We start from the raw sequence: 111,079 nt of genomic DNA, 5'->3' as shown, positions 1-111,079 counted from the left end.
ACGCTCTCATCGAGAGGGGCTATCCAGCGTTCGCCAAGATCGGCAAGCCGGGGGTCCGATGCGGCCCCATCGCCGATCTGCTGCCTCCAATGGACCGCGACATCAGGGTCAACTTCGATCGCGATCTTGCGCCGCAGGCGGTAGAGCGAGAGGCGTTTGACCAAGTCGCCAGCATGATCGGCCTCGCAGTCGAGCAATAGCGCGCCGCCTCCTGCCGGCCAGACGATGAAGTCAAACATGGTTTTGCCCTGCGCGCTGAGCAGCGCGGCATAGACCGGCAATTGCCCTGTCACGTCATTGGTCACGAGACCTTGCAGAAAATCGGCAACGCTTTCGCTGTCGTCGGTGGGGCTGAGCCGGATCACGGCGCGATTTGCGAGACGAGAAGCGATCATGGATGACAGATAGGGGGGAGGGGGCCTAAGCGGAAGCGCAAATGAAATCCCAAGCTGAATTCGATCAGGTCGCGTTCTCGGGCGGCGGCATCCGTTGCTTCTGGCATGGCGGGTTCCTCTCGCAGGTGGGATCGTTCGACGACTTGCAGCCGGAACGGGTGAGCGGAGTTTCTGGCGGAGCCCTGTCCGGAGCCGCGTGGATCGGCGGCGTAGAAAGCGACCTGCTCGATCTTATGCGCGAAGCATTCGATCTGCATGACCGGAATGTCCGGATCGGCGAGCCGAAGCTTACACCGCATCAGCACACCTATCGGGCCGTCGTGTCCACGACGCTGGACGCCGGAGCGATGCAGCGGATCATCGACGGACCGCAGTTCGAGATTATTCTGGCCTCTGCTCCGAAAAGCATTCCGGCGACGCTGTCAGCAGTCCTTGGAGGTGCCCTCTACAAACTCGAAGAAGCCGTGCGGTCGACGCCGCACTTGGGCTGGTCGTCGCTCATCGGCCTCGAGCCGCTTCGAGTCGACGCGAGACAGGCAGCGCGCGACGGCCAGCTGGTCGATCTTATTTGTGCAGCGGCAACCATCCCTCCGGTGTTCGACGTGCCGCAATGGCAGAACAGGCGGATTCTGGACGGCGGAATGTGCGACAAAGCGCCGCTCCCGCATCCGGATGAGGGCAAAACCTTGGTTCTTCTCACCAAACCCTACCGCAATATTCCCAGCGCAGCCGGCCGCACCTACGTCCATCCCAGTTCGCCGGTCGCTGCCGACAAAATCGATTTCACTGATTCATCGAAAGTGACCCGGACTTGGGAGCAGGGTATAAAAGATGCGAAATCCTGGCTGGCATCGCGAGACTCTGATCCAGTGATCTGAAGCTCTGGTTTGGCCATCAGCCTTGTGCCATGGCCGCCAAAGAGAACCCCATTCCGGGCAAATTGCCGAGTATGTTGCCGAGTATGAACGAAATCACCATCCGCCGCCCCGACGACTGGCATTTGCATTTTCGCGACGATGCGATGATGCGTTTCGTGGTGCCCTATACGGCGCGGCAGTTCGCCCGCGCGATTGTCATGCCCAATCTTACACCCCCGGTGACCTCTGCTGCCATGGCGAAGGCTTATCGTGAGCGGATTGTAGCCGCGGTTCCGGACGGCATCGATTTCATGCCGCTGATGACCTGTTATCTGACCGACAACACCGACGCCGACGATCTTGCGCAAGGATTCGCCGACGGCGTGTTTACTGCGGCCAAGTTATATCCGGCGGGCGCGACCACCAATTCTGACAGTGGCGTGACCGATGTCGCGAAGATCATGGGCGTGCTCGAGCGAATGGCCGAAATCGGCATGCCGCTATGTGTTCACGGTGAAGTGACCAGTGCCGACATCGACGTGTTTGACCGCGAAGCTGTTTTCATTGACCGCGTGCTCGGCCCGCTAGTCGAGCGGTTGCCTGCGCTGCGCATTATCTTTGAACATATTACCACCTCCGAAGCGGTTCAGTTCGTTGATGGGGCGGGGGAGAGCATCGGCGCGACGATCACGCCGCAGCATCTGCATATCAATCGCAATGCCATGCTGGTCGGCGGGATTCGGCCGCATGCCTATTGTCTACCGGTTGCCAAGCGCGAGGCGCACCGGTTGGCTTTGCGCAAGGCGGCAACTTCAGGGTCAGCGAAATACTTCCTCGGCACCGACAGTGCGCCGCACACGCGCGAAGCGAAGGAGAGCGCCTGTGGCTGTGCAGGGATCTTCAACGCGCCCTTCGCACTGGAAAGCTATCTCACCGTATTCGACGAAGAAGGCGCGCTCGACAAGTTCGAGGGTTTCGCGAGTGAAAACGGCCCGCAATTCTACCGTCTCCCGCTCAATCAGGGCACGGTCACCTTGCGCCGTGCGGAAGTCCGTGTTCCGGATTCAGTCGATGCATCGGGCTCGCCGGTCGTGCCGTTTCATGCCGGTGAGACGCTCCGCTGGACTCTCGTCTAGACGCTGAGTGCTAAACGGTCGGGGCTGGCTGGCGGGATTTGGTCCAGACATCCCACAGGAACAGGACAAGTGCGCTCCAGATCATGATGAAACACCCAAGCTGGGCTGGTCTTAGCTCTTCGCGGAAGACAAACAGGCCCAGCAGGAACACGATCGTCGGCGCGAGGAACTGAATAAAGCCCAGCGTCGAGTAGGGCATGCGCTTTGCAGCCATAGCAAATAGCAACAGCGGTACTGCGGTCAGGACGCCGCCGAACATGATCGCCAGGCTGAGCAACGGATCGATCAGGAAGGCCGAGCCCGCCGGGAGCTGGCCGTAATAAAACGCGATGCCGGCAGCGGGAAAAATCAGAAGCGCCGACTCAATTGTCAGGCCGGGCAGGGAGCCGACCTGCACTTGCTTGCGCAGCAGCCCGTAGGTGCCGAAACTGAACGCGAGGGTGAGGCTGATCCACAGGGTCGTCAGCGCGCCGGCTGCTAGGATTGCGACGCCGCAGGCTGCCAACCCTACCGCGAGCCATTGCTTGCGGCTCAGCTTCTCACTCAGGATGATCGTTCCAAGCAACACGTTCAGCAGCGGGTTGATGTAGTACCCCAAGCTCGCTGCGTAGACATGCCCGCTCTGGATTGCCCAGACATAGACGAACCAGTTGATCCCGATCAGGACAGCACTGGTGCACAGTATCAGCAGACTTTTCCGGTCACCGAACACCGCCAGCACTTCGGGCATCTGTTTGCGAAAGGCGACGATCAGCAGGCAGAAGGGAAGGGTCCAGATAATCCGCCAGCCGACGAACTCGATCGGAGGGACCGCATTCACGAGAATCAGGTAAAGCGGAAGGAAGCCCCAGATAACATAAGCCCCAAGCGCCGCGGGCAAGCCCGAAGGCGCTTTTTCATGAGTCCCGCTGTCCATCGCAGCGCCTTAGGCGGCTTGATTAGGCCCGGCAACCAGCGTCTCGTCCGCCGAAATTGCACAGCTCGTCGCCAAATTCACTTCCTTACAAACGCGTTGCAAAGCGTTCAGGAAACCAGACGTATTTATGAATGGAACGGACGAGAGGGCTATTCGCAATTTGGTCGCGAGAGCAGCAAAGGACGATACGATGACGAACACAATGATCAAGATTGCGGCTTTGTCGCTGGCAGCGCCAGGCCTCGCACTCGCAGCGCCTGCTGTAACAGCGGCGCCAATGGAAACTGCCGTCGTTTCTACCTCCAGCTCGCTCCATGCGCCTGCGCAGATCGAGGTGACGAACGAATATGACCGGGGCCGCAAGCGCGGCTGGCAACGCGGGCGCGGAAATCCGCATCGTTACACCGGCGGCTATGGCCATCCCGACCGCTATTACGGAGAGCCTGTCTACCGTTCGACCCGCGTTTGGCGTGGCCGCGATGGCGATTACTATTGCCGCAAAAAAGACGGCACGACCGGCCTGCTTATCGGCGCAGGCGTAGGTGCCCTGATCGGCAATGAGCTGGCCGGCCGCGGCGACCGCACTCTGGGCGCCATCCTTGGCGCAGCAGGCGGCGCTTTGCTCGGTCGCGAGATCGATCGCAGCAACACAAGGTGCCGCTGAGCACAATTTTGTGAACACCAGACTTCGGCTGTCCCCACCAACAGCCGGGGCGCGATCCCTTCGGGTCGTGTAAGGCACCCGGTCGCCATACAGGTGGCCGGGTGTCTTTTGTTGGATTTTGAGCGGATTTTAACCCTGTTCGCCTAGCGACCAGCCTGTGAAACTACGCTTATCGACTTCGGCCGGAAGGTGGGGCTTGTTCGTGTTGGCTGCGGCCGGCATGTCCGCCTGCGCGCAAGGCGAGGAAGAAGCACCCAGCAAAGACCTCGACCCTGTTATCCAGCGCGCCTTGAACGATCCGATAATGGTCGATCCCGACCTCGTGTCGCAAAACATGGCGAATTCCGCGATCACGTTCGAAATCGGGCAACCACTACCACCCGAAAACAGCAGCCCATCTGCGATCAATGCTGCACGCGAAGAGGCAATCGCGCAGCTTGGGGGAAGCGGCGGATTGGCGCCTTTGCCCGAGGGTGAGGTGACCGACGGTCTAGCGGCCCATGAAGCGATCAATACAATTGGCCGGCTTCGCCGCCTTTCACCGCCCCAGGATTGCGTGGATGCCGCGCGTTTCTCTGCCATCTGGGCCGCCCGTCTGCCGCAGGCTTTGATGATCTATCCGCGCGGCAGCACAAAAGAAGCAATTGGAGTCGATGCGCCACAATGCAAATTGCGGGCCGTAATCTATCTAAGTCCGGTTCCCGCAACCGATGTGCTCGCATTCCATCACGCGAAGGTGCTCGACAGCGGCTTCAGATCAACTCTGTCTGTTGGCAGCGGCTGGCATGTTCTCGCCGGGAGCAAAGCCAAAGCACGGTACGAAATCACCGCGCGCAGTCTGCCATCGGGCATGACGGAAATCGGTATCGTTTCGCTCGAAACTTTCTAGATGCTGGCTTTAACTGTTGGCGAGACCGACGCCAATATTGGCTCGTGGCTGGTCCATTTCCGTGCTGGCGACCGGATAGGCGCAGTAGTCTGCCGCATAATATGCTGCGGGCCGATGATTGCCTGACAAACCGAGACCGCCGAACGGGGCTTTCGAAGAAGCACCATTGGTCGGGCGGTTCCAGTTGATGATGCCAGCACGAATGTTTGCCCAAAAGCGGTTGTAGTCTTGCGGACTGCCGCCAATCAACGAGGCTGACAGGCCGAAGCGGGTCCGGTTGGCTTCCGCGATGGCAGCGTCGAAATCCTTCACTTTGATGACTTGCAGCAACGGGCCGAAAAGCTCGACATCCGGGCGATCGGCCATGTCGGTTGTGTCGATAATGCCGGGCGTGAGAAAGGGAAGATCGTCGGATGGGCGCGTCATGTGACGGATCGCCTTGCCGCCGTTGGACAGGAAATAGAGAAAGCTCTCAACCATTTGGTGCGCCGCATCATTGTCAATCACGGGCCCCATGAAAGGGGCGGGATCGCCAAACGGTTCGCCCACTATGATACGGGAGGTCATCGATTTCAGTTCGTCGATGATCGCACTGTACATGCTTTCCTTGATGATCAGCCTCCGCGCCGCGGTGCAGCGCTGGCCGGCGCTCGTGAATGCTGACTGGATGATGAGCGTTGCTGCATCGGTGATCTTGGGCGTATCGATTACGACGATCGGATTGTTACCGCCCATTTCCAAAGCCACGATTTTGCCCGGATTGCTCGCCAGACGCTTGTTGATCGCGATCCCGGCCTGCGCGGATCCCGTGAAAAGGATTCCGTCGACGCCGCGATGAGCGACGAGCGCCTTACCTTCGTCCGGGCCGCCAACAAAAAACTGGGCCACTGCCGCTGAAATTCCGGCGCGGTTGAAGCACTGCATCAGCAATTCTCCGACCGCTGGTGTTTTCTCGCTTGGCTTGAAAATCACTACATTGCCGGCGATCAGGGCCGGAACGATGTGTCCATTGGGAAGGTGGGCCGGAAAATTATAGGGGCCCAAGACAACCATGACGCCATGCGGTTTGTGACGCACCGCCGAGGTGCCCTGCAACGCACTGTCCAGTCGCTTCTGCCCGGTACGTTCTGCATAGGCAGAAACCGAGATATCGACCTTGTTGATTACGGCTTCGACCTCGGTTCGCGATTCCCACAAGGGCTTGCCTGTTTCGCGCGAAATCAGCTCAGCTAGCTTGTCCGACTCCTTGCGCACTTCGTTGGCGAAGCGCCGCACGAGTTCGATACGGGTCGCCAGCGGCTGCGCAGCCCACGCCGGCCATGCCCTGCGCGCCGTATCAACGGCGGCATCGACATCGCTGACCTTTGCCCGCCACAGCTCTTGGCCGGTAGCTGGTTCGAAAGATACGATTTCCGATTGTGACACTTTTGTCGGTTCCCCCGAGCCTTTTGTCATTGGCGTGCTTCCTCAATCAGCGCGCCGGATCGGGTTGCTTCTACTCACTGTTGCAGCATGGTCAATCAATTGTGACACCCGTGGCGGCTATGCAATTGTAAATTACGGATTGCCTCCTGATCATTCATGCGGCGAATCTCGGGCTTAGCCATATCCATGGCATGGACGATTTGCCTCATAAGAAGGCACTCCCCGAACGCGGATCGGCGAGAGGAAGCCAGCGATTGGGCGACCTTGTGGCGATACCGACGGGCGCTGGGCCCAAGTGGCCTGTTGGGGGAGTATCGGTTGCGATGCGATATGCGACGCTAGCATCCATAGACAGATGGCATGCGTGCTCCGGCCCCGCGCCCACGCGGTCCCAGAATTGGACAATGGGGCTGGTTAACGAAGTGTTGCTTTTCAGCAGGACTTCTGCCAGTTTGCTCGAAGGCGGGGGAAAGCCGAAAACCGTTGTGCTCAACAAGAAAGCACGCCTCCCTACCTTCGGGTTATGCGAAAGTTTCATGGAATTCCGTGTGCGGAATTCTGTGCCGAGTAAGCTTAACTGAGAAGGTAATAATGATGCGATTCAATGTAAGAAATCTGGCTGCGTTGGGGGGTTCTGCCTCGCTTCTTGCCATTGCGACCATCTCGCTGACCGCAACGCCTGCGGCGGCAGAAGAATGTCTTCTCGACACCAACGACAATGGTATTGCCGATCCTGCCGATACCGACGGTGGAGCCACATCTAATGGTGTGACTACGCTCGCATGCGGCGAAAACGCTCAGGCCACTGGGGCTGCATCAACAGCAACCGGATATTTCGCTGCCGCTACCGCAAGTGGCTCAACCGCAACTGGCTCGGTCGCAACCGCCACAGCCAATGCTGCAACGGCGACCGGTCGTCTGGCCGCGGCAACTGGCGCGCGCTCGACCGCGACCGGGACTGCAGCTGAGGCTTCAGCAAACCGTGCGACGGCAACGGGCGCCGGTTCGATTGCCAGCGGCCTCGAATCGACTGCTACCGGAACAGATTCGCTTGCTTCCGGCACGCAATCGACTGCGAACGGCTTCAACTCGCGCGCGACGGGCGAAGTAAGCACTGCCGTTGGATCGAATTCCAATGCTCGCGGAGATGATACTGTTGCAATCGGCAATGGTTCGCAGGCTTTGACCGACAATTCCACTGCTGTCGGATCGGGCTCGACCGCAAATGGCGGTGCCGCAACTGCGGTAGGGTTTGATGCCGCTGCGACGGGGGACAATTCGACTGCGCTCGGCAACGATGCGGACGCGACAGGTGACAACTCGACGGCAGTTGGCAAGAATTCGAGTGCGAATGGCGATAACTCGATCGCTGTCGGTCTGGATTCCGCTGCCGGGGCGGAAGGCTCAACTGCAATCGGTGAGCTTGCGAATGCTTCGGAAGAAGACAGCGTTGCAATCGGCACCGCAGCCCGCGCTCAATCAGTGAACAGCGTCGCTGTAGGCAACAATTCGCTCGCGCAGGGTATGAGTTCGATGGCGATGGGCAATATGGCCAGTGCCACCGGCAACCAGTCGATCGCGCATGGTAACGTTTCGAATGCGAGCGGCGATTTCGGCATTGCAATCGGCAACGACCTGACCGGTGATGGTCAGGGCGCACTTGCGTCCGGCTTCCAGTCCATCGCTCTCGGTACAGAAGCGCAGGCAACCAATGGCGGTGCGATCGCCATTGGCGGTGACGGTTTTGGTACGGGAACGGGTGCAGCCGCATCAGGCCTTGCGGCCGTTGCAGTAGGCGGTGACACGGTTGCCAGTGGCGATTTCGGCGCGTCCTATGGTTACGGCGCGCAAGCGACCGGCGCAAGCTCCACCGCGACCGGCACAAATTCGGTAGCTAGTGGCGATGCCTCATTCGCCGGTGGTGTAGGTGCAACCGCATCGGAAGAAGGTGCGATAGCGATCGGCCGCAATGCGGCAGCAACATCGGCTGGCGCAGTGGCGATCGGTGACGGAGCCATCGCGAGCGGATCGACAGCAGTCGGTGCCGGTTCGGCAGCTACGGGTGCCAATTCCGCTGCATATGGTGCGAATTCCTCGGCGACGGGCGACGACAGCACTTCACTGGGCGAGAATAGCTCGGCAGCCGGTGAAAATGCCACAGCAGTCGGCCAGAACGCTCAGGCCAATGCCGACGGTGCAACATCGGTCGGTGATGACTCGAACGCCGGGGGCACGGAATCGACTGCGGTTGGCCATTTCGCCAACTCAGGCGGTGAAAACAGCGCTGCCTTTGGCTCGAACGCCAACTCGGGTGGTCAAAACTCGATCGCCACCGGCTCATTTGCAAACTCTGCAGGTATCGCCAGCACCGCCAACGGCTTCAATGCAAGCTCTACCGGTACGGATAGCACTGCAGTCGGTACGTTTGCTTCGGCAACGCAAACCGATGCAACCGCAGTCGGTTCGCGCGCAAGCGCAACCGGTGTGGACAGCACAGCCGTCGGTACCGATGCTTCGGCGTCGGGCAGCGAAGGCGTTGCAGTCGGCGCAAATGCAACCTCGACCCAGAACAACACGGCAATTGGTTCACGGGCGAACTCTACGGGCAGTGCTGCAACAGCGGTAGGCTATCTCGCTCAGGCGACGAACACGTTCAGCACCGCAGTCGGCCAGACTTCCAATGCGACCGGGCAGTTCTCGACTGCAGTGGGTGTGAATTCGGTCGCCGGCGGTACCAATTCGACTGCGTTGGGCGTCGGAGCGTTGGCCAGTGCCATCGGAGGAACCGCTACGGGTGTAAACAGTCGGGCAACTGGCAACACTTCTACGGCAGTCGGTATCGGTGCGAATGCATCCGGGGACGACGGCGTCGCGATCGGTGAAGGTTCCGTTTCATCCGGGCTGAATTCTGTCTCGGTCGGTGCGGAAAGCTCTGCAACCCAAGCTGGTACAACGGCTCTTGGTTGGCGTGCGAATGCCACGGGTGTTCGGTCGACAGCTCTCGGCCATCTGGCCGATGCGACGGGCGAGCGTTCTGTGGCCATTGGTGAAAATGCCGATGCAACCGCGGACTTCGCCATCGCGCAGGGTGACCAGGCCGCAGCCAGCGGTGTCGCGAGCATCTCGATCGGTAACGGTAGCAGTGCCACGGGCGTCGATGCGGTTGCTATCGGCGGTGACGATGCTGGTACCGGTGCACGGGCGTTGGGCAATTCGACCACCTCGGTCGGTGGTGAGGCATTGGCACAGGGGCCAGGAGCATCCGCTTACGGTTGGCGCTCGGTCGCCAACGCTGAGCGTGCAACAGCCTTGGGTCACCTTGCTTCGGCAACAGGTGTTCGCTCGGTTGCAGTAGGCGAAGGGGCTTCGGCATCCGGCTTGACGGCAACAGCGGTCGGTAACCTGGCGGTTGCTTCTGATGAAGATGCGGTCGCCATCGGTGATGCGGCGCAGGCCACAGGCTTCCATTCGACCGCGATTGGCGGCGAAGCGATTGCCAGCGGGATCGGTGCACAGGCCTTCGGTTGGCAGGCTTCTGCTACCGGCGGGCAATCGACGGCTCTGGGGCGCCAGGCCAATGCGGCGGGCTTCCAGTCCACTGCGCTGGGTCAGAGCGCTTCGGCAGGCTTCGACGGCTCGACTGCAGTCGGTGTCGGCGCAACGACCACCGCAGCCAATCAGGTTGCGCTGGGCGGCGCGGGCAGTTCGGTTCGGGTTGGCGATATCGCCGCAAGCACCGCTGCCCAGACCGACGCGGGTGAAGTCGTGACCGTGGATGCCAATGGTGTTCTTGGCCGCGATCCTTCGATCCGTACGTCGATTGCGACCAACACGGCGAATATCGCCGTCAACGCAGGCAACATTGCCACCAACAGCGTGAACATCGCAACGAATGCAGGCAACATCGCAACCCTGCAGACGCTCACGTCAAACCACACCAATCAGATCAACCAGCTGTTTGGTGAAACCGCCGCAAACCGCGATGCAATCGGACGTTCCAACGAAGGTGTCGCAATGGCGCTGGCAATGGAATCGCCGATGCTTCCGGCAGGCACGACCTTCGCTCTCTCGGGCGGTGTCGGCTACTTCGAGGACAAGGGCGCCGGTACGATGGCGTTCACCGCACGGCTTAGCGAGAACGCTGCGTTCTCGGCTGGTGTGGGCGTTGGCTTCGACAGCGGCGAAATCGGTGCACGCGGCGGCTTCCAAGTCGCTTGGTAAGACGCTAGACAAGCGGTCATGAACAGGATCGCTTTAAAATCAAAGATGCCGGGGCTTCGCGCTCCGGCATTTTTCTTGGCACTTTCAGCTGCGCTGGTGCCGCTTCAGTCACAGGCGCAAACGCAACCTGCAGGCGTGCCGCAGGTTCAGCCACCGCCTTCAATGCGGCCGACGCCGAGCCAGCTGGAACTGTCCAAAATGATCTGGTCGACCATCTCCGCCGTCGACCATGCGAACCGCTCTGGCAATTATTCCGTTTTGCGCGATATCTCTGCGCAGAGTTTCCAGATCCAGAACAACGCCTCGCGCCTGTCAGAGATATTCGCGGGCATTCGCAACTCGCGGATCGACTTGTCGAATGCACTGCTTGTGCCGCCGACCTACAATCAGGCACCGCAAATGATCCGGGAGGACATTTTTCGCGTGCAGGGCTTCTTCCAGATTCGGCCTATCGCCTTGTCCTTCGACCTGTACTACCAGTGGGAGCAAGGGATGTGGAAGCTGGTGGGGATTGACCTGCAGCCGGTCGAAATGAGCACCGGCGCGCCGCAGCGCTAGTCCGCTTCAGATATGTCCAGACGGTTGGGGCGGCGCGCCGAGTGCGTCTCCCATCCGGCGTATGGAGCCAATCTTAAGTTCCAGCGGTGACCAGTCGTCGTGCTTGTCGATCGAGGACCAGATATCTTCGACTTCTTCGATCAGCATGCTCTGTGGCTGTCCTTCCGACCAGAAGCCGTGCTGCAAAGGCAAGGCGGTGTATCCGTCAAGCGCGTCCTCGAGCGCCCCTGACGCCCCCTTCCCGCCGCGATGGCGATAGAAAAACTCATCCGGGCCAGTGCCGTCGTCCCGCATCTTCTTCTCGCTGGCGGCGATCAGTGCGCCATCTGCCTCTGCGCCGCGCGAGTTCACTCCCAGCCGCCAGCACCAGCGCCGCGCCACCGCTTGCATATAAAGCGGTCCGAAACGTTCCATCGCGGCAATCAGCGGAGGGGCATCTGCAAGCAGCCTCAATGCCACTGCCAATTGTCCGCAATTCCAGTTCAGTGCTTCAGGCTGGCGACCAAAGGCGTAGAGGCCCTGATGGTCGAAATAGGCCGCGGTGAAACTCTGATCCCATTGCGGCAACCAGCGCCACGGACCGTAATCGAAACTCTCGCCCGAGATGTTCATGTTGTCTGTGTTGAGCACGCCGTGGACGAACCCGGCGACCATCCATGATGCGGCAAGATCGGCCAGGCGCTCGACGACCTGATGCATCAGGATAACCGCTGGCTCGCTTCGGCCCGGGGCCTCATCAGGCGGCATCGGGCCTGGAAAATTCTCCAGGCAATAGGCCACCAGTTGCGACATTTCGGCTTCATTCTCGTGAGCAAGCAGGCGCTGGAATGTGCCGATCCTGATATGCCCGTGGCTAAGCCGGGTGAGCACCGCCGACCGGGTCGGCGAAGGTTCGTCATTGCGTGACAGCTGCTCTCCTGTTTCCACCACAGAGAAAGTTTTCGAAGTGTAGACACCGAGCGCATCGAGCATCTCTGTCGCCATGATCTCTCTGACCGCCCCTTTCAGCGTCAGGCGACCGTCACCGGCGCGGCTGTAAGGCGTTTGGCCCGATCCTTTGGTGCCAAGGTCGAGTAGCCGCCCTGCGTTGTCGCGCAGCTGCGCAAACAGAAAGCCGCGGCCATCGCCAATATCCGGATTGTATGATCGAAACTGGTGGCCGTGATATTTGAGCGCCAACGGTTCCGCAAGATTGCCCGGTAAAGGATCAAACCGACCGAAATGGCGCAGCCAGTCCTGATTGGACAGACTGTCGAGACCGACCGATGCTGCGGCCCGATCATTGCGGAAGCGGAGTTCAGTTGCCGGAAAATCGGCTGCGGACACCGGGGAGCCGATCCATGATGCAATCGAATTGATGGCCGGGTCCGGCCGGTACGCCGTGCTGGTTGTGGGTGAGGACATCAAGCGACTGTGGCCATGTGCGGCGAAAGCTGCAATGGGATTGCGGAATCTTTGCGGGTTCGACGTATCCAGCTGTGACAAGGACAGGTTTCGCGCCGATGGAACAGGGTTTTGCCAACCGATACTGGACCAGCAATGACGGTCTCAAACTGCATTTCCGCGATTATCCTGGCGGGGAGGGCCCTGATCGTGAAGGGCGCCCGCCGGTCATCTGCCTGCACGGGCTAACCCGGAATGCGCGCGATTTCGCGGAAGTCGCCGACCGCCTAGCTGGCAAATGGCGGGTGATCGTTCCGGAAATGCGTGGACGCGGGATGAGCGAATACGCCGCGGATGCCGCGACCTACAATCCTCTGCATTATGTTCAGGATCTCATCGCACTGCTTGAGCAGGAAGGAATCGAACGGTTTATCGCCATCGGAACTTCGCTTGGCGGCCTGATGACCATGCTGCTCGCTGCAAGCGATCCGGACCGTATTGCTGCTGCAGTCCTGAACGATATCGGTCCCGACGTAGATGGGGCCGGGATCGAGCGAATTCGCGAATATGTCGGTCAGGGGCGCAGCTATGCGACGTGGATGCACGCTGCCCGCGCGTTGCAGGAGGTCCATGGCGAAGCGCACCCGAAGTTCGGGATCGAGCAATGGCTCGACATGGCCAAGCGAAGCATGGTTGTGCAGCAGAATGGCCGCATCGGCTTCGACTACGACATGAAGATCGCTGAGCCGTTTGCCCAAGATGACGGCGCGGCGCCCCCGGATTTGTGGCCGGCGCTGCAGGCGCTCGACGGGCGGCCGGTACTCTTCGTGCGGGGCGAGCGGTCGGATATTCTGACAGAAGCGACGCTGGAAAAGATGCTTGCACGGCTGCCGCTGGCGAGCGCCGTCACGATTGCAGGCAGCGGCCACGCTCCCTTGCTGACCGAGCCCGAGTCGGTCGCCGCGATGGACGCTCTTTTCGCCAAGATCACGTGAGTTTGGAAGGCATGTCGCGGCCGCATGTTCTTCATCTGCACTCGACCTTTTCGGCGGGGGGCAAAGAACTGCGCTGCGTCCAGCTGATCAATGCTTTCGGCTCCGGTGTCTGCCATACAATCGTTTCAGCTGTGCCTGACCGGCTGGAGGCGGCCAGACTGATTTCCAATGATATTGAAGTGACTTATCCGCAGGACTTTCCACCACTTCAAGGGCGGCCGACCCCGGGGCGGTTGCACCGGATTGCGCAGGGCATGCGCGGATACGATCTTGTCCTGACATACAATTGGGGCGCGATGGATGCGGCCATGGCGCACACGATTTTCGGCCAGCATCTTGGACTTCCGCCATTGATTCACCACGAAGACGGATTCAATGAAGACGAGCGGCATAAGCTCAAAACCTCTCGCAACTGGTATCGCCGCATCGCGCTGGGCCGGGCTTCCAATCTGATTGTGCCTTCCGAGACACTGGAAGAAATTGCCCTCGAGACATGGCGCATACCGATTAACCGGGTGCGGCAGATACCTAACGGCATCGACACTCAGGCGTTTGCCAAACCGCCACGCGGCAATGCGTTGCCGGGTATTCGCAAGCGTGAAGGCGATTTGTGGCTCGGAACCGTGGCGGGCCTGCGCAAGGTCAAGAACATCCCGTCGCTGGTCCGCGCTTTTTCGTCTCTGCCAGAGCCGTGGCAACTGGTCATCGTCGGTGAGGGTCCCGAAGCGCAGGCCATTGGTGATGAGGCCAGGCGACTGGGTATCGCCGACCGGGTGCATTTGCCGGGCTTCGCGCGCGACCCCCGAAGGTTTGTCGGCCTGTTCGATATTTTCGCGCTGTCATCCGATACCGAGCAATTCCCGATCTCAGTCGTCGAAGCGATGGCGGCGGGCAAGCCAGTCGCCGCACCGGCGGTTGGCGATATTGCGCATATGCTAAGCGACGAGAATGCCCGGTTGATCAGTCCAGCCGGAGATGAAGACGCCCTTGCGGGTACCTTGCTGCACCTAGCGGGTGACGCAGACCGGCGGCAATCACTGGGGCAGGCAAACCAGTTGAAAGCGCGGTCGGATTTCGACGAGAAAGCCATGATTGCGACGTATCGCAGGCTTTATGCCAACGCGATGGGCCGAAGCACGCTGCCATGATGGCGAATCTCTCTTCAGCCGCGGTTCACGCTTTGGGGGACAGGATTCCACTTGTGAATTGCATCGCGACGCTCATCGTCTAAAGACGCGAAACCCGTAATTGCAGCAGATTGGAAGAGCCCGGACGTGGCCCTCAAACCGACTTCAAATTCATCCGGCACCGACAAGAAGGCCGAAATCAAGGCCGCACAGGACGAAGTCCTGCTGCGCGAGATCGACGATGCTGTCCGTCAGGACCAGTATGCCGACTTCGCCAAGCATTATGGCAAGTTGCTCATCGGGGTCGTTGCAGCAGGACTGCTCGCGCTTGCCGGATATCTGTTCTGGGACAGCCAGCAGGAAGCGGCGAAGGAGAAAGACAGCGAGGCACTGGTGGCCGCGCTGGATCAGCTCGAAGCCGGAAATCTGGAAACCGCGTCAGACCAGCTCGACGAACTGATCGCGAGCGGCAATGGTGCGGCAAAGACCAATGCGCAGATGCTGAAGGCGGGGATCGCGCTGGAGCAAGGGCGCAATGCCGAGGCGGCCGAGATATTCGAAGCCATAGTGTCCGACGAAAACGCAGCTCAGGCGCTGCGCGATCTCGCGCTGGTGCGTGCCATCACAGCGACATTCGACAGCCGCAAGCCGGAAGACATTATCGCGCGCCTCCAGACAATGGCGACACCCGGCCACGCGTTTTTCGGAAGCGCCGGTGAATTGACCGCGTTTGCCTATCTCAAGCAGAACAAGCCGGAAGAGGCGGGCGCCCTGTTCGCGCAGATCGCCAAGGACAAGGATGTGCCGGAATCCCTGCGCTCGCGCGCTCGCCAGCGTGCGGGTGTGCTGGGCGTCGATGCCATCGAAGATGTCGAGGAAGTGCTCGACGAACTGGCCGAGGTCGAGGGCGCTCAGCCCGTGCCGGCACCACAGAATTGAGGACAATATCCTGATGATCGTCAAGACCAAGCGACTGATTAACATGCAAAGCGCGTTGCGCGGCGCGATGGCTATTGCCCTGGCGGGATCGCTCGGCGCTTGCGGAATTATCGGCGGTGGCGATGGTCCGAAGACGACGCCGACCGTCGGCGAGCGTATTCCAGTGCTTTCACGGATCGAGACCGGCGCGAAGGTAGATCCTGCGCTTCAATCGGTTTCGGTCGTTCTGCCGCCTGCACAGACCAATCCCGATTGGCCGCAAGCTGGCGGCAACGCGGGCAAGGCGAACGGCCACCTCGCCATTTCCGCAAGCCCCTCACAGGCTTGGACTGCAACCATCGCCGGATCGACCACTCGGCGCCGCTTGGCCGCTGCGCCGGTGATCGGCGACGGCAAGCTGTTCGTGGTCGGCACGGATGGCATGGTTCACGCGTTCGATGCGCAAAGCGGGGCCCGCCGGTGGACATACCGGATGAAGATCGACGAGGATCAATCTGCTTCGGCGTTCGGTGGCGGCGCAAGCTTCGCTGCCGGCCGTGTTTACGCCACCAGTGGGGTGGGCGAAGTCGTCGCACTTGACGCGAACTCCGGGGCGGAGATCTGGACCGCCAAACCCGCCGGCCCGCTTCGTGGATCGCCGACGATTGCATTCAACTCCGTGTTTGTGATGACGCAGGACAACCAGATCCATGCGCTCAACACGGCGGATGGCAAAACCCTGTGGGATGAATCGGGCTCGACAGCTCAGGCTGGCGTGTTCGGAGTTGCTGCACCGTCCGCCGCTCAGGGCACCGTTGTCGCCGGCTACAGTTCGGGGGAGCTGGTTGCTTATCGTTACGAGAATGGACGCACCTTGTGGTCGGATGCCCTCGCGTTGACTTCGATCTCGACCAGCGTTGGCTCGCTTTACGATATCGATGCAGATCCGATCATCGACCAGGGCCGCGTCTACGCGCTTGGGCAGGGCGGCCGTATGGCTGCCTATGAACTGGTCACCGGCCAACGTCAGTGGGAAATCAATGTCGCAGGCATCTCGACACCTGCGATCGCTGGTGAATGGATTTTTGCGCTGACCGATGATGCACGGTTGCTCGCCATTGCGAGGAGCACAGGGAAAGTCCGCTGGATATCGCAGCTACAGCGCTATCGCGACATGGAAGACAAGGAAGGGCCGATCTTTTGGACGGGCCCGGTGCTCGCCGGTAATTCGCTGTGGGTCGCCAGCACGCGGGGTGCGATCTACAAGATCAGCACCGGCGAAGGGTCGGCCAGCCTTTACCGTGAATTGGATGAAGCCGTTTCCCTGCCGCCGGTCGTGGCAAACGGTACGCTCTATGTGCTCGACGATGGCGGGACGATCCACGCGTTTCGTTGATCGGGTAGTTCTCGCTGGCTGAACCGTCCCGAACAGGGATGGGTCACAAGGCGTTACCGCGCCTTTAACCCTTCTGCGCTACGCGTGCAGCGCATGAGCGCGCATGATCACACCGGGTTCACGAAAGTGGCCAGCAAACCGCCGGCGAGCGATGTCTCGCCAGCGGTCGGTCTTGTCGGACTGATCGGCCTGCTTGGCTGGATCATGTTCTGCCGCAACTTCGCTGACATAGCCGAATGGCTCAATCTTGCTGCCCCGCGCCAGCCCTTGTCGGGACCATATGCTGCCGTCATGGCTCTGGTGTTTTCAGCTGGGCCGATGGTGATGTGGTCGGTCTTCGTCGACAAGGTCCATCGCCGCGCGTCGACCGGGATCGATTGGGACAATCCGCGCCCTGTCGGTCACGATCTCAATGTATCGGTGGTCAAGATCGCCGGGCTGTGGGCGACATTTGCCATCCTCGCGGGCCTCTATTGTCTCGCGCGCTGGTACTGGTCGGGCCAGTATCTGTTCGCGATGGAGATTATCTCTGCAGCCGCCATCCCGGTCATTGTGCTTTCCGTGCCTTATATCCTGTGGCTCGACCGCGTGATGACACAGCCGCGCGATCACGCGTGGCACTTCGGTGCCATGCTGCTTGGGCGGGACGGGTGGGACCCTGAAGAAGTGAAGAAGCACTGGCGGGCGTGGATCATCAAAGGCTTCTTCAGCGCTTTCATGATCTCGGTCCTTCCCGGCGGATTTGCCTTTGTGGTCGAGAACAGCATCGACGGCATTCTGGCAAATCCTGCGCGGCTTACGCAATTGTGCATCGAGCTGCTGTTCGTGATTGACGTCCAGATCGGAACTGTCGGGTACCTTGTGACAATGCGGCCGCTCGACGCACATATCCGCAGCGGCAATCCGTTCCTGTCAGGCTGGCTGGCGGCGCTGATTTGTTACCCGCCGCTGGTCTATGCGTTCATGGGCTCTGACGGGATGCTGGCTTATGAAGTGAACACAGGTGGATGGGCGCACTGGCTAGGGGACAGTTCGGCCGCAATGTACACTTGGGGCGCATTGCTCGTGTTTTTGACGGCCATTTACGCCTGGGCGACGGCCGCATTCGGTATCCGTTTCTCGAACCTGACCTATCGCGGTGTTTTGACCAACGGCCCCTATCGCTTCACCCGCCACCCGGCATATCTGTCGAAGAACCTGTTCTGGTGGTGCGCGGTGATGCCGTTCTTCGTCACCAGCGGATCCATGGTGGATGTGATCCGCAACACGTTTTTCCTCGGCTGTGTGAGCGCGGTCTATTACTGGCGCGCCCGCACGGAAGAGGCGCATCTCCTCCTCGAAGATCCAAAGTATTGCGAATATTACGACTGGATGGAGCAGAACGGCATTGTCACTAGCCGATTGGCGAAGGTCCGGAAGTTGCTCACGCCGCGTGGTTCGGTAACCGCGCAGCCCGCCGAGTAGAGCCTAAAGCGGCTTGCCTTCATCGGTCTCATACATCCGGATTCTGCGCCCGACCGGAGGGTTGGCGGCCATGACCTTCTGAAATTCCGCCATATGCGGTGTCTGCATATGCGCTTCGAGTGCGGCCATGTCTTTCCAGCGTTCGAACAGGATCAGCGTATCGGGATCGGCGAGATCTTGCGCCATGGCGTAGTCGATACAGCCATCTTCCAAGCGCGTTGCCTTAACCATCGTCACGATCGCTTCGATTGCGCTGCGATCGGCATCAGGTGCCAGTTTGATCGTTCCATTGACCTGGATCATCGCGTTCTCTCCCGTCAGAAGCTGTATTTGTAGATCCGCCTGATATCGCCGTTCCACTCACCGTTGTATTTGTCGAGCAGGCGCTGGGCGGGCACTTTTCCGCTGGCAACGATTTCGTCGAGCGTTTCGAGGAATCCGGTCTCGTTGTCGCCGCTCGAATTGAGCTGCGCGCGTGCTGCAAGCCCTGACCGGGTGATTTGCATTACCTCACGCGCGAGATCGAGCAATTTGCCGCCACCCGGGATTGGTGCATCGAGAGCAAGTCTGGGTACGGCGCTGCGCAGTTCTTCCCGCTCTTCCATCGTCCAGTCTTTGACCAGATCCCACGCTGCATCGAGGGCCGTCTGGTCATAGAGCAATCCGACCCAGAAGGCGGGCAGGGCGCAAATCCGGCTCCACGGTCCGCCATCGGCGCCGCGCATTTCGAGAAAGCTTTTCAGCCGCACTTCGGGGAAAGCGGTCGAGAGGTGATCCCACCAGTCAGACTGGGTTGGTTTTTGCCCGGGCAGGACAGAAAGATTGCCTTCCAGGAAATCTCGGAAACTGAGGCCGGCAGCGTCAATATATTTCCCATCCCGGAAGACGAAGTACATGGGCACGTCGAGCATGTAATCGACCCAGCGCTCATAGCCGAAACCATCGTCGAACACGAAAGGCAGCATGCCGGTGCGATGGGGATCGGTGTCCGACCAGATATGGCTGCGGTAAGACAGGAAACCGTTCGGCTTGCCCTCGGTAAATGGCGAATTGGCGAACAGGGCCGTGGCCAAGGGTTGAAGCGCGAGCGAGGTGCGAAATTTCTTCGCCATGTCGGCTTCCGATGCGTAGTCGAGATTGACCTGGATCGTGCAGGTCCGCAGCATCATGTCGAGACCCAGTTTGCCGACCCGCGGCATATGGCGAAGCATGATATCATAGCGCCCCTTGGGCATGATCGGGAGCTCTTCGCGCGTCTTGTCGGGCCACATTCCGAGCCCGAGAAAACCTACTCCGCAGCGCTCACCGATTTCCTTCACCTGTTCGAGGTGACGTCCGGTTTCCGCGCAGGTCTGGTGTAGATTCTCCAGCGGAGCACCGGACAATTCGAGTTGCCCCGCCGGCTCGAGACTCACAGCACCATCATCACCCTTGAGCGCGATGACCTTGCCATTCTCTTCAACCGGCTCCCATCCAAAACGCCGCAAATTCAGGAGTATGTCACGAATACCGCAGGGTTCTTCATAAGACGGCGCGTGAAAATCGTCACGCTTGTAGACGAGCTTTTCATGTTCGGTCCCGATGCGCCAAGCGCTCTTCGGCTTCTCGCCCGCTTGCATCGGGGCGACCAATTGGTCGCGGCTTTCTATGATCGGGTCTTCCCGGTCGGATGCCTCACGCGTGCTCATGACGGTTTCGATAGGCAACCGATAAGCCATGCGCCAGCGCAATCTTGTGTCCGCATTGCGAAACTACGTCTGCCAATCACCGGAAACCCCCATCCACAGCGCCGTGGCTGCCAGCGCCGCAGTCTCTCCGCGCAATATTCGCGGGCCGAGCGTGATTGGTTGCACATTGTGGAAGGAGCGGAGCAATTCTCTTTCACGATCGTCGAACCCGCCTTCGGGACCGGTGAAGAGCGCCGCAGGTCCGCTATGGCTGGCAAAGCTGGCGCGCGCCGGCTCGCCGCCATCCTCATCGGCAAAGAAGATAATTCTGTCTGTCGGCCAATCGCGCAGCAGTGCATCGAGTTTTTGCGGTTCGCCGATTTCCGGCAGCGCGGTCCGGGCGCATTGCTCCGCCGCTTCGGTCATGATCTGCCGGGCGCGCGCGGTGTTGAGTTTGTCTGCCACGCAGCGCCGCGTAATCATCGGCTGGATACGGGCGACACCAAGTTCGGTTGCTTTCTCCAGCACAAGGTCGAAGCGGTCCTTCTTCAGCAGGGCGGGACAGAGCCAGAAATCAGGCACGGCCTCGCGTGGGCGCAGATGTTCGACCGCTCGCAAAACAATCTCGCGCTTGCGCACTTCGATAACTTCAGCCGCCCATTCGCCAGAGATGTCATCGCACAGGATAACTGTATCACCGGGCGAAATACGCATCACCCGCGCCAGGTAATGCGCCTGATTTCCCTCCACCGACACACTTTGAGCACGTGATAGCGCGCCTTCGACGAACAGGCGCGGCGCACTTTTCGGAGGCCAGGCGGGGGTTGCGGGCATGGAATCGCGTTAGACGAGCTTATCCGCAATCGCTAGAGGGTGGGTATGTCTGCGCTTACTGCACAACGCCTGATTGCCGTGGTTTTCCTGCTGCTCGGAGGTTGGGCGCTTTTTGCGCCGCAATCTGTCATCGATCTGGCGGTCACACCGGAATATCGCGAGGATAGTTTCCTGGCGCGGTTCGCCATGGCGTGTTTCGGCGCACAGGCGTGCATTTTCGGGATCATGTCTCTGGTGGTCCGCTATACCAGCCGCGGGTTTCTGGTTTTTGCCGTGATCCTGCTGCCGTTCTTCGTCTTCGACTGGTACTTCCACAGCGTGGTCCCGGTGCTCAACTCCGTCGGCATGCTGGATCTCGTGGGCAATATCGCGATGTTTGGCTTGGCGCTTTATGGCTGGAAACAGGCCCGCATCGAGGAAGCCGGGTGAGCGAGCAAATCGTCCCCGATAGCGAGCATCGCGGTCTCGTTGCGCGGCTCCCGCAGGTGCCGCGCGATCTGGCGCAACTGGCGCGGTTCGACCGGCCGATCGGCTGGTGGCTTCTTTTCTGGCCGTGCGCCTGGGGTCTGTGGCTTGCGGGCGAAGGGTTTCGCTGGGAGCTGCTTGCGTGGTTTCTGCTCGGCAGCATTGCGATGCGCGGAGCAGGCTGTGTGTACAACGATATTGTCGATGCCAATCTGGACAGGAAAGTGGCGCGCACGGCAGTGCGGCCTGTCGCCAGCGGGCGCGTTTCGAAGAAGCTCGCCTGGGCCTGGCTACTTGTTCTGTGCCTGATTGGCCTGATCGTGCTTTTGCAGTTGCGCTGGGAGGCGCAGCTGGTTGCGCTTGGCAGTCTGGTGCTTGTCGCGGCCTACCCCTTCATGAAGCGGATCACCTGGTGGCCGCAGGCGTGGCTCGGGCTGGTGTTCACCTGGGGCGCGCTGGTCGGGTGGATCGCGATCCGCAGCGACAGGCTGGAAGTGCTGGCCCCGCTCTATGCCGGCGCCGCCCTGTGGGTCATCGGCTACGACACGATCTATGCCTTGCAGGACCGCGAAGACGACGCGCTGGTCGGTATCCGGTCGAGCGCCTTGCGCCTTGGCGGGAAGGTGAAAAGCGGGGTTGCGTTGTTCTACGCCGGGGCCGTGGCGTTATGGGCGCTCGCGTTCTGGCTCCTGCGCGAGGATTGGGTCGCTTTGATCGCTCTGTTGCCGGTAGCGTGGCATCTGGCGTGGCAGGTCGTGACACTCGACGCGGACGATCCGGCCAATCCGCTCGAACGGTTCCGCTCGAACCGCTGGGCGGGGCTGTTGATGGCTGCGGCATGTTTTGTTGTCGGAAACGCCGGGGGCTGAACCATGTGCAATCTCTATCGCATGACCAAGAATGCCGATGAAGTTGCCAAATGGTTCGATGCGGTCAACCAGATGGGCGGGGCAAACTTCGGGGCCGAGGTTTACCCCGGCTATCCCGGTGCGGTCATCGAGAGTGGCAATCTGCGCCAGATGACCTGGGGTTTCCCCCTGGTGATGAAAGGCAAAAGCGGCCAGCCACTCAAGCCCAAGCCGGTCAACAACGCGCGGACCGACAAGCTCGACAGTTTTTTCTGGCGCTACAGCTTCGAGCAACGTCGCTGCCTCATCCCGCTCACCGCATGGGCGGAAGCGGAAGGGCCGAAGGGTCGCAAGACGCGGAGCTGGCTGTCGCTGCCCGATAGCGAGCTGTTCGCTTGTGCGGCTGTCTGGCGCGAAAGCGACGAGTGGGGACCAGCCTATTCGATGGTGATGACCGATGCGGCAGGGGTTGCGGCGCAAGTGCACACACGCATGCCCGTGATCCTTGCGCCGGAGAAATACGCCCAGTGGACCGAAGGTTCCCCCGATGACGCGCGCACGCTGTGCCGTCCATGGGAAGGGGAGCTCTCGCTCGACCGAACCGACCAGCCCTGGTCGGGCGGCGCATCGCGGGCCACGCTGCTCTAGTTGACCCTTTCGCCGCCTTTGATGACGGCATCGACATCGGCCAGTTCGCCAACATCGGTCAACGGGTTGCCGCTCACGGCGATCATGTCTGCCCAGGCACCGGAGCGCAGCGTGCCGACTTGCCCCGCTTGGCCGAGCGCATCGGCGGCATTCACCGTCGCTGCCTGTATCGCCTGTAGTGGCGTCATTCCGTATTCCACCATCACGCGGAACTGACCGCCGACATCCTCATGCGGCATCACGCCGGCATCGCTGGCGAAGATCATCTTGACCCCGGCTAGCGTGGCGCGGCGGAAATTGTCGCGTTGGGCCTGGCTGACCATGCGTTCTTTCTCGAGGTTTTCTTCCAGCACACCATTGGCTGCACCCTGGCTCAGCGTGTATTCGGTGTTGAAGATGTCCATCGAGAAATAGGTGCCGCGTTCTTTGGCCAGGCTGATCGCTTCGTCATCGGCAAAACTGGCGTGTTCGATCGTGTCGAAACCGGCGCGGATCGCAGCCTTGATCCCTTCTGCCCCGTGCGCATGGGCAGCGGCTTTCAAATCCCAGAAATGAGCCTCGTCTGCGATGGCGGTCAGTTCATCCAGTGTAAGTTGCTGGATGCCCGGCGCGGTGTTGCGGCTGAACACGCCGCCGGTCGCGCAAGCCTTGATGACTTCCGCACCGTATTTGCGCTGTTCGCGCACCCGCTTGCGCAATTCATCCGGGCTGTCGCCCACGCCTGGGCTAACCGCTTCGAAGCTGGGCGGGAGAAACGTGCTGTCGCAATGCCCGCCGGTCGCGCCGAGCGAGTAGTTGGCGTTGACGATGCGCGGCCCGGCGATCCAGCCTTCACCGATGCCCTGATCGACCCCGGCGACATTGTAGTTCTCGTCGCCCAGGTTGCGAACGGTAGTGAAGCCGGCGCGAAGCATCCGCCCGGCATTCGCGACCGCCAGCACAGTTGAAAAGCGGTCGGTAAACTGGAGCGACGAATAGCCGCCATATTCCGGCCGCCCGTCGAGATGGACATGCATATCGATCAGGCCGGGCAACAGAGTATGGCCGGAAAGGTCGATGATCTGCGCATTGTCAGGCGCAGTGCCGCCGCTCTCGACCGACGCGATCCGTCCGTCTACCACCGTGACCAGCGGGGCTTCGACGAAACTGCCGGTTTCGACCTCCAGCAGCCTGTCGGCGGTGACATAGACTGTTTCCGCCTGAACCGTTGTCGTGAAGGCAAGGGCGGCTGCGGCAAGCGCGAAACGATGTTTCATTGACGATGTCCCCGTCGCTAGGTGGATTTTGAAGGGAAGAGCATGGCACGAAGCCCCGCCAGTGCAAAGCGATGAAGCGGGGCCGTCTTGTTGTGCCGCTGGCGCTCGCTCCTGGGCGGAAACAGCGGTTCTCGGATCAAAGGCTCATTCATAGCTGACCACCTCGAATTCAATTCCGTCCCAATCGAAGAAATAGAACCGCTTGCCCGGTTCGTAGTCATCGTGGCCGAACGGCTCGAGCCCGTGGGCTGCGATCACTTCTTCCGCGGCATCGAGATCGTCAACCAGCAGTCCGACATGGTTGAGCGGTTGACCTTTGGCGTATCCGCCGCGCACTTTATCGCTGGTGTAGAGCGCGAGATAGCTGCTCTCGCTGCCGACATGAATGGTGCGCCCGCCCATTTGCGAAGCGCCGCGCCAGCGTTCGTGCCAGCCGCACAATTCAATGAAAAGCCGTGCGCTGCGATCGGGGTCGGTTACGGACAGATTGGCGTGTTCGATTTGTCCTCTGGGCATGGATGCACTCCTTGGATTTGCCGCTCGCACCATATTGGCAAGCGAGGGCCGGGTTGGGGTGCAGCCCTTTTGCAATCTCAAGCTGACTTGAGGTCAAGAGATAAATTCCCTATTGCTGTGATCGATGAAAGCGAATGATCTTCTCACCATCGGCGAACTGGCGCGCCGCACCGGGCTGAGTGTTTCAGCGATCCGTTACTATGAGGAGCGCGGCCTGGTCGATGCGTTGCGCTCCAAAGGGAACCAGAGGCGCTTCTTGCGGGCGGATATTCGCCGGCTCAGCTTTATTCTGATTGCCCAACAACTCGGACTTTCGCTGGAAGAGATCGAACATGCGCTGGCCGGCCTGCCGCAAGGCCGCAATCCAACGGCGGCAGATTGGGCAAGGATCAGCCGGACGATACGCCAGCGCATCGATACGCGGATAGCGGCGCTGGAAAAAGTGCGTGAAGATCTCGACGGCTGCATCGGCTGCGGCTGTCTGAGCCTGAAGAAATGCGCGCTCTACAACGCAGACGACAAATGGGGTGCCAGCGGCACGGGGCCGCGCGTTTTGCGTTAACTCTCCGGACCGAGCGAGGGATCAAGGTCGCGGGGTCGTTTGAAATGGACCAGCTGCCCGCAGCCTTTCTCGATCTGGCTCCAGTCATCGATATCCAGTTCAAAGATCGAATAGGCTGCGGTGGGATATTTGGTTGCTGCTTCATCGAAGTCGCCGGTTTCGCCATCCTCTGGTACGAGCATGAAGAGCATTTCCTGCAAACCCGGATTGTGACCCACGACCAAAACCGATTCCGCGTCGCCACCATGGGCCTGCAGCACCTCGATGATGGTTGGCGGATCGGCGAGATACAGGCGTTCGTCCCACACCGGTTCCGCAAGCGGCAGTGCGTCAGCAACTGTCTGCTTTGCGCGCTCTGCCGGGCTTGCCAGCACGAGGTCCCAGTCCTGCTCATGATCGTCGATGTAGCGGCCCATCAGCTTTGCGCCCCTGCGTCCGCGATCGTTCAGGCCGCGGTCGAAATCGCGCTTGCCGACGTCGTCCCAATCGGACTTGGCGTGGCGCAGGAGACCGAGAATTTTCACGATTGGAGATTGTCCTTTGCAGGGAGCGGCTGGTCCAGCCCAGAAACACCGGAAGCGACGCGTTGTAAAGCCTCCTCCAGCGGAAGCCGGATAACCGGAGTGCCATCGGGAAAGGCGGAGAGCAAGCGGCTGGGGAAGGCAGACGACAGCACGACGAAGTGCCCCGCGTCGTCCTTGCTGCGGATCAGCCGCCCGAAAGCCTGTGCCAGACGCGCGCGAATCATGCGGTCATCATAGCTGCTGCCGCCGTTCGCTGCCCGGCGCGCGCGGTGGAGGATCGAAGGCTTGGGCCAAGGTACGGCTTCCATCACCACGCAGCGCAATGAATCGCCCGCAACATCCACCCCGTCGCGCAAAGCGTCGGTTCCGAGCAGACTGGCCTTCGGGTCGTCGCGGAAGATGTCCACCAGTGTCCCGGTATCGATCGGATCGACATGCTGGGCAAACAGCGGCAGCCCCGCGCGGGCGAGGCGGTCGGCAATCCGGCCGTGCACGATGCGCAGCCGCCGGATTGCTGTGAACAGGCCCAGCACTCCGCCCCCAGCCGCCTCGATCAGGCGTGCGTAGGCGCCGGCCAAGGCAGGCAAATCGCCGCGCTTGATGTCGGTCACGATCAGCACTTCCGCCCGGTTGGCATAATCGAACGGACTGTTTGCGGCTGAAAGTTGCGGTTGCACTTCGATATGCGGGGCACCGCTGGCTTGAACTGCGCTGTCCCAGTCGGCACCGTCCGGGCTTCGATCGGTGAGCGTCGCACTGGTCAGCATTACCCCGTGGCTCGGCTCCAGCACGATCCTGGCAAACGGCTTCATGGGATCGAGCCAGCGCCGATGGATACCGACGTCGAACTCGCGCGCGTCAGACCGGTCCACCGCAAACCAGTCGACGAATTCGGGATCGGCGGGGCCGCCGAGACGGTTTAGCATCGACTCCCACGCGGCGAGCAAATCGATCCGCCATGCGAGCGAATTGCGTGCGCCCTCTATCCGCGCGCGCCCTTGCGCATCGAGCCAGTCGGGTGCGTCTTCAACAATCGCCTCCAGCCGCACACCGAGTTTGACTAGCGGTGCGCGGATTTCGGTCAGTGCGCCCATCGCTTCCTGCGCCAGCTGGATCAGCTTTCCGGGCAGATCGGCAACTTCGGTCTCGATCCCGTAGCCCGCCTCCTGCCCGCTCAGACCATTGGCGCTTTCATCGCGCGCATAGGTGAGCGCGCGCACTGCCGCGAGCAGGTTCTCGATCGGCCCGTAAGGCTCATTGTCGTGCAACCGCTGCAGCCAGCCGTCAGAGACGAGAGCCTGCGCAGCCGCGACGGCGGCTTCGACTGCGGCACCGCCTGCTTCGTCATAGCTGGCAACATCGGCCAGCCTCGCGGCAAGCCCGCGTCGGCGCCCCTTGGATTTGCGTTCAGGGCCGAGGATCCAGCGGCGCAATTCAATCGCCTCCGCGCCGGTAAGTGCAGCGGCAAAGGTCGAATCCGCCGCTTGATGGACGTGATGCCCTTCGTCGAACACGATGCGTGTCGGGCGCTGCGCATGGTCGCGTCCGCGCGCGGCGTTGACCATGACCAGCGCATGATTGGCGATCACGAGATCGGCTTGCGCGCTCGCCCGGGCTGCTCGTTCGATGAAGCATTTGCGGTAGTGCGGGCAGCCCGCGTAAACGCATTCGCCGCGCTGGTCGGTCAGCGAAGCAATGGCGCGTTTGCGAAACAGCGTGCCAAGCCAGCCGGGCAAATCGCCGCCCACCATGTCGCCGTCTTGCGAGTAGGCCGCCCAGCGTGCGACCAGCTGCGCCATGATCGCCGGCCGACCGCCAAACCCGCCTTGCAACGCGTCTTCGAGATTGAGCAGGCAGAGATAATTTTCCCGCCCCTTGCGAACCACGACCGGGCGTGTTCCATCGGCGCGCCTTTCGGGCCACGCACGCCGTGCCTCCCCGCGCAACTGGCGCTGCAAATTCTTCGTGAAGGTCGAAACCCAGACAGTGCCTTGCGAGGCCGATGCCCACAACGATGCCGGGGCGAGATAGCCGAGGGTCTTGCCGATACCGGTCCCCGCCTGCGCGAGGAGAACGTGCGGTTGCCCTCTCTCGCGGCGCGGCGCAAAAACCTTGCTCGCAGCCTTGGCATAGCTGCGTTGGCCTTCGCGCCGTTCGGCACCGGCGCCGGTCAAATATTCCAGCTGACCCTCGACCTCGCTTTCAGACAAGACCACCGAAGCTGGCTGAGGACGTTCCGGGGTTTCTTCCCACTCGGGCAGCTTGGAAAACAGCCATTTCTCCGCCTGTTCGGGCCGCGCGATATGCGGTGCGAGAACCTGCGCCCAAGGCCAGCGAAGCCGAACCAGCGACTGCAGCGTCGACCAGGCCCCGTCACGTTCGGCCCAATCCTGTTTCTCGCAGGTTTGGAGCAGCGCTCCTGCCGCCTTCTGCAGCAACAACGGCACTGCATCGTCGCTCGTCGGCTGTTCCAGCGAAAGCGCATCGGCGAGCCCCTTGGGCGTCGGGACGCAAAACCTGGCGGGGTGAACGAAGGCGTACAGTTCCAGCAGATCGAGACCGGACAGGTCGGGATAACCGAGCCGCGTGGCCACCAGCGGGGCATTGAGCAGGAGGACCGGCGTGTCCGCCGCGGCCATGATTGCCTCGCCCTTCGACGACTCGCGCGTCGACCCGTTCGCATCGCGCACCCATGTCCCGGCGTGCGACGCATGAAGGGCAGGGAGGGGCACCGGCTCGATCACGATCTCGGCCATGCGCAATGCGGAACGAAAAGTAAACATCGCGCGCGCACCTTGCATGTGGAGGAGGAGCTCCACGGCCGAAACGAACGATTAAGAGAATTTGGCTAGTTATGTCGCTGAAATCATTGGGTGCATGGGCTTTTCGGGGGATCAGGTATGTCGGGGTTTGGGCGCAAGGGGCTGGAGCCGGGACATGAATCAGCGACAGGGCAGGGCGGTTTCGGTCAAGCTATTCCGGCGCGGCGGCTTGGCGGCTCGGCAACTCATGACCCGATCGCCGCGCAGCGCGAAACCTTCATTGCAGCAGAGCGTTCGCGCACCGGCCAGATGCCTCGGCAAAGTGTTGAGATGTCCGCGCCCGGCGTAAGCGACCTAGCGCGAAATTATGGCCAGCCGTCAGTTCGCAAGAACCAGCACAAGAGCCTGATTGTCGCTTATGTCCTGTGGTTCTGCCTCGGTCAGCTTTCAGCGCACCGGTTCTATCTCGGATCGATCGAGTCGGGCATCGTCCAAGTTGCCATGTTCTTCTTTGCCATTGCATTGCTGGTTGCCGGGCCATCCGGCGCGATTTTCGGCATTTTGATCTTTGTGCTGTGGGCCGCGTGGATCGTGGTCGACGTGTTCCGTATTCCAACACTCCATCGCCGGGCGGGCCGGGGCGACCTGTCCGAAGCGAGCACCTTCTTCTAGCGCCGCCGCTTTTCCATCAGGTCGATCAGTTCAGCGAATTTCTTGCGCTGCTGAGCTTCGTCGCCGCTCGCGATTGCTTCGGCCACGCAGGTTGCCGCGTGGTCTTTGAGCACTTCGCTTTCGACCTTCACCAAAGCTGATTTCGCAGCGGCGAGCTGATTGAGCACGTCAATGCAATAACGGCCATCCTCGATCATCTGCGCAACGCCGCGGACCTGCCCGGCAATCCGGTTCAGCCGGTTTACCTTGGCCTTGCGCTCTGTCTCATCGATACGATCCATCAAAGACCCCTTGGAATACCCCGTGGGGGTATATATAGAGCATCGCAATGCCGCTCCGCAACCCTCAGGATTCTGATACATCCATGTCTTTTCAGCTCTCCCGACGCCGCATGATCACCGGCACTGCTGCGATCGCAGCCTATGCAGGTCTGCCGATGCCTGCGTGGGCCAAGGGCGGTTCGATGACCCATGCCAAGAACGGTTTTGGCGAGGTTTCAGGCGAGGATATTCGCTTGTCGATCGGCGATGCGCATTTCAGCACGGGTGGCCGTTCGGGCCATGCCTTTGCCGTCAACGGCACTGTACCCGGTCCGCTGCTGCGCTTGCGCGAAGGGCAGGACCTGCGCATTCACGTGACCAACAATCTGTCCGAAGACAGTTCTATCCACTGGCACGGGCTGCTGCTGCCGTTCCAGTTCGACGGGGTGCCGGGCGTGAGCTTCCCCGGTATCAAGCCGGGGCAAACCTTCACCTATGAATTTCCGATCCGTCAGAACGGGACCTATTGGTGGCACAGCCATTCCGGCCTGCAGGAGCAGGCAGGGCATTATGGCCCAATCGTGATCGAGAGCGCCGAACCGGACCCGCGCTATGACCGCGACTATGTGGTGCTGCTGAGCGAGTTCACGCCAATCCATCCGCATGAAATCATGCGCAAGCTCAAAGTGGGCGAGCATTATTTCAACCGCCAGATGCAGACCGCGACCGATGGCGATATGTCCGGTGCCGATCGCCGCATGTGGGGTGCAATGCGAATGAACCCGCGCGACATTTCGGACGTGACGGGTTCGACCTACACATTCCTGATCAACGGGCACGGTCCGGCGGACAGCCTCGAATATTTGTTCAAACCCGGCGAACGCGTGCGGCTGCGGATCATCAACGGCAGCGCCATGACATTTTTCAATGTCCGCATTCCCGGCGTGCCGATGACAGTGATCGCAGCCGACGGAATCGATGTCGACGAAGTGACGGTCGACGAATTCCAGATCGGCGTGGCAGAGACCTATGACGTGATCGTCAGCCCGCCCGGCGGCAGCCACGCGCTGGTCGCAGAAGCGATGGACCGCAGCGGTATGGGTGTCGCCAGCCTGACGAGCCGCTCGGTTAAAGAGGGCGGTCCCCGCGCCACGCCGCCCGCGCTGCGCGAAACGCCGACGCTGACCATGGTTGACATGAGCATGATGGACCATGCGGCCATGGGCCACGATATGAGTGGCGGCGAAATGGGCGGCATGGACCACAACATGCGCGACACCTCCAAATTGCCTGCCGACGTAAAGGTCGGCCCAGGCGTAGACATGGTCGCGCCGATGCCGATGGACCGGATGGATTTTCCGGGCCTCGGGCTCGACACTGTCGAGCATCGCGTGCTGCGCTATACCGACCTCAAAGCCAAGCGGATGAACTCGCACCGCACCATCGACCGGGAAATGGTAATCCATCTTACCGGCAATATGGAACGTTACATGTGGTCATTCGACGGCAAGAAATTCTCTGCTGTGACTGATGATCCGATCCGCTTCGGCTATGACGAACGGGTCAGGGTCAAATTGGTGAATGACACCATGATGGCGCACCCGATCCACCTGCATGGGCACTTCTTCGAACTGGTCAATGGCGCGGACCATATGCACCAGCCGCTCAAGCACACTGTGGTAGTCCAGCCGGGCGGCACAGCGACATTCGACCTGACCGCCAACGAACCGGGCGACTGGGCCTTCCATTGCCATCTGCTGTATCACATGCACGCCGGGATGATGCAGATCGTTACCGTGCGACCTTTTCCGGTTGGAGAGGGCGAATGATGCGGGCGGCATTGCTTGCCGGCGCTGCACTGTGGGCAACGCCGGCCATCGCGCAGGACCACTCCGGCCACAGCGCTCACCAGGCGGTACCGGGGCAGCCGCAGCCCGAGGCGGACCATTGCGCCATGGGACATCTTCCTCCCGAGCAATGTCCGCCGAAGAAAGCTGCCGACGCAGACTCGAACGCAGATACCGACGCCCATGCCGGAATAGACCATTCCAAGATGGGCCATTCTGGCCACAGCGCAGCGACATCCGCCGATGAGCACGCCGAAACAGATCATCAATCGATGGACCATGGCTCGATGGATCATTCGGCGATGGGCCATGGCGGAATGGACAAATCAGCCGCCGGCGCAGCTCCTGAAAGCGCTGTTCCGCCGCGCGCCTTCGAGGGGCCGCAGCACGCAGCCGATGCCATCTGGGGTGCCGATGCGATGGCAAGGGCGCGTCAGGCCAACCACGCAGGCCACGGTGACATGAAGACCGGCATGATCATGGTCGAGCGGCTCGAAGCTCGCGTTCCGCTTGATGGCGGCGACACCGGATTTTTGTGGGATGGCCAGGCCTGGTATGGCGGCGATATCGACAAGCTCTTTTTCAAGACCGAGGGTGAAGGCGCATTCGATGGTGGCACGGTCGAAGACGCCGAAGTCCAGCTGCTGTGGAGCCGGGCCATCGCCCCGTATTGGGATTTTCAGGCTGGTGCGCGGCTCGATATCGAGCCGGAAACGCGCAGCCATCTGGCGCTCGGTGTGCAGGGTCTCGCACCTTACATGTTTCATGTCGATGCGGCTGCATTCCTGTCCGATCGCGGGGACCTGACCGCGCGGATCGAAGGCGAATACGATCAGAAGATCACTCAGCGCCTGATCCTTCAGCCGCGCATGGAAGTCGAGCTTTCAGCGCAGGACATTCCTGAACGCGCAATCGGTGCGGGCATCACCAAGATCGAGCCGGGACTGCGCCTCCGCTATGAAATCGCCCGCGAGTTCGCCCCTTATGTCGGGATCGAATACGAAGCGAAGCTGGGGGACACCGCCGATATTGCTCGCGCCAACGGGGAGGACCCGAACGGGTTCAAGTTCCTCGTAGGGGTGCGCGCCTGGTTCTGAAACGCTGTCCTACAGCCAGGCTGTGCTCTAACATCCATGCCATGAGTAGAGACTGCAATCCATTGTCGGGCTGATGGCACAGCGTAGCGCCAAAGGTCACACCGGGCTTCTCGAAATGGCGCACAAAGCGCCGGGAAAGCGCGCTCTTGGCGAAAGGTCACGGGTTTGAAAAGCGCGCGGACCGTTCCACTTGGCCAGCCTTTCGCACTTGCAACATCGCTGCCCATGCGCAAAGGGCAGCGCCTATGAGCATGCAACAACTGATCGAAGCCGCACGCGTATCCAAGGCCTGGCCATTCCAGGAGGCACAGCGGCTGCTCAAACGCTATCCCGAAGGCGCAAAGCCGGATGGTTCTCCGATCCTGTTCGAGACAGGCTACGGCCCCAGCGGCCTGCCGCATATCGGCACTTTTCAGGAAGTGCTGCGGACCACGCTGGTGCGCCGCGCGCTGGAAGCGATGATTGGTGCCAGGCCGGAAGACGGCAAGACCCGTCTCGTGGCCTTTTCCGACGATATGGACGGGCTGCGCAAGGTGCCGGACAACATTCCCAACGCGCATGTGCTGGAGGAGAACCTGCACAAGCCGCTCAGCCGCATTCCCGACCCGTTCGAGAAAGGGCATGAAAGCTTTGCCGCGCACAACAACGCGAAGCTGCGCGAGTTTCTCGACCGGTTCGGCTTTCAATATGAATTCATTGCCGCAAACGACATGTACAATTCGGGCCGCTTCGATGACGCGCTCAGAAACGTGTTGCGGCACAATCGGGACATCCTCGACATCATGCTGCCGACGCTGCGCGAAGAGCGGCGGCAGACCTATTCGCCGATCCTGCCAATCTCGCCGCAAACCGGCCGCGTGCTGCAAGTGCCGGTCGAAGTCGTCGATGCGGAAGAGGGGACGATCCGCTTTACCGATGAAGACGGCGGCGCGATCGAGCAGAGCGCTCTGGGCGGCATGTCCAAGCTGCAGTGGAAGGTCGACTGGGCGATGCGCTGGTACGCGCTGGGCGTCGATTACGAGATGTACGGCAAGGATCTGACCGACAGCGGCGTACAATCCGGACGCATCGTCAAGGCGCTCGGCGGGCGCAAGCCGGAGGGGCTGATTTACGAGATGTTCCTCGACGAGAACGGCGAGAAGATCTCCAAATCCAAGGGCAATGGCCTGACGATCGAGGAATGGCTGACCTATGGCAGCGAAGAGAGCCTGGGTTTCTACATTTTCCCCAATCCCAAGAGCGCCAAACAGCTTCATGTCGGTGTGATCCCGCGCGCGGTGGACGATTACTGGCAATTCCGTGAGCGGCTGGCAGAGCAGGAACTCGACAAGAAACTGGGCAATCCGGTGTGGAACCTGCTGCGCGCCAATGGCGGCTGGGATGCGGAAGAGGCACCGGGTGAAGGCGATACGCTGCCGGTCACCTATGGCCTGCTGCTCAATCTGGTCGGCGTGCTGGGCGCAGAGGCGGACCGCGAGCAAGTGTGGTCCTATCTCGGCAACTATATCGATGATCCCGATCCGGCGAAGCACCCTGAACTGGATGTGCTGGTTGGCACTGCGCTGGCGTACAACCGCGATTTCGTCGCCCCGACGCTGGAGAAGCGCGCGCCCGCGCCGAACGAGCGCGAGGCACTGCGGGCGCTTGACTGTGCGCTATCGATCATGCCGCCTGACAATCCGGCGGAAGAAATCCAGACCATCATCTATGAAATTGGCAAGCGTGAGGAGTTCGCCTTCGAGAGCTTGCGAGACTGGTTCAAGGCGCTTTACCAGACACTGCTCGGCAGCGATCAGGGACCGCGCATGGGCAGCTTCATTGCGCTTTACGGGATCGAGAATAGCCGCAAACTGATCGAGGACGCGCTCGAGCGGCGGTAGGGCGTGGATATGGCGGGGTCGGGACCTAGCCCCACTTGCGGGTGCGGTACCACTTGGTGATGATGTATTTCTCCCCGTCGAGCACAGGCGTGCCGGCGTGGATCGCGTCCTCGTTCGGAATGCCGTTTGCGGAGGCATTGTTCCACACGAGTAGCGCGCCGGGCTGCGGATCGACGCTCAGGCCGATATTGGTGAAGAGCGTCGCGCCGCCTTTACCAACCGCATTGAGATAGGCCATCGCAGTCCAGCTGCGCTGACCGCCGTTCTTGCGCTCGGTCTGCCAATACGGCTCGTCGGTGTAGAACCAGTCGTTGTGCGGCTTGAATTCCTGACCGGGCAGATAGCGCTGCCCCTGAATCGATTCCCCCAATGGCGCTTTCAGCCCGAGCAAAGCATCGATCCTGTCGGAGATGCCGCGAACGAATGGATCGTGCGGGTTGAGGTTGCCCGAATAGGACGTACGAAAACCGGAAGAATACTCGACACTGAAGAGCTCGCTCGGTTTCGCGACCAGATCGATCATCGTCATCAATCGCTGGCATTCCGGGGCGGTCAGGAACTCCGCGATCCCGAAGATCTCGAGCTTGTCCGTATCGAGGCGCTGCGCAGCCGCGTTGGTAGCGAGCCGCTTGCGCACCATTGCGCCCACCCGCTTCAGCGCATCGCGATCGGGTATTGTCCTGGCTCCGGGCATCGCAAACGAACTTACCAGCCGGTGCTGCGGCGGCAAGGCTGCTGGTTGCGGCAATTTGGGTCGGTGCTAGAAATAGTCGGGGAGCAAACAAATCGAAGAGGGATAGGATGAGCACTCCGACGCAAGCCCGCTATTCGGCAGGGGCGATGATTTTTCACTGGGTCATTGCCGTTGCAGTTATCGTCAACTGGCGGATCGCCGAGGCTGCCGAGCATCTCTCGCGGGCAGAAAAAGTCACGCTGATGGATAATCACAAGGCCTTGGGCATTACGATCCTGGTGCTGACTCTGGGCCGTCTGCTGTGGCGCTGGACTCATCCGGTGCCGCCGCTGCCTTCAAAGCTGGCGAACTGGGAACGGATCCTTGCCCGCAGCGTCCATGTCATCTTCTACGTGCTGCTGATCGGGCTGCCGATCGGTGGCTGGCTCGCAGTGTCCTTCTTCGGCAAAGGCGTGGAGATCTTCGGCCTGTTTTCGCTTCCGGCGATCCCGGTGGGTGAGAACGCTGATGCCGGCAAGACGATTATCGGCTTCCATAAGACTGCTGGCGGGATTTTCATCTACCTGATCGCGTTGCACATCCTTGGCGCGCTCAAGCATACTTTCTTCGACAAGACCGGCGTGCTGTGGCGAATGTTGCCCTTCGGCAAGGCCTGACCCGCCAACAGATCCGATAAAACAAGAACCCCCGCCCAAGGGGAAGGCGGGGGTTCCTTGCACTGCGTCCACAGGATGGGAGCAGCATTTGGGTTGCCGGCTTCTTACCAGAAGAAGTCGTGGATCACGTCGACCACTTCGCCACTGTAGATATTCACCAGCAACACGTCGTCATAATAGCGAACCCAGCGATAAGGGCCGTAGACTTCTGGCAGGCGATAGCGCCACGGGTCGTTGATATAATAGCGGCTGCTGAAGAAAAGGCTGTCGAGGTAGAACCCGACGTTCAGGCGGCGGTAGCGATAGTTCCGGTATGGCGAGTAGTAGCTGCCAATACGGAAGACAGTCCGGTTCCTGGCGCGATGATTGCGCCAGTTGTAGCGGTTGTGATTGCGCCATGAACGACGATCCCACCGGCGGTGGTCACGGGCGCGGCGTTGATCGCGATAGCGGTCCTGCCGATAGTCGCGCCGACGTTCTGTGCGGACCCCGTCACGGCGCCCTTGGCGATAGGCTTGGCGCGCATTGCGGCGTGTATCGGTGTATGTCCGGTTCCGACGCTGGTCGGTGTAGCTGCCGTTTCGGCTGTTGCGCCGCTCGACACGGCGATCCTGCCGACGCTCTGCCCGGCGATCCTGCCGGCGTTCCACGCGGCGGTCCTGACGACGCTCTACGCGGCGATCCTGCCGGCGATCGATCTGCGCATTTCGGCGTGCCTGTGCGGGCGCGATGGCCGGACCGCGATCACGGCGCTCGGCACGGCGTTCACCGCGTTGGTTCACATTGGTGCGCGTCCGGTCGCGTTCGCGGCCTTCGATGCGTGCGGGGCGCTGCGCACGTTGCGGAGCCTGTGCGGCCCGTTCGGTACGCTGCCTGCGGTTCTGCCTGGCTTCACGGCGATTGTTGCGGTTCTGCCGTGCCTCGCGGCGGTCGCGCCGGTCCTGGCGTGCGCCGCGATCCCCGCGGTCGCCACGATCGGCGCGCTGGGTATCATCGGCAGCGGCGGCCTCTGCCTGCGCGGGCGCGGCGACCAGTGCCATCGCCAGCGCGAGGGCGGACGCGCTCCCGGCGGTGAATAATTGCTTGAGTGTCATTGCGGCTCTCCAAATGGTTTCTGCCGCTACCCACCCCGTGCGGCCCTGTTGGTAAGGACTGGTTAGGGATTATGGTCTGACCCGAAACTGAACCGGTTGTTACGGCTTCTGTTAATGTTGTTGTAGAGAAACCTGAATGACTTGACGCTGAACGATCAAAGCGGGAGGGGGCACCATGCTCGAAACTTTCGATGATGTTCGCGCCGATATCGACCGCCGCCTGCGCGAAGCGGCGGACAATTGGCGCTGCGCGATGCACTCGGCGGTCATAGCGACAGCCGATGCGGATGCGCGGGTGATGATCGTACGCGGATGGGATGGAGGGAGCCGGACGCTGCGCTTCCACACCGATGCACGGGCACCCAAGGCCGGCTTGATCGGACGGGGCGCCCCGGTCGGCGTGCTGCTTTACGACAAGGGCGAGAAGGTCCAGATTCGCTGCCGCGGCACAGGCCGGATCGAGCGCGAGGGGCCAATGGTCGATGCTGCATGGGAGGAAAGCACCAACTTCGCGCGCCGGTGTTACCTGGGCGAGGGGCCGGGCGCGGAGTCGCAAGCGCCGACCTCGGGACTGCCGCCCCAATTCGAAGGCACCGAGCCGGATGACGCGCAACTGATCCCCGCGCGGGACAATTTCGCGATTCTGCTGGTGAGCGTCGAAAGCTTCGACTGGTTTCAACTCGCCCATACCGGCCACCGAAGAGCGATTCTCGACGCCGAGGGTGCGCGCTGGGTGTCGCCCTGAAAACTCCCTTGCAGATCCGGCAAAAGGTGACACGTGTCACTCTGTTGGACTTTGTAAACAACTGATTTTTAGTATTTGTTGGATATCCAACAGGGTGACACTTCTTCTCGAAAATCGCTTTTCCGGCGCGCGGAAGTTGTGAAATCGGGTCAGCCTTGAAGGTCAGGTTCGCCACGAGTCATTCGATAGCAAATGCAGACAATCTAGGAAAATCATCAATCAGGTCAGAGCCGCCGGCCAAAGCTCAATCGCCGATCCACCGTCCGCTTCTGATGTAGGCATCTGGCGAACAGTTTGATGCCCACGCGTGAACCTTTTTGGCTTCGGTCTGAGTGAAGCCCCCTAACAAAGCGATGCTGAAACCGGCATTGAAGCCGTCATACATCGCAGAGTCGACGACATTGGGTTTCACTCCAAGGCATGCGGTTAGTTCCTTTAGCTCCGCGCCACCGAAAACTTTGGGCGAAGTGGCTCCGCCAAGGATGACGAATGACTGCTGTCGCCCGGTGTGGTTAAGCCGCTCCAGCCGCGAATGGGGAAGAGGTAGACCAGAATTGCCATTGGCCGCTGTCAGCAGAGCTTTGCCCAGATACATAACTTTGACATTATTCCTTGTGGCGCGCCCATCAATCGTCCGAATCATCGTGACGCTATCGGGCTTGTTTCCAAAAAGCAGTCCAATCCCATCGCGTCCCCTCAGGACCACTTCTATGCTGTCCCCGGTTGCATTGAGCTCGGTCGAATAGTCTCCCGGTATGGCATACGAATTGCCATCCGGTTGATTGCGCCAAGCCGATGTTTGGCCAGAAAGTAACAGCCTCCGGATGCCGCCTCGATCGCAGGGCGTCGCACCCATCGGCGTAAACAGTGTGAACCCAAACTCGAATTTCTGTTCGATCACAACCTCAGCGCCATGAACAAGCCCGCCGGAACACCACTCGTATATTTTTCCTGGCTCGATCGGGAATACAAAACGTGCTTCTTCAGGGCCGACCGTGGCGCTCAGGTCAGACCTTCCGGGTAGAGAGACTGCATTTAGCTGGCTTGCTTCGGATGATTCTTCATTTGTTTCCAAGATCGACGCATCGATCGCAGTTTGGTCGGGCTGTTCCGGCAGCGGATTTCTGAGCAGGACGATGACGGTCGCGATGAGGATTACTGCGCCCGTAAACACCGCGAAGACAGTCAAGTAATGTTTTCGGCGTCCGGCAGAATATCGATCTAGATATTCCTCCATTGTCATCGCAGAGTCGTTTGTACCGCACACGCTACAGGACTCTGCGTCACGCGGCAGTTCGCCCCCGCAATGTTTACACGCAGACACTGGCGGCTCCCCCGAACCTGAGTTTTCAGCGCAGGATTTACTCTTAGGTAGCGGAAAAAGTCAAAGCGCAGTCATTTCCGGCGCGCTGCGGAGTTGTAATCACGAGCGAGGCTCCACTTTCGCAGGCTATTGCCCTGAACAATGTACTTTAACCGGACAACCTTCGATTGGGGATCACCGCGTCAGCTTTTTATACGCCAATCGCGTCGGCCGATCCGCTGCGTCGCCCAGGCGGCGGCGCTTGTCTTCCTCGTACGCTTCGAAGTTACCCTCGAACCATTCGACATGGCTGTTGCCCTCGAACGCGAGGATGTGCGTCGCCAGACGGTCAAGGAAGAAGCGGTCATGGCTGATGACCACGGCGCAGCCGGCGAAGTTCTCGATTGCTTCTTCCAGCGCGCCGAGCGTTTCCACGTCGAGGTCGTTGGTCGGCTCGTCAAGCAGCAGCACATTGCCGCCGGTCTTGAGCATCTTCGCCATGTGGACGCGGTTGCGTTCACCGCCCGACAATTTGCCGACGTTCTTCTGCTGGTCACCGCCTTTGAAGTTGAACGCGCCGACATAGGCACGCGTGCTCATGTCGTGGCCGTTGACCTTCATGTAATCGTGCCCGCCGGAGATTTCTTCCCACACATTGTTGCCCGGGGTCAGATCGTCACGGCTCTGGTCGACATAGCCGAGGCGCACGGTATCGCCGATTTCGATTGTGCCGCTATCGGGTGTTTCCTGCCCTGTGATCATCTTGAACAGAGTGGATTTGCCTGCACCGTTCGGACCGATCACGCCAACGATGCCGCCGGGGGGCAGCATGAAGGACAGGTCTTCGAACAACAGCTTGTCGCCATAGGCTTTGCTGATCCCCTTGGCCTCGATGACCTTGCCGCCGAGGCGTTCAGGCACCTGCACCACGATCTGCGCCTTGCCCGGCTTGCGGCCAGCCTGCGCTTCCTGCAGCTGTTCGAACTTGCGGATACGCGCCTTCGATTTGGTCTGGCGCGCAGCTGGCGTCTGGCGGATCCACTCGAGCTCGCGGCTGAGCGATTTCTGTCGCCCGCTTTCCTCGCGGCTTTCCTGTTCCAGCCGCTTGGCTTTCTTCTCCAGATAGGTCGAGTAATTGCCTTCGTAGGGATAGTAGGAACCGCGATCGAGTTCGAGGATCCATTCCACCACATTGTCGAGGAAGTAGCGGTCATGGGTGATCATCAGCACCGCGCCGGCGTATTCCTTCAAATGGTTTTCCAGCCATTCGACGCTTTCCGCATCCAGGTGGTTGGTCGGCTCGTCGAGCAGCAGGATACCCGGTTTCTGGATCAACAGGCGGGTAAGGGCGACGCGGCGTTTCTCGCCGCCTGACAGGGTTTCAACGCTCATGTCGCCCGGCGGGCAGCGCAGAGCCTCCATCGCGATTTCAAGCTGGTTGTCGAGCGTCCACCCGTCGACCGCGTCGATTTTGGTCTGCAGGTCGGCCATTTCGTCGCCAAGCTTCTCGTAATCCGCATCGGGCTCGGCCATTTCGGCCGCCACGGCGTTGTAGCGATCGACCAGCTCGGCTGTTTCTTTCGCGCCTTCGCGCACATTTTCCAGCACGGTCTTGGTCTCGTCGAGCTCGGGCTCCTGCTCGAGATAGCCGACGGTGATGTTCTCGCCCGCCCAGGCCTCGCCGGTGAAGTCCGTGTCGATTCCGGCCATGATCTTGATCAGCGTGGACTTGCCCGCGCCGTTAGGGCCGACGATGCCGATTTTTGCGCCCTGATAGAACTGCAGGTTGATATCGCTGAGCACCGGCTTCGGGGCACCGGGGAAAGTCTTGGTCATGTTCTTCATGACGAATGCATATTGCGCGGCCATCGGGCGATCCTTCGGAACATAGCGTAAGTGGGAAAAACTGTTGGCGCGCAGATAGGGGGTGAGGGCGCGCGGGGCAAGCTGGACTTGGCCTGTTCACGGCGATAGCAGCATCGCCCATGAACAGACTCGCCTTCGCGCTCGCCGCGCTCTCGCTCCCGATCCCCGCAACCGCACTCGCCGCCGATGGGCCGATGACGCTGGAACAGGGGGCGGACAAGGTTCTCACCCATGACACGATTGCGTGGGATTTCGTGGAAGGTATCACCACCGAAGTCGGGCCGCGTCAGGCGGGGACCGAAGCGGAGAAGCGCGGGCGTGACTGGGCGGTGGCATGGCTCAGGGATCAGGGCTTCGCGAATGTTGCGGACGAACCGTTCGAGATGGAGACATGGGTCCCGGGCGACCTCCACAAGGCGGAAATCCTGAGCCCGTTTCCGCAGCCGCTGATTGTTCAGCCGCTCGGCGGCACTGCCTCGACCGGGCCGGATGGCATCACAGCCGAAGTCGTTTACTTCAAGACCGTGGCCGATCTCGCCGCTGCGCCCGATGGCAGCCTTGCAGGCAAGATCGCTTACATCTCGCACAGCATGACGCCGACGCAGGACGGCTCGCAATATGGATTTGCCGGTCCGGCGCGCTGGATTGGCTCGGGCATCGCGGCGAGCAAGGGGGCGCTGGCAACCGTGATCAAGTCGGTCGGCACTGACTATCACCGCAATCCGCACACGGGCGGAGCGGGCTTTCCGGCTGGCGTAGCGCCGACCCCGGCAGGCGCCTTGCCACTGCCCGATGCGGAAAATCTGGAGCGGATGTTCGAACGGGCAGACGGCCAGCCGATCACCATGAAACTGACCCTCACCCCGCAGCAGCTGGGCACCACCACCAGCGGCAATGTCGTGGGAGAAATTGTCGGACGCGACCCGTCGCTGCCACCGGTCCTGGTTGCGTGCCACATCGACAGCTGGTGGAACGGAACCGGAGCGTTCGACGACGGGGCAGGGTGCGGCATTGTGGCCGCCGCCGCGCTGCATGTCTCGCACACGGGCCAGCCGCTGCGCACCATTCGCGTGCTGATGGCGGGCGCGGAAGAAACAGGACTGTGGGGCTCCAAAGCATACAGTGCAGCGCATATCGACGAGCCGATTGCTGTCGGGCTCGAAAGCGATTTTGGGGCAGACCGGATCTGGCGCTTCGAGAGCAACTTCCGCGAGGCCAATCCCGACCTGCACGCCAAATTAGCCGCATCGGTGGCACGCTTCGGGGTCGCCAATTCGGCGATCGTGGCAAGCGGCGGTGCTGACATCGACATCGCGCGCGACCAGAAGACCGCGATTATCGACTTGCAGCAGGACGGGACGCGCTATTTCGATCTGCACCACACGCCGGACGATACGCTCGAAAAGATCGATCCGGTCCAGCTGCGCCAGAATGTCGCAGTGTGGACTCAGGTGGTCGGCATTCTTGCCAACGAGCCGGGTGATATCCTGCCGAAGGATTGATCCGCTGCCGGAATGGCAGGTCAGAGGCTTGGCAAACTGCGAACTCAGTCAAACCCGTCGCGCACCAGTCGCGGCAGCATGGCAAGCTGCAACAGGGCCCTGATCACCAGAAACAGCGTAAAGCTGAGCCATAGGCCTCCATTGCCCATCGGCCATGTAACCCACAGCAGGGCGGCAAAAGCGACGGACGATCCAGCCATCGACAGGAGCAATGCGCGGGTCCAGCTGGCACCGACGAAAACGCCATCGAAAATGAACCCGGCGACGCCGGCGAAGGGGATCAGGATCAGCCAGTAAGCGGCGCGGTGGGCTTCCTCTGCGACAGCCTCTGTAGCGGCGAAGCTGGACAGGACCGGCTCGGCAAACAATGCGAAGAGTCCCGCGACCATCGCCGCTGCGGCAAACCCGCGCACCATGGTCGCACGAAGGTAAGCATTGAAGCCTGCGCGATCCCTCGCTCCGAACCGCTCTCCATTGAGAACTTGTGCGGAGTTTTCAAACCCGTCGAGCAGCAGCGCGGTGAAGACGAACATCTGATAGATGATCCCGTTTGCTGCGAGCACCACAGTGCCGCGTTCCGCGCTCAGGCGGGTCAGGGCGGCCAGCGCAATCATCAGCACCACCGTTCGCAGGAACAGGTCCCGATTGACTGAGAGAAACGGTGCGAGCGCGCGCCAGCGCAAATTGGCCCGCTCGCGCAGCTGTGTTGCCAGCGCGACAATCAAATCTCCGCGCAGCAGAAAAATCGCGACGGCAAGCAGCTTGGCATATTCCGCAATGAAGCTCGACCAGCCGATCCCTGCAATGCCGAAATCCCACACCAGAACAAACAGCAGGCCAAGCCCGATATTCAGCAAATTGTAGGCCACTTCGAAGATCAGGACCGCAGTCATCTGCCGCCGCCCGATCATGAATCCGACCAGCGCCAGATTGGCCATCACCGCCGGCGCGGACCAATACCGGATCTCTGCGTAGGTCGTCGCAGCGGCAAGGACGTCGCCCTGGGCGCCAAGCAGGCCAAGCAACGCGGGAAGGATGAACGGCTTTACCGCCAACAGGACAACAGCGATCGCCAGGCCGACAGCAAGCCCGCGCAACAGTACGCCCGCTTGTGCGTCGGACCCGCTCCGCGTCCCTTCCTGCGCGACCAGTCCGGTCGTCCCGGTCTTGAGGAAATTCATCACAGTGAACAGAACCGCGAACAGCCGTGCACCAACATCTACCGCACCCTGTGCAGCGGCATCTTCCAGCCGCCCGACCACCCACATGTCGCCGATCCCGATCAGAGCGGTTGCGACATTGGTGACCATCGCAGGCAGCGCGATGGCCCATATCGCGCGTGTGTCTATAGAGGTTGTGCGGGCGGTGATCGGCGTTGCTCCGAATCTTGAAAATCTGGTCGGGGAGAGAGGATTCGAACCTCCGACCCCCTGTACCCAAAACAGGTGCGCTACCTGGCTGCGCCACTCCCCGACAGATTTTCACCGCGCTGCATCCGGTGGGCCCGGCAGGACTCGAACCCGCGACCTAGCCGTTATGAGCGGCCAGCTCTAACCAACTGAGCTACAGGCCCATGGATGCGGTACAGCGCGGTGCGCGCGTTAGCTTGGCCGCGATGCCGTGGCAAGCGGAACTATCGCGCTTTGTTCACTTGTTTACCACCCCGGCAATGATTTCAGCAACACTGGCCGGATTTACGCCGCGCAATTCAAGGTAGCCATACACACGCCGCCACCAGTCATACAGCAGGTCCAGATCCTTCTCGCTGCGGACATAGGGTGTGTTTCCCGGCACCAGCGAAGGGCTGTGAAACGACAGCACGAGAACGGGAAGTTGATCATCGAGTGCCATGTCGATCCCGCGGATGGCTTCATCGACCGACACCCCTTCCGGGGTCAGCGGAATACGCTCCAGCAAACCAAGCTTGGCAAATATGCCCGGCAGACGCGGCATTCGCGAGATCAGCGGGTTTAGTGCTGCGCCCTGACGCCGGAGCATTCCCCAATAGACTGTGGTCAACGGCAGTTCGAGCAAGGCCTGTTCGTCGTCCGCCCAATAAGGGCGCAGCGGATGGCGGCTGTAATCCGGGCCGCTTGCCAAGGTGTAGTCGAAATTCGCCCGAACGGATGTGTCGATGGAGACCCCGGCGCGCTTGAGAATTGCCGCTGTGTTCTGCCCCAGACCATACCGTCCGGCGCGATAGATCAACGGCGCGGCGCCAAAATTTTTCTCGATCATGTCGCGCAATCTCAGCAGCTTCTCTTCCTCGAGATCTGCTGGAAGATTGCCGGCGAAACTGTTGTGAAAGTTCACTTCTTCCGACAGCGGCGGATTTACCCAAGGGTGCAACTGTATGCCGACTTCCGCCCTGCCATCGGCGATCGGCCCGCGCAGGATTTCCGCTGCCAGTGGCGAGGTCGCGATCGGCCAGTCGATCAGATAAAGCGGTACAACGCCAAGCCCTTCGCAAAACTGCTGGAATTTGGCCAAACGCGGGATGTGGTCCAGCCCGTGGCCTTCGGCGCTGAGTGGCTGATCCCAATCGAACTCTTCCTCGGTATCGACCGTCAGAAGCGCGCGTTGCCCAAATTCCGGGGCAAAGGCGGCCAATGCGCTTTTGGGCGGAATATCCAGCAACGACCGGCCCATATGCCCGGCTACCCCCTATCTTGGCCCGGACGAAAAGTCAGGCCGCAGAGGATTGGCTAGGTTCGCCATCAGAGCCGGTCAAGAGCGGTAGAGTGACAATCAGCCAATCATCCACCCTGACGAGATTGCCGCCTGCCGCCTGTGCTTCTGCCCGCGCGAGGCGGAACGAGAAGCCGGCGCCAAACATCCCGGCGCGCAAGGCACCGCTGCCAGGCCCGCTTGCTGCGTCGAACACATCGTCTTCAGCCGCGAGCGATGCAGGCAGTCCGCAGGCGAGTTTGGCCTTGCCATTCGATCGTGACAGTTCGACCCGCAAATGCTCGCCGCCGCCTACTGTCCCGGCAATTGTCGCCAGCAATCGCCATGCCAGCGTCTCGCAATCCTTTTGTGCCAGTGGAACAGACCCGACCGTCTCGGCCACATATTCAAATTGCGCCGCGCGTGAGATCATCACGCGCTGCAGTTGCTCAATTAGCGGAGAGACAACCGAATTGATATCGCTGGCACCCTCATCCAGATCGATTGCACCCGTTTCGAGACGAGCCAGACGATCGATTTCATCGAATCCGGCCAGCACACGCGCGGCATCGCTTGCGATATTGGCTGCAAGAGCGCGGTATTCATGCGGGGTGGGGCCGAAGACCTGTTGCTGGATGACCTCGGCAAATCCCTGGATTGCGTTGGCCGGAGTGCGCAATTCATGCAGCAGCTGGCGCAGACGATCGGCCTCGGGCGAGCGCTCGTGTGCAGCAACATCGGCGCTTGGCCGCGCAGGTGGACGGCGGAACATGCCCGCATAGCCGGCAAACTGGCCGCTGGGCTGGGAAAAGCGCGGCGTGGCATCCACCACCCACGAACCGGCAATCTCTTCTGCTCCGGCCAGTTCGATAGCTGCAGACCGGATCGGCTGGCGCAACAGCACGGCACGGCGGATAGTGTCACCGTCCAGCCGCGCCCCGACAACCATCGGCGCGACATCGCGATCCGCCCAATCGATCCGGCCTTCCACATTGGCTGTGAAACCGAAACCGATCAGCGCACTGGTGACCGGCGCGGCTTTTTCGCCCAGCGGCAAACGCGGCGCATCGGGTCGGTCCAAATGGGGCTTGGACCGGGCCTGCCGGAAAGTTTCGATCCGGCGAACCAGAGCGCCGATCGCGGTCTCCTCCTCGATGTCGAGCAGCTGCGTGTTTTCATCGGAGACCGTCAAACCGGCGTCTGGCGCGGGCTTCGGCGCGGCTGCCGGGTCATTGGCCGGATGCGGCAGCTTCGTGCGCTGGTCTTGTGATCTTGTTGCAGCCGGTTCTCCCGGGCGAGGGAGGCCGCGATCGTGAATGCCCAGTCGGTCCAGCAAAGCAACGGTGCCGGCGGGAAGGCCGCGTCGCAGCCGCAAAAAACCACGGGCCCGCACCGGGAGACGGGGTATCAGCGCGTTCCAGTCTGCTTCGGACAAGTTGGCATTCGCCAAGGCAGCGGCCGCGACTTCGGGTTCGTCTTCTGCGAGGTGATAGGCGAGCTCGGGATTGCGAAAACGCACGCCCGGGTCGCTGACCATGGCCGCGCGCTCCTTTGCCGGGATCATTTCACCGAGTGCAGCAAGGCGGAGCCAGGCTGCTGCCATCAGGCTTTTGTCATCCGTGATGCGGCGGCTGCCGAGCAGGTCGAGCAATTGCCGGAATTGCGTTCGTGCCGCACGCTCTCCTGCTGCGCGGTGGCGCAAGACAGTGGCAAGGCGATCATCGAACTGCATCGGGTCTCCGGCTGGTAACGGGTGCGACTATTTGCGCCGACGCTGTGCGACGCGAGGCGTCTCTAACACCTGTATCCAAAGAGGGAACGCTTCTCGGTCCAGCCGTTGCAAAGCGGGACAATTGCTGTCAGAAACAATAATATTAGCCGCCGGGGACTTATTAGGCGGGTTTCATTTCGCATACGCGACGCAATGCGCGATGCTTGCGAAAAAGGTTTGGGGAAAAGGTGCGCAGTTATGGCCAACCTGGATGAGATCGATCGCAAGCTTCTGGCGGAGTTGCAGAACGAAGGGCGAGTGACCAATGTGGAACTGGCCCAAAGAGTCGGCCTGACCGCTCCACCATGTTTGCGCCGCGTTCGCGCGCTGGAAGAAGCCGGGGTAATCCAGGGTTACCATGCCGAGCTCAACGCATCGGAACTGGGCTTTGCAATCACGGTGTTCGCGATGGTCAGCCTCAAGAGCCAGGCGGAGAGCGCGCTGCGCGAATTTGAAGAGCATATGAATTCGCTGCCTGAAGTGCGCGAAGTCCACATGCTCAATGGCGAGATCGATTTCATCCTCAAGGTCGTCAGCCGCGACCTGCAGAGTTTTCAGGAATTCCTCACCAGCAAGCTGACCCCGGCACCGAATGTGGAAAGCGTGAAAACCAGCCTCACGATCCGGACGAGCAAACACGAACCGGGTGTCCCGCTGGAATAAGGATGCGCGCCGCCCTTGCTATAGCTTCGATCGCCTTGCTGCTCACCGGTTGTTCGGCGCAGGACCGGGCCGCGCTCTCGTTCAGCTCCATGTCCACTGATGACCATCTTCGGTGCGCGGCTCAGATCAGCGGCTACGATCAACTGCTGCGAGATGGACAGCTCGATCCTTTGCCCGACGGTAGCGGCGACAGGCTGGTGGGTCTGATGACTCACTTGAATGCCTATTCAGTTCCGCAGGACATCCGTGAGGCTGACGCATTCGATGCGTTGAACGAATTGCGTGACAAAGTTCTGGCCGCCGAGAGCCCGGAGGCCATTCGTTCTGCCGCGAGTGTATGCATCGAGCAGGCGGTGCAAGCGCTAGCTTAGCCTTCGCGCTCGGCCAGCCACTCCTCCAGCCATTTGATGCTGTAATCGCCGTTCAGTACGTCGTCCTGCTGGAGCAATTCCTGATGCAGTGGGACGGAATGCTTCACGCCCTCAATCACCATTTCCTCCAGCGCACGGCGCAAGCGCATGATGCAGCCTTCGCGGTTGCGGCCGTAAACGATCAGCTTGGCGATCATGCTGTCGTAGTAAGGCGGAATGGAATAACCGGCGTAAAGCCCTGAATCGACACGGACATGCATCCCGCCCGCAGGGTGGTAATGGGTGACCTTGCCGGGGCTGGGGGCGAAGGTAAAAGGATCTTCGGCGTTGATCCGGCACTCGATCGCATGGCCGGAAAAAGCGATTTCTTCCTGCCCGACGGAAAGCGGCTTGCCGTCCGCCACGCGGATCTGTTCGCGCACCAGATCGACGCCGGTGATCATCTCGGTCACCGGATGTTCGACCTGCAGCCGGGTGTTCATTTCGATGAAGAAGAACTCGCCGTTTTCCCACAGGAATTCAATCGTGCCTGCGCCGCGATAGGCCATTTTGCGCATCGCATCCGCGCACACTTCACCCATCCGGTGGCGATCTTCTGAAGACAGAACCGGGCTCGGCGCTTCTTCAAGCACTTTCTGATGGCGGCGCTGCAACGAACAATCGCGTTCGCCAAGGTGAATGGCGTTGCCGTTCCCGTCGCCGAATACCTGAAATTCGATGTGGCGCGGATTGCCGAGATACTTTTCGAGGTAGACTGTCGCGTCGCCGAACGCCGACTTCGCTTCATTGCCTGCCTGTTGCATGAGACTGGCGAGCGTGTCGGGGCCTTCGCACACTTTCATCCCGCGTCCGCCGCCGCCGCTCGCAGCCTTGATGATGACCGGATACCCGATATCTTCGGCAATCCTCGCGGCTTCAGCCGGGTCGCTGATCGCGCCGTCGCTGCCGGGCACCAGCGGCAAACCGAGCGCGCCGGCAGTTCGCTTGGCTTCGACCTTGTCGCCCATGGTTACGATGTGTTCGGGCTTGGGGCCGATCCACTTGATGTCGTGCGCTTCGACGATCTCAGCGAATTTGGCATTCTCTGACAGGAAGCCATAGCCGGGATGGATCGCGTCGCATTGTGCAACCTCTGCGGCCGAAATGATCGCCGCGTGGTTGAGATAGCTTTCGCTGGCCGGTGGCGGGCCGATACAGACGGCGTGGTCGGCCAGCCTGACGTGCATCGCTTCGGAATCGGCGGTCGAATGCACGGCGACCGTCTCGATTCCCATTTCGTGCGCAGCGCGGTGGATGCGGAGCGCGATTTCACCCCGGTTGGCGATCAATATACGCGAAATACCCATCGGTCAGGCGATGACCACCAGCGGCTGGCCATACTCGATCGGCTGGGCATTCTCCACCAGGATCGCCTTGATCGTGCCGGGCTTGTCGGCCGTGATCGGGTTCATCACCTTCATGGCTTCGACGATCAGCAGAGTATCGCCCTTCTGCACGCTGTCACCAACGCTGACGAAGTCCGCGGCGCCGGGTTCAGGGGCGAGATAGCATGTGCCGACCATCGGCGATTTGAGCGCATCGCTGTGATCGTCTGCAGCCGATGCATCCGGCGCTGTCGGTGCAGCGGCTGCGGGCGCGGCTGGAGCAGAAGCGGGCGCTGCGGCGGGTGCCGGGGCTGCCATCATCTGGACGCCGCCACCCCGCGAAACGCGGATTTTGCGCTCGCCATCCTCGACTTCTATTTCCGTCAGCCCGGTTTCCCCGAGCATGTCCGCCAGTTCGCGAACCAGCTTGGTATCCACATTCATGCCGGACTTGTTGCCCGAAGAGCGCTTGGATTCGGCCATTACTCGCCTCTTGTCAGTTTCAGGCGAGTGCCTATGCGCGGCTCTGGACGGGCTTGCAAGGGTAGGCGCGCGGATTTTGCAGCCACAGGTTACAAATTCGGGACAGCGTCGAGCGCGATGAGATAGCTGTTTGCGCCGTGCCCGGAAACGCAACGGACAGCTCCCATTCCGACAAAGGAGCGATGGCGGAAATCTTCGCGGGTCGCCGGGTCCGACAGGTGCACTTCGATCACCGGAGTGCGGATGGCCTTTATCGCATCGAGCAGCGCGATCGATGTGTGCGTATAGGCCGCCGCATTGAGCAGAACCGCGCGTGCGCCCTGCGCCTGGGCCTCGTGCAACCAGTCGACCAAATGCCCTTCGTGATTCGTTTGCCGCATGTCGATATCGAGGCCCAGCTCGCGCGCCCGATCTTCCAGCATGCCCGCAATATCGTCGAGCGTGTCATGCCCGTAGATATCCGGCTCGCGCGTGCCGAGCAGGTTGAGGTTGGGCCCGTTAAGGACGTAAACGGTGTTGGTGATCTCGACGTTCATGGCTGCGGCTTAGCGGGCAAGGGCCTGCCCGCAAAGCCTGTTCCATGCAGCCAAGTGGAACAAGTGGAACACAGTTCAGACGCTGTTATTCCACGCCCTTGACCTTGCCCCACTGGCGCGCGGCGGTGTAGCCGAGATAGCCGGTGCCGAAGAGCGCATAGAGCGGTTCGGGCAAGCCGCCGAGATAGGCGTTCATCCCGCTGGCGATTTCCTGCGCGACGCGCGGGTTGAACGCCGCGAGCAGGCCCATCGGGATGGCAAACAGCAACAGCGTATACATCACGTAGAGAAAGCTCGGACGGGCGCGGCTGGTCCACGGATCGTGCGAATTGGCTTCGGCAACAATGGCGGAAAGGCGCGCTTCGATGGCTTGCAGGTCCTGCGAGCCTTGCAATTCAAGCAATTCAAGCTTGGCTTTGGCGCGCGCTTCCTTGTCCGGAATGATCTTGTCGATGATCGAGGCGATCGGGCCGATAAGGGATTCGATAATGGCCATGGTCTTGCTCCTGCAAAAATGGGAGCAATCCAGATAACCATAATGGTACGTGTAGGAAAATGAATTATCCAACAGCGGCAAAGCGGGCGGCGAGGGGATGTTGGGAATTGTCCACTGGTCGGGAAGACAGGATTCGAACCTGCGACCCCCACACCCCCAGTGTGATGCGCTACCAGGCTGCGCTACTTCCCGAGACCAGTGGAGGGCGGCGCTATAGTGTGGGCGTGTGACCATGGCAAGCGCACAAAGGCTCCCGCACGAGTCGGGCAGCAATTGCGGCAGTTGTTGCGAAATCCACACAGGGTTGCAGCGTCGATTGCGGACATCTTGCATTGCTGCTAGGCGCGCCCACCTATGTCCGGGGCGAGGTTCAGCAGGTTCTCACTTGCAGAAAACGGCCCGGCAAATGCACTACGATTTTTCACGGGTTAGGCTTTTAACATGCTCGATTTCCTAGGCTCGGCTGCTGCCGCGACCGCAGACGCACCGCCCTTCTGGCTGCAGATCCTTCCATGGGTCGGCATCTTCGCGATTTTCTGGTTCCTTCTTATCCGGCCGCAGATGCGCCAGCAAAAGCAGCACCGGGAAAAGATTGCCGCCATCAAGAAGGGCGATCAGATCGTTACCGCTGGCGGGATCGTGGGCAAGGTGATCAAGGTCGATGACAATTACGCCGATGTCGAGATTGCGCAGGGTGTCCGCGTCAAGACCGTGAAGGCAACCATCGGCGACATCATTCCGCCCGGTGGCAAAGCCGCGAACGACTGAACTTCAGGGGCGCACAGACCATGCTCGAATTTCCAACCTGGCGGAAGGTCTGGCTGTGGAGCCTGACTTTGGTGGCAGTGGCCGCCGCGCTCCCTTCCATTTTCAGCGCCGCGAACATTCGCTGGCCTGATGCGCTGCCCGATCCGGTGGTGAATCTGGGCCTCGATCTGGCCGGCGGCAGTCATATCCTGCTCGAAGCCGATCCGCAGCAGGTAAAGACACAGCGCCTGCAGAATATGGAAGATGCCGTGCAGGCTGCCTTCCGCTCGGCAGAACCGCGCATCCGCGCCGGCGATGTTTCGACCCGCGGCGAACGCCTGAGCTTCATGGTGGAATCCACAGCGGATGTGGACCGGGCGAGAGAAGAGATACTCCCTCTGGTCAACGGCACCGGGCTAGTCCGCGAATGGGATCTGAGGGTCGATGACGAAACGCGTTTTGTCCTGACTCAAACCGATGCCGGGACCGAAGCGGCGGTGAGCAATGCGATGGATGCCGCCACCGATGTTGTCCGCAAGCGTATCGATGCGCTTGGAACGCGTGAGCCCACGATCATCCGGCAGGGCGAGAATCGCATCGTTGTGCAGGTCCCGGGCCTCGACGATCCGGAGCAGTTGAAGGAACTGCTCGGCCAGACGGCAAAGCTTGAATTCAAGCTCGTCGATCCGGAATTCCAGAACGCCGTACCGAACGATTCCGCACTCTCGATCTCGAAAGTCGGAACGCAGGTCGTGCCCTATGCCGAAGGCAGCGGGCAGGAAGGTACCTCGATGGTCGTGCGCCGCCTTGGCGGGATCCAGGGCGACTCGCTGATCGACGCACAGGCCGGCAAGAAGTTCGACGACAACTCCGATGTGGTCAACATCACCTTTGATGCCCAGGGCGGGGCACGTTTCGCCAAGCTGAGTTCCGAGAACGTCAACCGCCGTTTCGCCATCATCCTGGATGGCGAAGTCATTTCAGCGCCAAGCTTCAATGAGCCGATCTACGGCGGTCAGGCGCAGATTTCCGGGAATTTCACTGTCGATTCGGCCAATGCGTTGGCAATCTCTCTGCAATCGGGCGCGTTGCCGGTCGATCTGGAGATTATCGAGGAACGCTCTGTCGGGCCTGATCTCGGGGCGGACTCGATCCGCAAAGGGATCATTGCGATCATGATCGGTTTCTTCGCAGTCATTGCCTTGATGGTTGCCACTTATGGCCGGTTCGGCGTCTATGCGACCTATGCATTGGTAATCAACGTGCTGATGCTGCTTGGCATCATGGCAATTGCCAACACCACGCTCACCTTGCCCGGCTTGGCCGGATTCGTGATCACCATTGGTGCTGCAGTCGATGCGAACGTGCTGATCAACGAACGCATTGCGGAAGAAAGACGGCGAGGGCGGCGCGTGGTCGCGGCGGTCGAAAACGGCTACAAGGAAGCGAGCCGGGCGATTTACGATGCCAATGTCACCAACTTCATCGCCGGTGTGCTGCTGTTCCTGTTCGGCTCGGGCCCGATCCGCGGTTTCGCTGTGGTTCTGATCCTCGGCCTTTTCACCAGCGTATTCACCGCCGTTACGCTGTCGCGCATGTGGGTGGCCGGTTGGCTGCGCCGCTCGCGTCCGTCCGAGCTCAACCTTTAAGGAGGGGATAGATTATGCGACTTCTCAAACTTGTCCCCAACGACACGAACATCAAGTTCCTCAAATATCGCCTGCCGTTCTACGTGGTCAGCATTTTGCTGATCGCGGCAAGCTGGGCGCTGGTGTTGACCAAAGGCCTGAATTACGGCGTGGATTTTGCCGGCGGGTTGGAGCTGCGTGCGACGTTCGAGCAGAGCGAGAACGCGCCTATCCCGGAGCTGCGCGAGCAGGTCGCATCGCTCGGCTACGGTGAGCCGATCGTCCAGAAATTCGGCGCGGACAATCAGGTTTCGATCCGCGTCCGCCTGCCGGAAGCCGCTGAGGGCGACAACGAAGCAGCGCAGCTCATTGCCAATGAGATCGTGACTGAGATTTCGCAGAACCATTCCGACTTCCGCCTCGATGGAAACGACAATGTTTCCGGCAAGGTCTCAGGCGAATTCTGGGAGACCGCGATCTGGGCGCTGGTCGCCGCGATGGCTGCGATTTCGATCTACATCTGGGTCCGGTTCGAATGGCAGTTCGGGGTCGGGGCAATGTTCGCGCTGTTCCATGACGTGTCGTTGACGCTGGGCATGTTTGCCCTGTTCCAGCTCGAATTCAGCTTGCAGATCATCGCTGCGATCCTGGCCATCATCGGTTATTCGCTGAACGATACGATCGTTGTCTACGACCGCATCCGCGAGAATTTGAAGAAGTTCCGCAAGATGGAACTGCCCGAATTGCTCGACCTGTCAGTCAACGAGACGCTGGCACGGACAGTAATGACCTCACTGACGTTGTTTGTCGCGCTGATCCCGCTGGTGCTGTTCGGGCCGGAAAGCCTGTTCGGCCTCGCATCGGCGATTACGCTTGGCCTGTTCGTCGGGACCTACAGCTCGGTCTATATGGCGGCACCGATCCTGATCTGGCTGGGCGTCGATTCAAACAGCTTCATCCCTGAGGAATCGGTGGCCGACAAACAGGACCGCATCGCGCGCGGCGAAAGCTGAGCCGGGTTCAATCGCCGCCGGTAAGCCGTTCGAGATGGGCGGCGAGATCGGCGGCGTTTTGCTGCCAGCTGAAACGGTCGGCATAGCTTGCCACAACCTGCCGATTTTGCGGCGCGGCAAGGATGCGGGCCATACCGCCGGCGACCGCATCGACGGTGCGTTCGACGATGACTCCGGCCTCCGGTCCGGTCACCAGTTCACGCGCGCCGCCGGCATCCGAAATCACGATTGGCGTACCGCACGCCAGAGCTTCCACCCACGCGTTGGCAAGACCTTCGCGCGCAGAGGGCAGGACCATCGCGTCGGAGGCTGACAGGATAACCGGCATCAGGTCGTGATCGACCGATCCGACGAAATGCACCCGGTCATCGACCTGCAAATCCTTGGCCAAGGTGCGCAGGTGCTTTTCGTCTTCTCCCTTGCCGACCAGCAACAGGTGCGCTCCGGGAAAATGGCCCAGCGCACCGATCACCAGATCGTGCCCTTTGCGTTGGACCAGCGCGCCGACGGTTGAAAAGACAGCGCCGGTCGCGGGCAACTCGATCCCGAGCGACTTGGCCAGCATTGCTCTCAGCCCGACATGGTTGAGCGGGCGAAACCGGTCGCGGTCGAGCCCGGTGTAGTTCAGCGCGATCTTGTGCGCTGGCATGCCCATTTCCGTCATGTCGCGAGCGAGCGCTTGCGATACCGCGAGTAGCCCGGTTGCGCGTTCGGACGCGTCGAGCATCTGGTCGCGGGCAAAATCCTTCGCGCCCCAATAGGTGATGTCGGAACCACGTGCCTTGATCGACAGCGGCACGCCCAGCTTCTCGGCAATCCACGCTGCCGCAGGACCGTCGGGATAAAAGAACTGCGCGTCGATCACATCGATCGGGGTGGTCTGGTGAATGCTCTCGACCAGCGGCAGGATCTTCCGTGCGATGATGCCGGGATTGCTGCGGGCGCCGAGTCGGGGGATCAGAGTGAACTTTGGTCTGAAGACATCGACGCCGCCCTCTTTCCCGTCGATCGCAGCTGCCGCGAGCGGTTTGTACTTGCCGAACGCGATCGGCGGGATGCCGACCGGATTGACCATGGTCACCCGCCAATCCCCGCGCGCAGCGAGCGCTTCCAGCGAACGGGCAACAAAGGTCCCGAAGCGCGGCGTGTGCGCGTTGGGATAGAGCGTCGAGATCGAGAGGATATGCTTCATGGCCGGATCACAGCTTGCGCACGAGCATTTCAGCGACACCGATCCAGGGCGGGTTGTCGACCACCTGCTGTTTCTGGCCCATGCCGGGCGGCAGGATGCCAACCAGCGTTCCCTGGCGGTCGATCAGCCTGCCGAATGCGAATCGCCCGCCCGGGCGAGGGACGAGGACGTCGCGGTTGATCGCGCGATTGATCGTTCCATTGCCGTCTGCCGGATCGATCTGTCGCAGCCATAGCTGGTCGCCCGCGCGATACTCGCCCATTCCGGATTCGACCGCCAGCGCCATCAGCGGCGCCTCGCCGCCAAGCTCGGTCGGGAGCACGGCGTCGGCCTGTTTGGCCAGCGCTTCCGCTCCGGCCTCGGTCAGCCGGGCAACCACTTTGGGGTGCGAACTGGCCTCCGACCGCACCAGTGTTTCGGCATCGACATCCAGCGCGAGCGCGATCTTCTCCATCCATCGGAGCGAGAGATTGCGCATTCCCGTTTCCAACCGCCCGATGGTCTGCGGGGTAGTCGGCGGCGTGCAAGCCTCGGCGAGATCGGCCAAGGTCCAGCCCTTGGCCTTGCGCAGATCGCGAATGCGGTTGATCAAATCGCCCTCCCTGACGAACCAAATCGGTTTTTCACTTTCCTACAACTATCCGTTTTTGGCAAGGGCTCATTCGTCAGTCGAATCAGGAGAGATGCCGATGCGCCGCGAACTTGTCGAACGCGAATTGACCAGCGAAGGGGTGCGGCGGGCGAATGGCGTACGGGGCAAAAGACGAACCGCGACCGTCAATATCGCTGAATCCCCACTAGGATGGCTTCATGCACGCGGCCATCTCGACGATCGGCTGTTCGATGCCGGAGAACGCCTGCGCTCCGATTACGAACGCGCACAACTCGGCCCCAGCGTTACCATGCGGTGGGATCCGGTGCGGATCAGTGGGCAAGGCGGCGATGCCGGCCTGTCGCCCACGGAACGGCAGATCGCCGCCAAAGCCCGGTTCGACGGCGCGCTGGCCGGAGCGGGCAGGGGATTGCAGGATATACTCTGGCGAGTCGTCTGCGCCTGCGAGAGCCTGCCTGATGCTGAACGGGCGATGCAGTGGCCGGCGCGCAGCGGCAAGCTGGTGCTGAAACTCGCGCTCGACCGGGTGGCCGATTTCTACCGGATCGATTGAACCCTATCCCTCGACCAGCTCGGCCAATTCGAGCCAGCGCTCTTCCGCTGCGTTTTTCTCGGCTCGCGCGTTTTCGACACCCTGGTTGATATTGGCGAATTTTTGCGGGTCCGAGGTGTAGAGGTCGGGGTCGGCCAACATCGCCTCGCCCTTGGCGATGGCCGCTTCCAGTTCCTCGATCCGGGCAGGGAGCAGTTCGTAGTCGCGCTGGTCCTTGTACGAAAGTTTGTCCGATTTCGGCGGCGATTTCGGCACCGGGGCCGGCGCAGCGGGCGTATCGCCCCTTTCCGCTTTTGCCTTCGACGGTCCCTTGTTGCGCTTGCGGCGCTTGGCGTCCCAGTCTTCGTACCCGCCCGCGACGATGTCGACAAAGCCGCTGCCATCGAGGCCAAGCGTCACGGTGACGGTTTTGTCCAGAAAATCCCGGTCATGGCTGACGATCAGCACGGTGCCTTCGTAGTCCGCGATCACTTCCTGCAGCAGGTCGAGCGTTTCGAGATCGAGATCGTTGGTCGGCTCGTCCAGCACCAGCAGGTTGGATTTGCGGGCGAATTCGCGCGCCAGCAGCAAGCGCGATCGCTCGCCGCCCGACATGATGCCGACTTTGGTATCGACAATTTTCGGGTCGAACAGAAAGTCCTTGAGATAGCCCTGCACGTGTTTCCGGTTGCCGCGGACATCGATCCAGTCGCCGCCTTCGGCCAGCACCTGCCGCACGGTCTTGTCGGGCTCCATCAGGCTGCGCTGCTGGTCGATCATTACCCCGGTCAGCTTCTTGGAGATATCGACCTTGCCGGTATCGGGCTCCAGCTCTCCGGTGAGCAATTTAAGCAGGGTTGTCTTGCCAGCGCCGTTTGAGCCGACAACACCGATCCGGTCGCCGCGCTGGATGCGCAAAGAGAAATCGCGGATGATCTTGCGCTCTCCGAACGATTTGGAGACATCCTGCGCGACAATCACAGACTTGCTTTTGAACTCTTCTTCAGTCGCGAGTCCCAGCTTGGCCCCGCCAACGGGTGTGATCATTGCCGCACGCTGCGCCCGCATCTGGTACAGTTTCTCGAGCCGCCCCTGGTTGCGTTTGCGCCGCGCGGTAACGCCGCGTTCAAGCCAATGTGCCTCCAGCTTCAGTTTGGCGTCGAGCTTTTCTGCCGCACGGGCTTCTTCGGCATAGACCTGTTCTTCCCATGCATCATAGCCGCCAAACCCGATTTCCTTGCGGCGCAAAGTGCCGCGATCAAGCCAGATCGTCGCCTTGGTCAGGCGCTTGAGGAAGGTCCGGTCATGGCTGATGACGATGAACGCGCCCTTGTAACGGTCGAGCCAGCTTTCCAGCCAGTCGATCGCGGCGAGATCCAGGTGGTTGGTTGGTTCATCCATCAGCAGCAGGTCGGGATCCTGCGCCAACGCGCGGGCGATCGCCGCTCGCCGCCGTTCGCCGCCGCTCGCGCCGCTGGACGGAGTGGCCATGTCGATGCCGAGCTGTCCGGCGATGGCTTCGACTTCATATTCGGCCGGTGGATGGCTGCCGGCCAGAGCGAAGTCCATCAATGTGTCGAAGCCGGAGAAATCGGGGTCCTGTTCGAGAACCACGATCCGCAGTCCGGGCTTGACCTTGCGCTCTCCCTTGTCGGGTTCGATCAGATCATCGATCAGACGGAACAGGGTGGTCTTGCCCGCGCCGTTGCGGCCGATCAGCGCCAGCCTGTCACGCGGACCGACATGCAGATCAAGCGCGTCGTTGTCCGGCCCGCCAAACAGCCACCGTCCGCCCTGTTGGAGCGATATGCTTTCGAGACTGAGGATCGGGGGCTGTGCCATGGCCGGTGGCAGCTAGGCGCTGGCGGTGTGCGTCGCAACCAAAATCCCCGTCCCTCAAGCCCCGTGACTCAAGCAGGGGTAGCTATTGCTGCTTCGCCTTTTCCCCTTCCACCATCGCTGCAACATCGGCGAGCAATTCATGCGCGTCGTAAACGATGCCGTCCTTCACCGTCCAGCGCACGCCGCCGACTGTCTCTAGCTGGTTGGTTTCGCGGTTCAGGCGCGCGTGACCGGTGCCATAGAGCACCTTCAGATTGGCCAGTGGATTCTCCGGCACGATCACGAGGTCGGCCAGCTTGCCCGGCTTGATCGTCCCGAACGGCGGGTTGCCGCCCTTCGACTGCCAGATCTCTTCGGCGCCGTTCATCGTCGCCGCCTGAATCACTTCGAGCGGGGTCAGTCCCGCTTCGCGCAACATTTCCAGCTCGCCGATATAGGCGAAGCCCCAGGTCTGGTAGATATAGCCAGGGTCGGACCCGGCCGTGACGCGCCCGCCGCGGTCCTTGAACGCACGGGTCAGGTCGAACCACTTGCGATAGAAATTGCGCCACGCGATCTCGTCTTCGCTCGACCAGTCGTGGTAATAGCTGCCGTGATTGGTCAGGCTGGGAGCGTAGAAATCCATCAGCTGCGGCAGAGTGTATTTCTCGTGCCATTCCAGATTGCGCGCCCGCATCACGTCGCGGCTGGCGGAATAGATGTTGAACGTCGGGCTGAGTGTGACGCCTTCTTCGACCATGAAGTCGATATATTCTTCCCACCGCTCGCTGCCCGGTTCGCCTACCTGATCAGCCAGCCGTGCCACCCAGGCAAAACGCGCCTGCTCGTCGAGATAGTTGTAGTCGGCGGGATATTGCGGGCTTGCGCTGCTATCGAGCAAGCTTTCGAAATGCCCGTAGAAATGGGTCACGCCGCCGAGACCGAGTTCGATCGCCTTTTCCGCATCGACCTGCGCAACGCCGCGCTGTCCAAGGTGAGCCACGCTGCCCAGACCGATTGCGTTGCTCTCGTCGAGAATCGCGGCCAGCGTAGCGGGGTCTTCATTGTTGAAGAACTTGATCCCGTCATAGCCGCGCGCCTTGATCCAGCGGGCCCATTCGCGCCCTTTTTCCGGGCTGTCGACCACGCCTTGCGGCCACACATCTCCGGGCACGGCATAGGCATAGAGGCGCGGGGCGACGATGGTGTTGGCTTCGCTCTTGCGCTTCTGGTCGAGCGAGGGATCGTCCGGCCCCCAGCCGAAGCCGACTCCGCGCACGGTGGTAACGCCATGCGCCAGCCACAGCTTGAATCCGTAGGAGGGCTGCGGCGCCTTGCCGGGATCGCCATTGTGCCCATGCACGTCGACGAAGCCGGGCAGCACATACATGCCGTTCGCATCGACCACGCGGTCAGCAGTGTCGATCACCGACTGCGGCGCACCGCCGCGCGCAATCCCTGCAATCCGGTTCCCTTCGATGACGATATCGACCGGACCTTCGGGCGGAGCACCTGTCCCGTCGATCATCGTCGCACCGCGAATGATGAGCGTCGCATAGGGTCCGCCGCCCTCATCCGCTGCGCGCGGCAGGACCTGCTCCATTTCTTGCGCGGCGAGCGGCACGGCAAGCGGCGCGGCAAGGGGGCTGGCGATCAGCACGACGAATGAGGCAAGCGCACGGCGCAGCGATTTCATTGGATAGGTCCCCTGCTTGATTGAAACCTATAGGCCATGCGGCGCGTTGGGATGCAAGAGAGGTCTCTTCGCGCAAGCGGAATTGCGTTCAGCATGACGAAAGCAGCGCGCAGCGAACAGGCGGCTTAATGAGACAGCATATCATGGAGTTTCCTCAATGAAAAATCTTGCCCTTCCTCTCGCGTTCGGCGCAGCCGCATTCGCGATCGCATCTCCGGCGCTGGCCGATGTGCAGGTGACCACCAACCTCCCGGTGGTGGAACTCTCCGTAACAGAGACGGTGAAGGGCGATCCAGACCTTGCGACGATCGGTGCCGGTGTATCCTCGCGCGCGTCCACTGCGGTCGAGGCGATGCGCGTCAACGCGCGCGAGATGCAGTCGGTGATTGACCGGATCAAAGCGCTTGGCGTGGCTGACAAAGACATCCAGACCACCGGTGTCTCGCTTTATCCGCAGTATGACTACAACCGGCAGACGCAGAAACAGGTCTTCACCGGATACCAGGCTTCCAACCGCGTAAGCGTGGTCCTGCGCGATATCGACCGGACCGGCCCGGTGCTTGATGCGCTGGTCGCGGCGGGGGCAACGGACCTGTCCGGCCCGGATTTTTCGATCGATGATGACACGCAGGCAAAAGCGCAGGCGCGTGCAGCGGCGATGAAACGTGTCGAGGCGATGGCGCGCGATTATGCGCGGATGGCCGGATATCCCAATGTCAGGCTGATCCATGTGAGCGAGAATGTCGCGATGAGCCGCCCGATGCCGATGCTGCGCACGATGAGCGTGGAGGCTCAGGCTGCCGATGCCTCGACTCCGATCCAGCCCGGCCAGGTGGGCAGCAGTGTTACCGTCAATGTGACCTACGAGATGACGCAGTAGCGTAAAGCGTCGTGACACTGCGCGACCACTCTGAACCCTTGGCAACGTTGCCATTCAGAACTTGTTCAATGGGGCAGGCTTAGGCATGCAGACACGATGAACAGGAAAACCGCCTCGATTGTTGCCGCAGCATTGCTTGCCGCTCCGCTCGCTGCACCGGCTGTGGCCGCGCAGCCGCAGACCGAACAGGGCGACGCGCGCAAGGAAATGCGCGCGGGCAATGTGCTGTCGCTGCGGGAGATCGAACGGCGCGTTCTGCCGACCATGCGCGGGGCCGAGTATCTCGGTCCGGCCTATGACAGCGCAGCCATGGCCTATCGCCTCAAGTTCATTCGCGATGGCAAAGTGATGTATGTCGATGTCGATGCGCGGACCGGGCGTGTCCTGCGACGCAGCCGATAGCTCCACCACCGGAAACGCTGCGCGAGTTGACGCGTTTGCTTCAAAAGACCACTTAGCATTCGCGAAATCATAGGGGACTAGAGCACACCATGCGCATCCTGATCGTCGAGGACGAACCAACACTCGGCCAGCAATTGAAATCCACGCTTGAACAGACCGGCTATGCGGTGGATCTTTCCACCGACGGCGAAGACGGTCATTTTCTCGGCAGCACGGGGGATTACGACGCGGTGATCCTCGACCTCGGCTTGCCGGAGATCGACGGGCTGACGGTGCTGGGCATGTGGCGCAAAGAAGGGCGCGAGTTCCCCGTTCTGGTCCTGACCGCGCGGGACAGCTGGTCGGACAAGGTTGCCGGGCTCGATGCCGGGGCAGACGATTACTTGGCCAAACCGTTCCAGACCGAGGAGCTGATCGCCCGCCTGCGCGCGCTGATCCGCCGCGCTTCGGGCAACACCTCCAGTGAGTTGACGGCAGGTGATGTTCGGCTGGATACCCGCTCTGGCCGCGTTACCCTGGCCGGTGAGCCGGTGAAACTGACCGCGCAGGAATACAAGCTGCTCAGCTACCTGATGCACCACAAAGGCAAAGTGGTCAGCCGGACAGAGCTGATCGAGCATATTTACGACCAGGATTTCGACCGCGATTCAAATACCATCGAAGTGTTCGTGACGCGTATCCGCAAGAAGCTGGGCGCTGAAGTGATCACCACGATCCGCGGCCTCGGCTACAGCCTCGACGATCCGGCGGAAGCGCCGCGCGCCTCGTAAGGAGGCGGCGGGATGAACGCGTCCGGCGCAGTGCAAACGGGTGACGAAACGCCCGCCGCGCTGCGCGAGGAAGCGGAGCTGGCGACCATCAACGCTGAAATAGCCGGCGGCGGCACTGCGCCGCATACCGGCAGTCTTTCCCGCCGCATGATGGCGATTGCGACCGGCTGGATCCTGATCCTGCTGCTGGCCGGAGGCTTTGCGCTCGACCGCGTGCTGACCAATCTGGTCGAGGACAATTTCGACGACCAGCTGGTCTATTTGCTCAACGCCATGCTGGTCACGGCAGAGGTTGGCCCGGATGGCGAAGTGTACTTCAACCGCCCGATCGGTGAGCCGCGTTTTCTTGAACCCAACAGCGGTCTCTATTTCCAGATCAGCGCGCCGGGCAAGGAAGGCTATCCGTCACGCTCTTTGTGGGACGAGCCGCTGCAGGTGCAGGACGAACATCTCGATACCGAACCGCACTTCTTCAACAGCGACCAGTTCGAAGGCGAACCGCTGCGTCTGGTCGAGCGCACCGTTGTGCTGCCCGACGATGACACTCGCTGGACATTTGCGGTTGCCTCCGCACGCGAAGAGCTCGATTTCCAGATCGCGCGCATCCGGTCGATCCTTGTGTGGTCGTTTGCCGTGCTTGGCCTCGGGCTGATCATCATGGCGGCTTTGCAAAGCTGGTACGGGCTGCGTCCGCTGCGCCGTATCCGTGAAGCAATCCAGAAGATCCGCACGACCGGTATCAACCGCGTGACCGATCCCTTGCCGCTGGAAGTGCAGCCGCTGGTGCAGGAACTCAACATGCTGCTGGCCCATTCGGAAAAGCAGGCGGAAGAAGCGCGAACGCATGCCGGCAACCTCGCCCATGCGCTCAAGACCCCTCTGACTGTATTGACCAATGCCGCGACCGCGCAGGATCCGAAGCTGGCGGGCCACGTGTTTCGTGAAACCAAGGTGATGCAGCGCCATGTCGACCATCATCTGGCGCGGGCGAGGGCCGTAGGCAGGCGCGCGACGGGACTGTCCCGCGCTCAAGTCTGGCCCAGTGCGGAATCGGTCCTGCGCGCCGTCACGCGGATCTACGAAAGCACCCGGTTCGATCTCGACGGAAACCGTGATGCACAAGTCGCTATCGAACGACAGGATCTCGACGAGATTCTCGGCAATCTGATCGAGAACGCTGCAAAATACGGGGGTGGGAGCGTATTCGTGACAGTCGATGCCAACCGCGACGATGCGGAGCGGTGCGAGATCTGGATCGAGGATGACGGTATCGGCATTCCGGAGGAGAAGCGCGAGGAGATTTTCGATCGCGGCGCGCGTCTCGACACGGGCAAGCCCGGCACCGGGCTGGGACTGTCGATCGTGCGCGACGTGGCGGAAATCTATGGCGGCAAGGTCTTGCTCGACGAGAGTGAAGACCTTGGCGGATTGCTGGTTCGGCTCAGCTTGCCAAGGAGTGCGGAATGACCATCACGCGCATAATCTTCGCCATTGCCAGCGCAGCCGCGCTGTCTGCCTGCAACATCGTGGTATCCGACAAGCCGATGTTCGGGGAGGCCGCCGATGCCTCACAGTTCAGGCCCGGCATATGGCTGGGCGAACAGGATGAGCCGTGCGAGATTGATACGGATGCTCCGTTCGAGGATTGGCCAGCTTGCGCCAATGCCATGATAATCGATGAAGACGGCGACTTCATCCAGATCGACGAAGAAACCGGAGAGCGGGAGCGCGGCGAAGTATCCTATTCGCATGGCTCGCCATCGCTGATCGAGCTTCTGGTCGAGGAAAATCCCATGGACAAGGGGACTCCGCTGGAAAGCGAGCTCTATCTCTATCTGGCGTACCGCCCAACATCGCGCGATGCTGCCGGTCTGGTCACGGAATTTGCAGGCTGGCTGGTTTCATGCGGCCCCACTGACAAGGGGAAATTTGTCACCGAACACCCGTTTGCAGGCTTGCGGCTGGAAGGTGAGGTGTGTGTCGCGGAAGACCTCGATGCCTTGCGTAATGCAGCGGCGCAAAGCGAGGAGCTCGAGATCGATATTTCCCGTGTTCGCTGGGTCAGGGAAGCGGATTGACCGGCTGGAAACAGGGTTCAGCCAGCGTTCAATTTTGTTCAGATAAATCCGCCCTTAGCTTAACGGAATACAGAATCGGAGACATGCTGTGGGGCACGGACGTTTGAAAATCGCACTGATCGGAGCCGCCGCGATATCGCTGGGCGGCTGCACGGCTTTGCTCGATTACGGCTCTGTCGGGACCGGCTATTACGATCCCTATTACGACAGCAGTTATGACCCCTATTACACCGGCTACTATTACGGCTGGTATGACGACTATTATTATCCCGGCGTCGGCTATTACATCTACGACCGGCGCGGCCATCGCCATCGCTGGAGCGACCGTTACCGCAATTATTGGGAAGGCCGCCACGGCGGTCGTCGTGATCGTGCGGAAAACTGGTCGGGCTATTCGCGTGATCGCGATGGGTATTATCGTGACCGGCGCCGTCATGGCGATCATGATGGCAGAGGAGGCCACAGGCGCGGCGATCGCAGCGGCGCGGATGATCGCGGTTTCGGCCTGAGCCCGGATGCAGCGGTCCGCAATGGTGACCGTGAGCGCCCGCGCGGCGAACGTCGCAGAGACCGCCGCGGAGATGATGTCGGCCAGCGCGGCAATCGCCGTGGCGGGCAGGGTACGGCAGCGGCGCGCAACACACCACCGCCGGCGGTCCGTACCGCTCCGCCGGCTCAGCGGGCGCGGCCGGCTCCGGTCCAGCGGACACAGTCAGCCCCTGCTGCACGACCGGCCCCGGCTGCACGACCGGCACCGGTTGCGCGTCCAGCGCGCGCGAAAGTGGAAAGCCGCCCGGCACCGCGCAGCAATCCGCGCAACACCGCGTCACCGCGCAAGCAGGATGACTAAGGTCTAAATGCTTTTCAGGAACTGGCCCGTGCGGGCGTAGCAATGCTGCGCCTCGCGGGTGAACCCTGCGATCATGAAGTCGTGGAAGGCGCCTGCATATTCGTAATATTCGACCGTATGACCTTCTGCCTCGGCGCGCTCGGCAAAGCTGCGCGCGTCGATGCACAGCAGGTCGTGCGTTCCCTGGAAAATCGCCATCGGCGGCAGGCCCGACAGATCCGCGTAAAGCGGGCTGAGATCTGGCCGCGCCGGATCGGCGTCTCCTGCCCACATCTCTCCGCAAATGCGCAGCCGGTCGACGCCTAGCATGATGTCGTCTCGCTCGACCGCACGGGCACGCTCGTCAGCCAAGGTCAGATCCATCCACGGCGAGAACAGCACCAGCGCATCAGGCTGCGGGTGTTCGCTATTGCGCAGCCTCAGCGCCGTGCCGAGCGCGAAATTCGCGCCTGCACTGTCACCTGCCAGGGCGATCTTGGCAGTCGGATTCTCGACTCTGATACGATTGTAAATGTCGAACACCAGCTCCGCGCCCGGCCGGTAATCATGTTCGGGCGCCAGCGAATAGAGCGGCAGGGTGATGGTCGCACCGGTGGTTTTGGCCAATTCGCGCATAACCCCCCAATGCACCGCGTGCATCGGGTTCACATAGCCGCCGCCATGCAGGTAAATGATCTGCCAGTCGGAGCGGTTCTCGCGCGGCGTCAGATGATAGACCGGCACGCCCCAGTGATCCTGCTGCTGGACCATGAATTGCTTTTCGACCGACTTGGGCATGGGTGCCGCCTGCGGCGGACTGCGCTTGGCGAGCTTATCGCGGATTTCCGATGCCTCCGGGAACGGGGCGGGCAACAGCCGGAACAGCGCTTTGGCGATCCGCAGCCGCAAGCTCGGCTTGGCGAAGGCTGTTTCAATCACGGCGGGCGCGTTCATGATGCCGGATGACCTCGTCGATGATGAAGCGGAGGAATTTCTCCGAGAATTCGGGATCGAGCTGCGCCTCTTCGGCCAGTGCCCTCAGCCGGGCAATCTGCTTCTGCTCACGGTCGGGATCGGCCGGGGGCAGGGCGGTCTTGGCCTTGTACTGGCCCACTGCCTGCGTGATCCGAAATCGCTCGGCCAGGATATGGATCAGCGCAGCGTCGATATTGTCGATGCTGCGCCGGAATGCGGCGAGTTGCGGATCATCGGCTGGCTGGTCTGCGGCGTTGCTCATCAAGCATGACCTATCACGCGTTTTGCAACGAAGCCAAGGCGCTTCGCACTTGCCAAGCATGGGGTGCAGGGCCAAGAGCAAGCCCCATGACCGCAGAAATCGTCCCGCTGCCGCGCAAGAAGCCCACTCTCGACCCGATGCTGGCGCTGACCGCGCAAGGCATGAATTCGGTCAACGCGGTCATTCTTGACCGGATGCAGAGCGAAATCCCGCTGATTCCCGCGCTCGCCGGGCATCTGATTTCCGGCGGCGGCAAGCGGCTGCGCCCGATGCTGACGCTCGCTGGGGCGGAATTGGTGGGTTACAACGGCACGCGCCATCACAAACTGGCGGCAGCGGTCGAGTTTATCCACACAGCGACCTTGCTGCATGACGATGTCGTCGACGGCAGCGAGATGCGGCGCGGCAAGGCGGCAGCCAACATCATCTTCGGCAATCCGGCGACCGTGCTGGTGGGCGATTTCCTGTTCAGCCGCAGCTTCGAGCTGATGACCGAAGACGGTAGCCTGAAGGTGCTGAAAATCCTTTCCAACGCCAGCGCGGTAATCGCGGAGGGCGAGGTCGACCAGTTGACAGCCCAGCGCAAGATCGAGACCAGCGAAGAGCGTTATCTCCACATCATCGGTGCGAAGACTGCCGCCTTGTTCGCTGCGGCCAGCCGCATCGCTGCGGTGGTTGCTGAATGTGACCAGCGCCAGGAACAGGCGCTTGACGATTACGGGCGCAATCTGGGCGTGGCATTCCAGCTGGTCGACGATGCGATCGACTATGATTCTGATGCTGCCGAAATGGGCAAGGACCGGGGCGACGATTTCCGCGAAGGTAAGATGACCCTGCCGGTGATCCTCGCCTATGCACGCGGGACCGAGGAAGAACGCAAGTTCTGGCAGGCCGCGATCCTGGGCCACCGCACCAGCGATGCCGATCTCGAAGAAGCGATTGCTCTGATCGCCAAATATGACGCGCTTGAGGCAACCCGCGATCGCGCGCGCCATTTTGCTGAACGCGCGATCGACGCGATCTCCATCTTTCCTGAGAACCAGGCCCGCGCCGCCATGGCCGAAGCTGCACACTTCGCGGTCGCGCGCGGGTATTAGAGCCGGTCCCGCCATGGCGGACCTCCCGATCCACGCTGTCCTGCCGGAACTGCTCGGCGCTCTGCGCGAGCAAGGAACCGCCGTGCTCGTTGCGCCACCCGGCGCAGGCAAGACGACAGCGGTTGCGCCGGCGCTGCTCGACCAGCCATGGTGTGACGGACAAATCATCCTCCTTTCGCCGCGCCGCGTTGCTGCCCGTGCGGCTGCCGAGCGGATGGCGGAAATGCTGGGCGAACAGGCCGGCGAAACGATCGGCTACACCACCCGGCTCGACAGCAAGACCTCGGGTAAAACCCGCGTGCTGGTCATGACGGAAGCGATCTTCGTCAACCGCATCGTCGACGATCCCGAATTGGCCGGTGTTTCGGCAGTGTTGTTCGATGAAGCGCATGAGCGGCATCTCGACAGCGATCTGGGGCTGGCTCTGGCTTTGGAGAGCCGCGCGGTCCTGCGCGACGATCTGCGTATCTGCGTGATGAGCGCGACAATCGACGGTGCCCGGTTCGCCCGCCTGTTGGGTGACAATGCGCCGGTGGTGGAAAGCCAGGGCAAGGCTTGGCCGCTCGAAATTCGCTGGCTCGGCAGTTCTCCCGATGCGCGGATGGAGGATGCGATGGCGTCCGCCGTCATGACTGCCTGGCGCGAGCAGGAGGGAGACATTCTCGCGTTTCTGCCCGGGGTGAGGGAAATCGAGCGGACACGGGAACGGCTCGTCCACAACCTGCCCGAAGTGCCAGTCCTGCCGCTCCACGGACAGGTCAAGCCGAAAGACCAGCGCGCAGCGATCCGGCGTGACCCGCAGGGGCGGCGGCGGGTCATACTCGCAACGGCAATCGCCGAGACCTCCCTGACCCTCGACGGGGTATCGGTGGTTGTCGATAGCGGTTTGACGCGCAGCGCCGAGTTTGATCGGGCAGCCGGGAGCACGCATCTGGTTACGCACAGATCGAGCCAGGCCTCCGCCGGTCAGCGGGCAGGGCGGGCCGCGCGGCAGGCGCCCGGCGTGGCCTATCGTCTGTGGAACGAGGCAGGGCATGCAGGTCGTCCGCAATTCGACCCGCCGGAAATCGAGACCGCCGATCTTGCCCCGCTGGTTCTCAAACTGGCGAAATGGGGCACCGCCGATCCCGCGTCGTTGCAATGGCTCGATGTGCCGCCAGCGGCCTCGATCGCGTCAGCGCGGGACCGGCTGGAGAAACTCGGCGCGCTCGACGTGGAAGGGCGCATATCTCCGCAGGGCCATCAGATCGCCAGCCTGCCGCTTGACCCGGTGTCTGCTGCTGCGCTGCTTTTTGGCGCTGAAGTGTCACAGGCAGCGGATGCTGCGAAGCTGGTGCTGCTGTTGCAGGAACGCGGGCTTGGCGGCCGCGGGGAGGACTTGATGGCGCGCTTGCAGCGCTGGAATGGCGAGCGCGGCGGCAGGGCGGATGCTTCGCGAAAACTCGCACAGAGATGGGCCAAGGCGGCGGAAAGACTCATATCCGGTGCAGAGCCGGAAGCGCGCAATCCGGCATTGTTTCTCGCCTTTGCGCGGCCCGACAATATTGCCCGCAGACGCGACCCGAAGGGCGAACATTGGTTGTCCGCCGGCGGACGCGGCTATTTCCTCGATCCGGCATCGCCCCTTGCACGAGCGGAATGGCTGGTGATCGGCGATGCGCAGGGGCAAGCCAAAGGCGCGCACATCACTGCCGCGGCCATGCTTGCCCAGGCAGAGGTCGAAAATCACCTTGGACATATGATCGAGAAGCGATCCGTGGTGCGCTGGAATGCGGATGAGCAGCGGGTGGAAGCGCGGATCGAGCGGCGGCTTGGGGCCATCACCCTGGCGAGCGGGCCGGACCCCGCGCCCGATCCGCAGGCGCTGGTGGACAAGCTTGTGGAAAAGGCGGTGGATCAGTTGGGGAAAATCATCCCGCCGGACCTCGTCGCCCGCGCCAGTTTTGCCGGGGTAGAGGCGTTGGCGACCGATCTGTTGGCTGAACGCGCGGAGCACTGGCTCGCACCGCTGCTGACAGGGAGGCGGGATCTTGCAATTCAACGCGGCAAAGTGATTGAAGCGCTGCTTGGTCAGCTCGACTGGAACGAGCGGCAGCGGCTTGACAGTGATGCGCCACGCGAGTTCATTTCACCCGCCGGAACCAGCCATGCAATCGATTACGCCAGCGATGATGCGCCAAGTGTCGAGGTGCGCGTGCAAGCGCTATTCGGGCTGGACCGTCACCCGATGATCGGCACGGGAGAGAATCGGGTGCCCCTGCTGATCAAATTGACCAGTCCTGCCGGCCGGCCGCTTCAGGCGACCCGCGATCTGCCCGGATTCTGGCGCGGCAGCTGGGCCGATGTGCGCAAGGACATGAGGGGCCGCTATCCCAAACACCGCTGGCCTGACGAACCGTGGACAGAAAAGCCAAGCCTGAAGACCAAGAATGCCTTCAATCGCGGCGCGAGTTGAATTAAGGGACCTGCATGAGCGCAAGAATCTACCAGCGAGCCAAGAGTGCAATGCAATCGGGCAAGGCCCGCACGGACGAATGGGTGCTCGAATTCGAGCAGTCAGAAGCGCGCAAGGCCGATCCGCTGATGGGTTGGACCGGCAGCGGTGATACGCAGGCGCAAGTTTCGTTGAATTTTCCCAGCAAAGACGCGGCCAAAGCCTATGCCGAGAAATACGGCATCGTTGCGCGAGTCCATGCGACGCCGCCCAAAAGCCTCAAGCTTCAAGCCTACGCCGACAACTTCCGCTGAGAGTCAAGTTTCGCTGAATTCGCCTGGATTTTCCATGGCGGCTTCAGCATCTGCCGCTGCTTCGCTGCCATCGATCTCCAACGTCTGGCCAAGTTCCAACGGTAGGCGATCGGCCTGCCAACGGGCTTCGCCTTTCTGCACGGCTGCGCGGCAATCATTTGCATCCGTGCCAACATCGTCGGTCAGGTAAATCATCCGCGAAGCATATGCGCCGGTAAAGCGCAGATCATCGCATTCACCGTCATTGGCGAAGCTGCTGGTGTTGGTGCCGAAGATGATATCCTCTGCACTAACGGGCGTCTGGAACAGTGGGTTCAGACCGAGGGTGCCAGCGGTGTAGAGCGACCGGCAGTCCTGCTCGTCGCGCCCGATGTCACCGGGCAAAGGCACGCTCGACATGCCCGCGCCGAGGAACCGGAGATCGTCGCACTCGCCGTCGCCCGCCCATTCGCTGCTATTGTCGCCCCAATCAAACGCGCCTTCGATCCGGACGGGTTCGAGATTAGCGGCGACAGCTAACGCCGACGTGCTGCCTTCTGCCGAGGCTGATCCCGACGTACCGCGCAAATCGAGCCGACCCTGTTCATATGCGCTGCGGCAGTCGGTCGCATCGTGCATGACGTCTTCTTCGAGTAACGGTGTGGTCGTCATGCCCGAACCTTCAAAGCGCATGTCATCGCACTCACCGTCGCGTGACCACTGACCATTGTCGTCACCCCACTGGATGCGGCTGGCGTCTCTGACCGACGGCGCGGCTGCGCCTTTGAATGTCAGGCGGCCCTGATCGTACGCGATCCGGCAGTCCGTCGCATCATGCCCGACATCGCTGTCGAGCAAGGGAGTCGATGTCATGCCGGGCCCTTCGAAGCGGTTGTCATCGCATTCGCCGTCGCGCGCGAACGGACTGTCGTCGTCGCCGAAGTCGAAATCCTGGCCGAGCGCAGGTTGCACAGAGGTAAGGGCAAGACCCATGGTCAGAGTGAAAAGCGAAGCAGCGCGTCGGATCATGAAAAACCCCTCCAATTGGTTGCCACATTAACGAGCGCCGGGTGAACGGGCAATTGACCGAATCGTGGTGCTTGATTTTGCCACCACCTCTCGCCATATGCCCGCCCGGGAGTCGGGTGGACGTTTGCGTTCGCTCACCGGGTCAGGTCCGGAAGGAAGCAGCCCAGGTGAATTGCGACGGGTCGCTCGGCTCCTTTTCAACCCACATTCGGTTTGTGTCCGGGTCAAACGGGCCGCGCGGGCGCGAGTCCATTTGAGCCGAAGCCGTCCACGCTCGTGCTGCTGGCGGCAATCGGCCGCGCTGCAGCTCATGCGAAGCTTTTCACGAGGATGTGCAACGGGCCAAGTCAGGCTTCGACAAACGCTTCAATGCTCCCTAGGTTAAGCGCGATGTCCGATTCAGAGATTCCCGAACCCGAAGAGGCGCAGGACGAGACGCCCAGCGCTGCCGAACTGGAGGCGGCGGGACAGAATTCGATGTTCGGCGGGGGCGAGGATGCAGCGTCGCAACCCGTTGCTGCGCCTGCGCCCGAAGCAGCCAGCCAGCCTTACCGCGTTCTGGCGCGCAAGTATCGGCCGCAGACATTCAGTCAGCTGATCGGGCAGGAACCGATGGTGCGCACGCTCGCCAATGCGATCGAGCGCGACCGGCTGGCCCATGCCTTCCTGATGACCGGGGTGAGGGGGGTCGGTAAAACCTCGACCGCGCGGCTGATCGCTAAATCGCTGAATTGCATCGGGCCTGACGGGCAGGGCGGGCCGACGATCGATCCATGCGGCCAGTGCGAGCCTTGTGTGGCGATCGCCGCAGGCCGCCATATCGATGTAATCGAGATGGATGCCGCCAGTCATACCGGCGTCGACGACGTGCGGGAGATTATCGAAGCGGTGCGCTACGCTGCGGTTTCGGCGCGCTACAAGATCTATATCATCGACGAAGTTCACATGCTTTCTCGCAACGCTTTCAATGCGTTGCTCAAGACACTTGAGGAGCCGCCGGCGCATGTGAAGTTCCTCTTCGCGACCACTGAGGTGGAAAAACTGCCGGTCACGGTGCTCAGCCGTACCCAGCGGTTCGACCTGCGCCGCATTCCTCTGGAATTGCTGCAGAAGCATTTCGGCTGGGTGTGCGAGCAGGAAGGCGTCCAGGCCGAGCAAGAGGCGCTGCACATGATTGCCAGCGCTGCCGAAGGCTCGGTTCGCGATGGTCTGTCGATCCTCGATCAGGCGATCGCCCATGCCGATCTGGGCGGCGAAGGAAAAGTCACTGCAGAGCGGGTGCGCGACATGCTCGGCCTGGCCGACAAGAGCGCGCAGCGCCGATTGCTCGGCATGATTCTGGACGGTGACGCCAAGGCGCTTCTGGCCGGGATCGATGAGCAATATGCACTCGGGGTCGAGCCGCTCTCGCTGATGCGCGGGCTGATGGACCTCGTGCACCGGATAACCGTCGGACAGATCGCCGGGGCCGAGCCCGATGCCGCGACGGCAGATGAGCGCGCGGCGCTGGCCGACTGGGCAGGAAGGCTGACGGCGGGCCAGCTCCATCGCCTGTGGCAATTGCTGCTCAGGGGTTTCGAGGAAGTTCGCCAGGCACCCGATCCGCTGGTCAGCGCGCAAATGGCATTGCTGCGGGTGCTCCACGCCGCCGACCTGCCCGATCCGGGCAAGCTGGCGAAGAAACTGGAACAGCTTGCCGAAACCGGCGTGCAGGCGGCATCGCACAGCGAAACCGATGGCTCCGGCCCGGCACCCTCTGCTGCGTTGGACTGGAAAGGCCTGGTCGATCAGGTCGACCGTGCGGGTCAATTGCGCGTGGCGCAGGTCATGCGCGACTGGGTCCGTGTCGAGACACTCGAGCAAGGCAAGCTTGCGTATGCGCTGGCTGACGGCTTTCCCGGCGATCCCTCGCCCGATTTGCGGGATGCCTTGCTCAGAATAACCGACGAACGGTGGGAAGTGACTTTGCTCGATAGCGGCGGGTCCCCCTCGCTGCGCGAGCTGGACGAGATTGCCAAGGCCGAAGCGCAGGCCCAGATGCGCCAACATCCGATGGTGGAGGCCGCCTTTGCCGCCTTCCCCGATGCCGAACTGGTTGAAGACGACAATTCCCCCGCTTCGGGCGACCGCGCCTGGAGCAAGAGTGCCTGAAGAAAGACCCCGAGGATAATCACATGCAATCGATGGAAGAAATGATCCAGGCCGCACAAAAGGCCGCTGAAACGATCCAGACGCAAATGAACGAGATGCAGGCCAAGCTCGACTCGATCGAGGTAGAGGGACAGGCAGGCGGCGGCCTTGTGAAGGTGCGCGCCAGCGCCAAGGGCCGCATCCTTGGCGTTGCGATTGACGACAGCCTGATGAAGCCCGAAGAAAAACAGATGGTCGAGGACCTCGTGACCGCCGCTTTCAACGATGCGCGCGACAAGGCCGACCGTATTTCCAACCAGGAAATGCAGAACATTCAAGGCGGCATGGGCCTGCCGCCGGGCTTCAAAATGCCGGGTATGTGATCAGCACGCTCCGTGCTATCAGTGGCGGAAAGAGACTGAAGGAGAGAGCACCATGGCAACGTTGATGAACGACAATGCAAGCGGGTCGGACGCCGATGTCCGCGGGCAGGTTTCCGACGAGGAATGGGCGGTTCGCGTCGATCTCGCCGCGGCTTACCGGTTGGTTGCGCTCTATGGGTGGGACGATCTGATCTTCACCCATCTCTCCGCCCGCGTTCCCGGGCCGGAGCATCACTTTCTGATCAATCCCTACGACATGATGTTCGAGGAAATCACCGCCTCTTCGCTGGTCAAGATCGATGTCGACGGGCAACCGGTGATCCCAAGCCCGCATCCGGTCAATCCGGCGGGCTTCACCATCCATTCCGCGCTGCACATGAACTGCGATGACGCGCATTCGGTGATGCACGTACACACCCCGGCGGGCCAGGCGGTCAGCGCCATGTCTTTCGGCCTGCTCGAGCACACCCAGACGGGCATGATCGCACGCCACGACATTGCCTATCACGAGTACGAAGGTATCGCGACCGACCTCGAAGAGCGCGAGCGGCTGGTCGAGGACATGGGTGACAAACACGCGATGATCCTGCGCAACCATGGCACGCTGGCAATCGGCAACACGGTGGGCGAATGTTTCCTGCGGCTCTATTTCATCGAGCGCGCCTGCGATGCGCAGGTCAAGATGCTGAGCGCAGGTGTCGAGAACCTCAACAACCCGCCGCAAGGCACGCCGGAAAAGGTTCAGGCGCAAACACCGTCTGCCGGCATCGGCATGATCGCCAACGGCCTCGCCTGGCCCGCACTGCTGCGCAAGCTCGACCGGATCGATCCGAGCTTCAGGGACTGATCAGCGGACCTTGGGCAGGGCCGGATCGGCTTCCCTTGCACGCTCGAGCGGCAAGGCGATGTTGATATGTTCCTGTCCCCCGCCGTTCGACGCGATATAGACCACCCATAGGGAGCCGGGTTTCGCGATCTCGGGATTGAGTTCGCATGCCGCAGAACCCCACCCACCCACGATGATGATGGGATCCATCTTCACGCGTCCGTCGAGCGTGCGTACGATGCGGATTTTCGCCTCCCATGCGCGTGAATCCTGCACCGGTTCGGCGGTGTGGCGGGCACTTTCGATCCGAACCAGTACTGCCCCGGAATAATGTTCATGCGCGCGAAGCGCCTCGATCCGGTGTTCGGCCGGGCGAAAAATCCTGCAGGCCTGCGCTGGCACGGCAGTCAGTCCGACAAGAGCCAGCGAGAACAAGAGCGTCTTCATTCTTCCCGACTGCGCGCCGATGGGTGAAGCGCGTGTGAATGGAGCAGAGCGCTTTCCTACAGGGGCAGGGCCCTATACCATGGCGAGATGACTCGTCCGGCCTTTCTTGCTCCTGTTGGCGCAGCTTACCGCTGCAAAGCGAAGGTCTGTGTCAACAGTGTCAACACCGGCTGTTCGGGTGGCGACGACAGTGTCAGACGTGTCAACACCCCCGTCTTCGCTGCGCCCGTCCACAGCTTTAGCCCGGCCATGCTGTTGCAGCGGGGCAGGGCGCTTCCCATATTCCGCCCATGAGCACATTTCCCCTTCTCCCGCTTCGCGATATTGTCGTCTTTCCCGGTATGGTCGTCCCGCTGTTTGTCGGGCGCGACAAGTCGGTCGCTGCGCTCGAGGCAGCGATGGAAGGCAACAAGGATATCTTCCTTCTGGCGCAGCTCGATCCGGGCTGCGACGACCCCGAGCGAGACGATCTTTACGACATAGGTGTCGTGGCGCAGGTGCTGCAGATGCTTAAATTGCCCGATGGCACCGTGCGTGTGCTGGTCGAAGGGCAGGCGCGGGCACAGCTCGAACAGCTCAAGATGGTCGATGACATGGTCGTCGCCGAAGTGTCGGAGCTGGACGAGCAAACCGCGTCAGGCAGTGAGGTCACCGCGATGATGCGGTCGGTGGTCGATCACTTCAAGGATTACGCCAAACTCAACAAGAAGCTGGGCGATGACGCAGCTGAGGAGCTCGGCGAATTCGACGATGCCGGGATGCTTAGTGATGCGGTCGCCGCTGCTATCAATGCCAAGGTTTCCGACAAACAGGCGCTGCTGACCGAATCCGATCCGCTCAAGCGGCTGGAGATGGTCATGTCCTTCATGGAAGGCGAGCTGTCCGTGCTTCAGGTCGAGAAGAAGATCCGTGGCCGGGTCAAACGCCAGATGGAAAAGACCCAGCGCGAATATTACCTTAACGAGCAGCTCAAAGCGATCCAGGGCGAGCTGGGCGGCGATGCCGAAGAAGCCGACGAGCTGGCTGAGCTCCAGAAGAAGATCGACGAGCAAAAACTGTCGAAGGAAGCCAGGGCCAAGGCGTCGAGCGAGCTCAAGAAGCTCAAGGGCATGCAGCCGATGAGCGCCGAGGCGACTGTTGTGCGCAACTATCTCGACGTGCTGCTAGGCCTGCCATGGGGCAAAAAATCGAAGCTCAAGCGCGATATCGCCAAGGCGCAGGAAGTGCTCGACGCCGATCACTATGCGCTGGAAAAGGTCAAGGACCGGATCATCGAATATCTTGCGGTGCAGGCGCGCACCAACAAGTTGAAAGGCCCGATCCTGTGCCTTGTTGGCCCACCGGGCGTGGGCAAGACCTCGCTCGGCAAGAGTATCGCCAAGGCGACCGGGCGCGAATTCATCCGCCAGTCGCTGGGCGGGGTGCGCGATGAGGCTGAAATTCGCGGACATCGGCGGACCTATATCGGTTCGCTTCCCGGCAAGATCGTGCAGAACCTGCGCAAAGCGGGCAAGAGCAACCCTCTGTTCCTGCTCGACGAGATCGACAAGCTGGGTCAGGATTTCCGGGGCGACCCGGCTTCGGCGCTGCTCGAAGTCCTCGATCCGGAACAGAACTCGAAGTTCCAGGACCACTATCTCGAACTCGATATCGACCTGTCGGACATCATGTTCGTGACCACAGCGAACAGCCTCAACCTGCCGCAGCCTTTGCTCGACCGGATGGAGATCATCCGGCTGGAAGGGTACACCGAAGATGAAAAAGTCGAGATCGCCAAGCGCCACCTGATCGCCAAACAGATCGAAGCACATGGTCTGACGGAAGGCGAATTCGAGCTGACCGAAGACGGTTTGCGTGACCTGATCCGGTTCTACACCCGAGAAGCAGGCGTCCGGACGCTCGAGCGAGAGATCGCCAAGCTTTGCCGCAAGGCTCTGCGCAAGATTCTCGAGAAGGAAGTGGACAGTGTCACGATCACACCAGAGAATCTGGGCGACTTCTCAGGCGTGCGGAAGTTCAAGCACGGTATGTCGGACGACGAAGCGCAGGTCGGTGCGGTCACCGGACTGGCATGGACCGAAGTCGGCGGCGAGCTGCTGACGATCGAAAGCGTCACCACACCGGGCAAGGGTGAAGTAAAGACCACCGGCAAGCTGGGTGAAGTGATGAATGAAAGCGTCGCGGCCGCGTTCAGCTTCGTGAAGGCGCGCGCACCGCATTACGGTATCAAGCCGAGCATTTTCCAGCGCAAGAACATCCATATCCATTTGCCGGAAGGCGCAGTTCCCAAGGACGGACCAAGTGCGGGCGTGGGTATGGTTACTTCGATCGTCTCGACGCTTAGCGGCGTGCCTGTGCGGCCGGATGTCGCCATGACCGGTGAAGTTACGCTGCGCGGCCGGGTGCTTGCGATTGGCGGGCTAAAGGAGAAGCTGCTCGCGGCCTTGCGCGGCGGGATCAAGAAGGTGTTGATTCCGGAAGACAATGTGAAAGACCTGGCGGAAATTCCGGCCAATGTGACCGACGGTCTGGAGATCATCCCGGTCGGACACGTCGATCAGGTGCTGGAATGCGCGCTCACTTCGATGCCCGCTCCGATCGAATGGACCGAAGCTGACGATCTCGCGAGCCAACCGCTACACTCTTCGCCCGGGTCTTCCCCTACGGCGCACTGACGTTTGCGCCGGCCAGACCGCACGTTTCGTCGCAAAATCCCGATTTTTGGGCCAATTGCGTAAGATAGAGGCTCTTTGCCTTTGACAGCCTGTGGAAAAACCCCTTCTATCTCCGCTTCGCGCGAGGTGATTCATTGCCTCCGACAAAGCAACGCAGTGCTAGCAGCGAGACAAGGGGGATTACCGGATATGAACAAGAACGACCTGATTGGAGCCGTCGCAGAATCGAGCGGCCTGTCGAAAAGCGATGCCGCCAGTGCGGTCGAAGGTGTCTTCGACGCTATCACGACATCGCTGTCGAAAGGCGACGAAGTGCGGCTGGTGGGATTTGGTACGTTCGCGGTTGCCCGGCGCAAGGCATCGACCGGGCGCAATCCGCGCACCGGAGAGCCAATGCAGATCAAGGCATCCAACCAGCCGAAATTCAAGGCTGGCAAGGGTCTGAAGGACGCGGTCAACTAACCGACGTCAATCGCCTCCGGATTTACCGGAATCGCATGAAAAAGGGGTGGGCCGGGATTTCGGACCGCCCCATTTTCTTGCGCGTTCAATATGCGGCCATGTCAGCGAATGCGGATCAATGCGGTTGGAGCCTGCGTCGACGACGCGTCGACATTCCATGAAAGTCGGCGGCCAGTCGCTGTATCAACGGGCCCTTGATCAGTGTTGTTTGCGAGGATCTCGCCGTCGGTCGTAATTGAGAATGTCCCGTTGACCAGATTCGCCATATCGATTTCAGATTTGCCATTGCCGGTTGGAGCTGAGCCGAAACTTTGCCCGAACATCAGCAGGGCAGGGTTCATGCCGTTGGTGACCGCTTGTGCCGAATAACCTGGAGCATTGATCCGGATGGCGCCGCCATCACGTCGGTGCATCTGGACGAATGGCGGAATGAAATTCATTCCCTCGATCGCGGGGAATGCAAAGTCATGGGCAAGGCGGCTGGAGATGGCATATTTAACTTCGAACAGGCCATCGCCGATATATTTCACGCTGTTCCATCCCGCCTGGCGTTCAAGCTGCGCGGCAAATTTCTGACCGGCTTCGGGATCCGCAGGATCAACACCGCCGAGCATTTTTGCCATTTGTTCGTTGCGCTCTCTCGCGGCTTGATTGGAACGTTCGCGAGCTTCCGCGTTCTGGCGCTTGAATTCTTCTAGTTCTTCTGCGGTGCATTCGCGTTCATCGAACGTATTGTCATCGTAACAATACTCCTCTGCAACGGCCTCCATTGTGGAAACTTCGCCGTCCACGCCTCTGTCGCCGAACTCCTTGCTTAGCGGCAGGAAGAGCATCTGCCCCTCGTAGTCGAATGTGAATGTCCCGTCGGATCGCAGGTCGAGCGATGAATCGAACTTGCCGGGCAAGAGAATGCAACTGGCCAGCGTGAGGCTGGCCAGCACGATCAATCCGGCGCCAAGTCTCTTGGCATAGGGTTTGAAATTCATTTCTTTCCCCCGCGTTTGTTCAGCCAGATTCGGAGCTGTGCATCGCTATAGCATAGAGTCCGATTGCTGCAGCGTTCGAGACATTCAAGCTTTCGATACTGCTTGAAATGGGGAGCCGGGCAAGGGCATCGCAATGTGACGCCACGTTCTGGCGCATCCCTTCGCCCTCTGCGCCCAGCACCAGCGCAACGGGACCAGTAGGCAGGATCTGCGCGAACTCGGATTCCGCCTCTCCGGCCAAACCTATGCGCCAATATCCTTCATTGGCAGCCTCATCGAGCGCCCGCGAAAGATTGACCACCCGCACCCAGGGAACTGTCTCCATCGCGCCAGACGCGCTTTTCGCCACGGTTCCCGACTCCGGTGGAGCGTGCCGGTCCTGCGTGACAATGGCAGCAGCACCGAAGGCAGCTGCGGACCGCAGGATTGCACCGACGTTATGCGGGTCTGTCACCTGATCCAGGAATACTAGCGGTGAACCGGGCCGTGCCTGCATCGCTTCGTCGAGGAACACATCCTCAAGTGCGGCACATTCAAGCACCAGCCCCTGGTGCGGCGCATCGCGAGCAACCAGCCGCGCAAGATCCGCGACATTTGCATATTCAACCGGGAAGTCGGCCGGCAATTCGCCGTCCAGCTCTTCGATGCTTTCCCGCGTCGCCCACAGCTTGCGATGGACCCGCTGGGGGTTTTTCAGCGCCGCTTCTACCGCGTGACGCCCCCAGAGCCGGACACTGCCCGTGCTCGCCCGGCCGCTGCCACGACCACCTTGCATCCGTCCCGCTCTACCGCGCAGCGCGCGTTTGCGTTCACCTTTGGCCATCAAACTCACCCGAAATCATGATTGTTTCGGCGCCATGCCAGCACGCCCATTGACAGGCAAGCGCCGCTTCGCCAAAGGGGCGCCTCTCGGTCGGATCGCCCCTGAATATGGGGTGCAGTTTCAGGCGGTTTCTACCGCCAACCGACAAGCCAAGTGGACAGGTGGCCGAGTGGTTAAAGGCAGCAGACTGTAAATCTGCCCGCGCAAGCGTACGCTGGTTCGAATCCAGCCCTGTCCACCACTTGCCGCCTCCGTTGAGTTGAAAGAGCGCGATGCCGTAGCGTCGAGGCGCAAGTTTCTTTGGTCAGCGATGCATTGCCACAAAGCAATATGGTGCATAATCGCCACGCAGTGCCGCATTATTGCGTCCGAGTACGCGTCGGCATTGCTCCTATTACCCAGTGTGTTCCATAATTGTAACAGCGGTGATGCCTGAAATGCGCACGCCGAACGTTCGCGTTTGCGAGCACTTGGAGAGGAATTTTTATGAAGACGATGCTTTTGCGCACGACAGCCATCGCCTGTGCTGCAGGATTTGCCGGCCTTTCGGGAACTTCGTTTGCTCAAGACAGCGATGAAACTGCTGCGACCCCTGAATTCGATGACGACATCATCATTGTGACGGCAACCCGCCGTGAGCAAGACGTTCAAGATATTCCTATCGCGGTTACAGCGGTGAGCCCTGTTCAGCTCGAACGCCAAGGCGTTGTGAATGTTCAGGAGATAACCAATGTCTCGCCCAGCTTCTCGACATCAAGCGCTCAGACCGCCGCAGGGTCGGTGGTGCTGCGTATTCGCGGCGTGGGTACCACGTCGAACAATATCGGTTTCGAAAGCGCGGTCGGTATCTTTATCGATGGCGCATACCAATCGCGTCCCGGCGTCGCGCTCTCCGAGTTTGTCGATGTCGAGCGTGTCGAGGTTCTTCGCGGCCCGCAGGGTACGCTTTTCGGACGGAACACCTCCGCCGGTGCGCTGAACATTACCAATAAGCGCCCAGACCTCTCCGAGTTCGGCGGCTTTGCCAATGCCACATACGGCAACCGCGATCTGTATAGCATACAAGGCGCGATCAACGTTCCCATCGTACAGGACACCTTGGCGGTCCGTCTGACCGGGGCTTATCGCGAGCGCGATGGTTTCATCACTGTTGTTGACCGTAACGGAGCCGAACTCGGCGATTCCAACGGTGCCGATCAGTTTCTTGTGCGCGGCCAGATCGGTTAGGAAACCGAAGGCGGGATCAGGGGGCGGATTATTGGCGACTATTCCGAAAGCACCGCTCCGTTCGGCGCTGCGATAGAGGTTCTTCAATCGCCGATCGAAACCGCTGGATTGTTCGCAGCAGTTGGTCTTGGTGCCCGGGGGGGCATGGCGGGGCCAATCGTAGCGACAAACCGGTTTGACCAAACCACCGCCGAGGCGGCAATCGACGCGCGGATAGCCACGGCAAACTTTGTACCCACCACCATTATCGAGCAGTGGGGGGTTACGGGTGAACTCGAGGTGCCGCTCGGGGATAGCGCCGATATCATCTACGTCGGATCCTATCGCGAATACGATTCGTTCGAAAACTACGACTCCGATTTCTCGGGACTCGACGTGTTCGACGTGGATGCCGGGATCGTCGGTATCGAAACAATGACGCACGAATTGCGGGTACAAGGCGAGGCATTCGGCGGCGCTCTCGACTGGCTCGTCGGTGTTTATTATTCTGAAGAGGACATTGCGCAACAGGTCGATTTCTCGCTCGGCGAGGACTACGGTGAACTGATCGGGGCGCTTTTCTTCGCCCCCACCGGCGGCGCATTCGGGGCCAATCCGCTCTCCGTTCTTTCGGGCGGGATTGATCCGGCGGGCACGACAAACACCAACCTGTACACGCAGAACAGCAAGAGCTGGTCCGTGTTTACCCATAACACGTTCAACGTCACCGACTCGCTCGCTCTGACGGTGGGGCTGCGTTATTCGGACGAAAGCAAGGATGGCTCATTCCAGCAGGGTGCCAACAACAATCCTCTTTGCCCGGCAATTCTGGCGTCGATCGGAGCGGGGAATGTTCCCGCGCCGCTCATCAGCAACGTGTTTGGAACGGGGTGCTTCGCCTTCACTGCACCGGCCGATCTACCGCAAGCAGCAGTATTTCCGCTGCCGCGGACATTCGCTTCGGAATTCGAGGATTCCGAACTGATCTACACTGGTAAAATCAGCTACGCTTTCGACGCTCCGATCAATGTGTATGCGAGCTTCACGCACGGTTACAAATCGGGCGGTTTCAACCTCGATTCGACTGCCGCGGCCGGGGGCGCAGATCCGCGCTTCCTGTCGGAAGAAGTCGATGCGTATGAAATCGGTCTGAAAGCCAGGCTGATCGATAACGCCGTGACGCTGAATATCGCCGCGTTCCTTGAAGAGTTCTCGAACTTCCAGGTTCTTGAATTCACCGGTGCTCAGTTCACGACATTCAACGTGCCCAAGGCCGAGACGCAAGGCATTGAAATCGAGACGGTTATTCGCCCCAGTGACAACCTTACGTTCAACGGTGGTATAACCTACACAGATGCGAACTATCCGGACGATTGCGCCGGAACGCAGACCTCGCTGAACGTTTTGTCGCTGTGTGGCAATTCACTCACCAATGCCCCGGAAATCGTCGCGATTGCTGGTGCGACCTACGAGAAAGATCTGGGCAATTACCTCGACTTCTTCGTCAACGGCCAGATCCGCTTCGAAGATGATCGCCGGACCTCGACCCAAGCGGTTGATCCGGCAAGCCTGGCCAACCCGGTATTGGTGCCGTTCGATGTTCAGGACAGCAACACCAAGATCAATCTGCGTGCCGGTATCGGCGCTCAGGACGATAGCTGGGCGATCGAAGTCTTCGGAACGAACATCACGAACCAGGTTACGCGCGGTGTGACGTTCAACACCGTGCTGCGGTCTGGCTCGCGCTCTGCATTCCCACAGGAACCGCGGAGCTATGGCGTGACCGTGCGTACCAAGTTCTAAGATAGAACCGACCTATTGAGAGGGCCGCTTGCTTGACAGGCGGCCCTTTTCTTTTGGCCTAACCAATCTTGCGGAACAGTAGGTGCCGCAGTAGGCTCGGCGCATGGAAGCTACACATCGTCCCGTCATTTCATCGACCGGCCTGTTCACCCCCTCGGAAAGCATTTCCAACGAAGAACTGGTCGAAAGTTTCAACAAATATGTTGAGCTGTTCAACGCCGAAAACGCCGACGCTATCGCTGCTGGCGGGGTCGAGGCGCTTGCGCCAAGCTCGGTCGAGTTCATCGAAAAGGCGAGCGGGATCAAAGCGCGCAATGTCATGGTCAAAGATCCGATCCTCGATCCCGAGACGATGTCACCGCGCTGGGAAGAGCGGGGAAATGATGAATTGTCGATCCTCGCGGAGATCGGCGTGAAAGCTGCGCGTCAGGCGCTTGAACGGGCTGGGCGCAGGCCGGAAAATGTCGACGCTGTCCTGTGCGCGGCTTCGAACATGCAGCGCCCCTATCCGGCGATGGCGATCGAGATCCAGCAGGCGCTGGGGATCGACGGATTCGCGTTCGACATGAACGTTGCGTGCTCGTCGGCGACCTTCGGCATCCAGACCGCCGCCGATTATATTCGTGCGGGCAACGCGAAGAGCGTTCTTGTGGTCAGCCCCGAAATCACCAGCGGACACCTTAATTGGCGCGACCGCGACAGCCATTTCATCTTTGGCGACGTGGCGACCGCCGTCCTGGTCGAAGACGCGGCAATCGCGCCGCCGGATCACTGGGACATTCTCGGCACCAGGCTGAAGACGGTGTTCTCGAACAATATTCGCAACAACTTCGGCTTCCTCAACCGTGCTCATCCCGAAACATCCAACGCTGCCGACAAGCTGTTTGTTCAGGAAGGACGCAAGGTGTTCAAGGAAGTGGTCCCGATGGTCGCGCAGATGATCGTCGACGAAGCCGAACGGCTTTCGATCGATCCCCGGGGGCTGCGCCGCCTGTGGCTGCATCAGGCCAATACCGGGATGAACCGGCTGATCGCCCACCGGGTGCTGGGACATGAGGCGAGCGAAGACGAGAGCCCGACTGTGCTGGACACCTATGGCAACACCTCGAGCGCCGGATCGATCATCGCGTTCCATTTGCATAGCGAGGATCTGGCTGAAGGCGACACGGGGCTGATATGCAGTTTCGGCGCCGGATACTCCGCTGGTACGGTTTTCGTCCGCAAGACTGCGGCCTGAGCCTTTTGCTTGTGACTGCTCGAGCCAACCCCTAAGTGAGCCGACATGGCAGGTGAAATCACAGACAATCAAGGCCGCGGAGACGCGAGTTGGAATTGGCCCTCGATCCACCCGGAAGGGCGCAAGTTCGGCGTCATCTCGCTGGTAGTCAGTCTGGTCTTTTTGATCCTGTTCGACTGGGAAATCATCGGCTGGCCCATGTTGGGGCTGACCGCTTTCGTGTTTGCGTTCTTTCGCGATCCTGAGCGTGTCGTGCCGCAGGGTGACAACGTTATCGTATCTCCGGCGGACGGGCTGGTTTCGCTGATTGCAGAGGTCGAACCGCCTGCGGAGCTTGTCGGCGATGACGGTTCAGGCCATGCCGGGCTCGCGCCGGGACCGGTCACTCGCATATCCATTTTCATGAGCGTGTTCGATGTGCACATCAATCGCGCGCCTGTCGGGGGAACGGTCCGGCGGCTGATCTATATGCCTGGAAAGTTCATGAACGCCGATCTCGACAAGGCGAGCGAAGAGAATGAGCGGCAGCACATCCTGATCGAGCGCGGCGACGGTCTTTCCATCGGGTTCACGCAGATTGCCGGGCTCGTTGCGCGGCGTATCCTGCCATTCGTCAAGCCGGGTGATACGCTTGCAGCTGGCCAGCGGGTCGGCCTCATTCGCTTCGGCAGCCGTGTCGACGTTTACCTACCTGCCGGGACGAGCTCATCGGTCCTGCTCGGGCAGAAAGTCGTCGCCGGAGAGACGGTGCTGGCAATTATCGGAACGCAAAAGCTGATCGAGGGTGTGGCGCAATGAGTGAAGACGGTTTGCGCATCGGCCCGAAGGCCGCGGAAGACGAGGTTTCGACGGTACGGAACAAGAAGGCCAAGGGGCTTTCCTTGCGGACGGTTTTGCCGAATGCGATCACAGCGGCCGCACTGTGTTCCGGGCTTACGGGCATTCGTTTTGCCATCGCCGAAAATTGGGAACTGGCTATTTTTGCAGTGATTCTCGCGGGATTGCTGGATGCCATGGACGGCCGGGTTGCGCGATTGCTCAACGCCCAGTCGCGGTTCGGCGCTGAGCTCGACAGCTTGGCCGATTCGCTTTCCTTCGGGATGGCCCCGGCGATCATATTCTACCTTTGGACCCTGCAAGACCTGCCGCGTATCGGCTGGTTTGCCTCGCTCGCCTTTGCGATTTGCTGCGCCTTGCGGCTGGCGCGATTCAACGCCCAGATCGACACCGACGAGCAGCCGCATAAATCGGCCGGTTTCCTTACAGGTGTTCCCGCGCCGGTTGGGGCGGGGCTTGCCTTTATCCCGTTCTATCTATGGATGGCGACGGGCGAAGAGTGGTTCCGTGAACCGATCATCAACGCAGTCTGGATGGCGATAATCGCTTTCCTGATGATCTCGAACATTGCGACATTCAGCTGGTCGTCCATCCGTCCGCGCCGGAATGTGCGGCTTGAGCTGATCGCTTTTGTCGGGATGCTGTTCGGCGGACTACTGCTCGAACCCTGGTGGACCCTGACGGTAATCTGTGCCGGCTATCTGCTGCTTATGCCGTGGGCACTGATCAAGTACAGCCGCATCAAGCGGCAGCGCGCCACTCTACCTGCGGATGCTCCGAAGCCGCTCGACATTGCGGAACTGCGCGACTGACCAGCTTCAGCGCCGGGCAGGGTGCCTCACCGAATTGCATGATCGAAATCCGAGCGCGCTGGTTTGACCGGGCTGCTTCCCCAGCGCGCAGGCTGCGGTGGGCGTTACGCCCACGCACAGTGCTGTCCACGAGGATCATGACAGTTGCAGCAGCGGTGCCGCAAAAAAGGGTTATCAGGGTCAATCCAAGCATGTTTCGCACTTTCGTTTTCCGCCCACGAGCTTGTTGACAAACTGTGGATAGCTTGTGAATTAAACATTCGTAACGGCGATTGGTTTCGGCGCTGTTCCTATGTTCTCTTTTTGTTCCCTCGCGTCAAGAGGTTTTTGCGGCCAGTGCCGCTGCGCCTGCGGTGAATTGAGGCTTTATTTTCCTCCACAGGGGCGCTAATGGCGCGTCGTTCGAATCCGAAGAGTGGCATTTCGCCTGCTGGAGAGACGGACAAATCCACATGGAAAGCACTCATACCGGTGCCGCAGGGGGATCACCCCACGGTTCCAGCTTTTCAGAGGCATAACCGGAAGGAATTACTTATGGCGGGACCTACCGTCACCATGCAGCAATTGATCGAGGCCGGGGCACACTTCGGCCACCAGACCCACCGCTGGAACCCGCGGATGAAGCCGTACATCTTCGGCGCGCGCAACGGTGTTCACATCATCGACCTGTCGCAGACCGTGCCGCTGTTCGCGCGTGCGCTCGACTTTGTGCAGTCGTCTGTCCGTTCGGGCGGCAAGGTTCTGTTCGTTGGCACCAAGCGCCAGGCACAGGAACCGATTGCAGAAGCCGCTCGCGCTTCGGGCCAGCACTTCGTCAACCACCGTTGGCTCGGCGGCATGCTGACCAACTGGAAAACCATCAGCCAGTCGATCAAGCGTCTCAAGACCCTTGAAGAGCAGCTTTCCGGTGAATCATCGGGCCTGACGAAGAAGGAAATCCTCCAGCTGACGCGTGAGCGTGACAAGCTTGAGCTTTCGCTCGGCGGTATCCGCGACATGGGCGGCATTCCGGACGTGATGTTCGTGATCGACGCCAACAAGGAAGAGCTGGCGATCAAGGAAGCCAATGTTCTCGGCATTCCGGTCGTTGCTGTGCTCGACACCAATGTCGATCCCGAAGGAATCGCTTTCCCGGTTCCGGGGAACGACGATGCAGTGCGTGCCATCCGCATGTATTGCGATGCGATTGCCGAAGCGGCCCGCAGCGGCAAGGGCAAGGCAGTTGGCGATTCGGGCGAAGACGTCGGCGCAATGGCCGAACCGCCGGCAGAAGCCGCTACCGCATAATCTTGTGAATGGGCGGGCGCTGCACGCGCCCGTCACATTCCTGATCCAGCACGGCGCGATGTTCTTTGGGACCACCCATGGGACAAGCGCGTGCGAGCAATTTAAGAAGGATTCATATCATGGCGAACTTCACCACCGCCGATATCAAAGCCCTGCGCGAAAAAACCGGCGCGGGCATGATGGATGCCAAGAAGGCACTTGTCGAAGCCGACGGTGACATCGAAGCCGCAATCGACGCGCTACGCGCCAAGGGCCTCGCCACCGCACAGAAGAAGTCGAGCCGTACCGCGGCTGAAGGCCTCGTCGGAGTGGCCGTCGAAGGCACCAGCGGCGTTGCCGTCGAAGTCAATTCGGAAACCGATTTCGTAGCCAAGAACGACAAGTTCCAGGATTTCGTCCGCAAGGTTACGGAAACCGCAGCGGGCGCGTCGTCGGACGATGTCGAAACGCTCAAGGGCATGGCCTATCCCGATGGCGGAACGGTCGCTGAAAAGCTGACCGACAATGTCGCGACGATCGGTGAAAACCAGCAGATCCGCCGGATGAAGACCGTTTCGGTCAGCAATGGCGTGGTTGTTCCGTACATGCACAATGCTGTTGCCGCCAACCTCGGCAAGATCGGCGTTCTCGTCGCGCTTGAATCCGAAGCCGGCGCCGACGTTCTCGAGCCGCTCGGCAAGCAGATTGCGATGCACATCGCCGCCGCTTTCCCGCAGGCACTCGACGCCGACAGCCTCGACCCCGACCTGATCGAGCGCGAGCGCAAGATCGCTGCCGAGAAGGCTGCCGAAAGCGGCAAGCCGGAAAACGTGCAGGAAAAGATGGTCGAAGGCGCGATCAACAAGTTCGCCAAGGAAAACGCGCTGCTCAGCCAGCTGTTCGTGATCGACAACAAGACCCCGATCGCGGACGTCGTTGCCAAGGCCGGCAAGGATGCGGGCACTTCGATCGTGCTGAAGGACTATGTCCGCTTCCAGCTTGGCGAAGGCATCGAGAAGGAAGAAAGCGATTTCGCGGCAGAAGTCGCCGCTGCCGTCAAAGGCTGATTGCTTTCTGCTAATCCAACAGGGTGACAGGTGTAACCCTGTTGGATTTTGCAACCTCCTGAAACGAAAGCGGTTTCCGCTTTCCTACAGGGTGACACATTCAGCGCGGAAACAGCTCAGTCTGTTTCCGCGCTTTTGTTTTGGTGTGTTGCGCTGGGATCCTCGCAGCAATCATTCCGATGGTCGTAGCCGTTCCGCGTTCATGTAGGACAGCGCTAAATTGGCGAGCGCGAAATCAGCGAAGAATGTTTGACGGTTGGCCGAAACCTGCTTCGCTGTCGAAGGGCAGTTCCAGAATAACCTCGTCACCGCCATCTTTGCTGTAGCCGGAAACCAGCATCTTGAAGCCCGCGCGCTGTTGCACGCAGCTGACCGAGATATCGTCGATGATGCTCAGCTGGCCGAACACCATGTTTTGCGATTGTTCGAAGTCGACCAGCTCGTTGCCGGTTGACGCACGAATGCTGCCGAAGATCTGGTCATTGCGGCGGGAGAAATTCGCGTGCGCTTTCACGTCGGGACATTCGAAATTGTACGTTCGGTCTTCCACCCGGGCGACGTATGGATCCCTGATCACTATGGGCGTGGCATTGGGTGGAGCGGCACTCAGAAGTGCGGTGAAGACAATTGTGCTGAGCATAAACCCCCGGCTTCCTTGAATAATTCAGGCAAACTGCAGACCTGAAAATGAACGCCCGATTTACTGCCTGCAGATCGATCGGGCAGTGATCATTATCGTGCCGGAACCAGTTCGATCAGCCAGATTTCCGCCTGAGTGAATAGCCGAATGGGAAGCAGGCTGGTGCCGAGCCCCGCGCCGACAACCAGAGTGCGCCCGTATTCATCGACCCGTCCGCAGGCGTAGCGTTCTCCATAATCGGACATCGTCGCGGGTGCGCCGCCCCACGGGTATGCGATTTGCCCGCAATGCGTATGTCCGGCGAGCATCAGCGGAACGGAATTGGGCACATTGGGGAAGGGGTCCGGGCTGTGGCTAAGCAGGAGCCGGGTGCCTTGCAGGCCGCGCATGGCCGCGAGCGTCTTGGCCAGATCGGCTCGATCGGTGAAATCATCGTCCAGCCCGCCGATTACCAGCGGACCACGCCTGATTGCGTCATTCGACAGCAAGGCGATGCCGTGCTTCTCCAGCTCGGCCGCGAGTCCCGGCAGGTCGAACCAGTGATCATGATTGCCCGGTACCGCCACGACGCCAAGCCGGGCATCCAGCTTGCCGAGCGGAGCGACGATTTCTTCCGGCGTATACATATGCGTTGCTACGCGCTTTTCGCTGACGAGGTCGCCCGCGATCAGCACGATATCGGGTTTAAGGGCGTTGATCTGCTCGACGATCTCTTCCAGCCGGTCAGGTGACATATCCGGTCCGGCAACATGGATATCGCTGATCAGCGCGATGGTGAGGGGGGCGCTGTTGGCCGACAGCGCCTTGAGCACCACCTGTGTCCGTTCGACATGCGGTGCGCCCATGGTGTCGGACCAGGCTTTTGCGCTGAACCCGATGATCCCGGCAAGCAGGACCAGTGCGAATATCGGGCGCAGTTTCATAGCCGGGTACTGGCTTCGATAGTGTCGCTGTTTGCCGGCAGAGTGAAGATCATTCCGTCCTCGCCAACGATGATCGCTCCGCCAAAATGATCCGCCGCATCACCGAGAAACGCCGGGTAGAAGAACGAGCCGGGGATCGGCGGGACAAGGTGGCTCAGCACAAGCTGTTTGACACCCGCCGCTTGTGCGCTTTTCGCAGCGTCTTCCGGCGAGGCATGGTAGTCGAGGATGTCGCGGGTGATCTGAGCCGTGTTCGACTGGCCAGCGGATTCCAGGGCGTCGGTGATCTTGCCCACCATCTGCGGCTGCAGCGCATCGTGTATCAGTATATCGGCGCCCTTCGCCGCCGCTTCCAGCGATGCGGACCGCGCAGTGTCGCCGCTGATCACCACCGACCGGCCTTTGTAATCGAACCGGTACCCGACCGCCGGTTTGACCGGATCGTGCTGCACCGGGAAGGCCGTGACGCGCAGCCCGTCCTGCTCGAATACGACTTGCGGGCTTGCCGGCATTGTAAAGCTCATGGCGCGGAAGCCCCCGCCGGTCGGGGGCACGATCGTTTCGCCATGATGCGCCACGCGGTAGCCGTGATCGGCACGATAGACCGCGTTGAATCCCTCGACCACCTGCTGCAACCCGTCAGGTCCGATGACCGCCAGCGGAGTATCGGCGTTCGCGCCGGTCCAGTGGAGCAGGGCGAGCGGCCCCATCCCGTCGATATGATCGGAGTGGAAGTGGGTCAGGAATACCGCTTCGATGCGGCCGGGATCGATGCCCATCAGGTTGAGGTTGCGCGCGCCGCCTTCACCCATGTCGACAACAAACACACGCTCGCCCGCGATGATGATATTGCACGGTCCAGCGCGTGCCGGATTGGGCAGGGGCGAGCCGGTACCGCACAGGCCGACGCTGAGGCCGTCACCGAAACCGGCCCGATCGGCACCGACGCGTTGCTGAGCCGCACGCTCGAACAGCCAGTTTCCGATATCGCGCTGAAAGGCGAAAACGCCCACGGCCAGCGCGATGGCCACCACGACCAGCCCAATCACCAACTTGCGCATAACCGTACCCTCTTTCCTTTTGGCTTTCCCTTTGCCACCCGAAAGTCATCCGGCTAAGGAACGCCGCATCCCGCAACGCATAACGGATTCTTCTCGCCCATGGCCGACCCGCAATACAAGCGCATTCTCCTGAAACTTTCAGGTGAGGTGTTGATGGGGGATCAGCAATTCGGAATCGATCCGGCCTTCGTGCTCGAATTGGCCAAGGAAGTGAAGGCCGCCAAGGAAACAGGGCTGGAAATCTGCCTTGTCATCGGCGGCGGCAATATCTTTCGCGGTATGGCAGGCGCGGCACAGGGGATGGACCGTGCGCAGGCCGATTACATGGGAATGCTCGCCACTGTGATGAACGCGCTGGCGATGCAGAGCGCGCTGGAGCAGTTGGGGGTACAGACCCGCGTGCAAAGCGCGGTGCAAATGGACCAGGTCTGTGAGCCGGTAATTCGCCGCCGTGCGGAGCGGCATCTCGAAAAAGGCCGGGTGGTGATTTTTGCCGCGGGCGTCGGCGCACCCTATTTCACGACCGACAGCGGAGCAGCATTGCGCGCAGCAGAAATGGATTGCGGGGCCTTGTTCAAGGGAACGAGCGTCGATGGCGTGTATGACAGCGATCCGAAAAAAAATGCCGATGCAAAGCGCTATGAAACAGTGAGTTATGGCAAGGTTCTGGCAGACGATCTGAAGGTTATGGATGCCAGTGCGGTCGCTTTGTGCCGCGACAACGATATTCCGATCGTCGTGTTTTCCATCCGCGAGAAGGGCAATCTGGCCCGCGTGCTTTCTGGCGAGGGCGTGCAGACGATCGTGACCAATCACACAGAGTAAGTCTTGAGAGTGAGGAAGCCGGATCATGGCCAATTTTGACAAGAACGATATCGAGCGCCGGATGAAAGGCGCAGTGGAAGCGCTGAAGAGCGACCTCGGCGGTCTGCGCACGGGCCGCGCCAATGTCTCGCTGCTCGATCCGGTAATGTGCGAAGTCTACGGCTCCATGATGCCGCTCAACCAGGTGGCGACCGTTTCCGCCCCTGAACCGCGCATGCTCAGCGTGCAGGTGTGGGACAAGGCCAATGTGACTGCGGTGGAGAAGGGCATTGCCCACGCCAATCTCGGCCTCAACCCGATGCAGGACGGCCAGACGCTGCGCCTGCCGATGCCCGACCTGACCGAGGAACGCCGCAAGGAGCTGGCAAAGCTGGCTGGGAAATATGCCGAAGGCGCCAAGATCGCGATCCGCAACGTTCGCCGCGACGGAATGGAAGACCTGAAAGACGACGAAAAGAAGAAGCAAATCTCCGAAGACGATCGCAAGCGTTCGGAAGATGAAGTCCAGAAACTGACCGACAAATATGTTGCCGAGTGCGATGAAGCTGCTGCGCACAAGGAAAAGGAAATCCTGACCCAGTGAGGTCGGGAGCCTGTCGGACCGAAAGATGAGCTCGGAGAGCCAGCGCGCGAAACACGTAGCCATCATCATGGATGGCAATGGGCGGTGGGCGAAGCGCAAACTGTTGCCGCGCGCGATGGGTCACCAGCGCGGGGTCGAGGCGGTGCGCGAACTGGTGCGCAATTGCGGCGATCTCGGGCTCGAATGCCTCACGCTCTACGCCTTCAGTTCGGAGAACTGGAAGCGTGACGAGCAGGAGGTGGACGACCTGATGAATTTGATGCGCAAGTTCATCAAATCGGACTTGCAGGAATTCATCGACAACAAGGTCCGGCTCAAGATTATCGGCGACTGGCAAGGGCTTGCGCCCGATATCGTCGAAATGCTCGAAGATGCGCTGGCGAAGACGAGTGCAGGCGACCACACGATTGCGGTGGCGCTCAACTATGGTTCGCAGGGCGAGATCGCCCGCGCGGCGGCGAAGGCGGCGACAATGGGCGAGGTTACGACCGAAAGCATCGGCCTGCACCTCGACACCGCCGATCTGCCGCCGCTCGACTTGCTGATCCGCACCAGCGGCGAAGTCCGCCTGTCGAACTTCCTGCTGTGGCAGAGCGCTTATGCCGAAATGCTGTTCGTCGATACGCTGTGGCCCGATTTCACGGTCGAGCACTTGCAAGAGGCGCTGGACAATTTCGCAGGACGGGAGCGGCGCTTTGGCGGACGGTGAGGCACCTGCGAAGAAGTCCGACCTCGGTGTAAGAGCCGCGTCTGCGGTTGTAATGCTGGCGATTGCTGGCGGTGCGCTATGGTTTGGTGGCTGGCTGTGGACCCTGTTTGTCGCGATTGTCGCGGCGGCGTGTTTCTTCGAGTTCGCGCGTCTTGTGCGCAAGGCTTTCGGTACAGGAACGGCACAGACGCTCGGCGTTTTGGCTGGCGCGGGCTATATCGGCTTGGCTGGTTTCTCGTTGGCCAATCTTCCAATCGCTGTGCTGCTCGGTGTTATCGCCATTGTGATCGCCACTGACACCGGCGCCTATTTCAGTGGGCGTGCTATCGGCGGACCCAAGATTGCTCCGCGCATCAGCCCGTCGAAAACCTGGGCCGGGCTGATCGGGGGGGCGACACTCGCGGGAGCGGTTTCGGCTGGATTCTTCATCTACAACAGCGGAGATGGCACAATTCGCCCGATGTTGATCATCGCCTTCGTCATCGGCGCAGTGCTGGCCGTTCTAGCGCAATGCGGCGATTTCTTCGAAAGCTGGCTCAAACGCAGGGCCGGGGTGAAGGACAGCGCCAATTTAATTCCCGGGCACGGCGGCGTGTTTGATCGGATCGACGGGATGCTCCCTGTCGCAATCGCGGCATTTCCCCTTTGGGCGATGCATCCATGACCCGATCCATCTCCATCCTCGGCGCAACTGGCTCGGTAGGGGCTTCGACGCTCGACCTGATCCGCCGCAATCGTGACGAATGGCGTGTCGTTGCGCTGACGGCGAATTGCTCGGCGGTTGATCTGGCCAAGCTGGCGCGTGAATTCGATGCGGAAATCGCCGTCGTCGGGGACGAGGGATGCCTTGGTGATTTGCGCGAGGCGCTATCCGGCTCCGGGATCGACGCAGCGGGCGGTGCGCGGGCGCTGTGCGAAGCGGCTGCACGGCCGGTCGATCTGACCGTTGCGGCGATTGTCGGTTGTGCGGGACTCGCTCCAACAATGGCGGCGATCGAGCAGGGCGGCACCATCGCGCTCGCCAACAAGGAAGCGCTGGTTTCCGCCGGCGACGTTATGACCCGGGCGGTGACGCAGCACGGCGCGACGCTGCTGCCGGTCGATTCAGAGCACAACGCAATCTTCCAGTGCCTGCAGGGCAATGCGATCGAGGATGTCGCGCGGATCACCCTGACCGCCAGCGGCGGACCCCTTCGGACATGGTCGCAGGAACAACTGGCGGCAACCACGCCGGCGCAGGCTGTGGCTCATCCCAATTGGGACATGGGCGCGAAGATCAGCGTCGATTCCGCGACGATGATGAACAAGGGCCTCGAGTATATCGAGGCGCATCACCTGTTCCCCGTCGGGCTCGACCGGCTGCGCATCGTGGTCCACCCGCAAAGCGTGATCCATTCGATGGTCGAATATCGCGACGGCTCGACGCTGGCGCAGCTCGGGCCGAGCGACATGCGCGTGCCCATCGCCAGCTGCCTCGCATGGCCGCAGCGGATGGACACGCCGCTCCAGCCGCTCGACCTGCCCGCCATCGGCGAGCTGACCTTCTTCGCACCCGATGAGCAGCGGTTTCCCGCCACCCGGCTGGCGCGCGAGGCCGTGGAGGCGGGCGGGGCAGCCCCGGCAGTGCTCAACGCGGCGAACGAGATAGCGGTTGCCGCTTTCCTCGCCGGTAACATCCCGTTCACCCGGATTGCGCTAAGCGTCGAGGCCATACTGCAACAAAGCAACCTGCCGCCCGCACCGGCCAGCCTTGACGACGTGCTGCATGTCGATCAGGCCGCACGGGCAAGGGCGCGGGAAATGCTGGAGGTCGCCTGAATTGATGCAATCGGTCCCATGGTGGATGTGGATCCTCGGTTTCCTGCTCGTGCTGGGGCCACTCGTTACGATTCATGAACTCGGCCATTATCTCGTTGGACGCTTGTTCGGCGTGAAGGCGGAGGCATTCTCGGTCGGTTTCGGCAAGGAACTGGCGGGCTATACCGACACACGCGGCACGCGCTGGAAGCTCTCGATGCTTCCGCTCGGAGGCTATGTCCAGTTCAAGGGCGATATGGACCCGGCGAGCATCCCGCATCCGGACGAGCTGGCGAAGATGCCCGCGGCTGAACGCGGTGACAGTTTTCATTTCAAGCCGTTGTGGCAGCGCGCGCTGATCGTGTTTGCCGGGCCGGCGACAAACATTCTGGTCGCGGTCGCGATTTTTGCGGCGTTTTTCATGGCTTACGGCAAGCCGGTCCCGGTCGAAAGCGGAATGGAAACCGTCATCGCGCGATTTGCCGAGCAATCGTCGGCGCGCGAAGCGGGGATGCAAGTGGGCGACCGTATCCTGGCGGTTGATGGCCAGGCGGTGGCTTCGCTGCAGGAGGTGACCGACCAGATTGTCCTCTATCCGGAGCGCAGCTTCGATTTCACGATCGAGCGCGATGGGGAGCAGCAGCAGATCAAGGTGACGACCGATTTGTCCGTCACGACAGACGAGTTCGGCAATGAGTCGAAGCTCGGGCGGATCGGGGTTTATTCTTCTCCTCTTAGGTTCGAGCCTGTGGGCCCGGGTAGTGCGGTCACGCTGGCGCTCGACCAGTGCGCCACGATGGCGCGCATGATGGTCGTCGGTATCAAGCAGATCATCACCGGGCAGCGCGGGCTGGATGAACTGGGCGGACCGCTCAAGATCGCAAAATATTCAGGCGAGCAACTGAGCCTCGGGCCGCAGCCCTTCGTGTGGTTCATCGCTCTCATCTCGCTTAACTTGGCGTTCATTAACCTGCTGCCAATCCCCGCGCTCGACGGCGGGCATCTGGCTTTCTACGCGGCTGAAGCAGTCCGCCGGAAGCCGATCGGTCCACGTGGCACGGAAATCGCGTACCGCACCGGTATTGCAATCGTGCTCGTGCTGATGGTGTTTGTCACGGTCAACGATGTGTTGTCGTTGCCGTGGTTCGGTAGCTGATTGCGGCTACGGAATTCGCGCGGGACAAAGCGGGGGTTTGGTCCTGACTTTGCTTGATCGGGGGGGCTGCATCGGGCACAGGGCGCCAACGCGCCTAAGCCGGATGATGATCGGGCATGGCGCTGGGTGGAAAAACTAAGATTGGATCGTATGACCGTGTCGACATTTGGACGGGAAATGCTGAGCGACAACACACTGACAACCGGCCGCCGCTTGGCGCTCGCTTTGTTGGGTACAACGATGCTCGCAGGCATGCCCGCAGTGGCCTTTGCGCAGGATGAAGCGGAAACGGTGCAGCCTGCACCGCAGCCGGCCACACCGCAGGTGCAGACCATTCAGTCGATTGCCGTCGCCGGTGCGCAGCGTCTCGAACCGGAAACCATCGTCAGCTACATCCGCCTTCGAGTCGGCGATCCCTACACGCAGGCAGCTGCCGACCAGGCGATCAAGGATCTTTACGCAACTGAACTGTTCTCCACCGCAACCGTGCGCAATGACGGTGGTAATGTGGTGATCGAAATCGTCGAAAATCCGGTCGTCAACCGGATCATCATCGAAGGCAACAAGCGGATCAAGAACGACAAGATCGTTCCGGAAATCAAGCTGTCGCCGCGCCAGATCTATACCCGTTCCAAGGTCCGCGCCGACACGCAGCGGATTATCGAGTTGTACAAGCGGCAAGGCCGCTTCGCTGCGACGGTCGAGCCCAAGATCGTCCAGTTGAGCCAGAACCGTGTCGACATCGTTTACGAGATTTCGGAAGGGCCCAAGTCCAAGGTCCGCCAGATTAACGTGATCGGCAACGAAGTGTTTTCCGACAGCGACCTGCGCGGTGAAATGATCACCAAGCAGGCCCGCTGGACCAGCTTTTTCAGTTCCAACACCAGTTACGACCCTGACCGCCTTGCCTTCGACCAGCAAAAGCTCCGCCAGTTTTACCTGACCGAAGGCTATGCCGACTTCCGGGTCGTGTCCGCAGTCGCCGAGCTGACGCAGGACAAGAAAGACTTCATCATCACCTATGTGGTGGAAGAGGGTGAGCGCTACAAATTCGGTGAAGTGACCGTCGACAGTCAAATTCGCGATTTCGACAATGAGCGGCTCCAGACCCGCCTGCCGATGAAGCAGGGCGACTGGTACGATGCCAAGTCGGTCGAAGACACGGTGGAGCAGTTGACCGAGCTGGCCGGAACGTTCGGCTATGCGTTTGCAGATGTCGAACCGCAGTTCCGTCGCAACAAAGACGAGCTTGAAATGAACATCACCTTCGCTCTGCGCGAAGCACCGCGTGTTTATGTCGAGCGGATCGATGTCAACGGCAACACGCTGACACAGGACAAGGTCCTGCGCCGTGAATTCCGCCTAGCTGAAGGCGATGCGTTCAACTCGATAGGCGTAAGCCGGTCTTCGAACCGCATCAAATCGCTTGGTTTCTTCCAGGAAAACTTCGAGATCGAACAGAAGCCGGGCAGCCGGCCGGACCTCATCGTTCTCGAAGCGAATGTAGAAGAACAGCCAACCGGCGAATTGCAGTTGTCGGCCGGTTTCTCTTCGATCGAAAGCTTCATCCTTGCGGCTTCCGTGCGTCAGCGCAATTTCCGTGGTCGCGGCCAGACCGTAGGCGCGAGCGTCAACTATTCGCGCTACTCGCGTTCGGCGCGGCTGAGCTTCACCGAGCCCTATGTGTTCGACCGCAATATATCGGCTGGTGTCGATATTTATCGGCAGGATTTCAACAGCTTCAACTTCCGCAACGCGAACCGGAACACCACCTACAGCCAGTCGACAACCGGTGCCTCGCTTCGCGTGGGCGTGCCGTTGACCGAATATATGTCGGTCGTGGGGAGCTACACGTTCAACTATGACGATGTGTCTCTGGACGAAAGCCAGTTCTTCGCTGATCTCGATCAGGACGGCGTATTCACCTGCGAACCGCTGATCGCCGGACGGTTCCTGTGCGATGCCATCGGAACCCGGACCAGTTCGATCCTTGGCGCGACAGTTGCCTTTGACAACACCAACAGCCGCTTCCGTCCGACGCGCGGCATGACCGTTTCATTGACGGCCGAAGCAGCGGGTCTGGGCGGATCGGTCAAGTTCATTCGCAGCCGGGCCAAAGCCGCGCGCTATTGGAATGTGTTTGATAACTTCATCTTCTCGCTCACTGCAGAGGGCGGGGTGATCAATGGGTATGGCGGTGATCGTGTCCGTCTGACGGATCGCTTCTTCCTCGGTGAGCCGCAGATCCGGGGTTTCGATATTCGCGGGGTCGGGCCGCGCGTCTTGCGTCAGCCGATCATTGCTGACCCGGATAGCGCCGATCCCAACAACCCCGATGGTCTGGTGGTAACCGACCGCGAGCAGATCAGCGATGATGCGATTGGCGGCGAGGCTTACTATCTCGGCCGGGCCGAGCTGGAAATCCCGCTTGGCTCGGGGGCTTCTGAACTCGGCTTGCGTCCGTCGATCTGGATGGATGTTGGCGCGCTGTTCAACGTCACCGCGCCCGATCTGCAGCAAAGCCCGTTTCCGACCGGTTTGGCTTTCCAGCTGCGTGATACGGATGGCAACCCGCTGTTTATCAATGATGGCGGTGCATCGACGATCGATCCGAACGAATGCACCAATGCACCCTGTTCACCGCTCAACCGGATTATTCCGCCTTTCCAGGAAACATTCCTGGGCGACTCCGCCAGCCCCCGCATCTCGGTGGGCATCGGGGTTAACTGGAACTCGCCATTCGGGCCGTTCCGTATCGATTTCGCTCAGATCATCAAAAAGGTCGAGGGCGACGATACCAAGACTTTCTCATTCAACGTAGGTACTCAATTCTAATGAAACAGCTTTTCAAGCCGGCGCTTCTCGCTGGTCTCTCGCTCGCCGCAACCGCAGCGCTGACCGCCACGCCTGCCGCAGCGCAGGTCAACGGTATCGCCACCAGCAGCCCCGAAGCGGCGATGGTGCAGTCGCAGGCGCTGCAGACCGGCTACAACACGATCAACACGACCTATGCGGCGCAGCGGACCCAGATCCAGACTCTCCAGACCGAGGTGAACAATCTGCAGGTCAGCCTCGATACCAATGGCGACCGCGAAGTGAACCAGGCCGAATGGGATGCCAATCCCGGCGTGACCGCGCAGATCGAAGCAAAGCAGCAGCAGTTGCAGACCGCTCTAACGCCGATCGCGCTGGCTGAATATTATGTGGTCGAGCAATTGCTGACCAACTATGCGGCTGCACAGAATCAGGTCATCACCGCCAACAACATCCAGATGATGCTCGATCCGCAGGTCTTCCAGTATCGCACCGAGGGTGTCGATGTGACGCAAAAGATCGTTGCCGCGCTCAATCAGTTGGTCCCGACAGTAGTCGCAACCCCGCCCGCGGGCTATCAGCCGCGCCGCGAAACGGTTGCGACCCATCAGGCGATCCAGCAGATTATCGGCGGTCTTGCACGCCGTGCGGCTGCGCAGGCTCAGCAACAGCAGGCACAGCAGCCAGCGCAGCAGCAGCCTTCGGGCCGCTAAGCGAAGCATACGGGGGCAGGGCCATGAGCGAGGCAGGCGAAACAAGCGGTTTCGACATCCACAAGATTCTCAAGGCCCTGCCGCACCGGTATCCCTTGCTGCTGGTCGACCGGGTCAAGTCGATCGAACTGGGCGAGCGGATACACGCCATCAAAGCGGTGACCATGAACGAGCAGTTTTTCCAGGGGCATTTCCCCGGCGCTCCGATCATGCCCGGCGTGTTGCAGATCGAAGCCATGGCGCAAGCGGCGGCGATCCTCGGGATCGAGACTCTGGAATTGGCGGGAACCGGCAAGCTGGTGTTCTTCATGGGCATCGATAACGCCAAATTCCGCGCTCCGGTGACGCCCGGCTGCCTGCTCGACCTGGAAGTCGAATTCTTGCAGAAGCGCAGCCGGGTCTACAAATTCAAAGGCCGGGCGAGCGTCGAAGGCAAGACGACCAGCGAGTGCGAATTCACCGCCATGATCGCTGATCCGCCCGCGTCGTAGACAAGACTTGCCAAATATCGCAGCGCACACTAGACGCGCCGCTTTCCCGAACACAGCGCACCCGGTCGGAACCGGGTTCAAGCTACGAAGGACAGAAACGATGAAAGCCGAAGGCCATCCCGAATATCACATGATCACGGTCAAGATGACCGATGGCACCGAATACCAGACGCGCTCCACCTGGGGCAATGAAGGCGATACGCTTACGCTTGAGATCGACCCGACCAGCCATCCGGCATGGACCGGCGGCAAGCAGCAGCTTCAGGAAGGCGGCCGCGTTGCAGCTTTCAACAAGCGCTTCGGCGGACTTTCGCTCAAGAAGTAAACAGTTTCATAGCTTGGCAGCCTTCGGGCTGTCGGAGGAGGGCGGCCTGACGGGGTCGCCCTTTTTGTTTCCGGGCCTATGCTGCGTGTTCGATACAGCGCGTCGCGATCGGACGTGCCTTGAGCCTGTCCGGCGAAATCGGTTTGCCGCACACCGAACAACTGCCGTAGGTTCCGTTCGCAATTCTCGCCAGCGCGTACCGAATCTGCTGGATTTCCGAGCGCAACACATCGTCGACTCCCTCCAGCGCTTCATCGTCGGCAAGGTCGATCGCCTGGTCGCTCGAATCGGCATCGAGTGGCTGACGCAAATCATCCTCGATCACTTCGGCGCGTTCCAGCAAATCAGCCAGTCTGGCCCGTAGCTGCGTTTCAAATCCGGTATAATTTTCCATCACTATCCCCATGGCCTTTCACGATACCATTTCGTGATAACGTATTTCAGGCCTTTGCGCACTTTCATCCCGTGGTGCAGCGTGTTGACATTGCCGAGCGGTTCGCCGCCCGCCGGGCTTGGCTTGCGATTGTTCCAGCACAGCAGCTTTCCCGCCTCTGGCCGGAAACTCTTCTTCACCACAGTGAAACGGGTAGCACCTCCTGCAGGGACATCATTGAGATAGATCATGAAAGTCCATGTCCGCTGGCCGGCGACCGAACAGTATTTTTCCCAATCCTGACCCTGCGGATTGAACCAGTCGTTGTGCGGCTTGAACTCCTGCCCCACGTCATATCGCTGGCCTTGCACCGGTTCGCCATGCGCCGGATCGATGCCGTTCAATTCCAGCAGCTGTGCTTCCAGTTCCTGCACAGCCGGATTGCCCGGCGACAGATCGCATGTTTCGCTGGTTCGGAAATACTGGTCGCCATTGTGATCTGCGAGGGTCGACGGGCGGCGCTCTGCCTCGATCAGACCGATGAGCCGCTGACACAGTTCCGGGCCGATGAAGCGCTTGCGCTGGAACAGCTCTAGGTCGGAATAGGGCAGGCGCTGGATACCGCCGTATTCCATCAGCCGTTCAGCAGAAGATTCGCCAGCCTGCAGCATGATTATATTCCTAACGAACCGGGCTGCGCGAGCAACCCTGTAATAATCTTGCGCTATTGAGCGTTCATTGCACTTTTCACTTCACATCACATGCGCTCTGTGCAACAGGCTCGCGCCCGTTATCAGCCCCTCTTGACGGGGGCGCGCATGGGCGTAACAGCCCCGCTTCACGGCAGACTTGCTTCGGCAGGTTTGAGGGTATGTGGCGATCGTAGCTCAGTTGGTTAGAGCGCCGGTTTGTGGTACCGGAGGTCGGGGGTTCAAGACCCCTCGATCGCCCCATTTCCCCCTTTTTGCCGAATGCAATACGCGAACAGCGGGGCACCCGATATGACGGCATTCTGGACCGAAGCGGATTACGACGATCACGAGCTGGTGCAGCTTGTGCACGACCGTAAATCGGGCTTGTCCGCGATAATCGCTGTCCATTCGAGCCATCTCGGCCCGGGGGCGGGCGGCACCCGCTTCTGGCATTATGCTGAACCGAAAGACGCGATGCGCGATGCGCTGCGTCTGAGCCGGGGCATGAGCTACAAGAACGCGATGGCCGGTTTGCCGATGGGCGGAGGGAAGGCAGTCATCCTTGCCGACAAAGACCGGACCAAGACACCGGAGATGCTGGCTGCATTCGGTGACGCGGTCGAACGTCTTGGCGGCCAATATGTGACCGCAGAAGATGTGGGCATCAGCGAAGCCGATATGGTTGCTGTCTCTGAGCGGACCGGTTTTGTCTCCGGCCTCCCGGTCGAAGGCAAGGATGCCGCGGGCGGCGATCCGGGGCCGTTCACTGCGATGGGGATTTTCCACGGGATCAAGGCAGCCGTGCGCCACAAGCTTGGCAAGGATAGTGTGAAGGGCGTGCATGTTGCCATTCAGGGAACCGGCAGCGTTGGCGGCGGGGTTGCGCGCCTGCTCGCCAAGGATGGCGCGAAGCTAACTCTGTCCGACATACATGAAGACCGGGCCGCGGCGCTGGCTGACGAATTGGGCGGCAAATCGGTTGCGCCCGACGCGGTGATGAGCGTCGCCTGCGATGTATTCAGCCCCAACGCGCTGGGCGCTATCCTCGACGATGAAGGCATCGGCCGTCTCGACGCGCCAATTGTTGCGGGCGGGGCGAACAACCAGCTCGCGCGGGCCGGCCATGGCGAGAAACTGGCCGCGCGCGGGATACTTTACGCGCCGGACTACGTCATCAACGCCGGCGGTATCATCAGCGTGGCGATGGAATATCTGTGCAAACGGCACGGTGAACCGTGCGACATCAACGAAGTCCGCAAGCGCCTTGCCCAGATACCCGGCCGGCTCGACGAAATCTGGCAGGAGAGCGACCGTAGCGGAGTTTCTCCCGATGTCGTTGCCGACCGCATGGCGCAAAAGCTGATCGGACGCTGAGAGGCGCGACCTTGGCTCTTGCGAGCACGAACCGGCCCTGCCAAAGCTGGCGGGACGGGATGTTCAACTGATGCACGGCTTCGCTAATCCGAAACGCTTCCTAGCGCTCGCCAAATGGCTGACACCGCTCTTGCTGGTGAGCGGTATTGTGCTGTCAGCGATCGGCCTTGCATGGGGCGTGCTCAACGTACCGCCTGACCGGCTGATGGGCGACACGGTGCGCATCCTGTTCATTCACGTCCCGGCGGCATGGCTCGGCATGGGCGGGTGGACAGCCATCGCAATCTCGAGCCTGGTTTTCCTCGTCTGGAAGCATCCGCTGGCAAGCTTGGCTGCGCGCGCTGCGGCGCTGCCTGGCGCAGTCTTTACCGCCGTCTGCCTCGCCACCGGTTCTATCTGGGGGCGACCGACATGGGGCACCTGGTGGGTGTGGGATGGCAGACTCACATCGATGCTGGTGCTGCTGTTCCTCTATTTCGGCTACATGGCGCTCGCTCAGGCAGTTGCGCGCGAAGGCGGGTCGAGCCGCATCCCGGCGATTTTCGGCCTGGTCGGGGCGATCAATATTCCGATCATCAACCGCTCGGTCGTGTGGTGGAATTCGCTCCACCAGCCGCCCAGCATAACCATGGGCAAGAGCGCGATCGATCCGGTGTTCCTGTGGCCGCTCCTGATCGCCGTGGTGGGTTTTTCGCTGTTGTTCGGCGGCATAGTGTTGGCGCGGATGCGTGCGCTGCTGGCCGATATCCAGGCCGATGCCCGATTGCGGCGCAAGGCATTGGGGAATGAAATTGCGTGAGAATCTGGATCAATGGGACTTTGTGATTGCGGCCTATGCTGTCGGGCTGATCGCAATCATTGCGCTTGTGGTCTGGGTGTGGTTCGACATGCGCCGTGCTGAAAAGCGGCGCGACGAAGCGAAACGGAAATAGATTCCTGCGATGAAGGCAAAACACCAACGGCTTGTGCTGATCGTTATCGCGGTCATAGCGCTGATCGCAGCGGGTCTGCTCGCAGCCTATGCGCTGCGCAATCAGGCAAGCTATTTCTATGTCCCCACTCAGATGGTCGAAGAACCGCCCGCGGTCGGTCAGGCCGTGCGACTGGGCGGCATGGTTCAGGCCGGATCGCTTCAAACGCTGGCTGACGGGGTGACAGTCGCGTTCGTCGTGGGGGACGGCGATAACACAGTGCCTGTCCGGTTCACAGGCATACTCCCGGACCTGTTCGTCGAGGACTCAGGCGTGGTGGCAGAGGGACGTCTCGGGCCGGACGGGGTGTTTGTCGCTGACAATTTGCTCGCCAAGCATGACGAGAATTACGTCCCGCGAGAGCTTGAAGAAATGACCGAACATCAAAGGGCCAAAGTTGTCGCCGAAGCGGAAGCGGAAGCGGCGCAATGATCGCTGAAGTCGGCCTTGCTGCCCTATGGCTCGCAGCGGCACTGTCCGTGCTGCAGCTGATGAGCGGCGTGTTCGCTGTCCGGGGGCACGACGAGCTCGGCGCTCTGGTCCGGCCGACGGCGATTGCGCAAGGCGCGCTTGCCGCAGTGTCGTTCGGCATGCTGGTGTGGTTGTTCCTCATAACCGACCTGTCGGTCAAGCTGGTCGCGACCAATTCGCATTCGGCCAAGCCGTGGATTTTCAAGCTGGCGGGTTCCTGGGGCAACCACGAAGGCTCGATGCTGCTGTGGGTCACGGTGATGGCGCTGGCGGGCGGCCTGATCGCGCTGATCGAACGGCGTATTCCGGAAGTAACGATGCGTGCGACACTGGCGGCGCAGGCCTTCGTGGCCATTGGTTTTTATGCCTTTATCCTGTTCAGTTCGAACCCGTTCGAGCGGCTTCCGATGCCCGCTGTCGAGGGGCAGGGGCTCAACCCGCTGTTGCAAGACATTGGCTTGGCGTTTCATCCTCCGACCCTCTATTTTGGCTATGTCGGCTTGTCGGTGGCGTTCAGTTTTGCCGTGGGGGCTTTGCTCACCCGGCAAGTCACGCCCGATTTCGCGCGTGCGATGCGGCCATGGATACTCGGCGCGTGGATATTCCTGACACTGGGTATCACCGCCGGCAGCTACTGGGCCTATTACGAGCTGGGCTGGGGTGGCTGGTGGTTCTGGGACCCGGTCGAGAACGCTTCGCTGATGCCGTGGCTCGCGGCGACTGCCTTGCTCCATTCGGTGAGCGTTCTGGCGGCGCGTGATGCCTTGCGTACCTGGACGATCATGCTCGGGGTGGTGGCATTTTCCATGTCGATGCTCGGCACCTTCCTTGTGCGCTCGGGCATTCTGACCAGTGTCCATGCTTTCGCCGTCGATCCGGAACGCGGGACATTCATCCTCTTCCTGCTCGCAATCTATATCGGCGGTGCGCTGGCGGTGTTCGGTTTGCGCGCCGGCAGCATTTCAGAGGGCGCGCGCTTCTCATTCAGCAGTCGCGAAGGCGCGCTGGTGTTCAACAATGTGATGTTGAGCGCGATCCTCGGCATAGTGTTGCTGGGCACGCTCTACCCGCTGCTGACGGAGGCGTTTGATGTCCGGGTCTCTGTCGGTCCGCCCTATTTCAATCCGGTTGGTGCGATCTTTACCATTCCGATGCTGCTGGTGATGGCGGTCGGTCCATTGCTGCGCTGGCGGCAGGACAGCCTTGCGCGGATCAAGCTGCCGATGGTGATCATTGCGGTCATCATGCTTGCGACGCTGGCGCTGGTCGTGATCCTAGGGGCCTATTCGCTACTGGCCGATCTCGGTCTTGCAGTCGCGGTTGGGCTGGCGATTGCGAGCGTCCTTCCCTTGCGCGGCCGCAATTTGTTGCGCGTGCCGCTTGCGACATGGGGTATGGTAATCGCGCATTTCGGCATCGCCGTCGCGCTGTTCGGCATGGCGAGCGAAAGCGCGTTTTCGGAAGAGAAACTGGCCGCAGTCAATGTGGGCGACAGCACTCAGGTCGGTCCGTGGACGGTCAAGCTGGAAAGCGTGACGCCGGTTGCGGGGCCCAACTGGACGGCTATCGAAGGGCGGCTCCAGGCATCCTATGATGGCGGTGAACCGACAGAAATGAGCCCGCAGGCGCGCAATTTCTGGGCACCGGTCCAGGAAACCACGGAAAGCGAACTGGCGACCCGGTGGAACGGGCAGCTTTATGCCGTCGTCGGCAACGAAGCCAGCCAGGGTCGCTGGCAGCTGCGCCTCTGGTGGAAGCCGTTCGTGACATTCATCTGGCATGGCGGAATGCTGGTCGCCCTTGGCGGCCTGCTGGCGCTGATCGGGCGGGTGAAGACCGATCTCAAGCGCCGCCGGGGCGAAGATTTTGTCGATGAAGAATCCGCCGACGCGGAGGCTGTGGCATGAAGCGGCTGTGGCTGTGGATCCCGCTCGGGCTGTTCGCGCTTTTCTGCGGTCTTGCCGCCTATCAGCTCACTCAGCCCAAGGATGAATTCGTCCGCAGCACGATGATCGGCGAAAGCCTGCCGCAGTTCGACCTGCGGCCAGCCTATGCCTCGCTGCCTGGCGCGGCGACCGCCGATTTCACCGATGGCAAGCCGAAACTGCTCAATATCTGGGCCAGCTGGTGCATTCCGTGCATTTCGGAGGCACCGCACCTCGAGCGGCTGAAGGCGAGCGGGGCGGAGATCGTCGGCGTTGCCATTCGTGACCGGCCTGAGGATGTGGCACGCTTTCTGGCGAATTACGGCAATCCCTATTCGCGCATCGGGGCGGATGATCTGTCTGAAGTGCAGCTCGCCATCGGCTCTTCCGGTGTGCCGGAAACCTTCGTGATCGATGGCACGGGCAAGATCACTTACCAGCATATCGGTGACGTCCGCGCGGGCGATGTGCCGCTCCTGCTGGAAAAGCTGCAGGAGGCCGGGCAATGATCCGCCTGTTGCTTGCCACGTTGCTCGCCACGCTGCTCGCCGCCGGGATGGCCGTGCCCGCCTTGGCGCAGTACCGCCTGCCTCCCGCGCCTTACGCGTATCAGCAGCTCGAAAACCCCGCTGCCGAAGCCGAAGCACAGGCGCTTATGGAAACCTTGCGCTGTCTCAAGTGCCAGAGCCAGTCGATTGCCGACAGTGACGCGCCGATGGCTGGTGACATGCGCCACCAGGTTCGCACCCGCATTGCAGCTGGTGAGGAGCCCGAGGCGATCCGTGCGTGGCTGGTCGCCCGCTATGGCGATTACGTCAGCTACGCCCCGACCGTTAGCGAGACGACGTGGCCGCTGTTCGCCATTCCGTTCCTGCTGATTCTCGTCGCAGGCATTCTGCTGTGGCGGCGGATCGGGCGCAAGGAAGGGGACGCTGCATGACCTGGATTCCAATTCTCGCGCTGGCCCTGATCGTCTTTCTGGTGGCGGCGTTCCTCCTGCGGCTGCCGCGTGCGGGTTGGGCATTGTTCGGCGCTGCGCTAATGTTCGGGCTGGCGGGCTATGCCCTGCAAGGCTCCCCCCAAATGGCGGCATCACCCAAATCGCAGGTCGCCGAGATCAACGAAAGCAATTTCGCCTTTATCGAAGCGCGGCGCGAATTTTTTGGGGTGGACCAGCTACCGGCCCAGTACATCGTGATGTCCGATGGCTATGCGAGGCGCGGTGAATTCGTCGATGCGGCTGCGCTACTGCGCGGTGCTGTGGTGGAAAATCCGCAGGATGCCGAAGCATGGGTCGCTTTGGGCAATGCCTTGCTCGAACACGCCGACGGCAATCTGACGCCGGCCGCGCTGTTCGCATACAGCCGTGCAGAACTGGCAGAGCCGGGCAATCCGGCCGCGACGTATTTCTATGGCGTCGGGTTGCTGCAGGCCGGGCAGCCGATGCAGACCCGCGCAATCTGGGCCGATTTGGTGGAGAACGCGCCGGAAGACGCGCCATGGCGAGATAATCTCGCCGCACAGCTTGAGCGGTTGGACAATCTCATCGCGCAGGGCGGAATGTGACGGCGGCAAACCCGTTGTTGCGGTGCAAAAGCGATGGTGCTACGCGCCGCCACCTTTCGAATGACACCACTCACGCTGCACAATTGGCTGCGTTGGGACAACAGAACGGGGTTAGCGGGGCCATATGAGCGACGCGTCTTCCCAGACAGAATCAACCGGGCATGGTCACGGGTCGTCCAAAGCCGCGCTGGCAGTCGGTGCGATCGGCGTCGTTTTCGGTGATATCGGCACCAGCCCGCTCTATGCCTTCCGCGAGACGTTTATCGGTCCGAACCCGCTGCCGATCGATTACAACCATGTTCTGGGGGTCGTCAGCCTGATCTTCTGGTCGATGACGCTGGTCGTCGCCATCCAGTATGTCACCATCCTGATGCGCGCAGACAACAAGGGGCAGGGTGGTTCACTCGCATTGGTCGCGCTTATTTCAAGCAAGCTGACCAATCCGCGCTACACGTGGGTTGCTATCCTGTTGGGTGTGTTTGCGACGTCGCTATTTTATGGCGATAGCATGATAACTCCGGCAATCTCAGTGCTATCTTCGGTAGAGGGCCTGACCGTGGTCGACCACCGTCTCGACCGGTTCGTTATCCCTATCGCGCTGGCTTTGCTGGTTTTGCTGTTCGTGCTGCAAAAACGCGGCACGGCCAAAGTCGGCGCATTGTTTGCCCCGGTGATGATTGTCTATTTTACGGTGATTGCGACGCTGGGCGCGTTCCAGATATTCCAGCACCCGGAGATCCTCTGGGCGCTGAACCCCTGGTACGCGATCCAGTTCTTCATCATCGACAAATGGTTCGCTTTCCTCGCCCTCGGCTCGGTCGTGCTGGCGGTGACCGGTTCGGAAGCGCTCTATTCCGACATGGGCCATTTCGGCCGCGGGCCAATGAAACTGAGCTGGTTCGGCTTTGTCATGCCGTGCCTGCTGCTCAACTACTTTGGCCAAGGGGCGATGATCGTGAGCCTGCCCGCCGCTGAAGCGGCAGAGGCAATCAAGAGCCCGTTCTTCTTCCTTGCGCAGGAGCAGTGGCGCCTGCCGCTGGTCATCCTTGCCACCTTCGCAACCTTTATCGCCAGCCAAGCGGTGATCTCAGGCGCATTCTCGATCACGCACCAGGCGATCCAGATGGGCTATATCCCGCGCCTTTCGATCCGCCACACCAGCGAAACCGAGGGCGGTCAGATCTATATCCCGATCGTCAACTGGGCGCTGATGGTGGCGGTGATCATCCTCGTCCTGACCTTCCAGAACTCGTCCAACCTTGCCAGCGCATACGGCATCGCTGTGACCGGAGCGGTGACCATCGACACGCTCCTGATGGCGGTCCTGCTGGTCGGCGTGTGGAAATGGAAATGGTGGTATGCTGCACCGGTCGTGATCCTGTTCCTGATCGTTGACGGTGCTTACTTCGCGGCCAACCTGATGAAGGTCCCGGCAGGCGGCTGGTTCCCTCTGGTCGTTGGGGCGGTGATCTTCACCTTGCTCACCACCTGGGCTCGCGGACGCAAATTGATGCGAGAGCGGATGACCGAAGTGGCGCTGCCGATAGAGGTGTTCGCCAAATCGGCCAAGAACAGCGCGACGCGCGTTCCCGGTACCGCGATCTTCATGGCCTCGAGCACCGGCGGCGTGCCATCCGCGCTGCTACACAATATCAAGCACAACAAGGTGTTGCACGAGCGGGTGGTCATTCTGACCGTGCAAATCGGAGATGTGCCCTATGTGGACGAGGCCGAGCGCTGCGAATTTCATGACCTTGGGGACGGGTTCTATCGCGCGATTCTGCACTACGGCTTCATGCAGGAAACCGATGTGCCGCTGGGTCTGAAGACTATGCAGCAATGCGGCGGCGATTTCGACATGATGCAGACCAGTTTCTTCCTCAGCCGCCAGACGCTTCTGCCGAGCGACAAGCCCGGTATGCCGATCTGGCGCGAGAAGATCTTCGCCTGGATGCTGCGCAACAGCGCGACCGCGATGGAATTCTTCCGCCTGCCGACCAACCGCGTGGTGGAACTGGGCAGCCAGGTGCGGATCTGACTTAGCTGCCAGTCGGCGGCTCTTCCTTCAGAACATCGTCCTTCTCCTCGACCGCCAGCCCGTGCTTCAGCAGCATCGGGATCTGAGTGAAGGTGAAGAGGAAGGACAGCGGCATAAACACCCACAGCTTGGCCCATAGCCAGGATTCGAAGCTGAGGTTCATCCGCAGCGCTTCGTTCAGCGCGGCGAGGAGCAGAAAGAAAAAGCCCCAATTGCGCGACAGCTTGGCCCAGCCTTCGTCGGTCAACCCTTCGAATGCCGCTTCGAGCAGGATTCGCAATAGCGGCTTTCCCTTCCAGTAATAGGCACCGAGCAGGACGAAGCCGAACATCAGGTAGATGATTGTCGGCTTGAGCTGTACGAATACCGGATCGCCCAGGAAGATTGTCAGGCTGCCGAAGCCTACGATGAGGGCGGTAGAGAACCACAGCATGGGCGAGACTTTGCCAAGCCGCCATTTCGAGACGACCAGCGCGATGATTGCTGCGATGATAAAGGCAAATGTTCCCCGAATTACCGCCGCAATCTCAGCGATCGGTTCCGATTCCTCGGGCGAGAAATATTTGTAGGTTCCGAGGAATACGAGCAGAGGGCCGTAGTCGACTACAACGTTGAGCCAGCCGGAGCTCTGCTTCTTATGCATCTCGTTTGTCTCGCTCATTCTCACATTCTCGTCATTGCGAGCGGCGTAGCCGCGCGGCAATCCATGGAACTGAAGGTTCGGCGGGCACGGCACCATGGATTGCCGCGTCGCCTGTCGGCTCCTCGCAATGACGAGGTCAGATGACCCTAGGCAACCCCTGCAATAACGCGTGCCACCAGATCCGGATCGAACGGCCGCAAGTCGTCTATCTTTTCGCCCACTCCGATGGCGTGGATCGGTAGCCCGTATTGCTCCGCCGCCGCGACCAGTATCCCGCCGCGCGCAGTGCCGTCCAGCTTGGTCATGATCAGCCCGGTGACCCCGGCGACTTCCTTGAACACATCGATTTGCGCAAGAGCGTTCTGGCCGTTGGTCGCATCGAGCACCAGCACCACATCGTGCGGCGCTTCGGGATTGAGCCGGCCGAGGACTTTGCGGATCTTCGCCAGCTCGTCCATCAGTTCGCGCTTGTTCTGCAGGCGGCCAGCGGTGTCGACCACCAGCGCGTCGATCCCCTGATCGGTCGCTGCTTTGACCGCATCGTACACGATGCTCGCCGGATCGCCGCCTTCGGGACCGCGAATAAGGGGGACATCGATCCGTTCGGCCCAGGTGGCGAGTTGCCCGATCGCTGCGGCGCGGAACGTATCGCCCGCAGCCAGCATCACCCCGTAGTCGTCTTCCTGCAACCAGTGCGCCAGCTTGGCGATCGTCGTTGTCTTGCCGCTGCCGTTGACTCCGATCACCAGAATGACTTGTGGGCGCGGGAAGGCAGTAACCTCGAGCGGCTTGGCGACCGGCCGCAGAATTTCGGCGATTTCTTCCGCCACCGCTTCTTTCAGTTCGCGCTCGGTGATGTTCAGCCCGAAGCGTTTTTCCGTCAATTTTGCCCGGATGCGCGCGGCGGCGGACGGTCCGAGGTCGGACATGATCAAAGCATCCTCGACCGTATCGAGCGTGCTGTCATCGAGCTTAGCCGTTCCGACCACCCCGGTCAGGTTTTCGGACAGCCGCTCGGAAGTCTTGCGGAAGCCGCCAAACAGGCGGTCCTTCCAGCTGTTCTCGCTCATTTCAGGAGGCCTTCCTCGACAGTCTGCGGCGTGATGGTGACGATGCTGCCCGCCGGGGTGCCTACGGGCAAGGCGGTGCGGGCGAAGTTCGGGGCATAGCCGGTGCCGTCGCGTTCGGCGAGGACGTCCATCGATTGGCCGCGCAGTTCGTCGAGCCAGCTTGATCGAACTGCCGCCACATCGGCGCGCAGCTCGGCGGCGCGCTGCTTAACAACTGGGCGGTCGACTTGCGGCATGCGCGCGGCCGGGGTGCCCGGGCGCGGAGAATAGGGAAA

The 111,079-nt window shown here is 60.9% G+C and carries 109 protein-coding genes, 5 tRNA genes and 1 other RNA gene (2 of these 115 only partly in view); 71 read left to right on the top strand and 44 right to left on the bottom strand.

What is annotated here, in order from left to right; translation table 11 throughout:
- A protein-coding gene (ygfZ, locus tag E0502_RS00840) for a CAF17-like 4Fe-4S cluster assembly/insertion protein YgfZ (protein ID WP_137676101.1) crosses the window boundary here: on the bottom strand, nt 1-395 show its 5' portion. 352 nt of this gene lie to the left of the window's left edge; the window shows 395 of its 747 coding nt (coding positions 1-395); the start codon lies at nt 393-395; its stop codon lies off the left edge, out of view.
- A 41-nt stretch (nt 396-436) separates the two neighbouring features.
- Here ygfZ and E0502_RS00835 point away from each other — a divergent pair, with 41 nt between their 5' ends.
- Together E0502_RS00835 and pyrC are read left to right on the top strand one after the other, a co-directional pair.
- Nucleotides 437-1,273, top strand: a complete 837-nt coding sequence (locus E0502_RS00835) for a patatin-like phospholipase family protein (protein WP_137676100.1) — start codon at nt 437-439, stop codon at nt 1,271-1,273.
- Between the two features lie 83 nt (nt 1,274-1,356).
- Nucleotides 1,357-2,388: a dihydroorotase gene (gene pyrC, locus E0502_RS00830; protein WP_137676099.1), complete on the top strand. Its 1,032-nt coding sequence runs from the start codon at nt 1,357-1,359 to the stop codon at nt 2,386-2,388.
- A 10-nt stretch (nt 2,389-2,398) separates the two neighbouring features.
- Here the strand turns inward: pyrC and rarD are convergent, their stop codons facing one another.
- Nucleotides 2,399-3,304: an EamA family transporter RarD gene (gene rarD, locus E0502_RS00825; protein WP_137676098.1), complete on the bottom strand. Its 906-nt coding sequence runs from the start codon at nt 3,302-3,304 to the stop codon at nt 2,399-2,401.
- 190 nt (nt 3,305-3,494) lie between these two features.
- On the opposite strand from rarD, the gene E0502_RS00820 reads away from it, so the two are divergent.
- Nucleotides 3,495-3,968: a glycine zipper 2TM domain-containing protein gene (locus tag E0502_RS00820; RefSeq protein WP_240048801.1), complete on the top strand. Its 474-nt coding sequence runs from the start codon at nt 3,495-3,497 to the stop codon at nt 3,966-3,968.
- Nucleotides 3,969-4,125: 157 nt separating this feature from the next.
- Nucleotides 4,126-4,857 (top strand): hypothetical protein, encoded by a 732-nt coding sequence (locus E0502_RS00815; RefSeq protein ID WP_137676096.1) that lies wholly within the window; start codon nt 4,126-4,128, stop codon nt 4,855-4,857.
- Nucleotides 4,858-4,866: 9 nt separating this feature from the next.
- On the opposite strand, the gene astD is transcribed toward E0502_RS00815, so the two are convergent.
- Nucleotides 4,867-6,312, bottom strand: coding sequence for a succinylglutamate-semialdehyde dehydrogenase (astD, locus tag E0502_RS00810; RefSeq protein ID WP_137676095.1), 1,446 nt, complete (start codon nt 6,310-6,312; stop codon nt 4,867-4,869).
- Nucleotides 6,313-6,873: 561 nt separating this feature from the next.
- Between astD and E0502_RS00805 the strand changes: the two genes are divergently transcribed.
- Complete coding sequence (locus tag E0502_RS00805) at nt 6,874-10,503, top strand: beta strand repeat-containing protein (protein WP_161593684.1); 3,630 nt, start codon at nt 6,874-6,876, stop codon at nt 10,501-10,503.
- A gap of 75 nt (nt 10,504-10,578) precedes the next feature.
- Nucleotides 10,579-11,061: a hypothetical protein gene (locus tag E0502_RS00800; protein ID WP_240048800.1), complete on the top strand. Its 483-nt coding sequence runs from the start codon at nt 10,579-10,581 to the stop codon at nt 11,059-11,061.
- Between the two features lie 6 nt (nt 11,062-11,067).
- Here the strand turns inward: E0502_RS00800 and E0502_RS00795 are convergent, their stop codons facing one another.
- Nucleotides 11,068-12,465, bottom strand: a complete 1,398-nt coding sequence (locus E0502_RS00795; RefSeq protein WP_137676093.1) for a protein adenylyltransferase SelO family protein — start codon at nt 12,463-12,465, stop codon at nt 11,068-11,070.
- A gap of 98 nt (nt 12,466-12,563) precedes the next feature.
- Here E0502_RS00795 and E0502_RS00790 point away from each other — a divergent pair, with 98 nt between their 5' ends.
- From E0502_RS00790 to E0502_RS00770, 5 genes are all read left to right on the top strand, one after another.
- Nucleotides 12,564-13,439: an alpha/beta fold hydrolase gene (locus E0502_RS00790; protein WP_137677457.1), complete on the top strand. Its 876-nt coding sequence runs from the start codon at nt 12,564-12,566 to the stop codon at nt 13,437-13,439.
- A gap of 11 nt (nt 13,440-13,450) precedes the next feature.
- The gene (locus E0502_RS00785; RefSeq protein WP_137676092.1) at nt 13,451-14,587 is read left to right on the top strand and encodes a glycosyltransferase family 4 protein; all 1,137 of its coding nucleotides are present in this window, start codon (nt 13,451-13,453) and stop codon (nt 14,585-14,587) included.
- Nucleotides 14,588-14,713: 126 nt separating this feature from the next.
- Nucleotides 14,714-15,505 carry a tetratricopeptide repeat protein gene (locus E0502_RS00780; protein ID WP_137676091.1) on the top strand — a complete coding sequence of 264 codons (792 nt, stop codon included), beginning with the start codon at nt 14,714-14,716 and terminating at the stop codon, nt 15,503-15,505.
- Between the two features lie 13 nt (nt 15,506-15,518).
- On the top strand, nt 15,519-16,880 hold the full coding sequence (locus E0502_RS00775; protein WP_137676090.1) for an outer membrane protein assembly factor BamB family protein: 1,362 nt from the start codon (nt 15,519-15,521) through the stop codon (nt 16,878-16,880).
- A gap of 93 nt (nt 16,881-16,973) precedes the next feature.
- Complete coding sequence (locus E0502_RS00770) at nt 16,974-18,344, top strand: methyltransferase family protein (RefSeq protein WP_137676089.1); 1,371 nt, start codon at nt 16,974-16,976, stop codon at nt 18,342-18,344.
- 3 nt (nt 18,345-18,347) lie between these two features.
- Here the strand turns inward: E0502_RS00770 and E0502_RS00765 are convergent, their stop codons facing one another.
- From E0502_RS00765 to E0502_RS00755, 3 genes are all read right to left on the bottom strand, one after another.
- Nucleotides 18,348-18,647 (bottom strand): putative quinol monooxygenase, encoded by a 300-nt coding sequence (locus tag E0502_RS00765; protein WP_137676088.1) that lies wholly within the window; start codon nt 18,645-18,647, stop codon nt 18,348-18,350.
- A 14-nt stretch (nt 18,648-18,661) separates the two neighbouring features.
- A complete protein-coding gene (locus E0502_RS00760) occupies nt 18,662-20,032 on the bottom strand; it encodes a glutamate--cysteine ligase (protein WP_137676087.1) in 1,371 nt (456 codons plus the stop codon).
- A 63-nt stretch (nt 20,033-20,095) separates the two neighbouring features.
- Nucleotides 20,096-20,845 carry a 16S rRNA (uracil(1498)-N(3))-methyltransferase gene (locus tag E0502_RS00755; RefSeq protein WP_137676086.1) on the bottom strand — a complete coding sequence of 250 codons (750 nt, stop codon included), beginning with the start codon at nt 20,843-20,845 and terminating at the stop codon, nt 20,096-20,098.
- A gap of 45 nt (nt 20,846-20,890) precedes the next feature.
- Here E0502_RS00755 and E0502_RS00750 point away from each other — a divergent pair, with 45 nt between their 5' ends.
- The 3 genes from E0502_RS00750 to E0502_RS00740 are packed head-to-tail and all read left to right on the top strand — an operon-like array spanning nt 20,891 to nt 22,806.
- Nucleotides 20,891-21,274, top strand: a complete 384-nt coding sequence (locus tag E0502_RS00750; protein WP_137676085.1) for a hypothetical protein — start codon at nt 20,891-20,893, stop codon at nt 21,272-21,274.
- A complete protein-coding gene (ubiA, locus tag E0502_RS00745; RefSeq protein ID WP_137676084.1) occupies nt 21,271-22,179 on the top strand; it encodes a 4-hydroxybenzoate octaprenyltransferase in 909 nt (302 codons plus the stop codon). The genes E0502_RS00750 and ubiA overlap by 4 nt, the downstream gene beginning before the upstream one ends.
- A 3-nt stretch (nt 22,180-22,182) precedes the next feature.
- Entirely contained in the window at nt 22,183-22,806 is a 624-nt protein-coding gene (locus E0502_RS00740; protein WP_137676083.1) for an SOS response-associated peptidase, read from the top strand.
- Here the strand turns inward: E0502_RS00740 and E0502_RS00735 are convergent.
- Both E0502_RS00735 and E0502_RS00730 read right to left on the bottom strand, forming a co-directional pair.
- Nucleotides 22,803-24,062: a Xaa-Pro dipeptidase gene (locus E0502_RS00735; protein WP_137676082.1), complete on the bottom strand. Its 1,260-nt coding sequence runs from the start codon at nt 24,060-24,062 to the stop codon at nt 22,803-22,805. The genes E0502_RS00740 and E0502_RS00735 overlap by 4 nt on opposite strands.
- A gap of 144 nt (nt 24,063-24,206) precedes the next feature.
- The gene (locus E0502_RS00730; protein ID WP_137676081.1) at nt 24,207-24,578 is read right to left on the bottom strand and encodes a VOC family protein; all 372 of its coding nucleotides are present in this window, start codon (nt 24,576-24,578) and stop codon (nt 24,207-24,209) included.
- Between the two features lie 124 nt (nt 24,579-24,702).
- Here E0502_RS00730 and soxR point away from each other — a divergent pair, with 124 nt between their 5' ends.
- Nucleotides 24,703-25,140 carry a redox-sensitive transcriptional activator SoxR gene (gene soxR, locus E0502_RS00725; RefSeq protein ID WP_137676080.1) on the top strand — a complete coding sequence of 146 codons (438 nt, stop codon included), beginning with the start codon at nt 24,703-24,705 and terminating at the stop codon, nt 25,138-25,140.
- Here soxR and E0502_RS00720 read toward each other — a convergent pair.
- Both E0502_RS00720 and E0502_RS00715 read right to left on the bottom strand, forming a co-directional pair.
- Entirely contained in the window at nt 25,137-25,664 is a 528-nt protein-coding gene (locus E0502_RS00720; RefSeq protein WP_137676079.1) for a SixA phosphatase family protein, read from the bottom strand. The two genes, soxR and E0502_RS00720, sit on opposite strands and share 4 nt — an antisense overlap.
- Nucleotides 25,661-28,447, bottom strand: a complete 2,787-nt coding sequence (locus E0502_RS00715) for an ATP-dependent DNA helicase (RefSeq protein ID WP_240048799.1) — start codon at nt 28,445-28,447, stop codon at nt 25,661-25,663. The genes E0502_RS00720 and E0502_RS00715 overlap by 4 nt, the downstream gene beginning before the upstream one ends.
- Nucleotides 28,448-28,564: 117 nt before the next feature.
- On the opposite strand from E0502_RS00715, the gene E0502_RS15230 reads away from it, so the two are divergent.
- Complete coding sequence (locus tag E0502_RS15230) at nt 28,565-29,098, top strand: TM2 domain-containing protein (RefSeq protein WP_204517900.1); 534 nt, start codon at nt 28,565-28,567, stop codon at nt 29,096-29,098.
- Here the strand turns inward: E0502_RS15230 and E0502_RS00705 are convergent.
- Entirely contained in the window at nt 29,095-29,379 is a 285-nt protein-coding gene (locus E0502_RS00705; RefSeq protein ID WP_137676078.1) for a metal-sensitive transcriptional regulator, read from the bottom strand. The genes E0502_RS15230 and E0502_RS00705 overlap by 4 nt on opposite strands.
- Nucleotides 29,380-29,462: 83 nt before the next feature.
- Here E0502_RS00705 and E0502_RS00700 point away from each other — a divergent pair, with 83 nt between their 5' ends.
- The 3 genes from E0502_RS00700 (at nt 29,463) to E0502_RS00690 (ending at nt 34,182) form a co-directional block, all read left to right on the top strand.
- Complete coding sequence (locus E0502_RS00700) at nt 29,463-31,187, top strand: copper resistance system multicopper oxidase (RefSeq protein ID WP_137676077.1); 1,725 nt, start codon at nt 29,463-29,465, stop codon at nt 31,185-31,187.
- The gene (locus E0502_RS00695) at nt 31,184-32,302 is read left to right on the top strand and encodes a copper resistance protein B (protein ID WP_137676076.1); all 1,119 of its coding nucleotides are present in this window, start codon (nt 31,184-31,186) and stop codon (nt 32,300-32,302) included. Before E0502_RS00700 ends, E0502_RS00695 begins: the two co-directional genes overlap by 4 nt.
- A 245-nt stretch (nt 32,303-32,547) precedes the next feature.
- Nucleotides 32,548-34,182, top strand: a complete 1,635-nt coding sequence (locus tag E0502_RS00690; protein ID WP_137676075.1) for a lysine--tRNA ligase — start codon at nt 32,548-32,550, stop codon at nt 34,180-34,182.
- A gap of 25 nt (nt 34,183-34,207) precedes the next feature.
- Here the strand turns inward: E0502_RS00690 and E0502_RS00685 are convergent, their stop codons facing one another.
- Nucleotides 34,208-34,876 (bottom strand): prolyl hydroxylase family protein, encoded by a 669-nt coding sequence (locus tag E0502_RS00685; RefSeq protein WP_137676074.1) that lies wholly within the window; start codon nt 34,874-34,876, stop codon nt 34,208-34,210.
- Between the two features lie 107 nt (nt 34,877-34,983).
- Between E0502_RS00685 and E0502_RS00680 the strand changes: the two genes are divergently transcribed.
- Nucleotides 34,984-35,532: a cytochrome b gene (locus tag E0502_RS00680; protein ID WP_137676073.1), complete on the top strand. Its 549-nt coding sequence runs from the start codon at nt 34,984-34,986 to the stop codon at nt 35,530-35,532.
- 104 nt (nt 35,533-35,636) lie between these two features.
- On the opposite strand, the gene E0502_RS00675 is transcribed toward E0502_RS00680, so the two are convergent.
- Nucleotides 35,637-36,626, bottom strand: coding sequence for an RcnB family protein (locus tag E0502_RS00675; protein ID WP_240048798.1), 990 nt, complete (start codon nt 36,624-36,626; stop codon nt 35,637-35,639).
- A 175-nt stretch (nt 36,627-36,801) separates the two neighbouring features.
- On the opposite strand from E0502_RS00675, the gene E0502_RS00670 reads away from it, so the two are divergent.
- Nucleotides 36,802-37,371, top strand: coding sequence for a PNPOx family protein (locus E0502_RS00670; protein WP_137676072.1), 570 nt, complete (start codon nt 36,802-36,804; stop codon nt 37,369-37,371).
- A 244-nt stretch (nt 37,372-37,615) separates the two neighbouring features.
- Here E0502_RS00670 and E0502_RS00665 read toward each other — a convergent pair whose 3' ends face one another.
- Entirely contained in the window at nt 37,616-38,608 is a 993-nt protein-coding gene (locus E0502_RS00665) for a hypothetical protein (RefSeq protein WP_161593683.1), read from the bottom strand.
- Nucleotides 38,609-38,869: 261 nt separating this feature from the next.
- A complete protein-coding gene (gene ettA, locus E0502_RS00660; protein WP_137676070.1) occupies nt 38,870-40,543 on the bottom strand; it encodes an energy-dependent translational throttle protein EttA in 1,674 nt (557 codons plus the stop codon).
- A gap of 116 nt (nt 40,544-40,659) precedes the next feature.
- Here ettA and E0502_RS00655 point away from each other — a divergent pair, with 116 nt between their 5' ends.
- Complete coding sequence (locus E0502_RS00655; RefSeq protein WP_137676069.1) at nt 40,660-42,042, top strand: M28 family peptidase; 1,383 nt, start codon at nt 40,660-40,662, stop codon at nt 42,040-42,042.
- Nucleotides 42,043-42,086: 44 nt separating this feature from the next.
- Here the strand turns inward: E0502_RS00655 and E0502_RS00650 are convergent, their stop codons facing one another.
- From E0502_RS00650 to E0502_RS00630, 5 genes are all read right to left on the bottom strand, one after another.
- Nucleotides 42,087-43,352 (bottom strand): MATE family efflux transporter, encoded by a 1,266-nt coding sequence (locus tag E0502_RS00650; protein WP_137676068.1) that lies wholly within the window; start codon nt 43,350-43,352, stop codon nt 42,087-42,089.
- Nucleotides 43,353-43,438: 86 nt separating this feature from the next.
- Nucleotides 43,439-43,515 (bottom strand) — tRNA-Pro (locus tag E0502_RS00645).
- Nucleotides 43,516-43,541: 26 nt separating this feature from the next.
- Nucleotides 43,542-43,615, bottom strand: a tRNA-Ile gene (locus E0502_RS00640).
- A gap of 74 nt (nt 43,616-43,689) precedes the next feature.
- The gene (locus E0502_RS00635; RefSeq protein WP_137676067.1) at nt 43,690-44,691 is read right to left on the bottom strand and encodes a polysaccharide deacetylase family protein; all 1,002 of its coding nucleotides are present in this window, start codon (nt 44,689-44,691) and stop codon (nt 43,690-43,692) included.
- Between the two features lie 37 nt (nt 44,692-44,728).
- Entirely contained in the window at nt 44,729-46,441 is a 1,713-nt protein-coding gene (locus tag E0502_RS00630) for a sensor histidine kinase (protein WP_137676066.1), read from the bottom strand.
- Nucleotides 46,442-46,678: 237 nt separating this feature from the next.
- On the opposite strand from E0502_RS00630, the gene E0502_RS00625 reads away from it, so the two are divergent.
- Entirely contained in the window at nt 46,679-47,143 is a 465-nt protein-coding gene (locus tag E0502_RS00625; RefSeq protein ID WP_137676065.1) for an Lrp/AsnC family transcriptional regulator, read from the top strand.
- Nucleotides 47,144-47,145: 2 nt separating this feature from the next.
- The gene (locus tag E0502_RS00620) at nt 47,146-47,514 is read left to right on the top strand and encodes a hypothetical protein (protein WP_137676064.1); all 369 of its coding nucleotides are present in this window, start codon (nt 47,146-47,148) and stop codon (nt 47,512-47,514) included.
- On the opposite strand, the gene accC is transcribed toward E0502_RS00620, so the two are convergent.
- The 5 genes from accC to E0502_RS00595 all read right to left on the bottom strand — a co-directional run bounded on the left by accC (nt 47,511) and on the right by E0502_RS00595 (nt 50,585).
- A complete protein-coding gene (gene accC, locus E0502_RS00615; RefSeq protein WP_137676063.1) occupies nt 47,511-48,860 on the bottom strand; it encodes an acetyl-CoA carboxylase biotin carboxylase subunit in 1,350 nt (449 codons plus the stop codon). The genes E0502_RS00620 and accC overlap by 4 nt on opposite strands.
- A 3-nt stretch (nt 48,861-48,863) precedes the next feature.
- Nucleotides 48,864-49,361, bottom strand: a complete 498-nt coding sequence (accB, locus tag E0502_RS00610) for an acetyl-CoA carboxylase biotin carboxyl carrier protein (protein ID WP_240048797.1) — start codon at nt 49,359-49,361, stop codon at nt 48,864-48,866.
- Nucleotides 49,362-49,450: 89 nt separating this feature from the next.
- Entirely contained in the window at nt 49,451-49,897 is a 447-nt protein-coding gene (locus E0502_RS00605) for a type II 3-dehydroquinate dehydratase (RefSeq protein WP_420813463.1), read from the bottom strand.
- Between the two features lie 85 nt (nt 49,898-49,982).
- The gene (locus tag E0502_RS00600; RefSeq protein WP_137676062.1) at nt 49,983-50,393 is read right to left on the bottom strand and encodes a holin family protein; all 411 of its coding nucleotides are present in this window, start codon (nt 50,391-50,393) and stop codon (nt 49,983-49,985) included.
- Nucleotides 50,394-50,508: 115 nt separating this feature from the next.
- Nucleotides 50,509-50,585: transfer RNA gene (locus E0502_RS00595), tRNA-Pro, on the bottom strand.
- A gap of 249 nt (nt 50,586-50,834) precedes the next feature.
- Here E0502_RS00595 and yajC point away from each other — a divergent pair.
- Genes yajC through secF form a run of 3 tightly spaced genes read left to right on the top strand, consistent with a single transcriptional unit; the run spans nt 50,835 to nt 53,781 of the window.
- The gene (gene yajC / locus E0502_RS00590; RefSeq protein ID WP_137676061.1) at nt 50,835-51,161 is read left to right on the top strand and encodes a preprotein translocase subunit YajC; all 327 of its coding nucleotides are present in this window, start codon (nt 50,835-50,837) and stop codon (nt 51,159-51,161) included.
- A gap of 20 nt (nt 51,162-51,181) precedes the next feature.
- Nucleotides 51,182-52,789 (top strand): protein translocase subunit SecD, encoded by a 1,608-nt coding sequence (gene secD / locus E0502_RS00585; RefSeq protein ID WP_137676060.1) that lies wholly within the window; start codon nt 51,182-51,184, stop codon nt 52,787-52,789.
- Between the two features lie 14 nt (nt 52,790-52,803).
- Nucleotides 52,804-53,781, top strand: coding sequence for a protein translocase subunit SecF (secF, locus tag E0502_RS00580; protein ID WP_137676059.1), 978 nt, complete (start codon nt 52,804-52,806; stop codon nt 53,779-53,781).
- Nucleotides 53,782-53,788: 7 nt separating this feature from the next.
- On the opposite strand, the gene E0502_RS00575 is transcribed toward secF, so the two are convergent.
- Nucleotides 53,789-54,973 carry a glycosyltransferase gene (locus E0502_RS00575; protein ID WP_137676058.1) on the bottom strand — a complete coding sequence of 395 codons (1,185 nt, stop codon included), beginning with the start codon at nt 54,971-54,973 and terminating at the stop codon, nt 53,789-53,791.
- Between the two features lie 7 nt (nt 54,974-54,980).
- Nucleotides 54,981-55,565, bottom strand: a complete 585-nt coding sequence (locus tag E0502_RS00570; protein WP_137676057.1) for a helix-turn-helix domain-containing protein — start codon at nt 55,563-55,565, stop codon at nt 54,981-54,983.
- Between the two features lie 97 nt (nt 55,566-55,662).
- Between E0502_RS00570 and E0502_RS00565 the strand changes: the two genes are divergently transcribed.
- Nucleotides 55,663-56,139, top strand: a complete 477-nt coding sequence (locus tag E0502_RS00565) for a DUF6456 domain-containing protein (protein WP_137676056.1) — start codon at nt 55,663-55,665, stop codon at nt 56,137-56,139.
- A gap of 3 nt (nt 56,140-56,142) precedes the next feature.
- On the opposite strand, the gene E0502_RS00560 is transcribed toward E0502_RS00565, so the two are convergent.
- Nucleotides 56,143-57,960 (bottom strand): ABC-F family ATP-binding cassette domain-containing protein, encoded by a 1,818-nt coding sequence (locus tag E0502_RS00560; protein WP_137676055.1) that lies wholly within the window; start codon nt 57,958-57,960, stop codon nt 56,143-56,145.
- An 82-nt stretch (nt 57,961-58,042) separates the two neighbouring features.
- The gene (locus E0502_RS00555; RefSeq protein ID WP_137676054.1) at nt 58,043-59,635 is read right to left on the bottom strand and encodes an amidohydrolase family protein; all 1,593 of its coding nucleotides are present in this window, start codon (nt 59,633-59,635) and stop codon (nt 58,043-58,045) included.
- Between the two features lie 157 nt (nt 59,636-59,792).
- Between E0502_RS00555 and E0502_RS00550 the strand changes: the two genes are divergently transcribed.
- The 6 genes from E0502_RS00550 to E0502_RS00525 all read left to right on the top strand — a co-directional run bounded on the left by E0502_RS00550 (nt 59,793) and on the right by E0502_RS00525 (nt 64,615).
- Nucleotides 59,793-60,515, top strand: coding sequence for an SIMPL domain-containing protein (locus E0502_RS00550; protein ID WP_137676053.1), 723 nt, complete (start codon nt 59,793-59,795; stop codon nt 60,513-60,515).
- A gap of 96 nt (nt 60,516-60,611) precedes the next feature.
- The gene (locus E0502_RS00545) at nt 60,612-60,917 is read left to right on the top strand and encodes a PepSY domain-containing protein (RefSeq protein WP_137676052.1); all 306 of its coding nucleotides are present in this window, start codon (nt 60,612-60,614) and stop codon (nt 60,915-60,917) included.
- A gap of 89 nt (nt 60,918-61,006) precedes the next feature.
- Nucleotides 61,007-61,687, top strand: a complete 681-nt coding sequence (locus E0502_RS00540; protein ID WP_137676051.1) for a response regulator — start codon at nt 61,007-61,009, stop codon at nt 61,685-61,687.
- A 12-nt stretch (nt 61,688-61,699) separates the two neighbouring features.
- Complete coding sequence (locus tag E0502_RS00535; protein ID WP_420813462.1) at nt 61,700-63,154, top strand: sensor histidine kinase; 1,455 nt, start codon at nt 61,700-61,702, stop codon at nt 63,152-63,154.
- Nucleotides 63,151-63,765, top strand: coding sequence for a hypothetical protein (locus E0502_RS00530; protein WP_137676050.1), 615 nt, complete (start codon nt 63,151-63,153; stop codon nt 63,763-63,765). The genes E0502_RS00535 and E0502_RS00530 overlap by 4 nt, the downstream gene beginning before the upstream one ends.
- A gap of 103 nt (nt 63,766-63,868) precedes the next feature.
- Nucleotides 63,869-64,615 (top strand): peptidase, encoded by a 747-nt coding sequence (locus tag E0502_RS00525; protein ID WP_161593682.1) that lies wholly within the window; start codon nt 63,869-63,871, stop codon nt 64,613-64,615.
- Nucleotides 64,616-64,618: 3 nt separating this feature from the next.
- On the opposite strand, the gene E0502_RS00520 is transcribed toward E0502_RS00525, so the two are convergent.
- A complete protein-coding gene (locus E0502_RS00520) occupies nt 64,619-65,548 on the bottom strand; it encodes an alpha/beta hydrolase (RefSeq protein WP_137676048.1) in 930 nt (309 codons plus the stop codon).
- Nucleotides 65,526-65,831, bottom strand: coding sequence for a chorismate mutase (locus E0502_RS00515; protein WP_137676047.1), 306 nt, complete (start codon nt 65,829-65,831; stop codon nt 65,526-65,528). Before E0502_RS00515 ends, E0502_RS00520 begins: the two co-directional genes overlap by 23 nt.
- Before the next feature lie 86 nt (nt 65,832-65,917).
- On the opposite strand from E0502_RS00515, the gene E0502_RS00510 reads away from it, so the two are divergent.
- Genes E0502_RS00510 through E0502_RS00500 form a run of 3 tightly spaced genes read left to right on the top strand, consistent with a single transcriptional unit; the run spans nt 65,918 to nt 69,676 of the window.
- Nucleotides 65,918-66,928 (top strand): polyprenyl synthetase family protein, encoded by a 1,011-nt coding sequence (locus E0502_RS00510; RefSeq protein ID WP_137676046.1) that lies wholly within the window; start codon nt 65,918-65,920, stop codon nt 66,926-66,928.
- Nucleotides 66,929-66,941: 13 nt separating this feature from the next.
- On the top strand, nt 66,942-69,383 hold the full coding sequence (hrpB, locus tag E0502_RS00505) for an ATP-dependent helicase HrpB (RefSeq protein ID WP_137676045.1): 2,442 nt from the start codon (nt 66,942-66,944) through the stop codon (nt 69,381-69,383).
- 14 nt (nt 69,384-69,397) lie between these two features.
- Nucleotides 69,398-69,676: an ETC complex I subunit gene (locus E0502_RS00500; RefSeq protein ID WP_137676044.1), complete on the top strand. Its 279-nt coding sequence runs from the start codon at nt 69,398-69,400 to the stop codon at nt 69,674-69,676.
- Nucleotides 69,677-69,679: 3 nt separating this feature from the next.
- Here E0502_RS00500 and E0502_RS00495 read toward each other — a convergent pair whose 3' ends face one another.
- A complete protein-coding gene (locus E0502_RS00495; RefSeq protein ID WP_137676043.1) occupies nt 69,680-70,684 on the bottom strand; it encodes a hypothetical protein in 1,005 nt (334 codons plus the stop codon).
- Nucleotides 70,685-70,789: 105 nt separating this feature from the next.
- Between E0502_RS00495 and ffs the strand changes: the two genes are divergently transcribed.
- The 4 genes from ffs to E0502_RS00475 all read left to right on the top strand — a co-directional run bounded on the left by ffs (nt 70,790) and on the right by E0502_RS00475 (nt 74,044).
- Nucleotides 70,790-70,884: signal recognition particle sRNA small type (gene ffs / locus E0502_RS00490), an RNA gene on the top strand.
- A gap of 190 nt (nt 70,885-71,074) precedes the next feature.
- Nucleotides 71,075-72,835, top strand: coding sequence for a DNA polymerase III subunit gamma/tau (locus E0502_RS00485; RefSeq protein ID WP_137676042.1), 1,761 nt, complete (start codon nt 71,075-71,077; stop codon nt 72,833-72,835).
- Between the two features lie 23 nt (nt 72,836-72,858).
- A complete protein-coding gene (locus E0502_RS00480) occupies nt 72,859-73,197 on the top strand; it encodes a YbaB/EbfC family nucleoid-associated protein (protein WP_137676041.1) in 339 nt (112 codons plus the stop codon).
- A gap of 52 nt (nt 73,198-73,249) precedes the next feature.
- Nucleotides 73,250-74,044: a class II aldolase/adducin family protein gene (locus E0502_RS00475; protein WP_240048796.1), complete on the top strand. Its 795-nt coding sequence runs from the start codon at nt 73,250-73,252 to the stop codon at nt 74,042-74,044.
- Here E0502_RS00475 and E0502_RS00470 read toward each other — a convergent pair whose 3' ends face one another.
- Nucleotides 74,045-74,470, bottom strand: coding sequence for a hypothetical protein (locus E0502_RS00470; protein WP_137676040.1), 426 nt, complete (start codon nt 74,468-74,470; stop codon nt 74,045-74,047). It abuts the gene before it with no gap.
- A 290-nt stretch (nt 74,471-74,760) separates the two neighbouring features.
- Here E0502_RS00470 and lon point away from each other — a divergent pair, with 290 nt between their 5' ends.
- Complete coding sequence (lon, locus tag E0502_RS00465; RefSeq protein WP_137676039.1) at nt 74,761-77,145, top strand: endopeptidase La; 2,385 nt, start codon at nt 74,761-74,763, stop codon at nt 77,143-77,145.
- A 189-nt stretch (nt 77,146-77,334) separates the two neighbouring features.
- Nucleotides 77,335-77,607, top strand: coding sequence for an HU family DNA-binding protein (locus E0502_RS00460; RefSeq protein WP_137676038.1), 273 nt, complete (start codon nt 77,335-77,337; stop codon nt 77,605-77,607).
- Nucleotides 77,608-77,708: 101 nt separating this feature from the next.
- On the opposite strand, the gene E0502_RS00455 is transcribed toward E0502_RS00460, so the two are convergent.
- Nucleotides 77,709-78,440, bottom strand: coding sequence for a hypothetical protein (locus tag E0502_RS00455; RefSeq protein WP_137676037.1), 732 nt, complete (start codon nt 78,438-78,440; stop codon nt 77,709-77,711).
- A gap of 172 nt (nt 78,441-78,612) precedes the next feature.
- Nucleotides 78,613-79,416, bottom strand: coding sequence for a 23S rRNA (guanosine(2251)-2'-O)-methyltransferase RlmB (rlmB, locus tag E0502_RS00450; RefSeq protein WP_137676036.1), 804 nt, complete (start codon nt 79,414-79,416; stop codon nt 78,613-78,615).
- Between the two features lie 155 nt (nt 79,417-79,571).
- Here rlmB and E0502_RS00445 point away from each other — a divergent pair.
- The 8 genes from E0502_RS00445 (at nt 79,572) to tsf (ending at nt 87,644) form a co-directional block, all read left to right on the top strand.
- Nucleotides 79,572-79,657 (top strand) — tRNA-Tyr (locus tag E0502_RS00445).
- 245 nt (nt 79,658-79,902) lie between these two features.
- A complete protein-coding gene (locus tag E0502_RS15255) occupies nt 79,903-80,643 on the top strand; it encodes a TonB-dependent receptor plug domain-containing protein (RefSeq protein WP_240048795.1) in 741 nt (246 codons plus the stop codon).
- A 144-nt stretch (nt 80,644-80,787) separates the two neighbouring features.
- Nucleotides 80,788-82,425, top strand: a complete 1,638-nt coding sequence (locus tag E0502_RS00440; RefSeq protein WP_240048794.1) for a TonB-dependent receptor domain-containing protein — start codon at nt 80,788-80,790, stop codon at nt 82,423-82,425.
- A gap of 103 nt (nt 82,426-82,528) precedes the next feature.
- The gene (locus E0502_RS00435; RefSeq protein WP_137676035.1) at nt 82,529-83,662 is read left to right on the top strand and encodes a beta-ketoacyl-ACP synthase III; all 1,134 of its coding nucleotides are present in this window, start codon (nt 82,529-82,531) and stop codon (nt 83,660-83,662) included.
- A gap of 45 nt (nt 83,663-83,707) precedes the next feature.
- Complete coding sequence (locus E0502_RS00430) at nt 83,708-84,460, top strand: phosphatidylserine decarboxylase (RefSeq protein WP_137676034.1); 753 nt, start codon at nt 83,708-83,710, stop codon at nt 84,458-84,460.
- Complete coding sequence (pssA, locus tag E0502_RS00425; protein WP_137676033.1) at nt 84,457-85,311, top strand: CDP-diacylglycerol--serine O-phosphatidyltransferase; 855 nt, start codon at nt 84,457-84,459, stop codon at nt 85,309-85,311. Before E0502_RS00430 ends, pssA begins: the two co-directional genes overlap by 4 nt.
- Nucleotides 85,312-85,845: 534 nt before the next feature.
- Complete coding sequence (gene rpsB / locus E0502_RS00420; protein WP_137676032.1) at nt 85,846-86,598, top strand: 30S ribosomal protein S2; 753 nt, start codon at nt 85,846-85,848, stop codon at nt 86,596-86,598.
- A 119-nt stretch (nt 86,599-86,717) separates the two neighbouring features.
- Nucleotides 86,718-87,644 (top strand): translation elongation factor Ts, encoded by a 927-nt coding sequence (gene tsf, locus E0502_RS00415; protein ID WP_137676031.1) that lies wholly within the window; start codon nt 86,718-86,720, stop codon nt 87,642-87,644.
- Between the two features lie 235 nt (nt 87,645-87,879).
- Here tsf and E0502_RS00410 read toward each other — a convergent pair whose 3' ends face one another.
- The 3 genes from E0502_RS00410 to E0502_RS00400 form a co-directional block, all read right to left on the bottom strand.
- Nucleotides 87,880-88,284 carry a hypothetical protein gene (locus tag E0502_RS00410; RefSeq protein WP_137676030.1) on the bottom strand — a complete coding sequence of 135 codons (405 nt, stop codon included), beginning with the start codon at nt 88,282-88,284 and terminating at the stop codon, nt 87,880-87,882.
- Nucleotides 88,285-88,376: 92 nt separating this feature from the next.
- Nucleotides 88,377-89,207 carry a metallophosphoesterase gene (locus E0502_RS00405; RefSeq protein ID WP_137676029.1) on the bottom strand — a complete coding sequence of 277 codons (831 nt, stop codon included), beginning with the start codon at nt 89,205-89,207 and terminating at the stop codon, nt 88,377-88,379.
- Complete coding sequence (locus tag E0502_RS00400) at nt 89,204-90,268, bottom strand: MBL fold metallo-hydrolase (RefSeq protein WP_137676028.1); 1,065 nt, start codon at nt 90,266-90,268, stop codon at nt 89,204-89,206. The genes E0502_RS00405 and E0502_RS00400 overlap by 4 nt, the downstream gene beginning before the upstream one ends.
- Nucleotides 90,269-90,367: 99 nt before the next feature.
- Between E0502_RS00400 and pyrH the strand changes: the two genes are divergently transcribed.
- From pyrH to rpmE, 10 genes are all read left to right on the top strand, one after another.
- The gene (gene pyrH / locus E0502_RS00395; RefSeq protein ID WP_137676027.1) at nt 90,368-91,093 is read left to right on the top strand and encodes a UMP kinase; all 726 of its coding nucleotides are present in this window, start codon (nt 90,368-90,370) and stop codon (nt 91,091-91,093) included.
- A gap of 25 nt (nt 91,094-91,118) precedes the next feature.
- Nucleotides 91,119-91,676, top strand: coding sequence for a ribosome recycling factor (gene frr / locus E0502_RS00390; RefSeq protein WP_137676026.1), 558 nt, complete (start codon nt 91,119-91,121; stop codon nt 91,674-91,676).
- Nucleotides 91,677-91,701: 25 nt separating this feature from the next.
- On the top strand, nt 91,702-92,385 hold the full coding sequence (uppS, locus tag E0502_RS00385; RefSeq protein WP_137676025.1) for a polyprenyl diphosphate synthase: 684 nt from the start codon (nt 91,702-91,704) through the stop codon (nt 92,383-92,385).
- The gene (locus E0502_RS00380; protein ID WP_240048793.1) at nt 92,372-93,049 is read left to right on the top strand and encodes a phosphatidate cytidylyltransferase; all 678 of its coding nucleotides are present in this window, start codon (nt 92,372-92,374) and stop codon (nt 93,047-93,049) included. The genes uppS and E0502_RS00380 overlap by 14 nt, the downstream gene beginning before the upstream one ends.
- The gene (locus E0502_RS00375; RefSeq protein WP_137676023.1) at nt 93,046-94,203 is read left to right on the top strand and encodes a 1-deoxy-D-xylulose-5-phosphate reductoisomerase; all 1,158 of its coding nucleotides are present in this window, start codon (nt 93,046-93,048) and stop codon (nt 94,201-94,203) included. The genes E0502_RS00380 and E0502_RS00375 overlap by 4 nt, the downstream gene beginning before the upstream one ends.
- A gap of 4 nt (nt 94,204-94,207) precedes the next feature.
- Nucleotides 94,208-95,338, top strand: coding sequence for an RIP metalloprotease RseP (gene rseP, locus E0502_RS00370; RefSeq protein ID WP_240048918.1), 1,131 nt, complete (start codon nt 94,208-94,210; stop codon nt 95,336-95,338).
- Nucleotides 95,339-95,488: 150 nt separating this feature from the next.
- A complete protein-coding gene (bamA, locus tag E0502_RS00365; RefSeq protein WP_420813484.1) occupies nt 95,489-98,173 on the top strand; it encodes an outer membrane protein assembly factor BamA in 2,685 nt (894 codons plus the stop codon).
- Nucleotides 98,173-98,865 (top strand): OmpH family outer membrane protein, encoded by a 693-nt coding sequence (locus E0502_RS00360; protein ID WP_137676022.1) that lies wholly within the window; start codon nt 98,173-98,175, stop codon nt 98,863-98,865. The genes bamA and E0502_RS00360 overlap by 1 nt, the downstream gene beginning before the upstream one ends.
- 23 nt (nt 98,866-98,888) lie before the next feature.
- Entirely contained in the window at nt 98,889-99,356 is a 468-nt protein-coding gene (gene fabZ / locus E0502_RS00355) for a 3-hydroxyacyl-ACP dehydratase FabZ (RefSeq protein ID WP_137676021.1), read from the top strand.
- Nucleotides 99,357-99,456: 100 nt separating this feature from the next.
- Nucleotides 99,457-99,681, top strand: coding sequence for a 50S ribosomal protein L31 (rpmE, locus tag E0502_RS00350; RefSeq protein ID WP_137676020.1), 225 nt, complete (start codon nt 99,457-99,459; stop codon nt 99,679-99,681).
- A 76-nt stretch (nt 99,682-99,757) separates the two neighbouring features.
- Here rpmE and E0502_RS00345 read toward each other — a convergent pair whose 3' ends face one another.
- Both E0502_RS00345 and E0502_RS00340 read right to left on the bottom strand, forming a co-directional pair.
- Nucleotides 99,758-100,075: a TraR/DksA family transcriptional regulator gene (locus E0502_RS00345; protein WP_137676019.1), complete on the bottom strand. Its 318-nt coding sequence runs from the start codon at nt 100,073-100,075 to the stop codon at nt 99,758-99,760.
- A 2-nt stretch (nt 100,076-100,077) separates the two neighbouring features.
- Nucleotides 100,078-100,725 carry a prolyl hydroxylase family protein gene (locus E0502_RS00340; protein WP_137676018.1) on the bottom strand — a complete coding sequence of 216 codons (648 nt, stop codon included), beginning with the start codon at nt 100,723-100,725 and terminating at the stop codon, nt 100,078-100,080.
- Nucleotides 100,726-100,930: 205 nt separating this feature from the next.
- On the opposite strand from E0502_RS00340, the gene E0502_RS00335 reads away from it, so the two are divergent.
- The 10 genes from E0502_RS00335 to E0502_RS00290 all read left to right on the top strand — a co-directional run bounded on the left by E0502_RS00335 (nt 100,931) and on the right by E0502_RS00290 (nt 109,091).
- Nucleotides 100,931-101,007 (top strand) — tRNA-His (locus E0502_RS00335).
- Nucleotides 101,008-101,055: 48 nt separating this feature from the next.
- Nucleotides 101,056-102,120, top strand: a complete 1,065-nt coding sequence (locus tag E0502_RS00330; protein WP_137676017.1) for a Leu/Phe/Val dehydrogenase — start codon at nt 101,056-101,058, stop codon at nt 102,118-102,120.
- Nucleotides 102,121-102,190: 70 nt separating this feature from the next.
- Nucleotides 102,191-102,919, top strand: coding sequence for a heme ABC transporter permease CcmC (gene ccmC / locus E0502_RS00325; protein WP_137676016.1), 729 nt, complete (start codon nt 102,191-102,193; stop codon nt 102,917-102,919).
- A complete protein-coding gene (locus tag E0502_RS00320; RefSeq protein WP_338047299.1) occupies nt 102,906-103,052 on the top strand; it encodes a heme exporter protein CcmD in 147 nt (48 codons plus the stop codon). Before ccmC ends, E0502_RS00320 begins: the two co-directional genes overlap by 14 nt.
- Before the next feature lie 9 nt (nt 103,053-103,061).
- Nucleotides 103,062-103,523, top strand: coding sequence for a cytochrome c maturation protein CcmE (gene ccmE, locus E0502_RS00315; protein ID WP_137676015.1), 462 nt, complete (start codon nt 103,062-103,064; stop codon nt 103,521-103,523).
- Nucleotides 103,520-105,469: a heme lyase CcmF/NrfE family subunit gene (locus E0502_RS00310; RefSeq protein ID WP_137676014.1), complete on the top strand. Its 1,950-nt coding sequence runs from the start codon at nt 103,520-103,522 to the stop codon at nt 105,467-105,469. The genes ccmE and E0502_RS00310 overlap by 4 nt, the downstream gene beginning before the upstream one ends.
- A complete protein-coding gene (locus E0502_RS00305; protein ID WP_137676013.1) occupies nt 105,466-105,996 on the top strand; it encodes a redoxin family protein in 531 nt (176 codons plus the stop codon). The genes E0502_RS00310 and E0502_RS00305 overlap by 4 nt, the downstream gene beginning before the upstream one ends.
- A complete protein-coding gene (locus tag E0502_RS00300; protein ID WP_137676012.1) occupies nt 105,993-106,427 on the top strand; it encodes a cytochrome c-type biogenesis protein in 435 nt (144 codons plus the stop codon). Before E0502_RS00305 ends, E0502_RS00300 begins: the two co-directional genes overlap by 4 nt.
- Complete coding sequence (locus E0502_RS00295) at nt 106,424-107,053, top strand: tetratricopeptide repeat protein (protein WP_137676011.1); 630 nt, start codon at nt 106,424-106,426, stop codon at nt 107,051-107,053. Before E0502_RS00300 ends, E0502_RS00295 begins: the two co-directional genes overlap by 4 nt.
- A gap of 124 nt (nt 107,054-107,177) precedes the next feature.
- On the top strand, nt 107,178-109,091 hold the full coding sequence (locus E0502_RS00290) for a potassium transporter Kup (RefSeq protein ID WP_137676010.1): 1,914 nt from the start codon (nt 107,178-107,180) through the stop codon (nt 109,089-109,091).
- A 1-nt stretch (nt 109,092) separates the two neighbouring features.
- Here the strand turns inward: E0502_RS00290 and E0502_RS00285 are convergent, their stop codons facing one another.
- The 3 genes from E0502_RS00285 to E0502_RS00275 all read right to left on the bottom strand — a co-directional run.
- Complete coding sequence (locus E0502_RS00285; RefSeq protein WP_137676009.1) at nt 109,093-109,752, bottom strand: inner membrane-spanning protein YciB; 660 nt, start codon at nt 109,750-109,752, stop codon at nt 109,093-109,095.
- A 128-nt stretch (nt 109,753-109,880) separates the two neighbouring features.
- Complete coding sequence (gene ftsY, locus E0502_RS00280) at nt 109,881-110,804, bottom strand: signal recognition particle-docking protein FtsY (protein WP_137676008.1); 924 nt, start codon at nt 110,802-110,804, stop codon at nt 109,881-109,883.
- On the bottom strand, nt 110,801-111,079 hold the 3' end of the coding sequence (locus E0502_RS00275) for a MiaB/RimO family radical SAM methylthiotransferase (protein ID WP_137676007.1). It continues 909 nt past the right edge of the window; the window shows 279 of its 1,188 coding nt (coding positions 910-1,188); its start codon lies off the right edge, out of view — the gene reads right to left on this strand; the stop codon is at nt 110,801-110,803. The genes ftsY and E0502_RS00275 overlap by 4 nt, the downstream gene beginning before the upstream one ends.

Source organism: Parerythrobacter lutipelagi (assembly GCF_005434975.1).
Lineage (GTDB): Bacteria > Pseudomonadota > Alphaproteobacteria > Sphingomonadales > Sphingomonadaceae > Parerythrobacter_A > Parerythrobacter_A lutipelagi.
This window is presented reverse-complemented; position numbering and strand designations above follow the sequence as displayed.

What these genes read in the sequence shown, in the direction of transcription:
- E0502_RS00290 (WP_137676010.1), top strand. Translation starts at nt 107,178, where the DNA reads ATGAGCGACGCGTCTTCCCAGACAGAATCAACCGGGCATGGTCACGGG.
- E0502_RS00685 (WP_137676074.1), bottom strand. Translation starts at nt 34,876, where the DNA reads ATGCCCGGAGCCAGGACAATACCCGATCGCGATGCGCTGAAGCGGGTG.
- E0502_RS00435 (WP_137676035.1), top strand. Translation starts at nt 82,529, where the DNA reads ATGGAAGCTACACATCGTCCCGTCATTTCATCGACCGGCCTGTTCACC.
- E0502_RS00405 (WP_137676029.1), bottom strand. Translation starts at nt 89,207, where the DNA reads ATGAAACTGCGCCCGATATTCGCACTGGTCCTGCTTGCCGGGATCATC.
- E0502_RS00760 (WP_137676087.1), bottom strand. Translation starts at nt 20,032, where the DNA reads ATGAGCACGCGTGAGGCATCCGACCGGGAAGACCCGATCATAGAAAGC.
- E0502_RS00630 (WP_137676066.1), bottom strand. Translation starts at nt 46,441, where the DNA reads ATGCAGTTCGATGATCGCCTTGCCACTGTCTTGCGCCACCGCGCAGCA.
- E0502_RS00535 (WP_420813462.1), top strand. Translation starts at nt 61,700, where the DNA reads ATGAACGCGTCCGGCGCAGTGCAAACGGGTGACGAAACGCCCGCCGCG.
- E0502_RS00575 (WP_137676058.1), bottom strand. Translation starts at nt 54,973, where the DNA reads ATGAAGCATATCCTCTCGATCTCGACGCTCTATCCCAACGCGCACACG.
- E0502_RS00495 (WP_137676043.1), bottom strand. Translation starts at nt 70,684, where the DNA reads ATGATCCGACGCGCTGCTTCGCTTTTCACTCTGACCATGGGTCTTGCC.
- astD (WP_137676095.1), bottom strand. Translation starts at nt 6,312, where the DNA reads ATGACAAAAGGCTCGGGGGAACCGACAAAAGTGTCACAATCGGAAATC.
- soxR (WP_137676080.1), top strand. Translation starts at nt 24,703, where the DNA reads ATGAAAGCGAATGATCTTCTCACCATCGGCGAACTGGCGCGCCGCACC.
- bamA (WP_420813484.1), top strand. Translation starts at nt 95,489, where the DNA reads ATGACCGTGTCGACATTTGGACGGGAAATGCTGAGCGACAACACACTG.
- E0502_RS00600 (WP_137676062.1), bottom strand. Translation starts at nt 50,393, where the DNA reads ATGGCCATTATCGAATCCCTTATCGGCCCGATCGCCTCGATCATCGAC.
- E0502_RS00765 (WP_137676088.1), bottom strand. Translation starts at nt 18,647, where the DNA reads ATGATCCAGGTCAATGGAACGATCAAACTGGCACCTGATGCCGATCGC.
- secF (WP_137676059.1), top strand. Translation starts at nt 52,804, where the DNA reads ATGCGACTTCTCAAACTTGTCCCCAACGACACGAACATCAAGTTCCTC.
- E0502_RS00715 (WP_240048799.1), bottom strand. Translation starts at nt 28,447, where the DNA reads ATGTTTACTTTTCGTTCCGCATTGCGCATGGCCGAGATCGTGATCGAG.
- E0502_RS00655 (WP_137676069.1), top strand. Translation starts at nt 40,660, where the DNA reads ATGAACAGACTCGCCTTCGCGCTCGCCGCGCTCTCGCTCCCGATCCCC.
- E0502_RS00545 (WP_137676052.1), top strand. Translation starts at nt 60,612, where the DNA reads ATGAACAGGAAAACCGCCTCGATTGTTGCCGCAGCATTGCTTGCCGCT.
- E0502_RS00330 (WP_137676017.1), top strand. Translation starts at nt 101,056, where the DNA reads ATGACGGCATTCTGGACCGAAGCGGATTACGACGATCACGAGCTGGTG.
- tsf (WP_137676031.1), top strand. Translation starts at nt 86,718, where the DNA reads ATGGCGAACTTCACCACCGCCGATATCAAAGCCCTGCGCGAAAAAACC.
- E0502_RS15230 (WP_204517900.1), top strand. Translation starts at nt 28,565, where the DNA reads ATGTCGGGGTTTGGGCGCAAGGGGCTGGAGCCGGGACATGAATCAGCG.
- E0502_RS00440 (WP_240048794.1), top strand. Translation starts at nt 80,788, where the DNA reads ATGGCGGGGCCAATCGTAGCGACAAACCGGTTTGACCAAACCACCGCC.
- fabZ (WP_137676021.1), top strand. Translation starts at nt 98,889, where the DNA reads ATGAGCGAGGCAGGCGAAACAAGCGGTTTCGACATCCACAAGATTCTC.
- E0502_RS00360 (WP_137676022.1), top strand. Translation starts at nt 98,173, where the DNA reads ATGAAACAGCTTTTCAAGCCGGCGCTTCTCGCTGGTCTCTCGCTCGCC.
- E0502_RS00285 (WP_137676009.1), bottom strand. Translation starts at nt 109,752, where the DNA reads ATGAGCGAGACAAACGAGATGCATAAGAAGCAGAGCTCCGGCTGGCTC.
- E0502_RS00510 (WP_137676046.1), top strand. Translation starts at nt 65,918, where the DNA reads ATGACCGCAGAAATCGTCCCGCTGCCGCGCAAGAAGCCCACTCTCGAC.
- yajC (WP_137676061.1), top strand. Translation starts at nt 50,835, where the DNA reads ATGCTCGATTTCCTAGGCTCGGCTGCTGCCGCGACCGCAGACGCACCG.
- E0502_RS00700 (WP_137676077.1), top strand. Translation starts at nt 29,463, where the DNA reads ATGTCTTTTCAGCTCTCCCGACGCCGCATGATCACCGGCACTGCTGCG.
- rseP (WP_240048918.1), top strand. Translation starts at nt 94,208, where the DNA reads ATGCAATCGGTCCCATGGTGGATGTGGATCCTCGGTTTCCTGCTCGTG.
- E0502_RS00690 (WP_137676075.1), top strand. Translation starts at nt 32,548, where the DNA reads ATGAGCATGCAACAACTGATCGAAGCCGCACGCGTATCCAAGGCCTGG.
- E0502_RS00820 (WP_240048801.1), top strand. Translation starts at nt 3,495, where the DNA reads ATGACGAACACAATGATCAAGATTGCGGCTTTGTCGCTGGCAGCGCCA.
- ccmC (WP_137676016.1), top strand. Translation starts at nt 102,191, where the DNA reads ATGCACGGCTTCGCTAATCCGAAACGCTTCCTAGCGCTCGCCAAATGG.
- ccmE (WP_137676015.1), top strand. Translation starts at nt 103,062, where the DNA reads ATGAAGGCAAAACACCAACGGCTTGTGCTGATCGTTATCGCGGTCATA.
- E0502_RS00340 (WP_137676018.1), bottom strand. Translation starts at nt 100,725, where the DNA reads ATGCTGCAGGCTGGCGAATCTTCTGCTGAACGGCTGATGGAATACGGC.
- E0502_RS00305 (WP_137676013.1), top strand. Translation starts at nt 105,466, where the DNA reads ATGAAGCGGCTGTGGCTGTGGATCCCGCTCGGGCTGTTCGCGCTTTTC.
- uppS (WP_137676025.1), top strand. Translation starts at nt 91,702, where the DNA reads ATGAGCTCGGAGAGCCAGCGCGCGAAACACGTAGCCATCATCATGGAT.
- E0502_RS00695 (WP_137676076.1), top strand. Translation starts at nt 31,184, where the DNA reads ATGATGCGGGCGGCATTGCTTGCCGGCGCTGCACTGTGGGCAACGCCG.
- E0502_RS00675 (WP_240048798.1), bottom strand. Translation starts at nt 36,626, where the DNA reads ATGACACTCAAGCAATTATTCACCGCCGGGAGCGCGTCCGCCCTCGCG.
- E0502_RS00455 (WP_137676037.1), bottom strand. Translation starts at nt 78,440, where the DNA reads ATGCTCTTCCTGCCGCTAAGCAAGGAGTTCGGCGACAGAGGCGTGGAC.
- E0502_RS00320 (WP_338047299.1), top strand. Translation starts at nt 102,906, where the DNA reads ATGAAATTGCGTGAGAATCTGGATCAATGGGACTTTGTGATTGCGGCC.
- E0502_RS00650 (WP_137676068.1), bottom strand. Translation starts at nt 43,352, where the DNA reads ATGGTCACCAATGTCGCAACCGCTCTGATCGGGATCGGCGACATGTGG.
- E0502_RS00515 (WP_137676047.1), bottom strand. Translation starts at nt 65,831, where the DNA reads ATGAGCAACGCCGCAGACCAGCCAGCCGATGATCCGCAACTCGCCGCA.
- accC (WP_137676063.1), bottom strand. Translation starts at nt 48,860, where the DNA reads ATGGGTATTTCGCGTATATTGATCGCCAACCGGGGTGAAATCGCGCTC.
- E0502_RS00400 (WP_137676028.1), bottom strand. Translation starts at nt 90,268, where the DNA reads ATGCGCAAGTTGGTGATTGGGCTGGTCGTGGTGGCCATCGCGCTGGCC.
- E0502_RS00555 (WP_137676054.1), bottom strand. Translation starts at nt 59,635, where the DNA reads ATGAAATCGCTGCGCCGTGCGCTTGCCTCATTCGTCGTGCTGATCGCC.
- E0502_RS00605 (WP_420813463.1), bottom strand. Translation starts at nt 49,897, where the DNA reads ATGAACGTCGAGATCACCAACACCGTTTACGTCCTTAACGGGCCCAAC.
- E0502_RS00560 (WP_137676055.1), bottom strand. Translation starts at nt 57,960, where the DNA reads ATGGCACAGCCCCCGATCCTCAGTCTCGAAAGCATATCGCTCCAACAG.
- E0502_RS00295 (WP_137676011.1), top strand. Translation starts at nt 106,424, where the DNA reads ATGACCTGGATTCCAATTCTCGCGCTGGCCCTGATCGTCTTTCTGGTG.
- E0502_RS00310 (WP_137676014.1), top strand. Translation starts at nt 103,520, where the DNA reads ATGATCGCTGAAGTCGGCCTTGCTGCCCTATGGCTCGCAGCGGCACTG.
- rarD (WP_137676098.1), bottom strand. Translation starts at nt 3,304, where the DNA reads ATGGACAGCGGGACTCATGAAAAAGCGCCTTCGGGCTTGCCCGCGGCG.
- E0502_RS00565 (WP_137676056.1), top strand. Translation starts at nt 55,663, where the DNA reads ATGCGCCGCGAACTTGTCGAACGCGAATTGACCAGCGAAGGGGTGCGG.
- E0502_RS00680 (WP_137676073.1), top strand. Translation starts at nt 34,984, where the DNA reads ATGAGCACTCCGACGCAAGCCCGCTATTCGGCAGGGGCGATGATTTTT.
- E0502_RS00475 (WP_240048796.1), top strand. Translation starts at nt 73,250, where the DNA reads ATGGCAACGTTGATGAACGACAATGCAAGCGGGTCGGACGCCGATGTC.
- E0502_RS00540 (WP_137676051.1), top strand. Translation starts at nt 61,007, where the DNA reads ATGCGCATCCTGATCGTCGAGGACGAACCAACACTCGGCCAGCAATTG.
- E0502_RS00460 (WP_137676038.1), top strand. Translation starts at nt 77,335, where the DNA reads ATGAACAAGAACGACCTGATTGGAGCCGTCGCAGAATCGAGCGGCCTG.
- rlmB (WP_137676036.1), bottom strand. Translation starts at nt 79,416, where the DNA reads ATGGCCAAAGGTGAACGCAAACGCGCGCTGCGCGGTAGAGCGGGACGG.
- E0502_RS00740 (WP_137676083.1), top strand. Translation starts at nt 22,183, where the DNA reads ATGTGCAATCTCTATCGCATGACCAAGAATGCCGATGAAGTTGCCAAA.
- E0502_RS00795 (WP_137676093.1), bottom strand. Translation starts at nt 12,465, where the DNA reads ATGTCCTCACCCACAACCAGCACGGCGTACCGGCCGGACCCGGCCATC.
- E0502_RS00300 (WP_137676012.1), top strand. Translation starts at nt 105,993, where the DNA reads ATGATCCGCCTGTTGCTTGCCACGTTGCTCGCCACGCTGCTCGCCGCC.
- E0502_RS00345 (WP_137676019.1), bottom strand. Translation starts at nt 100,075, where the DNA reads ATGGAAAATTATACCGGATTTGAAACGCAGCTACGGGCCAGACTGGCT.
- frr (WP_137676026.1), top strand. Translation starts at nt 91,119, where the DNA reads ATGGCCAATTTTGACAAGAACGATATCGAGCGCCGGATGAAAGGCGCA.
- E0502_RS00485 (WP_137676042.1), top strand. Translation starts at nt 71,075, where the DNA reads ATGTCCGATTCAGAGATTCCCGAACCCGAAGAGGCGCAGGACGAGACG.
- E0502_RS00835 (WP_137676100.1), top strand. Translation starts at nt 437, where the DNA reads ATGAAATCCCAAGCTGAATTCGATCAGGTCGCGTTCTCGGGCGGCGGC.
- rpmE (WP_137676020.1), top strand. Translation starts at nt 99,457, where the DNA reads ATGAAAGCCGAAGGCCATCCCGAATATCACATGATCACGGTCAAGATG.
- E0502_RS00705 (WP_137676078.1), bottom strand. Translation starts at nt 29,379, where the DNA reads ATGGATCGTATCGATGAGACAGAGCGCAAGGCCAAGGTAAACCGGCTG.
- E0502_RS00750 (WP_137676085.1), top strand. Translation starts at nt 20,891, where the DNA reads ATGTCTGCGCTTACTGCACAACGCCTGATTGCCGTGGTTTTCCTGCTG.
- ettA (WP_137676070.1), bottom strand. Translation starts at nt 40,543, where the DNA reads ATGGCCGCGCAATATGCATTCGTCATGAAGAACATGACCAAGACTTTC.
- E0502_RS00410 (WP_137676030.1), bottom strand. Translation starts at nt 88,284, where the DNA reads ATGCTCAGCACAATTGTCTTCACCGCACTTCTGAGTGCCGCTCCACCC.
- pssA (WP_137676033.1), top strand. Translation starts at nt 84,457, where the DNA reads ATGAGTGAAGACGGTTTGCGCATCGGCCCGAAGGCCGCGGAAGACGAG.
- E0502_RS00620 (WP_137676064.1), top strand. Translation starts at nt 47,146, where the DNA reads ATGCGCGCCGCCCTTGCTATAGCTTCGATCGCCTTGCTGCTCACCGGT.
- E0502_RS00665 (WP_161593683.1), bottom strand. Translation starts at nt 38,608, where the DNA reads ATGGAGGAATATCTAGATCGATATTCTGCCGGACGCCGAAAACATTAC.
- pyrC (WP_137676099.1), top strand. Translation starts at nt 1,357, where the DNA reads ATGAACGAAATCACCATCCGCCGCCCCGACGACTGGCATTTGCATTTT.
- E0502_RS00480 (WP_137676041.1), top strand. Translation starts at nt 72,859, where the DNA reads ATGCAATCGATGGAAGAAATGATCCAGGCCGCACAAAAGGCCGCTGAA.
- E0502_RS00730 (WP_137676081.1), bottom strand. Translation starts at nt 24,578, where the DNA reads ATGCCCAGAGGACAAATCGAACACGCCAATCTGTCCGTAACCGACCCC.
- E0502_RS00755 (WP_137676086.1), bottom strand. Translation starts at nt 20,845, where the DNA reads ATGCCCGCAACCCCCGCCTGGCCTCCGAAAAGTGCGCCGCGCCTGTTC.
- E0502_RS00430 (WP_137676034.1), top strand. Translation starts at nt 83,708, where the DNA reads ATGGCAGGTGAAATCACAGACAATCAAGGCCGCGGAGACGCGAGTTGG.
- E0502_RS00635 (WP_137676067.1), bottom strand. Translation starts at nt 44,691, where the DNA reads ATGGGCCGGTCGTTGCTGGATATTCCGCCCAAAAGCGCATTGGCCGCC.
- E0502_RS15255 (WP_240048795.1), top strand. Translation starts at nt 79,903, where the DNA reads ATGAAGACGATGCTTTTGCGCACGACAGCCATCGCCTGTGCTGCAGGA.
- E0502_RS00500 (WP_137676044.1), top strand. Translation starts at nt 69,398, where the DNA reads ATGAGCGCAAGAATCTACCAGCGAGCCAAGAGTGCAATGCAATCGGGC.
- pyrH (WP_137676027.1), top strand. Translation starts at nt 90,368, where the DNA reads ATGGCCGACCCGCAATACAAGCGCATTCTCCTGAAACTTTCAGGTGAG.
- E0502_RS00805 (WP_161593684.1), top strand. Translation starts at nt 6,874, where the DNA reads ATGATGCGATTCAATGTAAGAAATCTGGCTGCGTTGGGGGGTTCTGCC.
- E0502_RS00670 (WP_137676072.1), top strand. Translation starts at nt 36,802, where the DNA reads ATGCTCGAAACTTTCGATGATGTTCGCGCCGATATCGACCGCCGCCTG.
- accB (WP_240048797.1), bottom strand. Translation starts at nt 49,361, where the DNA reads ATGGCCGAATCCAAGCGCTCTTCGGGCAACAAGTCCGGCATGAATGTG.
- E0502_RS00375 (WP_137676023.1), top strand. Translation starts at nt 93,046, where the DNA reads ATGACCCGATCCATCTCCATCCTCGGCGCAACTGGCTCGGTAGGGGCT.
- E0502_RS00770 (WP_137676089.1), top strand. Translation starts at nt 16,974, where the DNA reads ATGAGCGCGCATGATCACACCGGGTTCACGAAAGTGGCCAGCAAACCG.
- E0502_RS00550 (WP_137676053.1), top strand. Translation starts at nt 59,793, where the DNA reads ATGAAAAATCTTGCCCTTCCTCTCGCGTTCGGCGCAGCCGCATTCGCG.
- E0502_RS00520 (WP_137676048.1), bottom strand. Translation starts at nt 65,548, where the DNA reads ATGAACGCGCCCGCCGTGATTGAAACAGCCTTCGCCAAGCCGAGCTTG.
- ftsY (WP_137676008.1), bottom strand. Translation starts at nt 110,804, where the DNA reads ATGAGCGAGAACAGCTGGAAGGACCGCCTGTTTGGCGGCTTCCGCAAG.
- E0502_RS00625 (WP_137676065.1), top strand. Translation starts at nt 46,679, where the DNA reads ATGGCCAACCTGGATGAGATCGATCGCAAGCTTCTGGCGGAGTTGCAG.
- E0502_RS00470 (WP_137676040.1), bottom strand. Translation starts at nt 74,470, where the DNA reads ATGAAGACGCTCTTGTTCTCGCTGGCTCTTGTCGGACTGACTGCCGTG.
- rpsB (WP_137676032.1), top strand. Translation starts at nt 85,846, where the DNA reads ATGGCGGGACCTACCGTCACCATGCAGCAATTGATCGAGGCCGGGGCA.
- E0502_RS00735 (WP_137676082.1), bottom strand. Translation starts at nt 24,062, where the DNA reads ATGAAACATCGTTTCGCGCTTGCCGCAGCCGCCCTTGCCTTCACGACA.
- E0502_RS00790 (WP_137677457.1), top strand. Translation starts at nt 12,564, where the DNA reads ATGGAACAGGGTTTTGCCAACCGATACTGGACCAGCAATGACGGTCTC.
- hrpB (WP_137676045.1), top strand. Translation starts at nt 66,942, where the DNA reads ATGGCGGACCTCCCGATCCACGCTGTCCTGCCGGAACTGCTCGGCGCT.
- lon (WP_137676039.1), top strand. Translation starts at nt 74,761, where the DNA reads ATGAGCACATTTCCCCTTCTCCCGCTTCGCGATATTGTCGTCTTTCCC.
- secD (WP_137676060.1), top strand. Translation starts at nt 51,182, where the DNA reads ATGCTCGAATTTCCAACCTGGCGGAAGGTCTGGCTGTGGAGCCTGACT.
- E0502_RS00785 (WP_137676092.1), top strand. Translation starts at nt 13,451, where the DNA reads ATGTCGCGGCCGCATGTTCTTCATCTGCACTCGACCTTTTCGGCGGGG.
- E0502_RS00775 (WP_137676090.1), top strand. Translation starts at nt 15,519, where the DNA reads ATGATCGTCAAGACCAAGCGACTGATTAACATGCAAAGCGCGTTGCGC.
- E0502_RS00530 (WP_137676050.1), top strand. Translation starts at nt 63,151, where the DNA reads ATGACCATCACGCGCATAATCTTCGCCATTGCCAGCGCAGCCGCGCTG.